This is a genomic window from Pedobacter glucosidilyticus DSM 23534 (assembly GCF_000425145.1).
Taxonomy (GTDB): domain Bacteria; phylum Bacteroidota; class Bacteroidia; order Sphingobacteriales; family Sphingobacteriaceae; genus Pseudopedobacter; species Pseudopedobacter glucosidilyticus.
The window spans coordinates 1-103,636 of sequence record NZ_AULF01000018.1 but is presented as its reverse complement, the minus strand read 5'-3'; the positions used below and the strand labels follow the sequence as shown (position 1 = coordinate 103,636).

Genomic DNA, 103,636 nt, shown 5'->3' with positions numbered 1-103,636 from the left:
CGGATATGTTTCAACATCAGTAAACCCACCATTAAACGTATGGGCTTGGCCGGACGGCCGTTATCCTTACAATAGAGTGGGGCAAAGGCCTTTTCAAAAACACTCCAATCTATCTTGTTGGCAAGTAAAAATAAGGGATGGTGGCGGTTTAGGGTGTGCTCAAAAGTGAAAAATAGGCTGGTTTGATTCTCTGGTTTTTTATTGGGAAGCATCTTAAATATTTGCAAGTTTTACGATATAAATATAACAAATCTTGCAATTATTTCACATTAAAACTATACACAAAGTATTGATAATCATAATTTTATATGCTTTTTAAGGCTCGACTAATTGGTTTAACGATTACATCGTCATTTATTATCTAAAACTCATATCTATCTTTATAATATCTAAAAGTCCTTTGCTATCTATATAATTTCTTGCCGAACTATATAAATATTCTTCTGGTAAAGCTACAATTTCAGCTTGTTATGTATATAATCTAGTTTTTGAGCTAAGATGCTATGATTATAGCATTCTATAGCATGATATCCATCTTTCCAAACTTTATAATCTTTTATTCTATTGTTAAACTTGGCGTGATAGCTAAAGCGGTATAACATCCAGTCTCTTCTACTTTCATGCTCAGTCTCTATTACTTTTATAATCTCTTTATTGGTGAATTTCTTAAAATCTCTAACAAAATCTGAAAGTAAAAAACGCTCTCTAGCAGAAACGAGCAAGTGTAAATGGTTAGTCATTAAACACCAAGCATAAAGGTCTAAACCTTTATGGTTTTGTGCATATCTTAAAGAATCTATAATAATTTTTTTGTAAACAGGTCTAATAAATATATCTACCCAATCTACTATTGTAAAAGTTATAAAATGGATTTGATCTTGTGTTTTTACACGGTATTGATGCGACATAGGTTTGATTTTAGTATTTAAATTTATTGAAAATTCGATAAAATCGAAAGCCCATGATAAGCACTCGTTGCAAACGAGCGCAATATGCAAACATTTAATGTTAATTAGCCGTGATAGTTAATATTCTAATGTTGATATTTTAATATAGAAACTAATAGTTATGGTATTTAACTTTGTGGGATGGGTATTCATAAGCTAACAACAGAAAATCAATACAATTTGATAGAACTAATTTTGAGATTAGATAAGATAGATCTTAAGCCGATTAAATCTGATAATGAATTAAAGGCACTATTAAAATTTAATGAAGTGTTTCAGATAGATGAGTCTCATTATGATTTTCATGGAAAGATTTCTTATTTTAAAATTGCAGAGGAAATTTATTTGTTAAAGATAAAATCTGATGATTACTATGTAGAGTTTAGGCAGCTTTTGAAGGAAGTTAGGTCTTTAAATTTAAACGGTAATGAAGATGTTCAAGAATTATTAAATGAGGTAATTAATAAAAACCATTTTAGCCATTACAAAGTATTGTCAAATAGTTATTCTTATTGGGGAGAAATTCAGAATAGAAATATCTTTTAGTAGCTATAACTTGCGCTCGTTTGCAACGAGTGCTTAATTGGTTTAACGATTGTATCGTTATTTAACAAGCACTGCACTTGCCACCTAAACCCGGTTGAAACGGCATCCCCGGAACGACCATCGGGAGTGGAGGGATATAGTGGAAAACGGGACTAGCGGGACAAAAATAATGACGCAATTGCTTTTCAAAAAAAACAGCCCCAATTTTTGGAGCTGCTTTCTTTAGATTTTTATACGTTTTTAGCTAACCAATCGCCAACTTCGCTTGTTTTGTAAGCTTTGTTGCTTCCGGCTAAATCTTCTGTTACTACGCCTTCTGCTAAAGATTTATTAACAACGTCTCTAATAGCTGCTGCTTCTGCGTGTAAGCCGAAAGCGTCTTCAAACATCATAGCGGCAGATAAAACTGTTGCCAATGGGTTTGCGATGTCTTTTCCTGCTGCTTGCGGGTAAGAACCGTGAATAGGCTCGTACAATGAAGTATGTAAGCCTTTAGATGCCGATGGCATTAATCCCATAGAACCTGAAATTACAGAGGCCTCATCAGTTAAAATATCTCCAAAAAGGTTTTCGGTAATTAAAACATCGTAAGAGTTTGGCCACTGTACTAAACGCATAGCTACGGCATCAACAAACTCGTAACTAACGGTTACTTCTGGATAATCTTTTTCCATATCCTGTACGGTTTCTCTCCATAAACGAGAGCTTTCTAGAACGTTTGCTTTATCTACACAGCATAATTTTTTACTACGTGTCATCGCTATTTCAAAGCCTAATTTTGCTAAACGCTGAATTTCTGCTCTGGTGTATGTACAAGTGTCAAAAGCGGTGTTGCCATTGTCTTTTCTGCCTCTTTCACCAAAGTAAATTCCGCCAGTTAGCTCGCGTAAGATGATTAAATCTGTACCTTCTATACGTTCTCTTTTTAACGGAGAGTTATCTATTAAAGAAGGGAATGTAAAAGTAGGACGAACGTTTGCAAATAAGCCCAACTTTTGACGCATTTTTAATAAACCTTGCTCCGGACGAACAGTAGCTTTAGGATCATTATCGTATTTTGGATGACCAATAGCACCAAATAAAACAGCATCAGCAGCCATACAAACTTCGTGTGTGCTATCTGGATAAGGCTCTCCACAATCATCAATAGCGCAAGCACCTGTTAAAGCAGATGTCCAATTGATTTCGTGGTTAAACTTTGTAGCAACAGCATTTACTACTTTAACAGCCTGGTCTACAACCTCAGGCCCAATTCCGTCTCCCGCTAAAAGGGCGATATTTAATTTCATATTTTATTTAGTTTGTTCGTTTCTAGTTTGTTAGTTGGTTAGATTGTTTTTTTCCGTTTTCATGAATTCTAACAACCTAACAACCTAACCATCTAGATGATATTTAACATTTTTTGTGTTGCTTTAATGGCACATACGGTTTGGTCTGAGTCTAAACCGCGTGTTTTAAAGCTTTTTTTATCGGTTTCCCATGTAATAATGGCTTCGCAAAGTGCATCAGAATCACTTCCTGGGGCAATTCTTACGGCATAATCTACTAGTTTTGGTAATTGTCTTTTCTTTTTAGCATAAACCTTATTTAAGGCATTCATAAAAGCATCAAACTGTCCATCACCTTGTGCATTTTCTTCGAAATGTTCTCCTTCAATAGAAACTGCTATAGTTGCAGAGGGGCGTAAACCTTTAGCATGTGTTAAAACGTAAGATTGTACGGTAACTTTTTCTTCATAAAGTTTACTATCCAAAACATCAGAAATGATATAAGGAAGGTCTTCTTTGGTAACGGTTTCCTTTTTATCTCCAAGTTCTATAACGCGTTGGGTAACCTTTTTTAAATCTTCATCATTAAGTTTTAAACCTAATTCTTGAAGATTTTTCTCAATATTGGCTTTGCCAGATGTTTTACCTAAAGCATAAGTACGTTTCCTGCCAAATCTTTCTGGTAATAAATCGTTAAAATAAAGGTTGTTTTTATTGTCGCCATCAGCATGGATACCGGCTGTTTGGGTAAATACATTGTCGCCCACAATAGGTTTATTTGCAGGTATTCTGATGCCCGAAAATGTTTCTACCAATTTGCTTACTTTAAAAATAGAAGATTCCTTTAATGAGATTTTTACCTCTGGCAGAAAATCGTTAATAACAGCTACAGCACTTGCCATTGGTGCATTTCCGGCTCTTTCGCCCATACCATTTACAGTTAAATGTAAGCCATCTATACCTGCTTTTACAGCTTCCAGAACATTGGCGGTACTTAAATCGTAATCATTATGAGCATGAAAATCAAAATGAACTTTAGGATATTTTGATTTTAATTCGGCAATATATTCATACGTTTCTGAAGGCGTTAACACACCTAAAGTATCTGGTAGAAGTACTCTTTTGATAGATTGCTGGCTAAGGAAATCTAAAAACTGAAAAACATAGTCTTTAGAATTACGCATGCCGTTACTCCAATCCTCTAAATAAACATTGGTTTGTATCTGATGTTGAGTTGCTAAAGTTATAACTGCTGCAATTTCATCAAAATGTTGTTGGGCGGTTTTTTTAAGTTGATGTGTTAAATGATTTAAAGAGCCTTTAGTTAGCAAATTTTGAACTTTTACGCCTGCATTTAACATCCAATTGATAGATACGCCGTTATCAACAAAAGAAAGTACTTCTATACGATTGGTATATCCATTTTGGCTTGCCCAATCCATAATAGCTTTTACAGCTTGAAACTCGCCATCTGATACACGGGCAGAAGCAATTTCAACTCTGTCTACATGTAGTTCCTCCAGTAATAGCTGGGCAATCGTAAGCTTTTCAGAGGCGGAAAATGAAACTCCTGAGGTTTGTTCACCATCACGGAGTGTAGTATCCATTATTTCTATTTTCCTGTTTACCATGTAAATATTTTTTTTGTTGATGATTGTTATTTCTATAAATCTATTTTAGAAAACGAGGCTGTCTCAAATTACCACTTTGTGTCAGGCTGAGCGGAGTCGAAGCCTTTTCTATGTATATCAGAGAACATTTCGACTCCGCTCAATGTGACAAATATGATTTTTTAGACAGCTTCGTTTTAAACAAGTTTATCAAAAACAGTCTGTTTTTATAATGGAAGATGCGTAGCAAATTCCTGAATTTCTGATTTTATGTTTTGCAGATAATCAATATCATCAAAACCATTCATCATATTTTCTTTTTTGTATGAGCTAATATCGAAGCTTTCTTGCTCTCCGGTTGATGTTAAAGTAATGGTTTGTGCCGGAAGATTAATTTCTAATTCTGTTTTAGGGTCTGCCGCAATAGCTTTAAATATTTTATCTAAAAACTCTGGACTAACCTGTACCGGTAAAACACCAATATTTAAACAGTTATTTTTAAAGATATCTGCAAAGAAGCTAGAAACTACGGCTCTAAAGCCATAATCGTAAACAGCCCAAGCAGCATGCTCTCTTGATGAACCCGAACCAAAGTTTTTACCACCTACTAAAATTTTACCGCTGTAAGTTGGGTTATTTAAGACGAAATCTGGTTTAGGAGTATTATCTGGATTATATCTCCAATCTCTGAAAAGGTTATCGCCAAAGCCTACACGTTCTGTAGCTTTTAAGAAACGAGCTGGTATAATTTGGTCAGTATCAACATTCTCTATAGAAAGTGGAACTGCACTGCTTTTTAATATGTTAAATTTATCGTATGCCATTTTTTTTAGTTTTTTAGTTGTTAGTTTGTTGGTTTGTTAGTCTTTAAAGGACTGATAACAAATTCTGAAACTATTCCTAAATGATATATTACTGTTAGTTTTTAGGATTATTAGATTTAATTGGACGAACCAACTAACAACCTAATCATCTAACCAACTAATTCTTCCATTAATTCTCTAGGGTCTGTTACTTTACCTGTAACCGCTGCCGCAGCTGCTACTAGTGGGCTTGCAAGCATGGTTCTAGAACCTGGTCCTTGACGGCCTTCAAAGTTTCTGTTTGATGTACTTACTGCATATTTACCTGCAGGAATTTTATCATCATTCATTGCTAAACAAGCAGAACAACCTGGTTGACGTAGTGTAAAACCAGCCTCAGTTAAAATATCTAAAATACCTTCTTCTTTTATTTGAGACTCAACAATATGAGAACCTGGTACTAACCATACGGTTACATTTTCTGCTTTTTGTCTTCCTTTTACAACAGATGCAAAAGCTCTAAAATCTTCTATCCTACCATTGGTACAGCTTCCTACGAAAACATAATCAACTGGTTTACCTATCATAGAATCGCCTTCATTGAAACCCATATAGTTTAAAGATTTCTCATAAGTTTCTACACCACCTTCTACTTGCTCAGCATCAGGGATTTGGTTAGAAATACCAATACCCATACCAGGGTTGGTACCATAAGTAATCATAGGTTCAATTTCAGAAGCATTATAAGCTAACTCTTTATCAAATACTGCATCAGCATCTGTTTTAAGGGTTTTCCAATATTCCATTGCTTTATCCCAAGCTGCACCTTTTGGTGTAAACTCACGACCTTGGATATAATTGAAAGTAGTTTCATCTGGAGCTATCATACCACCACGAGCACCCATTTCTATACTTAGGTTACACACAGTCATACGGCCTTCCATACTCATTTTCTCAAAAACTTCACCAGCATACTCTACAAAATAACCAGTAGCGCCAGAGGTAGTTAATTTAGAAATGATGAATAAAGCAACGTCTTTAGGCGTAACACCTCTGCTTAAAGTACCATTGATGGTGATTCTCATTTTCTTTGGTTTTGGTTGCATGATACATTGTGTAGAAAGTACCATTTCTACTTCAGATGTACCTATACCAAAAGCGATAGCACCAAAAGCACCATGAGTTGAAGTATGCGAGTCGCCACAAACAATAGTTGCACCTGGTTGTGTAATACCGTACTCTGGTCCAACTACGTGAACAATACCATTTTTTTGATGGCCTAAACCCCAGTGAGAAATACCATATTCTTTAGAGTTAGCCTCTAAAGCTTTAAGCTGATTTGCTGATAATGGATCTGCAACTGGTAAATGTTGGTTAATAGTAGGCGTGTTATGATCTGCCGTAGCAAAAGTACGCTCAGGATATAAAACTTTAATACCTCTGGTTTTTAATCCTAAGAAAGCTACCGGGCTGGTTACTTCATGGATTAAATGACGATCGATAAATAAAACATCTGGACCGCCTTCTATCTTGCGAACCACATGTTTATCCCACACTTTGTCAAACAATGTCTTGCTCATCTTATTATAATTTTATTTTGTTTTTAATTTCCAAGTCGCATTAAACGACAAATTTAATCTTATATGAATTTATTTATAGCATCTAAATAAGCATTTGCAGATGCTTTTACGATATCAGAACTGAAACCGTAACCTGCATAGTATTTATCGCCATATTTAACTCTCATATTTACTTTACTAACATCATTACTTCCACCATGTATAGCATCAATATGAAACTCTTTTAAAGTAACTTCTTTTTTAATGATGCTATCCATAGCTTTAATGGTAGCGTCTACCGGTCCATTTCCTGATGCTACAGCTTCATATACTTTTTCATGAATTTCTAGCTTTACCATAGCGGTAGGAATTAATGGATCGCCACACATCACCTGTAATAATTTTATGGTGATACCGTCTTTATAGTTACGCTCTGTACCATCGCCCATTAAAAGTAATAAGTCGTCATCTTTGATTTCTTTTTTACTATCAGCAAGTACTAAGAAACGCTCATAAACTTCATTTAAGTTTATTTTTTCAATTAAATATCCTAAACGCTCTAAATGGTGTTTAAGCGCATGACGACCACTTCTTGCGGTTAAGATAATCTCTGATTGGTCTATACCCACATCTTCCGGATTGATGATTTCATAATTCTCTCTGAATTTTAAAACACCATCTTGATGGATACCCGAACTATGTGCAAATGCATTTTTACCAACAATAGCTTTGTTTGGCTGTACTGGCATACGCATCATACGACTAACCATTCCGCTTAGCTCATAGAATTTTTTGCTATTGATATTGGTATAATATCCCAATTGATGGGTTTTTAATATCATAGCAACTTCTTCTAAAGAAGTATTTCCGGCTCTTTCTCCAATACCATTAATGGTACATTCTACTTGGCGAGCTCCGTTTTGGATACCAGCAATAGAATTTGCTGTTGCCAAACCTAAATCATTATGGCAGTGTACAGAAATTATAGCTTGGTCTATATTTTTAACATTCTCTTTCAGGAAACGAATTTTAGAGCCATACTGGTCTGGTAAGCAATAGCCATTAGTATCTGGTATATTAACTACCGTAGCACCAGCTGCTATTACAGCCTCTATCATCTGGGCAAGAAAAACTACATCTGCTCTTCCGGCATCTTCTGCATAAAACTCAATATCTTCTACAAACTTTTTGGCATATTTTACTGCTGCAACACCACGCTCCAGAATATCTTCACGGGTACTGTTAAATTTGTATTTGATATGCATGTCTGATGCGCCAATTCCTGTATGTATTCTTGGTCTTTTGGCATGTTTTAAAGATTCTACAGCAGCATCAATATCCTTTGTATTGGCTCTTGTTAAAGCACAAATAATAGGATCTTTTACAGCTTTAGATAGCTCAACAACACTTTGGAAATCTCCTGGGCTTGAAATTGGGAAACCAGCTTCAATAACATCAACACCTAAGATTTCTAATTCTTTTGCAATCTCTATCTTTTCTGATGTTGTTAATTGACAACCAGGTACCTGTTCACCGTCTCTTAAAGTAGTGTCGAAAATGTAAATTCTATTCGGGTCGTGTAACATATTCTTTTGTTAGCTTCATTTACGCTTGTTTAAGGGGTAAATGAGTTCATTTTTTATTCTTTTTATAATGATGGCTCAAAGTTTAATGCATAATCTTTAAGCTGTTTATATGCTTTATCTGTTTTTAACTCTTCTATCAGGATAACTTCTCCGTTCTCCAAAACAATCTTTTTTTCTAAGCAGTTGGGTAATTGAGATTCAAAATGACCAACGTAAATTAAAGTCATACCATTACTGCAAAGCTCATCTACCAATTGGTTAAAATGTTTGGTTTGTTGTTTATCTAAACCTTGGCAAGGCTCATCCAGAATAAGTAATTCTGGGTTTTTAATGATGGTTCTAGCCAGTAAAACCAATCTTTGTGTACCTAAAGGCAAGGTGTTTAAAAGTCTGCTTTTTTCTTCGGTTAAACCAAAATATTCAACTAGCTCATCTACTAAAATACTTTTAGAATAAGGTAGTTGTCTAAATAAACCTACCGAGTCATAAAGGCCAGAAGCAATACTTTCCCATACCGTAGCTGATGCATCAAAATACCAATGAAATTCTGGAGAAATTAAGCCAATATGTTGTTTAATATCCCAGATACTTTCTCCGCTACCTCTTTTATTACCAAATAAATACAAGGTATTGGCATAAGATTGTGGATGGTCTCCGTTTATTAAACTTAATAAAGTTGATTTACCAGAACCATTATGTCCTTGCAGCAGCCATTTTTCACCAGCTTTAACTTCCCAGTTGATATTTTTTAGCACTTGTTTTTCTCCATAACTAATTTGGATGTTCTCCATTTTAGCTATTTGCTGTGAGCTATAAACAGGCGATGTTCTTAAAAAAGCTGGTATTGTTTTGTTTTCCCTTAGGGGGATGAATTGCTGTAAATCAGTTTTCGTATTTACGGCTACCAATTTTTTGTCTACAATGGTAGCAAAACGGTTGATAGACGATGGTAAATCATCATCATTACTGATTAAGATTAATGTTACCCCTGCCGATGCAGCTTCATCTAAAAGAAGATTTAGGTTTTTTCTCGATTTTAAATCTAAACCTGTATAAGGCTGGTCTATAATAAGCACTTGAGGTTTTAACCACAAAGCTTTAACCAGTTGTAATTTTTTATGCTCGCCGCTAGAAAGCTCTATAAGTTGCGAGTTCTGTAAAGATGTAAAATCTAATCTATTTAAAATAGATTCAACATCAGCAATATTTAAGTGATGTTCTTTAGCGTAATAAGCTAGTTCTGCTTTTACAGTTAAAGTTTCTTTAGCCTGTTGGCTTGTATAGCGTTGCTGATAGTAAAAATTAGCAACACCTTCTAAATTTTTAAATTGATACCAGCTTTCTACAAACAAAACTTTTGCAGGTAATTTACTTGTATCGTTAAAAGTGATTTTGATGCTTCCAGATGCAGGTAATAAGCTAGCTATAACTTTGCCTAAGGATGTTTTTCCGTTGCCACTATTCCCGCCTAATAACCAGTTTTCTCCCGAAAGGATAGTCCAATTCAAATCCTCCAACACCAGCATTTGCTGATATTGCAAGTTTAAATTGTTGATATGGACGACTGGTTGTGACATAAGCCTCACTCCTAAATCCCCTCTCTGAAACAGAGGGGACTTTTGAGCAGAATAAAATTTAACTTTATTACATTAATTAACATATAGCACTCACTGTACTCCCTCTCCAAAGGAGAGGGTTGGGGTGAGGCTTTTACTTAAGCAGTTTTAATAGCTTTCATAGCTGTCATTGCTTTACGCAATTTTACACCTACAACTTCTACTTGGTGGCTACGTAAAATTTCATTGATTTCTACTAATCTTCTGTTATCTACAGAACCATCTTTTCCTTCGTTAAAGTTTTTACCTACTAAGTCTGTATCAACTTTCTTCATAAAATCAGCTAATAAAGGCTTACAAGCTTGGTCAAATAAATAGCAACCGTACTCAGCAGTATCAGAAATTACACGGTTCATTTCGAATAATTTTTTACGAGCAATGGTATTTGCAATAAGCGGAGTTTCGTGTAAAGACTCATAATAAGCAGATTCTGGTTTAATACCAGCCTCAACCATAGTTTCAAAAGCCAATTCAACACCTGCTCTAACAAAAGCAACCATTAATAAATAGTTATCAAAGTATTCTTGCTCGCCAATTTTAACATCTCCGGCAGGAGTTTTTTCAAAAGCAGTTTCACCTGTCTCTGCTCTCCAAGCCAATAAGTTTTTGTCTCCATTTGCCCAATCTTCCATCATGATACGGCTAAACTCGCCACTCATAATATCATCTTGGTGCTTTTGGAATAAAGGACGCATAATGTCTTTTAACTCTTCAGAAACTTCAAAAGCTTTAATTTTAGCAACATTACTTAAACGATCCATCATACCAGAAACGCCACCATGTTTTAAAGCTTCAGTGATAACTTCAACACCATATTGTACCAATTTAGAAGCGTAACCAGCATCAATACCTTTTTCAATCATTTTATCGAAAGAAAGAATAGAACCAGTTTGTAACAAACCACAAAGTATAGTTTGCTCGCCCATTAAATCTGATTTTACTTCAGCAACAAAAGATGATTTTAATACACCAGCTCTATGGCCACCAGTACCTACGCAATAAGCTTTTGCTTGTGCTAAACCTTTTCCTTCCGGATCATTTTCTGGATGTACAGCAATTAAAGTAGGTACACCAAAACCTCTTACGTATTCTGCTCTTACCTCGCTACCTGGGCATTTAGGTGCCACCATAATAACGGTAATATCTTTACGGATTTGCATGCCTTCTTCTACAATATTGAAACCGTGTGAATATAATAGGGTAGAACCTTGTTTCATTAAAGGCATAATAGCATTAACAACAGCAGTATGTTGCTTGTCTGGTGTAAGGTTAACAACTACATCTGCAGAAGGAATTAATTCTTCGTAAGTACCAACTTTAAAGTTGTTTTCTGTAGCGTTTTTCCAAGAATCACGTTTGCCTTCAATTGCTTCTTTACGTAAGGTATAGCTTACATCTAAGCCGCTATCTCTTAAATTCAAGCCTTGGTTTAAGCCTTGTGCACCGCAACCTACAACTACAATCTTTTTCCCTTTTAAAGCATTTACTCCATCTGCAAACTCTGCATTATCCATGAATTCGCAAACGCCTAATTGGTTTAGTTTTTCTCTAAGGGGTAAAGTATTAAAATAATTTGCCATTGTTTTTATTGTTGATTTATATTTTTATTGTTAATTAGTTGTCCAAGGTCTATAGACTATTGTCCATGGACTGTTACTACATCGTAAACACCTTATCGCCATTATTTAGATATTCATTCTCTGCTGCTGGCTCTCCTGGTTCGCGGTTTTCAAATTGTTTTAGTTTGGTATGGAAACCATCGCTAGCTTTTATAATAGCTACACGGGCACTTCTTACAAATTCTATTAAACCATATTGTTGTAATACTACCACTAAAGCATCCGTTTCTTCCCTATGTCCAGTAGTTTCAAAAACCGTGTAATCTTTACGGATAACCACGGCTCTTGCACCATATTCACGTAATAAACGCTCTACACTCACATGCTCCGCAATAATTTCTGTAGGTACTTTGTAAAGTGCAAGCTCTTGCCAAATAACATCTTCATTGGTGTTGTAGTATACTTTTAATACTTCAACTTGCTTTTCTAACTGACGAGCAACTTTTCTTACCACCTCTTCTGTTTCGTTTATCACGATGTTAAAACGGTGAATACTTTCTACCTCTGAAGGTGATGTATTTAAGCTTTCGATATTCAGTTTTCTTCTACTAAATATAATTGCTATCCTGCTCAGTAAACCAACCTGGTTTTCGGTATAAACAGTGATGTTAAATTCCTTCTTTTCTAATTTTGATTCCATGATTTTCTAAATTGAAGGTTTACTTAAGCCTGATTTCACTAACACTACAGCCTTGTGGCACCATAGGGAATACATTATTTTCTTTAGTTACCATAACTTCTAAAAGGTATGAGCCTTTATGATCAAGCATGGTTTTTAAAGCGTCTTTTAGTTCTGCTCTTTCTGATATTTTTTTACCGTCTATGTAATAGCTTTTTGCAAGAGCTACAAAATCCGGACTGGTAATATCAACAAAAGAATATCTTCTATCGTGGAAAAGCTCTTGCCATTGTCTTACCATTCCTAAGAACTGATTATTCAAAATCATGATTTTTACATCAATACCACTTTGCATAATAGTACCTAGTTCTTGTAAAGTCATTTGGAAACCACCATCACCAATAACGGCTACTACGGTTTTTTCTGGTGCGCCAAACTTAGCTCCAATAGCTGCCGGTAAAGCAAAGCCCATGGTACCTAAGCCACCGCTAGTAATATTACTTCTGGTGTGATTAAATTTAGCATAACGGCAAGCTACCATTTGGTGCTGACCCACATCTGTTACGATAATAGCGTCTCCGTTAGTTAATTGGTTAAGCTGATTGATTACTTCGCCCATGGTTAACTCTCCAGATTGAGGGTTAATTTCAGCATCAATACACTGAGCAAACTCTTCTTTAGAATAATTATTAAACTTCGCTAACCATTCTTCATGTTTGTTTTCTTTAACTAAAGCGGTTAATAAAGGTAAAGTTTCTTTACAATCTCCCCATACCGGAACATGAGCTTTTACATTCTTATCAATCTCGGCAGGGTCTATATCTAAGTGAATAACCTTAGCTTGTTTAGCATATTTATCTAAACGACCAGTAACACGGTCATCAAAACGCATCCCAATAGCAATTAAAACATCGCATTCATTGGTTAAAACATTTGGGCCATAATTACCATGCATACCTAACATACCAACATTTAAAGGGTGGTCTGTAGGTATAGCACCTGCACCTAAAATTGTCCAAGCAGCAGGAATACCTGTTTTCTCAACAAAAGCTTTAAACTCTTGCTCGGCATTACCCAATAATACACCTTGTCCAAATAAAATAAATGGTTTTTTAGCTTCATTGATTAAAGCAGCAGCTTGCTCTATATAACTATTTCTAACTATAGGTGTAGGTCTATAACTTCTGATATGATTACACTTTTTATAACCATGGTAAGCAGTTAGTTGTATTTGTGCATTCTTTGTTATATCAATAAGCACTGGTCCTGGTCGGCCTGTTTTGGCAATATGAAATGCTTTTGCTAGTACCTCAGCAATTTCAGAAGCATCAGTTACCTGATAATTCCATTTTGTAACAGGTGTAGTGATATTGATAACATCAGTTTCTTGGAAAGCGTCTGTTCCTAAAAGATGCGCAAATACTTGTCCAGTGATACATACCATTGGCGTACTATCAATTTGTGCATCAGCTAAGCCAGTAATTAAGTTAGTAGCACCTGGTCCGCTGGTAGCAAACACAACACCTACTTTCCCTGATGTACGGGCATAACCTTGTGCAGCATGTGTTGCACCTTGCTCATGCCTAACTAGAATATGTTTTAATCTATCCTGATAATCATATAAAGCATCGTAAATAGGCATAATTGCTCCTCCTGGATATCCAAAAATGGTATCAACACCTTCGGCAATTAAACCGTTTAATAAAATTTCTGAGCCTTTAAGCTGTTCTACAGTGGTTGCTGTCTCTTCTTCAGAACTCATCAGTAACGCATCCTTCTGTTGCATTTTTTACAAGTTTAAAATATTTATACAATACCCCGCTTTTTACTGGAGGCTCTGGTTGTGTCCATTTTGCTTTTCTTGCGGCTAATTCTTCATCAGATAGCATCACATTAATGGTATTTTTAGTAGCATCAATTTCAATAATGTCATCATCATTAATCAAAGCGATATTACCACCTTCAAATGCTTCAGGAACAATATGACCTACTACAAAACCATGTGTACCTCCAGAAAATCTACCATCAGTAATTAATGCTACTGAAGAACCTAAGCCTGCACCAAAAATGGCAGAAGTTGGTTTTAACATTTCTGGCATACCTGGTCCACCTTTTGGCCCTACATAACGGATAACTACTACATCACCTGCCTTAACTTTTCCTGATGATATACCTTCAATAAGTGCAGATTCTCCATTGAAAACTCTTGCTGGTCCAGAGAAACGTTCACCTTCTTTACCTGATATTTTAGCAACACTGCCTTGAGTAGCAATATTACCATATAGCATTTGTAAGTGACCAGTAGTTTTTATAGGATTTTCTATAGGGAAAATAATTTTCTGCTCCTCAAAATCGAGGTCCTTAGCTTCAGCAACGTTTTCTGCAACGGTTTTCCCTGTAACAGTTAAGCAATCACCATGAATCAAACCTTTCTTTAAAAGATATTTCATAATAGCTGGTGTTCCGCCTAACTCATGAACATCTTCCATCATGTATTTTCCACTAGGTTTTAAATCTGCAATTACCGGTACGCTATCGCTGATGTCTTGGAAATCTTTCATGCTTAGGTCTACACCTACAGATCTAGCCATAGCTATCATGTGTAATACAGCATTGGTTGAGCCACCCATGACCATGATAACCACCATAGCATTATGGAAAGCTTTACGAGTCATGATATCACGTGGTTTGATATCTTTCTCTAATAAAATCCTGATGAATTTACCAGCTTCTAAACATTCATCTTTTTTCTCTTGGCTTAAAGCCGGATTTGATGAACTGTAAGGCAAACTCATACCTAAAGCTTCAATAGCAGAAGACATGGTATTAGCCGTGTACATACCACCACATGCTCCAGCACCTGGGCAAGAATGTTCTATAATACCTTGATAATCTTCTTCGCTAAGGTTACCAGCAATTTTTTGCCCTAAAGCTTCAAATGCTGATACGATATTTAGAGATTGTCCTTTATAATTTCCAGAATGGATAGTACCACCATAAACCATAATTGATGGTCTGTTTAATCTTCCCATAGCAATGATAGCTCCAGGCATGTTCTTATCGCAACCAGGTAAAGCTATTAAAGCATCATAGTAATGGCCACCGCAAACAGTTTCTATAGAGTCTGCAATAACATCTCTTGATACCAAAGAAAAACGCATCCCATCTGTACCATTGGTAATACCATCACTAATGCCAATAGTATGAAATTTTAAACCTACAAGATTATGGTTCCAAACACCTTTTTTTACAATATCAGCTAAATCATTTAAGTGCATGTTACAAGTGTTACCATCATAACCCATGCTGGCAATACCTACTTGTGCTTTTGCTAAATCTTCTCTTGTTAAGCCAATTCCATAAAGCATTGCTTGTGATGCAGGCTGTGTCTGATCTTGAGTAATAGTCTTACTATACTTATTTAATTCCATTATATTATTACTTCGAAACTTAATTTATCTAATACTAAATTCTTGTATGCTCTTTGTATGGTTGCGCCAAGCGAGTCTTTGAAAGGCGTTTTATATATTTTATCGTCCAAAGAGGCTATTCCAACAACTTCAACTGCTGTGCTACACAAAAATGCGCTATCTGCATTTTTTAGTTCTTCTACAGAAATAGGCTTTTCTATAACTTCTATATCCAATTGTTTGGCTATTTTAATAATGGTTGCTCTGGTTATACCGGGTAAAATATAAGCCGAGATTTCTGGAGTATAGAGCTTTCCATTTTTCTCTATAAAAATATTTGCACCAGGCGCTTCTGCTACATAGCCTCTGGCATCTAACTGTATAGCATCATCATATCCATTTTGTGCGGCATCTGTGGTAGCTAAAATAGAATTGATATAATTGCCTGTAAGTTTTGCATCCACCGGTACTGATTTTGGATTTGGTCTTTCAAACCTAGAAATGCAAGTATTTAATGATTTGTTGGCATCATAATAATCCCAATGCCAAGCCATAATGGTAATTCCAGATTGCTGATTTACTTTTAAATCCATACCTGCTCCACAAGTAACCAGAGGTCGTAAATAAGCGTTCTTTAATCTGTTTTTATGTAAAACTTTATAAGAAACTTCTATCAATTCTTCTATGTCCCAGTGAAAAGGAATATTCACTTTTTCACAAGAGCGTTGAAGGCGTTCAAGATGCTCGCGAACTTTAAAAAGTTTTACGCCATTATTGGTTTGATAAGATCTGATACCCTCAAAAGCTCCAAAACCATAATGAACAGTTTGGCTGAAAATATCTATACCAGCATGTTCTGCCTGGAAAAACTCTCCATTTTGGTATATAATTGTTTTCATTGTTACTTTATTGGGTTTAAATGATAAAAAAAAAGCCTTCTTTATTGGAAGGCATCTTTAATTTTTATGTAGCTAATTAAAACATGCCTTAGACTGCGTACCTAGTAAAATAGGTAAGAAAATAATGACTAAGTTTATAGCTATTGAAATCATATTTATACTTTATTTTTTATCAACTTTAATCTTCTCAAGGTAAGGCATGTAATATTTATTGTCAAGAGTAAAGCATTAAAAAAGCTAAAAAAAATATTATTTCATTAAATAATGCTAAACAGAATAATATTTGTTCTTGAAGCGCCAAACCGTTATAAATTTCATAATTTTTGAACCAAAAATGAAAATGGTATTTAGTATAAAACAAACTTTTATTATGCAAGCATTGTATTTTGAGGGCTAAATCTTCTTAAAATATAAGATGGGCTTTAAAAATTTAAAATTTTGGTCAAAAAAAAACCGATAACTTAAGCCATCGGTTTTTTTAATTTTAAAAAGCTTTAATTAGCTTTCTATTACTCCTTCTGCAAGAACAATAATCTTATTATCAATAACTTCTATTGCACCTCCGTTGATGATAAGCTTTTCTGTTTTAGTTGCTGTTCTGATGGTAACTTGTCCTTTCTCTAAAGTTGAGATGATAGGAGCGTGGTTATTGAGTACTTCAAAAGAACCCATCGTTCCCGGAACAGTTACTGATATAACTTCACCATCAAATACTTTTTTATCTGGAGTTAATATTTCTAAGTTCATATTTATCGTATTGCGTATTTAGTATAGCGTAATGCGATTTACTCAATACGCTATACGCAAATCTCAATTCTTATGCGTTTGCTTCAGCTAATAATTTTTTACCTTTTTCAATAGCGTCTTCTATACTACCAACAAGGTTAAATGCTGCTTCAGGATACTCATCAACTTCTCCATCCATAATCATATTAAAGCCTTTGATGGTATCTTTAATGTCAACTAAAACACCTTTTAAGCCGGTAAACTGCTCTGCAACGTGGAAAGGTTGAGATAAGAAACGTTGTACTCTTCTTGCTCTAGCTACGGTTAATTTATCTTCTTCAGATAACTCATCCATACCTAAAATAGCAATGATATCTTGTAATTCTTTATAACGTTGTAAGATTTCTTTTACTCTTTGTGCACAAGCATAGTGCTCTTCTCCAACAACTACAGGAGTTAAAATTCTTGAAGTAGAATCTAATGGATCTACCGCAGGGTAAATACCTAACTCAGCAATTTTACGAGAAAGTACTGTTGTAGCATCTAAGTGGGCAAAAGTTGTAGCCGGAGCAGGGTCAGTTAAGTCATCCGCAGGTACGTAAACCGCTTGTACAGATGTAATAGATCCTCTTTTTGTTGAAGTAATACGCTCTTGCATAGTACCCATCTCTGTTGCTAATGTTGGTTGGTAACCTACGGCAGAAGGCATACGACCTAATAGCGCTGATACCTCAGAACCTGCTTGCGTAAAACGGAAGATGTTATCGATAAAGAAAAGGATATCTTTTCCTTGTCCATCACCTTCACCATCGCGGTAGTATTCTGCAATGGTTAATCCTGATAAAGCTACACGAGCTCTAGCACCAGGAGGCTCGTTCATTTGACCGAAAACGAAGGTTGCTTTAGAATCTTTAAGTTCTTCTTTATCAATTTTTGATAAATCCCAACCACCTTCTTCCATAGAATGTTTAAACGCATCTCCGTATTTGATAATACCAGCTTCAATCATCTCACGTAAAAGGTCATTACCTTCACGAGTACGCTCGCCTACACCAGCAAATACTGATAAACCATCATAAGCCTTCGCAATGTTGTTAATTAATTCTTGAATTAATACAGTTTTACCAACACCAGCACCACCAAATAAACCAATTTTACCACCTTTTGCATAAGGCTCTAATAAGTCAATTACTTTGATACCTGTAAATAAGATTTCATTTTCTGTAGATAGATCTTCAAATCTTGGAGGTAAATTATGGATAGATTTACCATTTACTTTATCAATATCTTCGATACCGTCAATAGCGTCACCCACAACATTGAATACACGACCTTTAATACCTTCGCCTATTGGCATTTTAATAGGAGCTCCGGTATCAGTAACATCCATACCTCTTACTAAACCGTCTGTAGAATCCATCGCAATGGCTCTAACTCTGTCTTCACCTAAATGCTGTTGTACCTCTAAAATGATTTTTTGACCATTTTCTTTACGGATTTCTAAAGCATCGTAAATTTTCGGCAGTTTGGCATCCTCGGCTGAGAAACTAACGTCTACAACTGGTCCGATGATTTGTGCTATTTTTCCAATGTTTGGCATATCGAAATTTAATTATGTATCAGTGAGATATAAATCCCTATCAATTGAATTTTTGAGTGGGCAAAATTACTTTTTATTCATCAAAATACAAATATATGTATACAAAATGTTTTTAAGGAAATTTCATATTTCTATTTTATTGTGTAAAGTATTGAAAATGAGTTGATTTTGCTATTTTTTGATTTTGAAATATGTTTCGGTTTTATTCTTGAGAGTGGTTTTTTAAAATGGCAATGATTGTTCAGAAACTTGATATAAATTTTTCTTTAAAAAAAATAGGAATGAATCTAAAAATTTGTTATGCTTGCATAATAAAGAGAGATAAGCTCATCTTGTCTTAACCAATTAACTTAAATTAATTTGAAATGAAATTTAATTACGCATTTAAATGGGCTTTTGCGGCTATAATTTTAGTTGCATCAGGTTGTACAAAAGATGAAGAGACTGCCGTTGTTCCTAGCTCTGGAAACGCAGATTTTACCAGATATATTGCATTAGGAAACTCACTTACGGCTGGCTTTGCTGATAATGGACTATACTTAAGTGGTCAATTAAATTCTTTTCCGAATATTTTAGCTCAGCAAATGAAGCTTGCTGGCGGTGGAGAATTTGCTCAAGCTTTATTTCCAGCTAATCAAGCTAATGGTTCTGGTTATGTGCGTTATGGTGGCTTAACTCCGGCTGGTACACCAATTTTGATTCCTGTAACCACTAATTTAGGTATCAGGGGTTCGGCAACTATACCTGGGTTCGGCAATGTAACTTTATATACCAAGCATACCGGTCCTTTAAATAATTACGGTGTACCGGGTATCAAATTAAGAGACATAAAATTAAATGTTTACGGAAATGTTAATGGTTATTTTGAGCGTTTATTAGCCGGAAATGCTGGAACCAACACTACTACATACTTAGATTTTGTTACAACAACACCTTTTACCTTCTTTACCAATTGGTTAGGTAATAATGATGCTTTAGGATATGCTACTAGTGGCGGAGTGGGAGATGTGTTAACACCAACAGCAGATTTTACTACCATGTATACAGAATTAATCAATAGGTTAACAGCTACAGGGGCAAAAGGTGTGGTAGCAACTGTGCCAGATGTTTCTGTTATACCGTTTTTTAATACGGTAACTATAAGCGCAATTTTGGCGGGTGTGAATGCCGCTAGGCCTGTAGGTATTCCAGCATTTACAAACATTTTTATAGCCACAAGTGCTGGTGCTAGAGCTGCAACCGCAGAAGATTTAGTAGTATTAAACTTTTCTACCAGCTCGGTTGGATCTACCACTACTGGACCCGGTGCGCCTTTTCCTTATGGCTTACATCCAAATAATCCAATTGAGAATAGATTTATTTTAGATAGGGATGAAGTGGCTACGGTCAGAACTGCCATAACAAGTTATAACAATACCATAAAAGCAGTTGCAGCATCTAAAGATTTGGCTGTTTTTGATGCTAACGAGTACCTAAATAAGTTTAAAGGAGCTGGTATAACTGTAGATGGAGTTACTTTTACCACAGCATACATTAGCGGTAAAATATTTTCTTTGGATGGTGTACATTTAACTCCAATGGGTAATGCAGTGGTAGCTAATGAGCTTATCAATATTATCAACGCAAAATATAATGCTACGTTACCAAAAGTAGAATTAAGTAATTATACATTTTTGAAATTCAACTAAGTTGATCAGGTTATAAAAATTACCTTTATTTTGAAGCAGTTTATCATTAAAAAGGCAGTGTAATAGCACTGTCTTTTTTGTTATGATTAAATTTAGTTATTAAAAGTGATTTTTCCGGCAAAAGAACTATTTTCGGGCAATGAAAAAGATTCTAGTAACTGGTAGCAATGGTTTGTTAGGACAAAAACTTACTGAAAGGATTTTAGCTCAGCAAGATTTTGAATTAATTGCTACATCTAAAGGGCAAAACAGATATGCTGTAAAAGATGGTTATACCTATGCAGAAATGGATATCACCAATGAAGATAGTATCCATGAGGTTGTAGCTAAATACAAACCAGATGTGATTATTCATACAGCTGCAATGACTAATGTAGACACCTGCGAGAATGAAAAGGAACTTTGTTGGCTGCTTAATGTTACAGCAGTAGATTACTTGATTAAAGCATGTAAGAAATACCAAATCCAGTTGGTTCATCTTTCTACAGATTTTATTTTTGATGGTGAGGATGGTCCTTATACGGAAGAAGATAAAGCTAATCCAGTTTCTTATTATGGAGAATCTAAATGGGCTGCGGAACAGCTTTTAATGCAATCTGATATTCATTATACCATATTAAGAACCATTATTGTTTACGGTATTGTGAATGATATGAGCCGAAGCAATATTGTACTTTGGGCTAAAGGTGCTTTAGAAAAAGGTTTGCCTATTAATATTGTTAACGACCAATGGAGAATGCCAACTTTAGCAGAGGATTTAGCAGAAATTTGTTTACTAGCTGCTCAAAAAGGTGCAAAAGGTATTTATAATGCTTCTGGAAAAGATATGATGAGTATTATGGAGCTGGTAGAACAAGTGGCAGACTTTTATAACTTAGATAAAAGCTTAATCAAACCTATTAGCTCTGATTCTTTAAACCAGGCTGCCAAAAGACCAAAAAGAACAGGATTTATTTTAGATAAATCTGTCAAAGATTTAGGATATCAACCACACTCTTTTAAAGAAGGTTTAGAAATTATGGATAAACAATTGAAACAAAGGTGACTTGTTAGAAGTTAAAGATGAGATTCTAAAATCAATTACTCAATAAATAATCATTCAAAAATCAATAAATAAATATTATGACATTACAATTAGGAGAACAAGCACCAGATTTTACTTTATTTAATTCTGAGCTTAAGGAAGTAAGTTTAAAAGATTTTGCAGGTAAGAAAGTCATTATTCACTTTTTTCCCATGGCATTTACAGGTGTTTGCACAACACAATTATGTACAATGAGAGATAATTTTGGTTTTTACGAAGGTTTAAATGCTCAAGTATTAGGAATTTCAGTAGATTCTCCTTTTACTTTAGCTAAATTTAAAGAAGACAATAATTATCAATTTCCATTATTATCAGATTTTAATAAAGAGGTTTCTAAAGCATTTGGAGCTTATTATGATGAATTTGTATTTAATTTAAAAGGTGTTTCTAAAAGAGCTGCTTTTGTAATTGATGAAAACCAGAAGGTAATTTATGCAGAAGTATTAGAATCTGCAGGAGATTTACCTAATTTCAAAGCAATTGACGATATTGTCAAATAATTTAAATTAAAAAAAAATCAGCTTATGGAGGGTTCTCTAAACATTGTGTTTATTATAGTAGGGAGTTTTATTGCTCTTGTACTTGTCTTGTATTTTCTACCGATTAATTTGTGGTTTACAGCCCAGTTATCGGGTGTAAGAATTAACTTACTTAATTTGGTATTAATGCGATTGAGAAGAGTACCTCCTTCTTTGGTAGTAAACGCCATGATTACATCCACTAAAGCTGGATTAAATATTACTTCTAACGAGATAGAAACACATTATCTAGCTGGAGGGCATGTAAATAACGTCATTAAGGCATTAATCTCAGCAGATAAAGCTAATATTCCTTTAGATTTTAAACTAGCCACGGCTATAGATTTAGCAGGGCGAGACGTTTTTGAGGCTGTACAATTATCAGTAAATCCAAGAGTTATCAATACACCTCCAGTGGCCGCCGTTGCCAAAGATGGTATACAGTTGATTGCGAAAGCCAGAGTAACAGTGAGGGCCAATATTAACCAATTGGTTGGTGGTGCTGGTGAAGAAACTATTCTAGCCCGCGTAGGCGAAGGTATTGTAACTACCATCGGATCTGCTGTTAGTCATAAAGAGGTTTTAGAAAATCCTGATAAGATATCAAAAGTTGTACTTTCTAAAGGTTTAGATTCTGGAACAGCATTTGAAATTTTATCTATTGATATTGCAGATATTGACATTGGTGATAATATTGGTGCCAAGTTACAAACAGACCAAGCTGAGGCTGATTTAAAAGTAGCCAATGCAAAAGCCGAAGAGAGAAGAGCCATTGCAGTTGCTTTTGAACAAGAAATGAAAGCTAAAGCACAAGATGCAAGAGCTAAGGTGATTGAAGCAGAAGCTCAAGTACCGCTAGCTATGGCAGAAGCATTTAGAAGTGGTAATCTTGGTATTATGGACTATTATAAAATGCAAAATATACAGGCTGATACAGAAATGAGAGAATCTATTTCAAGACCTAGTGGAGATCAAAAAAAGGATAAAAAATAATGTTTATCTGATTGTATAGAAAGCGCTTAGTGAAAATTATGCGCTTTTTATTTATAAAAATCTCTGAGTTTAAAAGTTCAGATCCGCCTTATTTTAAATAAAATTTGCATTAATGTCTATATTGTCTATTTTTGCAGTCCCAAATATGGGAAATGGATCTGTAGCTTAACTGGATAGAGCACCTGACTACGGATCAGGAGGTTAGGGGTTCGACTCCCTTCAGGTCCACTAATTAAGGTAAAGCCTTTTTGCCAACAGGCGAAAAGGCTTTTTAAATTTTAACAGATATTACTATGCTTAATTTAGTACTCTTTGGCCCTCCGGGAGCCGGTAAAGGCACACAATCTCAAAAACTTATTGAAAAATACAATTTGGTGCATCTTTCAACAGGTGATATTTTGAGAGGAGAAATTAGCAATGGCACAGCGTTAGGGCTAGAAGCTAAAAAATTAATGGACGAAGGTGTTTTAGTGCCTGACGAAGTAGTTATTGGTATGATTAGCAATAAATTAGATGCTAATAAAGAGGCCAACGGTTTTATCTTTGATGGTTTCCCAAGAACGGTAGCACAAGCAGAAGCTTTAGATAATTTACTATCATCTAAAGGTGAAGCTATATCTGGAATGATAGCTTTGGAAGTAGAGCCAGTAGAATTAGAAAAGAGATTATTATTAAGAGGTAAAGATTCTGGTCGTCCTGATGATCAAAATCCTGAAATCATTAAAAAAAGAGTGGAAGAGTACAATTCTAAAACAGCACAAGTAGCTAGTTATTACAAAGAACAAGGTAAGTTTACAAGTGTAAATGGAATTGGTACTATTGAAGATATTTTTACCAACATTAGTAAAGTAGTAGACACTTACTAAGCACATATTACTAAAAATTAGCGGATGTGTTTTTGTACATCCGCTTTTTTTATTTTTACAGAGGAGAATAAATTATGTCACAGGGCTCAAATTTCGTTGATTATGTTAAAATTTGTGGACGTTCTGGTAACGGAGGTCCCGGTTCTGCACATTTACACCGCGATATAAGAACAAGCATGGGTGGCCCAGATGGTGGCGATGGCGGTAGAGGTGGCCATGTGATTGTAAGAGGTAATGCTCAGTTATGGACCTTATTACACCTTAAGTACCGTAAACATGTTATTGCAGAGCATGGCATGTCTGGCGGTAGTTCTCTAAAAACAGGTAAATGTGGTCAGGATGAAATTTTAGAAGTCCCTCTGGGTACGGTAATTAAAGATGCAGAAACTGGTGAAGTTGCTTTTGAAATTACTAAAGATGGTGAAGAGCGTATTTTGGTTGAAGGTGGAAGAGGCGGTTTAGGTAACTGGCACTTTAAAAGTGCTACCCGTCAAACTCCTCGTTTTGCGCAACAAGGCGAGCCTGGAAAAGAAGAATGGAAAATCCTAGAGCTTAAAGTTTTAGCAGATGTAGGTTTAGTAGGTTTTCCTAATGCTGGTAAATCAACTTTGTTATCTGTTATTACAGCTGCTAAGCCAGAAATTGGCGATTATCCTTTTACAACCATAGTTCCAAACTTGGGAATAGTTTCTTACAGAGGTAATCAGTCTTTTGTAATGGCGGATATTCCTGGTATTATAGAGGGGGCCTCTGAAGGTAAGGGCTTAGGTTTTAGATTTTTGCGTCATATAGAAAGAAACTCCGTTTTACTTTTTATGGTACCTGCTGATACGCACAGAAGTATTAAAGAAGAGTATGAGATCTTATTAGCAGAGCTTGAAGCTTATAATCCAGAAATGATGCAAAAGCCTAGAATTTTGGCAATTACAAAATCAGATATGCTAGATGAGGAGCTAGAAACTGAAATGCGTAAAGAAGTTGATTTAGATATTCCTTTTGTTTTTATTTCTTCTGTGGCACAAAAAGGGTTGCTAGAACTTAAAGACTTACTCTGGAAAGAGATTAACCAGTAGCCTAACAGTTATTGGATAGCAGTTCCAGTTATACGTGTTTGGTTTTAGTTTCTTATAAAACAACTTGCTTTCAGCATAAATCTTGAAACAATCAAATGTTATCTCCCTTAAACTTCTCTGAGGAATAAACAATTTTAGTTTTACCATGGGGTTCTGGTTTACCGTCTTCATTCATGTTTACAAATACGATTTTGTCTATAGTTAAAATACGCTGACGAGTGATTTTATTCCTCACTTCGCAGTATAAAGTGATGGAAGTAGTACCAAAATGTGTTGCTGTAATACCCATTTCTATCACATCACCTAAGCGGGCAGAGCTTACAAAATTTATCTCAGACATATACTTGGTAACTACCCTGTTATTGTCTAGTTGGCAAATGGTGTAAATAGCAGCTTCTTCATCAATCCATTTTAATAAACTGCCACCAAATAGAGTTCCGTTAGGGTTTAGGTCTTCTGGTTTTATCCATTTTCTGGTATGAAAATTCATCGTTTTTCTTTTAAAGAAAAGCTATTAAACATCAAAAAGCAAGATAAATCATCAATTTATTTTAAAAACTTAATACATTCAAACCTGTTAGCTTCATATAAGGAAATTACTGATGGATTTATTTAATCAGCGTAAGCAAACTAATTTTTTACCTTATGATGGTGAGGTGCTTTATTATCCAAATATTCTTTCTTTAGAAGATGCAAGAGCATTTTATCAAAATCTTTTATCAGGTATAGCTTGGCAGCAAGATGTAGTTAAGATTTTTGGGAAGCAATTTATCACAGCTAGAAAAGTAGCTTGGTATGGAGACGATGCTTGTGCTTACACCTATTCTCATCAAACAAAAATAGCTTTACCTTGGACACCAGAGCTCCTATCATTAAAAAATAAGGTTGAGGAAATTACAAATGAGCATTATAACGCTTGTTTATTAAATCTTTATCATTCTGGTGATGAGGGTATGGGTTGGCATAGTGATAATGAAAAATCAATTGTTCCGCAGTCTGCAATAGCTTCTTTAAGCTTTGGAGCGGCAAGAAAATTTGTGTTTAAACATAAAGAAAGCAAAGAAAGTGTTTCTCTACTTCTAGAAGATGCTAGTTTATTGGTGATGAAAGGCCGTACCCAAGAGCAATGGTTGCATGCTTTGCCTAAAACCAAGAAGGTGAAAGATTTAAGAATCAATTTAACATTCAGAAAAATGATTTTATGAGTACAGAAAGCCCTTTTTTAACTGCCGAGTGGAATGATTTAATCATGGCTAATTATGTTATTGATGCTGATTTGCTAACACCTTATATCCCTAAAGGAACTGTTCTAGATGACTACCATGGGCAAGTATTTGTAAGCTTAATTGGATTTATGTTTGAGCAAACCCGTTTATTAGGTTTTAAAATCCCTTTTCATGTAAACTTTGAGGAAGTTAACCTGAGATTTTATGTGAAATATTTAGACCAAGGCATTTGGAAAAGAGGTGCGGTTTTTATTAAAGAAATAGTGCCAAAATTTGCTATAAGCTTAGTAGCTAATACTTTGTATCGCGAGAAATATAGTACCATGGCCATGAAGCACTATAAAGAGAAAAATGCAGATGAGATTAAACTAGGCTACTTTTGGAAATATAAGGGAACATGGAATAGTTTAGAAGCTGTAACGTCTATCAAAGCAAGAGCCATGGAAGCGGGTAGTGAGGAAGAGTTTATTGCAGAACATTATTGGGGTTATTCTCCATACAGTGACCAAATTACCTATGAGTATGCTGTTAAGCATCCTTCCTGGTTAATTTATGATGTAAAGTCTTACTATATCAATTGTGATTTTGAGGCTTTGTATGGTCCTAAATTTGCATTTTTAAAGGATAGAAAACCCAATTCTGTTTTCGTCGCTCAGGGTTCTCCCATTAGCATCATGAATAAAAATGTGATTAAATTTTAAGGCTTTGGGCTGCTTATTTGTCCTCTCATAAATTAATCTCTACATTTAGTATCAAAAATTACAGATAATAAGTACATTCTTAAATTATCAATCTTTAGGATGTTTTTTTTGTTGAGGTAATTTTAAGATTTTAAGATTTAACATGGTTCTATCCCTTTTATTTATAGTGTTTTCAGAGTTTTCTATCTGGTGGATTTTACCTTGTATAGGTGTAGGTATTTTATTTGGATGGTTTTTTTATAGAAAGGAGTTAAATCAAAAATCAAACTTGTACTACTTCTTATTTGCCTTAAGAACTATCTTAATTAGCCTACTATGCTTTTTACTTTTAGCGCCTCTCATTAAAACTCAGCGTAAGCGAACAGAGAAACCTTTAATCATTATAGCACAAGATAATTCTGCCTCAATAAAATCCGCTGGTTTGGATTTACAGATTTACCATAAGCAGCTTAAGTTATTGAAAGAGCGTTTGAGTAAGGTTTATGAGGTAGAAGTTTTAAGCTTTGGGAAATCGGTTAAATTAGGTGATACTTTAAATTATAAAGAGCAGCAAACCAACTTTTCGGCACTTTTTGATTTTATCAATAAACAATACGAAGGGAGAAATTTAGGGGCAGTTATTTTAGCTTCGGATGGTATCATAAATGCAGGATACAACCCTATAACCGAGCTAACAAAATTTAAGTCGCCAATTTTTACCATTGCTTTAGGCGATACTATCCCCAAAAAGGATTTATTCATCAATAGCATTAATTATAACAAAATTGCTTATTTAGGTAATGATTATTCGGTAGCTGTTAATCTGGGGGCCTTTGATTTAAAGGGAAATAAAGCCATTGTAAATATAAAAGCAGATGGTTTACAGCCTTTCAATAAAACCATTGTTATTGATGAGCAGGATTGGCGAAATACTTTAACATTTAGCCTAAAAGCTGCCAAATTAGGAGTACAAAAAATAACAATAGAGGCATTACCCGTAGACAAAGAAGCTACTTTACAAAATAACAAGCAGACCATTTTTATTGATGTACTGGATGGTAAGAAAAAAGTCTTGATATTAGCACATGCTCCACATCCGGATTTAGCAGCTATCAAACAAAGTTTAGAAGCTAATGAAAATTATGAAGTTCTTGTGAATATAGTTAATGCGCAAGAAAAAAGTATTGATTTTGACACTTATAGCCTAATTATATTGCATAATCTACCATCAGCGAAAGTGCCTATAAAAGCTGTTTTTAACAAATTAAAAAATAAGCCGAAATTATTTATTACAGGCTTAGATGTAGATTTTAATGAGTTAAATCAAACACAAGATTTATTAAAGACAAGTAGGGGTGGAAGTGCTGAGGACTTTTTTCCTAAACTTAATACTGGTTTTTTCGCATTTAGTTTATCTGCAACATCTGCTGGTTTAATAGCTAAATTCCCACCTTTAAATAGTCAAGTAAGTTCTTATACATTTGTTGCACAACATCAAGATTTTTTGGTTAAACCTGATAATCAATCACTTTTATCATTTGTAAAGCAAAATAATTTGACCACAGGTTTTCTTTTTGGGGAAGGTTTATGGAAATGGCGATTAGAAAACTATAAGCTTGCAGAAAATCATGAAGCTTTTCAAGAAATTTTAAGTAAAGTAGTACAGTATTTAAGTGTACAAGAGGATAAAAGGAAATTTAGAGCTTACCCAGTAAAAAATAGGTTTACCGACGATGAAGCTATCCTGCTTAATGCCGAGTTGTACAATGATGTTTTTGAGCCTATAAAAAATGCAGAAATAGCAGTAGATGTTTTTAGCAATACAGGTAAAAAGTATAGTTATATTTTTACCGCTAAAGGAGAGAATTACGAACTTAATGCTGGTTTGCTACCTGCCGGTTCTTACAGTTTTACTGCTAAAACCAGTGCTACAGGCAAACAAGAAGTGGCGAAAGGACAGTTTTTAGTAGAACAGCTTGTTGCAGAATATCAACAAACAAAAGCTAATCATCAGTTACTTTATCAAACGGCTGAGGCTACAGGAGGAGATTTTTTATATCCTGCTGATTTAGAAAGTTTAGACGGTCGATTACAACAAAAAGAACAAATCAAAACCATTACTTTTGAGGATAAAAGCTACGATGATTTAATTAATTTAAAATGGTTTTTTACTGTTTTAATGATACTCATAACCTTAGAGTGGTTTTTAAGAAAGAGAAATGGAACTATTTGATAATTTAGGACAAATCATTACCATTTGCGGAACTGTTTCTTTTGCAGTATCTGGTGCATTTGCAGCTATGCAAAAAAGGTTAGATGCTTTTGGGGTTTTGATTGTAGCTTTTGCAACTGCTGTTGGCGGAGGTACTTTACGAGATTTAATTATTGGTGATACTCCCGTTTTTTGGTTAAAAGGTCCTAATTATAGCTTACTTATTATTTTAACAGCTTTGTTTTCCATGTTTTTTTGGAAGAAACTAAAATCATTAAAAATTACTTTGTTTTTATTTGACTCTTTAGGTTTGGGTTTTTTTACAATTGTAGGCTTACAGAAAGGTCTCAGTTTTGATTTAAGTCCGGGTATTTGTATAGCTTTAGGTACGATTACAGGCTGTTTTGGTGGTATAACCCGAGATATATTATTAAATAATATTCCCTTAATTTTTAGAAAAGAAATTTACGCCACTGCTTGTATTATTGGAGGCCTATGTTTTTTCTTATTGTCTTATTTAGGTATGAATATCGCTTTTGTAGAAATTATATCTGTTATTGTAGTTTTTGTTATCAGAATTATCTCGGTAAAGTATAATTATACTTTACCGAGATTTTATTAAATCTTTAATTTTTATTTGCCTTTTGAGGTAAAGAAATTGTAAATGTTGTTCCTTCACCTTGTACAGAAGTGATTTCTAAAGTGCCTTTTAGGCTATCTATTAAATGTTTAACTAAAGCCAAACCAAAACCATAACCTGCTTCTCCTTGTGTGCCGTTTGTAGATGCTACCTCGCCATTTAAAATAGCATCTATTCTATCTTTACTTATACCTACTCCATTATCCTTAACCTTAATGAGAAGATTGGAATGGTCTATATTAGAAATAATATCTAAATCAACTGTTACAGCGCCATTTTCTGACGTAAATTTCATGGCGTTAGAGATTAAATTACCTATAATTTGAAGTAACTTATCTTTTGAGAAGGGTATATCTTCTGTTTTTTTATTGATATTTACTTTGAAATTGATGTTTTTATAAACAGCTTGTGGATTGTAAAGCTTTTCTAATTTATCTTTTAAGGTTAATAAATTCAGCTCATTATCATTAAGCTTTTTAGCTTTATTAGCTGTTAAAATTTCATCTGCCAATTCTAATAAAGAAGTACCACTTTTTTGAATCAGTTGAACAAATTCTAAAACTTCATCTAATTTGTTTTGATCTCCTTGTTCGCTAATAATTTGTGCCAACCCAATGATACCGCCAATTGGACCTCTAATATCATGTGCAACCTTTTTTTGTACTTGGTCTGCCTGTTCTAATTTATATTTTAAACTTTTGATAACCTTTAAAGCAGTAAGTCGGTTGATAATTTCTTTTGCAATAATTTTTAAAAATTCAACCTTTTCTGGATCTATTTCTCTAGTTTGATTATCTAAAATACATAATGCGCCAATATTATAACCATCATTGGTGGTTAACGGCACCCCAAAATAGTATTTAAGTCTGTTTCCTTCTAAATCAGTAAATATTTTGTCTTTGTATCTTTCATCGGTTGTTAAATCGTCAATTTTGTAAGCCTCATCTTTCAGGATGGTGTATTGGCAAACAGAATCCTCTCTAGGCATTTGTTTTAAATCCATACCGTGGCTAGCAACGGTCCATTGTGTAAAAGAGTCTATCAAATTTACTAAAGAAATGGGAGCACCTAGTGCTTTTGCGGCAAGACGTGTTAAATCTTTAAAATTATCTTCTAGGCTGTAGTAATCAAGATCAAAATCTGATAAGTTTAAAATTCTATTTAATTCATTTTCTGGAATTGGTGCGCTACTCATAGTATTTTCTGCTTTATACGTAATAGGTTAATTTAATAAAATTTGTTAAAAATATCTAGCCCATAAATTTATATTTATACAGGCAAGTAAGAATTTAGTTACAATTAGAAAAGCTTTTTTATTATTCTTTAATAGTTTCCTCAATAATTACAAAAACATCCTCGTTATCCCTTTTCATCAGATAATGCTCTCTTGCAAATTTCTCGAGCTTATCTTTGTTAGTGGTTAACTCGTCCAAATCTTTCTGGACTTTGGCAATTTCTTGAGTGTAAAATTGCTTTTCTTGTTCTAATTTCTGAAGTTGAGAGCGGTATTCGTACTGAGACAGCAAGTCATTTCTATCAAAAAATAACATCCACACTAAAAACGCCGTTGTAGATAGGAAATATTTATTTTTAAGTAATGATAACAACTTAGGCATATCACCAGTATTTTATACAAAGATGTACAAATTAAAGAATACCAAAAAATAAATTCTCCACAAGTTAACATCTCCACAAAAACAGCTCAATTTTAGGTACTTTTGTAGCAATGGCATCATTTGAGAAATTAAAACTTACCAAGCAATTATTAATTGCTGTTTCTAACGCAGGCTTTGTACATCCTACAGCATTGCAATCAAAAATTTTAACCAGAATTAATGGTGGGCAAGATGTAATTGCCGTAGCACCAGAAGGAGCGGGTAAATCTACTGCTTTGGTACTATCAGTCTTAAATAAATTAAAGTTTACTGAGGAAATAGCTCCCAGAGTTTTGATTTTAGTACCTGATATAGAAAGCGGTGAGCTATTGATTGATACTTTCCATAACTTAAATAGAAATAGAAATTTAAGAATTATGGGGCTTTTTAATGGCGAGACAAGCCTAGATACCCATGTTTTAGAATTAACTGATGGGGTAGATATTGTTGTTGCCACACCAGACAGAGCCAGAGCAGCTTATTTAAAACTGGGGTTAAATCTCAATAAAATCCAAATGTTTATTTTGGATGATGCGGATTTGATTATAAAAAAAGGTTTGCAATTACCCGTAGTTGAGTTAGCCAGAGGGATTATAAAGACTCAGCATTTGGTATTTACAGAAGTTTATCATCCTAAACTACAACATATTGTAGAGCAGTTTATAGATATTCCTAACGTTATAGAGATAGAAGATTTAGGGAGTCAACAATTAGATACGCTTGAACAAATACTTTATCAAGTACCAAATTTTAAAACAAAGCTTAATTTATTGTATTTGCTTTTGGCAGATAAGGAAGTTTTTGACAAGGTAGTAGTTTTTGTAAATAGTACTTTTAACGCAGAAACAGCTTATAAAAATATTCTAAAATCAGATGAGCAGGAAGTTATCATCCTAAATCATCCAGAGTACGGAGATGTAGGTGTTAAAAGTATTCAGGATTTTAAATTGAGTCCTAAAAATAGAGTATTAATTGTTACAGATGAGCAAGAAGAGCAACTAGATTTGAGTCAGTTACCCATTTTTATCCATTTTGATATTCCTGAAGATGATAGCCATTATTTACAAAGAGTGATATTGAAGAATGATGAACAAAAAGAGCATTTGGCTATTACGTTATGTACCGATTTAGAATTGCTTCAAATTAAGAAGTTAGAACAAAAGCAAGGTAAAAAAATGCAATTGATGGATTTACCTGATGATTTGTATATCGAAAAAGAATGTAAGAAGAAGAAAGAAAATGAGGAAGAGGATGACCCAACAAGAGGCGGTGCTTTTCATGAGAAAAAAGCTAAAAACCTAAAAACGCATAATTATAATGCTAGAGAGAAAATAAGATTGTCTGGTAAAATCAGTAATAAGAGATTGGATTAGTTTTAAGTTAGCTTATATCATACAGCATTGATTACATTTAGAGAAAGACTTATTCACTTGATTGCCACCTTAAACACTAATCAGAACGCTTTTACAAATATTTGGTTAATCGAGGGATGAATTAATAAAACCACATAAACTATGAAAAGAATAATTATCACCCTATTGCTATGTTCAAATTTATCAGTTTTTAGCCAGACACAAGCTGAAATTGACAAAGTGAAAGCAGCTTGTAAAGCATACCTTTCAAAGAACCTTGATAATCCAGCTAGTCTGCAAATTGCCAAATGGGGCAAAGTAGAAAAGACTTATTCCACGTATGAAGAAAGTAAGGTAGCCAGTACAATACAGGACACTTTAAAAATTTATGATGATGCAAAATTTAAAGCTTCATCTATAGCAAGCTCTTTGAGAAAAAAATATAATAACGATTATAAGCAGTATATCAAAGATGACGAGTATTTGAAGTACAGAAACTTAGGAATGGAACTAGATTCATTAATCGGTAGTTTAAAAGCAAAAAATAGAAAAGAGAAAGAAATCTACAAAAGTGTTTTTAATGGCTATAGAGTTGAATTATCCTTTAGAGCTAAGAACAGATATAACGCTTTGGTACTAAGCACTTGGTATTTTGTTTTGAACAAATCCTATAAAGTTATTGCCGCAGGTGATGCCCATGAACTTGAAAATGAAAGACAGCGAATACTCCAAAAAATAAAAGATTTAGAGAACGAATATAAATAACACTAAAAACTAAGACTATGCCAAAAACCATAGATAGCCAAGTAGTAGAAAGATGGAAAGCTTTTAGAATTAAGCATATCGATAAAAATCAGGCAGAAGCAGCCGAGAAACTAGGAACCACTCCTGCAAGTTTAAGCTACCTTGAGAACGGCAAAAGAACAATAAGCTATAAAATTTTAAATGCAGCAGTAACTAAATTTGGTTTGAATGCCGAGTGGTTAAGCACCGGTAAGGGTGTTGATAAAAAAACTAAAGAAAAACCAACTCTTGTTACAGATATTACAGAGTTAAGAGCTGAACTAGATATTCAACTTAACATGATTAAAATAATGGGTAATCAAATTGATAATCTTTTAAAAGCAATAGATAAATTAGAAAAAAGTAAGTAGATACTATTTTGTTAAACTCCAATATCTTCATTCCAAAGGTTTGGTTTTTCTTTGATGAATTGTTGCATAAGTTGATAGCAACCTTCATGATGGGTAACCAATACTTTAACGCCACGGCTGCTTAGGAGTTCTTCTTCTCCCATAAAGGTTTTATTTTCTGCAATAACTACCCTAGGGATACCATATAAAAGTATGGTGCCAGAACACATCGGGCATGGAGATAATGTGGTGTACAAAGTACATTCTTGATAAATTTTAGCTGGTAATCTGCCAGCATTTTCTAAGGCATCCATCTCACCATGTAAGATAACACTGCCTTTTTGTACTCTTTTGTTATGGCCTCGTCCAATAATTTTTCCATCGTGTACCAGAACGGATCCAATAGGTATTCCGCCTTCTTCGTATCCTTTTTTAGCTTCTTCAAAAGCTGCTTCCATGAATTTATCCATCTTTTTGTAAGTTAATTAATTAAACCAGCCAAAAGCTCGTAAGATTTAAACCTATCTTCTGCTGTATCTGTAAAGGTAGAAATCATAATTTCATCTGTATCAAAATCACGGCAGATATTTTCTAGCTTAACTTTCATTTCTTCTGGTGTACCAATAGCCATTCTTTGGCGGTTATATAAAATTCTATTCCACTCTAGTGCGTCGTAATCTTCATTTTTGATGTCTTCGTAAGAGAAACGCTCGTTAAACTTACCTTTTTCAAAGCTTAATAAGCGGTAATCCATTAAGGCTTGTACTTGTTTTACTTTTTCTTCATCTTCAGAACAGAAGCCAAAAATGCCAACACTGGTTTGTGGTGTTTTTAATTCATCAGAAGGGACAAATTTTTCTTTATAGGCTTTTATAGCTTGTGGCCCACCTTGCGGATTAATAAACTGAGCAAATGATAAAGCCATACCAAAATAAGCCGCCAACAAAGCACTTTCTCCACTAGAAGTTAAAAGCCATAAATCTGGCGAGGTACTAATCATCGGGATAGCGTTTATTTTAATTTCGCTAACGCCCTCGATAGGTTCATCATTTAAAAAAGCTCTTAAATCTCTAAGCTGCTGAATATAATTTTGCGGGTCGAAATTATTAGATGGGTTTAGTAAGTGTGCCGTTATACGATCGCCACCTGGTGCTCTTCCCATGCCTAAATCTATCCTATTTGGGTAAAGGGCTTCTAACACCCTAAAATTTTCTGCTACTCTTAAAGTGCTATGGTTGGGCATCATCATGCCTCCGGAGCCTAAACGTATATTTTTAGTTTCGGCACCTAAGCGGGCAATCATAATCTCTGGCGATCCGGTTGCTAAAGTTGCAGAATTATGATGTTCGCTAAGCCAATATCGGGTATAACCTAATTTGTCTGCTAATTTGGCAAGCGCAATACTTTCTTGTAAAGATTCCTCTGCACTACTCCCTTTTCTTATGGGGGTTTGGTCTAAAACACTTAATCTCATCTTCATACTCAAATTTAACGATGATTAAGCAAATACGGTTTATTACAAGCCTTTCTTGACGGTTAAGTGATAGAGAGCCTCACCCTCAGTCCCTCTCCGAGGGAGAGGGAAGCGCAGGAGATACCTGTTTAATTTAAGAAAGATCTGCTTTTATTTTTTTATAGCCACCTAGAGTCTTAACTCTTTCGTCTTTATTCCTTGCTTCAAATTCAATGCTAAAAAAACCGCTCCCAAAATAGAAGCGGTTTTTTTAGACATCCAGAGTCTTTACTCCTTCATCCTTGTTCTTTTATCCTAAAAAAACTATTTTCTGTTTTTAAAGAATTTAAAGTCTTTACCAATGAATTTTGCATTGCTACCCAATTCTTCTTCGATACGTAATAATTGATTGTATTTTGCAATCCTATCAGAACGAGAAGCAGAACCAGTTTTAATCTGACCGCAGTTTAAAGCAACCGCTAAATCAGCAATGGTAGTATCTTCAGTTTCTCCAGAACGGTGAGACATTACAGATGTATAGCTGTTGGTTTGTGCCATACTTACCGCATTAATAGTTTCTGTTAAAGAACCAATTTGGTTTACTTTTACCAAAATAGAGTTTCCGGTTTGGTTATCAATACCTTGTTTTAAACGAGTAACATTGGTTACAAATAAATCATCACCAACTAATTGAACTTTATCGCCAATTTTTTCGGTTAATAATTTCCAACCATCCCAATCGTTTTCGTCCATACCATCCTCAATAGAGATAATAGGATATTTCTCTGTTAAAGAAGCTAAATAAGCTACTTGCTCCGCACTGGTACGTTTTGCTCCGTTTGGTCCTTCAAATTTAGAATAGTCATAAATTCCGTCTTTGTAAAACTCAGATGCAGCACAGTCAAAAGCTAAGCAAATATCAACACCTGGTTTGTAGCCAGCTTTCTCAATCGCTTTTAAAATGGTTTCAACACCATCTTCAGTACCTTCAAAAGTAGGGGCAAAACCACCTTCATCACCTACGGCAGTAGATAAACCTCTATCATGTAAGATAGCTTTTAAGTTATGAAAAACTTCAGTACCCCAACGTAAAGCCTCAGAGAAAGAAGAAGCGCCAACTGGCATAATCATAAACTCTTGGAAAGCGATAGGAGCATCAGAGTGAGAACCACCGTTAACGATGTTCATCATTGGGATAGGTAAAGTGTTAGCATTAACACCACCAATATAACGGTATAAAGGTTGTCTGCTTTCTTGTGCTGCTGCTTTAGCAACAGCTAAAGAAACACCTAAAATAGCGTTTGCACCTAAGTTACCTTTGTTTTCAGTACCATCTAATTTTAACATGATGCTATCAATGGTGTTTTGTTCAAAAACATCAACACCTCTTAATTCTTTAGCAATCACATCATTTACATTGGCAACAGCCTTTAAAACGCCTTTACCTAAATATACAGATTTATCTTTATCACGTAATTCTACAGCTTCGTATTGTCCGGTTGAAGCACCAGAAGGAACAGCTGCTCTTCCAATAGCACCGTTTTCGGTGATTACATCTACCTCAATGGTAGGGTTACCTCTCGAGTCGAGGATTTGTCTTGCATGTACATCAAGAATTAAGCTCATAGTATTTAATTTGTTGGATTATTCGATTTTACTCTTAGTGTTAAAAGTACACTAAAGTATAGTTTTTATTTTAACTGGGCAAATATAAACTTTTTAGGGATATGCTTTAAGTATAAAATGTTATGTATGTGCTAAGAAAATGTTGATTTTATTTTTTGGAAAGCAAAGCAGTTGCTACTATGAAGGGGTAGTCTGGCTTTCCGCTCATACTGCTTAAGGCCTTAAGCACAAGGGCCGGTATACGCTACAATCCAGTTTATGGGGCAGCGCTTGTGCTAAGATTAATCTTATAGAGGGTACATAGATTTATCATTTATCTATAAAAATCAAAAATTATAGTTTTTAAGCTATAAATCATACTGCTTTTTTATGTTAAATTTCAATTTAACATAGGTTTATACCCTCTAATTCCTAAAAAATTGCTAATCTTGCAGCACTAACATTTCAAACAAAAAACCAATATATTTAAATATACATCATGAGTAAAGCAATTTCAGATATCGGGATTATAGGTATTGCTGTAATGGGCGAAAACCTAATCTTGAACATGGAAAGTAAAGGATTTCATGTAACTGCGTACAACCGTACTGTAGATAAAGTAGAAAACTTTATCAATGGTAGAGCTAAAGGTAAAAACATCTATGGAGCAAAATCTATTGAAGATTTAATCGGCTCTTTAAAAGCTCCACGTAAAGTTATGTTAATGGTAAAAGCAGGTAAGCCTGTTGATGATTTCATCGAGCTGTTAATTCCTCATTTATCTCCTGGTGATATTATTATTGATGGTGGAAACTCTCACTTCCCTGATACAGAGCGTCGTGTAAAATACGTAGAGAGTAAAGGTCTATATTTTATTGGAAGTGGTGTTTCTGGTGGCGAGGAAGGTGCTTTATTAGGTCCTTCAATTATGCCGGGTGGTTCTAAAGCTGCTTGGCCAGCTGTAAAACCTATTTTCCAAGGTATAGCTGCCAAAGTAGATGATGGTTCTCCTTGTTGCGATTGGGTAGGCGACGGTGGTGCTGGGCACTTCGTTAAAATGGTACATAACGGTATCGAGTATGGTGATATGCAATTGATAAACGAAGTTTATCATATCATGAAAGACGTTTTAGGAATGTCGACAGATGAAATGCATGAAGTATTTAAAGAATGGAACGAAGGCGAACTAGATAGCTACTTGGTAGAAATCACCCGAGATATTTTAGCCTACAAAGAAGCGGATGGTACCCCAATAGTTGAAAAAATATTAGATACTGCTGGGCAAAAAGGTACAGGTAAATGGACAGGTACAGTTGCTTTAGAACTAGGTATTCCTTTAACTTTAATTACCGAGTCTGTATTCTCAAGATGTTTATCGGCGTTAAAAGATGAGCGTGTTGCTGCATCTAAAGTTTTAACTGCTGGTCCAAAACCATCATTTAATGGCGATAGACAAGAATATATCAATTACTTAAGAGATGCATTATATGCTGCTAAAGTAATTTCTTATGCGCAAGGTTACCAAATGATGAGAGCTGCTGCTAAAGAATACGGTTGGGAGTTAAGCTACGGTAATATTGCTTTAATGTGGAGAGGTGGATGTATTATCCGTTCTCGTTTCTTAGGAAACATCAAAGAAGCATTTGATCATAACCCAGACTTGGCTAACCTTTTATTAGATCCTTATTTTGCTGAGAAAATTCAAGCATGCCAAAATGGTTTAAGACAAGCGGTGGCTTTAGCAACTATCAATGGTATTCCTGCGCCTTGCTTAAGTGCTGGCTTAAATTATTATGATGGTTACCGTTGCGAGCGTTTACCTGCCAACTTATTACAAGCGCAACGTGATTATTTTGGCGCACATACTTACGAGCGTATTGATAAACCAAGAGGAGAGTTCTTCCACACCAATTGGACAGGTCGTGGTGGTACCACCTCATCTACAACTTATGTAGTTTAATCTTATATTTTATATGAGAAGCCTTTCATGATTTTTCTGAAAGGCTTTTTTTATTAAATTTTGCTAAAATTTTTATCATTTAAGATTTATTTATAATTTTATAAGTAACAAGGGTTAAGTGTCTACCTAAAGCTTATCCTATGAATTTTATGGCGCAAAACATTCAACTGCAACTAGCTTCAGAATTTGTACAATTTACAGATAAGAATATCTTTCTAACGGGTAAAGCTGGTACTGGTAAAACTACATTTCTACATCGGTTAAAAGAAAACTGCCCAAAAAGAATGGTTATTGTAGCACCTACGGGTGTAGCGGCTATCAATGCAGGTGGTAGTACTATCCACTCGTTTTTTCAATTAGCATTTGGGCCTTATGTGCCAAATGCTGATCAAAAATCCTTTCAACACAAAATGAATAAGCAAAAAATCAGTCTTATCAAAAGTCTTGATTTATTGGTTATTGATGAAATAAGTATGGTAAGGGCCGATACTTTAGATAATATTGATGAAGTTTTAAGAAGATATAGGGATAGAGCAAAGCCTTTTGGTGGCGTACAACTTTTAATGATAGGCGATTTGCATCAGCTTTCGCCGGTTGTTAAGGATCAAGATTGGGAGCTGCTGAAACCATATTACAGCAATTTATACTTTTTTAATAGCAGGGCTTTACAACAAACATCGCCAATAAGTATAGAGCTTAAACATATTTATCGTCAGTCTGATACTTTTTTTATAGATATTTTAAATGCTGTTAGAGAAAACCGTATTGATGAGCCAATTTTAGCGCAGCTTAACCAACGTTATATCCCTAATTTCAATCCCGATGAAGAAGAGGGTTATATTACGTTAACATCTCATAACCAATCTGCCAATATCATTAACGATGAAAAGCTAAAAAGTTTAAAAGCAAAAAGCCATTATTATAAAGCTGATGTGAAAGGCGAGTTTCCTGAGTTTTCTTATCCCAACGCATTAGAGTTGGAGCTGAAAGAAGGTGCACAAGTGATGTTTGTTAAAAACGACGCTTCCAGAGATAAGCTCTATTTTAATGGTAAAATTGGTAAAATCATCAAAATAAAAGATGACTATATCCATGTTAAATGCCCTTCGGATTTACAAGAAATTGTAGTGGGTAGGGTAGAGTGGGAGAATACCAAATACGAGTTAAATCCGGAAACGAAAGATATTGAAGAAAAGGTGATAGGTAGTTTTGTTCAGTATCCAATTAAATTGGCATGGGCAATTACTATACATAAAAGTCAAGGTTTAACTTTTGAAAAAGCCATTATTGATGCCAATGCTGCCTTTGCCCACGGGCAAGTTTATGTGGCTTTAAGCCGATGTAAAAGCTTTGAAGGGATGGTCTTACGTACACCTATTTCTTATCAAAGTATTAAAACGGATGGTACGGTTGCTACTTATACCAAAAATGCCGAGCAAAACAGTCCGGGAGAGCAGCATCTAGTAGAAGCCAAAGTTGTTTTTCAGAGAAATTTATTACTAGAACTTTTCGATTTTAAACGATTAAAATCAGCACTTTATCTATGTAAAAAATTAGCAGAAGAATATCATCAAATTATAAGTTTAGGATTTTTAGAGAATATTAATGCAGTTAGAGAGGTAGCAGAAATTGATATTTATGCAGTAGCCGAGAAATTTAACAGGCAAATAGCACAATACTTGCAGCAAGGTAAGCTACCAGAAGAAAATGAAGAGTTGCAAGAACGCGTTAAAAAGGCATGTACATATTTTGTTGATAAGTTAACAATACTTCACCAAAACTTAGATAAAGTAAGTTTTGATGCGGATAATAAAACCATTAAGAAGCAATTTTTAGAGGCTTTAGAGCAGGTAGAAAAAGAAGTTTTCATTAAGCAATCGGCACTTAAACTTTGTTGCAATGGTTTTCAAACCCTAAGCTATTTAAAAACTAAAGCCAATGCAGAGATAGATTTTCTGAATCTTAAAAAAGCAGCTCCTGTAGAAAAAGCTTCTGCTACGGTTAGTGGTGTTCAGCATCCGGAATTGTACAAAACCATTAAAACTTGGCGAGACCAACTAGCTTCAGAAAATAATGTTCCTGTTTATCATATTTTACCGCAAAAAGTTCTAGTAGAGTTGGTGAATAAATTGCCTTCAAACTTTCAAGAATTAGAAAGTATCAAAGGAATGGGTAAAACCAAAGTGAAACAATTTGGAAACGAGTTGTTGACGATGATTAATGATTTTTGTGATAAAAGGGAAATCTCACAAACACCTTTTCAATTGTTTGTAAAAACAACCGCAGAGAAAATAGATACCAAAAAGTTAAGCTATGATTTCTTTAAAGCAGGAAAAACTATTCAAGAAATTGCTTTGGAGAGAAATTTAGCGCCAACCACTATAGAAACTCATTTGGCACATTATGTTGGTACTGGAGATTTAGATATTTATAGCATTGTAAATAAGAGCAAGGTGAGCCAAATTCAAGACTATATCTGGAGAAATAAGCCTTCTTCTTTAAATGATACTAAAGCAGCTTTAGGCGAAGAAATTTCTTATGGTGAGATAAGAGCCGTAATGAAATTTATGGAGCTTAATAACTCGTAATACTATTAAAATAAAAAATCCCTCTCTTTTGTCCCATAGGGATTCCTTTGGAAGAGAGGGATTTAGGGTGAGGCTTCTTTTTTATCCTTTCATCATTTCCACAAAATCATCAAATAAATATCTTGAATCATGCGGACCTGGTGAAGACTCTGGATGGTATTGTACAGAAAACGCTTTTTTACCTTTAACTCTTATACCTTCAATAGATTGGTCGTTTAAGTTTAAGTGAGTAATTTCCACTTTATCAGATTTTCTAACTTCTTCTGCAATTACACCAAAACCGTGGTTTTGTGAAGTAACCTCGCAATGGTCTTTAATGATGTTCTTTACAGGATGGTTTAAACCACGGTGGCCGTTAAACATTTTCATGGTGCCAATACCATTAGCTTGTGCTAATAATTGGTGACCAAGGCAAATACCAAACAAAGGCTTGTCTTCTTTAAGAATTTCTTTAACCGTTTCTATGGCATAAGGCATTGCAGCAGGGTCTCCGGGGCCATTACTAATGAAGTAACCATCAGGGTTCCATTTTTTCATTTCATCGTAAGAAGTTTTAGCTGGGAAAACCTTAGCATAAACACCTCTTTCAGCAAAATTTCTTAAGATATTTTTCTTAACGCCTAAATCTAAAACAGCAACTTTTACTGGGGCATTTTCATCACCAATAAAATAAGGCTCTTTTGTACTTACTTGCGATGAAAGCTCTAAACCATCCATAGAAGGAACTTCGGCAAGTTTAGCTTTAAGCTCATCAATATCTAATATTTCTGAAGAGATAATGGCATTCATAGCACCTTTATCTCTAATATGTCTTACCAATTCACGGGTATCAATATCAGAAATACCTACAATATGTTCATCTTGAAAATAATCTTGAATAGATTTTTCTGCTTCTTTTCTGCTGTAATTGATGTTGAAGTTTTTGCACACCAAACCAGCAATTTTAATGCTTCCAGATTCAATCTCATCGGCATGTATACCATAATTACCAATATGTGCATTGGTGGTTACCATAATTTGTCCAAAATAAGAAGGGTCTGTAAAAATCTCTTGGTAACCAGTCATCCCAGTATTGAAACAGATTTCGCCTGTTGTAGTACCAATTTTTCCGGCAGCTTTACCATGAAAAATGGTTCCATCAGCTAGAAGAAGTACAGCGGGTAATTTTGTGTAGTATGCGTTCATTTGTGATTGATAAACTCTAAATGAAAATTTAATTGAAAAAAGCTATGGGATGGAATAAATTCCTTGATGTTAGTGTAATAAATAAGAGCTTGCTTATTTTTCATCTCGGGGTGCAAAAGTAATAAAAATAGCATAATAGACAAAGCAATTGCTTAAATAATTATTATCAAAAATCAGTTAATCAAATATTCATAACTAAATATTAAACATTCCATTTTCCTTTTTCTAACTTTGATGCCCGTTAGCTTCGTGAAATTAACATTATATAATTTTAAAAAATGTCTGTACATAAAGAAATTAAAAGGATAACAACTCATATTTTACAAGAAATGAAAAATAGAGGTGAGAAGATAGCGATGCTTACTTCTTATGATTTCTCTATGGCAAGAGTTGTGGATGAGGGTGGGGTAGACGTTATTTTAGTTGGAGACTCTGCTTCTATGGTGATGGCCGGACATGAAACTACTTTGCCTATTACTTTAGACCAAATGATTTATCATGCTGCATCGGTTATAAGAGCAACTAAAAGAGCTTTAGTAGTAGTTGATTTACCTTTTGGTTCTTACCAAGGTAACTCAAAAGAAGCTTTAAACTCAGCTATCCGGATTATGAAAGAATCTGGTGCGCATGCTGTAAAATTAGAAGGCGGGACAGAAATTGTAGAATCAATCCAGAGAATTATAGCTGCCGGCATACCTGTAATGGGGCATTTAGGTTTAACGCCTCAATCTATTTACAAATTTGGTACTTATACTGTAAGAGCAAAAGAAGAAGCCGAAGCACAAAAACTTAAAGAAGATATCCTGGCCTTACAAAATGCTGGTTGTTTTTCTGTGGTTTTAGAAAAAATACCTGCTGCATTAGCTAAAGAGGTAACAGAAAGTGTGTTGATTCCTACTATTGGTATTGGTGCAGGTGGTAGCTGCGATGGACAGGTTCTTGTTATTAATGATATGATTGGTTTAACCAAAGGTTTTACCCCTAGATTTTTAAGACAATATTTGGATTTATTTACAGAGATTAATGGCGCTGTAAAGTCCTACGTGTCTGATGTTAAAAGTGGAGATTTCCCTAACGATAAAGAACAGTATTAATGGTTGGTTGGTTGGTTAGTTGGTTAGTTGGTTAGTTGGTTAGTTGGTTAGTTGGTTAGTTGGTTAGTTGGTTAGTTGGTTAGTTGGTTAGTTGGTTAGTTGGAAAGAAAGACATACAAGTTAGAGATATTAAATGGAATTGCCAAGGTCTCCATACGCATATATTAAATCTCACGTCTTATATTTATGAAATTAGCCTGGTCTCTATACGCATATCTCAATACTCATATCTAAAACATATCTAAAACAAAATGTCTGAATACCCGGATTTAAATTATACAGTTACAGATAAGGATGTTCTTTACGAGGATAATCATCTTATTGCTATTTATAAAAAAGCTGGATGGATTGTTCAGGTTGATGATACCGGAGATTTGTCTTTAGATGATATGGTAAAGAAATATATTGCCGAAAAATATCAGAAACCTAATGGGGCTTTTTTAGGCGTTGTGCATCGTTTAGATAGGCCGGTAAGTGGAGTCATACTGTTCGCAAAGACTTCTAAAGCATTAGATCGTATCAATAAAATGTTTAAGGAGCGGCAAATGCATAAAACTTATTGGGCTGTGGTTAGGCAAAAACCTAGTAAAATGGAAGGTACTTTGGTTCATTGGCTAGTAAAAAATCCTAAAAAAAATATTACTACAGCTTATGACCACGAAGTTAAAGGTAGCCAAAGAGCCGAATTGAACTTTAAGGTATTAGGTTTTCTGGATGGTTACTATTTAATTGAAGTGGATCCTATTACTGGCAGGCCTCATCAAATAAGGGTGCAATTAGCTACGCTAGGTAGCCCCATTGTAGGCGATAACAAATATGGCTACCCACGTGGCAGTCGTAAAAAGAGCATTTGTTTACATGCCAGAAGGTTGCAATTTATACATCCGGTAAAAAATGAACCCGTAGATATTTTTGCTCCTTTACCCAAAGATGGTTTTTGGGATAAGTTTGAAAGTTTTAATAAATAACTTTTAGTTTGTTATAACCGAGTTTTAAATACTGTCTGGTTTATTAAAAGCACCTTGATTTTATAAAGAAGTATAATTATCTTATACTTAAGCTATAGTCTACTTATATTTAAAACTTGCTATAAGGTTGCTATAAAGTTGCTGTAAGGTTGCTATAACCTTGCTGTATATAAACCTAGATTTGGTTGAAGAAGTTGGTGATGGTAAATTGTTAAAAACATTTACAATGCTAAAGCTATAAAAATAATATGTTATTCGATAATTTTTTAGCAAAAAATCATAAAAATACTGCTAGACAAAACTCATAGATAGGGTTGAAATTCGACTAGACATCTAATAAAAAAATATCTATTTTAAAGACGAAATTTATATGAAATGGCTTTAATTAGCTTCTTCTTTAAGTTTTATTAAAGTATCTGCAATACGGTCTAACAATAAATTTCGCTCGCTAATTAATCTGTCGCCCAAAGCCATTAGCTTTTTAATGTTTTTAGGTGTGGCGGCATCCATTCTTTCATCAACACTTTGCAAGTCTTTAGGCTCTAGCCTGATGTATTGATTGGAGATACCTAAAAAAGAAAAAATCTGCATCATATAAAAATGGCTGGTTTCGCTAGCACCGCTCATCATCATATCTAATAATGCTGGCACTACAAATAGAGCTTTTGTCTGACTTAGCTCATCGCTATCATAAGATTTTTTAGAAACCCCAGTTCCTAAAGATAAAATATGGATGTTTTTTGGAATCTCTTTCTCAGGTGTTTTTTGTATTTCAACAAAGGCACTCATGGTTGGGTTGGTTGCAAAAACACCACCATCCAATAATGGATATCTTACGCCTGCTAATGAATAAATTTCGGCAACGCTAAAAAAGGTTGGAGCTGCTGATGTAGCTCTACAAACATCTCTTAAATAAAAATCTCTGCTATCACCTCTTTCTATAGCTGTTTTTTGCCTGAAAAAATGTGCTTTTCTAAGTTCTATATTATAAGCTGTAATGATACAAGGTTTTATCAGCTGACTTAGCTTAACATTACCAAAGTAATCTTTTAAAATTTTCTCCCAAGCTATATTATTATATTTTTCGGTTACCCAGCCAATTTGTGCTAATATTTTTTTAAAGCCTTTGTTTTGGAAAATCTCTGCGCCATGTTTGATATAAAGATCTAAAGCTTCTTTGGCGCTAAATTTAGGTTTTGTTGGGTCTGCTTCAGAAGGGCAAAGCAATAAGCCGGTTAATATTCCGCCGGTACTGGTGCCTGCAAAGAAATCAAAATATTCTACTATAGATGCTTCAGGGTTATGGGTCTTTTTTTTTAATCTTTCTTCTAGGCTCACTAAAATCATTCCCGGTATAATGCCTTTAATGCCTCCACCATCAATAGATAAAATTACTTTCATAAATTCAATTTAAGCTAATAGGCTAAATGTAATAAACAACAATTAATAATCAATTGTGTTGCTATGGATTTTTGAATAATTGTGTAGTCATTAAGCCATATTTGGAGGCTACAATGCCAACACCCATTCTTCCTAATTTAGGGTTTAAGATATTGGCTTTGTGTTTAGGCGAGTTCATTAAGCCTTCATGAATTTCTTTAATGGTTGATGCATAAGCGATATTTTCTGCTGCCGCCCTAAATACAATACCCGCTTTTTTCATCCTGTCAAAAGGGTTTTCTTTATCAGGATTTATATGAGAGAAGAAATCTCTTTTAGCCATATCTAGGCTATGTGCTCTGGCAACTAATTGAACTTGTTCATCGTAAACTAAAGGTGCTAATCCGGCTTTTTTTCTTTCTCTGTTCACCAGTTGATGTAATTCTTGTTCTAAACTTTCTATATCAGCAGGCTTGGTGATGCTTGTATTTGCTTTAGCTGGAAGTGTGTTTTTTGAAAAGCTACAAGATAAAACAACTGGAATGATGAATGCTATTTTAAAAATTTGAGATAACATACAGGGAATTTTTCCTGATAACGTTTAACTTATATCATTTATTTCGTTCAAAACTCGGCTTTAATTTAGGTTTCATTTGTAAAGCTCTCCCACTTTATCCTACTTTTTAGATAAAAATTGGAAAAATCTCCCACCTGATAATTTTATGGTTATTTAAATAACTGATAATCAGTATGTTTTTAGGTAAGAAGTTAATGCTTTACTGAGGCTTTATAAGATAAATAAGACTGTAAAATGCTTGAAAAATCATTTTATAAGCCTTTTCTAAGGTGTTGAAAACTTTTTGTGGTAAAAAGTGGTAAGAAGTGGAACTTATGTTTATTTTTACATTAAGAAAAACTATATACACTTAGCATGTCTCATCTGATTGGAGAATTTGATTGTAAGCTTGATGCCAAAGGACGCCTGATGGTGCCTTCTGGTTTGAAGAAGCAATTGCCTGCGGCAGATGCGGAGGGCTTGGTGATAAATCGTGGTTTTGAAAAACATTTGGTTATTTATTCAAAGGCCGAGTGGGATAAGGTAACTGCTGAGTTAGCGCAGTTAAATCAGTACGAAGAAAAGAACAGAAAATTTATTCGCTATTTCACTAGGGGGGCTACCGAGCTTTCTTTGGATGCTTCTGGGCGAGTTCTGCTTCCAAAATCTTTATTAGAATATGCTGATATAGGTGCTGAGGTGGTTTTGTCTTGTCAGTTTAATAAAATAGAAGTTTGGGCTAAAGATGCTTACGATGCGCAATTGGATGATGAGCCAGAAAATTTCTCAAGCCTTGCCGAAGAGGTTATGGGTAAAGGAAGGAGGATAGATGGATAACGTTTATCATGTTCCGGTAATGTTGAGAGAATGTATTGATGGTTTAGCTATTGAGCATGAAGGTGTTTATGTGGATGTAACTTTTGGTGGTGGTGGCCATTCAAGGGAAATTATGAAGCATTTAGGTGATGGTGGGGTTTTGGTAGCTTTTGATCAGGATGAAGATGCGAAGCAGAATATCATTGATGACGAAAGATTTGTTTTTGTTGACCAGAACTTTAGATTTCTAAAAAATAATTTAAGAGCACACGATTTAATTCCTGTTAACGGAATTTTGGCTGATTTAGGTGTTTCTTCTCATCAATTTGATGTTCCTGAGCGTGGGTTCTCCATCCGTTTTGATGGTGATTTGGATATGCGTATGGATCAATCATCCGGTTTAACCGCCAAAGAAGTTGTAAATACTTATGAAGAGGAGGATTTGCATAAAATCTTTGGGATTTATGGTGAGATACAAAATGCAAAATCTTTAGCTAAAACTATTGTTACATCCAGATTGAATCATCCTATCGAAACTATCGCACAGTTGAAAAGTGTGATTGAAAAATTAATTCCAAGAGGAAAGGAGAATAAATATCTAGCTCAGGTTTTTCAGGCGCTAAGAATCGAGGTTAACCAAGAAATGGAAGCCCTTAAAGATTTTTTAGAGCAAACAGCAGAAGTTTTAAAGCCGGGAGGAAGGCTGGTAGTAATGTCTTACCATTCTTTAGAAGATAGGTTGGTAAAGAATTTTATGGCTAAAGGTAAGTTTAGTGGCGAGGTTGAAAAGGATTTTTTTGGTAATGAAATCAAGCCTTTTAAGGTTTTAACAAAAAAGTCGGTTACAGCAAGTGATGAGGAAATCAAATTAAATAATAGAGCAAGAAGTGCAAGATTAAGAATTGCAATAAAACAATGATCAATAAAATTAGAGAAACTAAAGTAGAACCTGTAGAGGAAGAAATTCTTTCAAAACAGAAAGAGGAGCCAAAAGAGGTTACTCCAAGCTTTATAAGCTCTCTTTTTACAAAAGGTGTAGTTTCTAAAGAAGGTGCTACAGAAGCTCTTCCGTTTATTGTGTTTTTGGCTTTTCTAGGGATGATTTATATCGGAAATAGGCATACTGCGGAAAATAATATTAGAAAAATAGATAAGGTTGGTAAAGAAGTGAAAGAGTTAAGTTGGGATTTTAAGACGCTTAAAGCTGACCTCATGTTTAAAAGTAAACAAACAGAGGTGGCAAGTAGGGTAGATTCAGTTTTGGGTCTTAAAGTTTCTTTAGAGCCACCCATAAAAATAAAAATTAGTCCTGATGAATATAAGAACTAACATTCTTCTGCGTGTTTATGCAGCTTTCGGGGTTATTGTCTTGTTTGCATTTGCTGTAATCGCTAAAATGGTTCATGTGCAAGTGGTACAAGGCGATAAGTATAGGGCTATGGCTGATAGTTTAAGTACTAAGTATGTAGAGGTTGAGGCGGCTAGGGGTAATATTTATTCTGCGGATGGTAGTTTATTGGCAACATCGGTTCCTGAATATGAAATAAGGATGGATTTACTGGCTGGCGGCATAAAAGAGGATAAGATTTTTTATGAGAAAGTAGATTCTTTGGCTTATCGCCTTGCGGCACATTTTAAGGATAAACCAGGTTTTAAATATGCTCGTCTTTTGCGTGATGCCAGAGAAGAAGGTGAACGTTATTTTTTGATTAAAAGAAATGTAAGCTATCAGGATTTAAAAGCTTTGAAGAAGTTTCCAATATTTAATTTGGGTAGGTATAAAGGCGGGATGATTGCTGTACAGCAAAACAAAAGAATTTTCCCTTTCAGAGATTTAGCTGCCAGAACCATAGGCTACTATAATGCAAATGCAGGTGCAGCCGTAGGTTTAGAAGGTGCGTATGGCGATTATATCAATGGAGAAACTGGGAAAAGACTAGTCCAAAGAATTGCAGGTGGCGTTTGGATGCCAATTAATGAGGATGCTGAAATTGCTCCTAAAGATGGCGCAGATATTATATCTACCATTGATATCAATATGCAAGATCTTGCACAAAGTGCTCTAAAAAAACAGTTGATAAAAAGCGAAGCAGATTTTGGTTGTGTAGTGGTGATGGAGGTAGAAACCGGCAAAATTAAAGCTATAGCAAATTATACCAGAGACGGTGAGGAGCTAGAGTATAAAGAGAAGTTTAATTATGCCATTGCGCAAAGTGCCGAGCCTGGTTCAACTTTCAAATTAGCCTCGTACATGATTGCTATGGAAGACGGCAAGTTTGATTTAAACGACCGTGTAGATACAGAGGGAGGAAAATACAAAATTTATCGTCATACGATTAAAGATTCTCATGAAGGTGGTTATGGTGTAATTACTATGAAACAAGCTTTTGAAGTTTCATCTAACGTAGCTATTGTAAAGCAAATTTATAACCACTATAAAGATGAGCCTGAAGAGTTTACCAGTAAGCTTCATGATTTAAAACTTGGAGAGAAAATGGGTTTACAAATTCCTGGAGAAGGTAAGCCATTAATTAAGACACCAGAAAGTAAATCATGGAGTGGTTTAACCTTACCGCAGATGGCTTATGGTTACGAGCTTAAAATGACTCCAGTAGAAATATTAGCACTTTATAATGCAGTAGCTAATAACGGTAAAATGATAAGCCCAATGTTTGTGCAAGAAATTAGAAGATTAGGTTCTACTGTTGAGCAATTTAAACCTAGGGTTATCAATAATAAAATATGTTCTGATGCCACTTTAGAGAAACTTAAACTCATGTTAGAAGGCGTAGTGATTGATGGTACCGGAAAAGCTTTAAACAACCCACTTTATAAGATTGCCGGTAAAACCGGAACGGCACAGGTGGCAGATGGGTCTAAAGGTTATAAGGGTAAAAGGCAATATCAAGCATCTTTTTGTGGGTATTTCCCGGCAGAAAAGCCTAAGTATTCTATGATTGTTGTTGTTCAAAACCCAACCAAAGGTTCTTACTATGCTGCAGATGTTGCAGGACCAGTTTTTAGAGAAGTTGCTGATATGGTTTATGCTGGCGATATCCAGATGTACTCTGATATTAAAGCACCTAAATTGGTTGGTAATACAAGATTACCAAAAGTAAAAGAAGGGCATAAAAAATCTGCACAGAAGGTGTACAGCGCTTTTGGTATTAAACCTTATTTCGCTTCGGCTTCAGAAAATGATATTGATACTAATAATGGTATTACTTATAAAGAAGTGAAAATGAATCGTGGCGTTGTGCCAGATGTAGTGGGTATGGGTTTAAGAGATGCATTATTTGTTTTAGGAAATTCTGGCTTAAAGCCAATAGTTAAAGGAAGTGGAGAAGTAGTTACGCAGTCTTTAGCAGTAGGAACACCTATCATAAAAGGAACTAAAATTTTAATCGAGTTGCAATAATGGCAGTTTTAAAAGACATATTGTATGGTGTTGCTTTAGAGCAAGTAATTGGCTCAACCGAGGTTGAAATAGCTCAAATTGCTTTCGATTCTAGGAAAGTAACGTCTCAAACACTTTTTGTTGCCATTAAAGGAACTCAAACAGACGGACATGCATATATCAGCTTAGCTATAGAAAAGGGTGCTGATGCTATCGTTTTAGAAACCTTACCAGAAAATATAGTAGATGGTATCACCTATTTAGTTGTATCAAATTCTGCTAAGGCTTTAGGCACTATGGCAGCTAATTTTTACGATCATCCATCATCAAAACTAAAACTAATTGGCGTAACAGGTACTAATGGTAAAACAACAGTTTGTACTTTGCTTTATCAGTTATTTAGAGATTTAGGTTATAAAGTAGGGTTAATATCTACGGTAGAGAATAAGATAAATGATGCTATAATTCCATCAACCCATACTACGCCAGACCAAGTATCACTACAATCATTAATCAATAGAATGATTGATGCTGGTTGTGATTACTGTTTTATGGAAGTAAGCTCTCATGCGGTGGCACAGCATCGTATAGAAGGATTAAACTTTGCTGGAGCTGTTTTCACAAATATCACTCATGACCACTTAGATTTTCATCTAACTTTTGATAATTATCTAAAAGCAAAAAAAGCATTTTTTGATGGGTTAAATAAACCTGCTTTTGCCCTTACTAATATTGATGATAAAAATGGGGAGGTAATGCTTCAAAATACCAAGGCGTATAAAAAAAGTTATGCTTTAAAAACCTTGGCTGATTTTAAAGCTAAAGTGATAGAAAATCAATTCTCTGGTTTGCATCTGGATATTGATGGCCAAGAGATTTACATGAAAATGGTAGGCTCTTTTAATGCCTATAATTTATTAGCTGTTTACGCAACAGCTATGTTGTTAGAGCAAGATAAAATAAAAGTCTTAACCATTTTAAGCAGACTAAGTGGGGCAGAGGGTAGGTTTGATTACATCGTGGCACCAAATAAAGTAGTAGGTATTGTTGATTATGCACATACACCTGATGCTTTAAGAAATGTGCTATCCACCATAGATAATATCAGAAATGGAAATGAATCAATTATTACCATTATTGGCTGTGGAGGAGATAGGGATAAAACTAAACGCCCAGTAATGGCACAAACAGCTTGTGATTGGAGTCATAAAGTAATTCTTACTTCAGATAATCCTCGATCAGAAAATCCGGAAGATATCATCAAAGATATGCAAGCTGGTGTAACCCCTGTAAATCAACGTAAAGTGCTTACCATTATTGATAGAAGAGAGGCAATAAAAACAGCTTGTCATTTAGCTCAGCCTGGTGATATTATTTTATTAGCAGGCAAAGGCCATGAGAAATATCAAGAGATAAAGGGCGTAAGGACAGATTTTGATGATAAAAAAATATTGTTGGACCAATTTAACCTACTTGCTTAATGTTATACTACCTTTTTAACTTTTTAGATAAACAATTTGATTTCCCTGGGGCGGGTGTATTTCAGTTTATCTCTTTTAGGGCAAGTATGGCCATCATCTTATCCTTAATTATTACCACTGTTTACGGCAGTAGGCTAATTAAGTATTTAAGATATAAGCAAGTTGGCGAAACTGTAAGAAATTTAGGTTTAGATGGCCAAATACAAAAGCAAGGTACCCCAACTATGGGAGGCTTAATCATTATTGCTGGGGTATTAATCCCAACTTTATTGTTTGCCAAGCTAGAGAATATATACATCATTTTAATGATTGTGACTACCATTTGGATGGGAGCAATAGGTTTTTTAGATGACTATATTAAGGTATTTAAGAAAAATAAGGAAGGTTTAGCGGGAAGGTTTAAAATAGTTGGACAAGTAGGTTTATCCATCATTGTAGGCTGTACGATGTATTTCCATCCCGGAATTTTAGTTAGACAAACCGTTACAGGTGCTTTGCCGGCAGGAAGTTCGGTACAAACAGAAGAAGTTTATAATAAGGATGGTCAAAAACTTATTAGAGTAGAAAAATCAACTGGTGTACATTATGCAAATGATGTAAAATCTACCATTACTAATATTCCTTTCTATAAAAATAATGAATTTGATTACGCCAAAGTCTTAAAATTTATGGGCGATGGCTATGAGAAATATGCTTTTGCTGTATTTCTGATATTTGTTATCGTCATTATAACCGCAGTTTCTAATGGTGCAAATATCACTGATGGTATAGATGGTTTAGCTACGGGAACATCAGCTATTATAGGTATTACTTTGGCTTTGCTGGCCTATGTTTCTGGTAATATGATTATTGCCGATTATCTAAAGATTCTGTATATCCCAAATTCAGGAGAGCTGGTGATTTTTGCAGCTGCTTTTGTAGGGGCTTGTGTGGGTTTTCTTTGGTATAATACTTTTCCTGCTCAGGTTTTTATGGGCGATACAGGAAGCTTAACTATTGGAGGTATCATAGCGGTTTTAGCTATTATGATACGAAAGGAGTTACTTATCCCAATACTTTGTGGTGTTTTCTTGATAGAAAATCTATCGGTGATTATGCAGGTTTCCTGGTTTAAATACACTAAAAAGAAATATGGCGAGGGCAGAAGAATCTTTTTAATGTCGCCCTTACACCACCACTTTCAGAAAAAAGGTTACCACGAAGCAAAAATTGTTACCCGCTTTTGGATTATCGGGATACTACTAGCCATCATCACTATAGTAACGTTGAAATTGAGATAACTTTTTGGGAGAATAAAGATTAGGGAATAAAGAATAAGGATCAAGGAACAAAGAATAAGGATCAAGGAACAAAGAATAAGGATCAAGGAACAAAGAATAAGGATTAGGGAACAAAGAATAAGGGTTAAAATTTTAGAGAGTTAGAAATTAAATGAAGAAGGAAAGCCATCATACGAATAAAGCAGAGCAACATAGTGCTTCCTCTCTGAAGGAGAGGGCTGGTGTGAGGCTCGTAGTTTTAGGTGCTGGAGAAAGTGGCGTTGGTGCTGCTATTCTAGCCCAGAAGCATGGTTTTGATGTTTTTGTATCTGATTTTGGTGCTATTGCAGATCATTATAAAGCAGAACTTACTGATTTTAATATCCCTTTTGAGGAAAATCAGCATACTGAAGATTTAATCTTAAATGCTACCGAGGTTGTTAAAAGTCCGGGTATCCCTGATAAGGCTCCAATCATTAAGAAATTAATAGGAAAGGATATTCCAATTTTATCAGAGATAGAGTTTGCAGGTAGATATACCCAGGCTAAAACTATTTGTATAACTGGTTCAAATGGTAAAACCACCACCACGCTTTTAACCTATCATATTTTAAAAAAAGCAGGTTTAAATGTTGGTTTAGCCGGTAATATTGGGAAAAGTTTTGCAAAGCAGGTTGCTCAAGAAAACTTTGATTATTACGTACTAGAGATTAGCAGTTTCATGCTAGATAATATGTATCAGTTTAAGGCTGATATTGCTATTCTATTAAACATCACACCAGACCATTTAGATAGATATAATTATGAGATGCGTAATTATGTGAATTCTAAATTCAGGATTATTCAAAATCAAACACAAGAAGATCATTTTATCTATTGTGCTGATGATCCAGAAACAGAAGCAGTGATTTCAGATTTTACTATTAAAGCTCAAACACATCCATTTTCTATCAAGAAAGAAGTTGCCAATGGCGCTTTTGCATCAGGGCAAACCATCACATTTAATCTAAACCATTCAGATAAATTAACTATGTCATTTTCAGATTTAGCACTACAAGGTAGTCACAATGTTTACAACTCTATGGCTTCTGGTATAGCGGCTAAGATATTAGATCTTAGAAACGCAACCATCAGAGAAAGCATGGGAGATTTTATAAATATTGAACACCGTTTGGAGCATGTTGCCAAAATTTCCGATATCACTTTCATTAATGATTCTAAAGCAACCAATGTAAATTCTACTTGGTACGCCTTAGAAAGTGTTAATACTGATGTTGTTTTAATTATGGGTGGTGTTGATAAAGGAAATGATTATAGCATGATTAAAGACTTGGTAAAGCAAAAAGTTAAGGCTATAGTTTGCTTAGGTAAAGATAATAAAGCTATACATGATGCTTTTGAAGATGATGTAGAAGTTATTGTGAATACATTTTCTGCAAGAGAAGCGGTAGAAGTATCTTATCACTTAGCTAAAAAAGGAAGCACTGTTTTATTGTCTCCTGCTTGTGCAAGTTTTGATTTATTTAAAAATTACGAAGACAGAGGTAATCAATTTAAAGCAGCTGTTAGAGAACTTTAATATCAACAAACATGATTAAAGATATTCTAAATCATACCCGTGGCGATAGATGGATTTGGTTAATTATCATCCTACTATCGTTACTTTCTGTGTTAGCAGTTTACAGCGCTACAGGTACCTTGGCATACAAGCGTGGTGTAGGTTCAGAGTCTTTAATGTTTAAGCATTTGTTATTTATCATCATAGGTTTTGTTTTGATATACTTTGCCCATTTACTTAATTACCGGTATTACGGTGGTATATCAAAAATTTTAATGATTATCACTATTCCACTATTACTTTATACGTTACTTTTTGGTAGCACCATGAACGATGCAAGTAGATGGATAGCAATACCAGGTACAGGTTTAACTTTTCAAACATCAGATTTGGCTAAGCTTGCTCTCATTACTTTCTTAGCCAGAACACTTACCAAAAAGCAGGAAAATATTAAGGATGTTAAGAAAGCTTTTATTCCGATTATGGGCTCGGTTTGTTTAGTGTTTATTTTAATTGGTTTAGCAAATTTATCAACAGCATTAATGCTGTTTGGGGTAAGTATATTGTTATTATTGATAGGGAGAATTAGTTTTAAGCAAATTGCTATTGTATGTGTTGGTGGTGCAGCTTTGTTGGCAGTATTGGTGTTTTATGGTCCAAGAAGAGAAACTTATAAATCAAGGATTCACGCTTATTTTAATCCAGAAATGCAACATGCTGATAAAACTTTCCAGCAAGACCAAGCAAAAATAGCAGTTGCTAGTGGAGGTATTTTAGGTAAAGGTCCGGGTAATAGTACGCAAAGAAATTTCTTACCACACCCTTATTCAGATTTTATTTTCGCCATAATTATAGAAGAGTATGGTATGGTTGGTGGTATTATTGTAGTAGCCCTTTACCTATTACTCATGTTTAGGATTATCAAGATCGTAACGCAAGCTCCTAAAGCTTTTGGTGCTTTATTAGCTGCAGGTTTAGGTTTTAGTTTAACCATACAAGCTTTAGCAAATATGGCTGTTGCAGTAAATTTATTCCCTGTTACTGGTGTGCCTTTGCCATTGGTAAGTATGGGAGGAACTTCCATTTTGTTTACAAGCGTAGCATTCGGTATTATTTTATCGGTTAGTAAAGATGTAGAAGAATATAAAGCAGATTTAAAAGCAACAAATAAAGAAGAAAAAGTAATTGTAGGAGAAATACCGGCGGTAGGATAAATATTTAGTGAATGATAGATGGATTGAATGAGAGATTGACATTAATTAAATCAATAAAGTAAAATTTAGCAGAGCGATACAGAATCAATCAATCAAAAATCAATCAATCAAAAATAAAAAGGAATGACCAGATAGCAGATGAGTCTCAATACTCAATACTATCTACTCAATACTAAAAATATGGCAAAAAGAATCATCATCAGTGGAGGCGGCACAGGAGGACATATCTTCCCTGCTATTGCTATAGCTAATGCTTTGAGGACTTTGCAGCCAGACACAGAAATACTTTTTGTAGGTGCAGCAGGTAGAATGGAGATGGAAAAAGTTCCGGCTGCTGGTTATCGCATTATTGGGTTAGATATTCAAGGTTTTCAAAGAAGTAATTTGGCTAAAAACCTATTATTGCCTTTTAAAATTATTGGAAGTGTTAGAAAGTCGCTACAAATTATTAAAGACTTTAAACCCCATGCTGTAGTTGGTGTTGGCGGTTATGCATCTGGGCCTTTATTGTATGCAGCTTCATTAAAGAAAATTCCTTACCTCATTCAAGAGCAAAACTCTTATGCAGGTATTACCAATAAATTATTAGGAAAAAAGGCGGAGAAGATATGTGTCGCTTTTGATGGGATGGATGCATTTTTTCCAGCGGAGCGTATTATTAAAACGGGAAATCCGGTAAGAAAAGAATCGGTTCAAATTGTAGACAAAAGAAAAGAGGCGGCAGCATTTTTTGAATTAGACGAAACCAAAAAAACAGTTTTAGTAGTAGGTGGAAGTTTAGGTGCTGGTACTTTAAACAAAAGTATGATGGCTGGTTTGGCTTTATTACAAAGCCAAGATATACAACTGATTTGGCAAACAGGTAAATATTATTATCGAGGCATTATAGATAGTTACGGCAACCAACCTAAAGACAATGGAATAAGAATTTTTGAATTTTTAAACCGTATGGATTTAGCTTTCGCAATGGCAGATGTGATTATCTCAAGAGCTGGAGCAGGAACCATTGCAGAGTTATGTTTGGTGCAAAAACCGGTGATTTTGGTGCCATCGCCAAACGTTGCAGAAGACCATCAAACTAAAAATGCTATGGCTTTAGTAAATAAAGATGCAGCCGTTTTAATTGATGATAAACATGCCGAATCTGATTTGATAGAGCAAACTTTAAAATTGTTAAAAGATGAAGCTAAGATGAAGAGCTTATCTTCAAATATTGCTGAATTGGCCTTGCCATCGGCAGATGAAACTATAGCAAAAGAAGTATTAAAAATTGCCTTATAGCATGATGAAATTGGAAGACATACAAAGGGTTTATCTTATCGGAATTGGCGGTATTGGCATGAGTGGACTTGCCCGTTATTTTCATAAAAGAGGTTGTGTAGTATATGGGTATGATAAAACTGCTACCCCGCTTACACAAAGCTTGGCAGATGAAGGTATCCCAGTACGTTATGAAGATTTGGAGGAAAATATTCCAATGAATTTTCATGAACCTTCTTCTTCCACTTTAATCATTTATACACCTGCTATTCCGCAGGATAGTGTGGTGTTAAACTTCTTCAAAAGAAAAGGCTTCACACTTTACAAACGTTCGCAGGTGTTAGGTATCCTGTCTGCTGGTATGTATACCATTGCGGTGGCAGGTACACATGGTAAAACAACAACCAGTACCTTAATCACGCATTTATTGTTAAATGGTGGGAATGACTGTTCAGCATTTTTAGGAGGCATTAGCTCTAATTACGATACCAATATCATCATTGGTAAAAATAATGTGATGGTGGTTGAAGCTGATGAGTATGATAGGTCTTTCTTAACCCTATATCCTGATGTTGCCGTAGTAACCTCAATGGATGCAGATCATTTAGATATTTATGGTGATGAAAGTCATCTGATAGAATCTTTCAAACTATTTGCTGGGCAGGTAAAAGATGATGGTAAATTATTTGTTTGTAACGGCTTGCCATTAGCGGGAACCTCAACTTACGGTTTAACCACCCAGGCTGATGCTTATGCGCAAAACATACGGGTAGAAGCTGGCGAATTTAAATTTGATTTTAAAAATCAAGAGCTAGAAATGCCAAATCTTGTTTTAGGTTTAGCTGGTCAGCACAATATAGAAAATGCAGTGGCAGCTATACAAGTTGCCCTTTTAATGGGAATATCCAAAGAGGATATAAAAGCAGGTTTAGCCAGTTTTAGAGGTGTAAAAAGACGTTTTGAGTATATCATCAAAGAACCAAAAAGAATTTATATAGATGATTATGCGCATCATCCAGAAGAGTTAAGAGCTTGTTTTAAAGCTGTAAGAACCTTATATCCAGATAAAAAGTTAACGGTTGTTTTTCAGCCACACTTGTTTACAAGAACCAGAGATTTTGCAGACGGTTTTGCAGAAGTTTTGGCTACTGCCGATGAATTACTGCTTTTAGATATTTATCCGGCAAGAGAATTGCCTATACCGGGTGTGGATAGTGATTTCTTAGCAAAAAAAATAAATTCTGATAAAGTTATCAGATGCTCTAAAGAGCAAGCTTTGCAATTGGTGAGGAGTTTAAACCCCGAATTGTTGGTTACCGTTGGAGCCGGGGATATAGATACATTGGTGAAACCTTTACATACTTTATTTACAAATGCTTAAAAAGATAAAATGGAAATTGGTAGGTGCTATATTCCTCTGGCTGTTAAGCCTGAGCGGTTTAGTGGTGCTGATGAGTTTTATCGAAACTAAAAAGGTAGAAACAGTTTGTAGAGAGGTAAAAGTAATCTTACCCGGAAATCAATATTTTATAGAGCGGGCCGAGGTTGATGAAATACTGGTTTCAAAAAATGGCTTATTAGTGGGCAGAAGATTAGGTAATATAGATTTGCAAAGTTTAGAGGATAGGTTGCAAGCCAATCCTTTTGTAGAATATGCAAATGTTTTTGCTGATATGAATGGGGTAATCCATGCAGATATCAGGCAGCGAGTGCCTATTCTAAGGATGTTAAACATCGCAGGGCAAGATTATTATATAGATCAAAACGGGTTGAAAATTCCATTATCAGAACATTTCACAGCCAGAGTATTGGCGGCTAATGGGATGATCTTAGAAGGCTTTAGTGGTAAAATAGATACCCTAAGAACGGCACTAGCTAAAGATCTTTTTAAAGTAGCAGTACATATTACCAAAGATTCTTTATGGAACGAGCAATTTGTACAGCTTTATGTGAACGAGAAAAAAGAAATAGAATTAGTACCTCGGGTAGGTAAGCAAAAAATCATTTTCGGAGATGGGAATGATATTGAAGATAAATTTAAAAGGTTATTGGTTTTTTATAAAAAGGCAATACCTTACGTAGGTTGGGATACTTATTCATCAGTAAGCTTGAAATTTAAAGGTCAGATTGTTTGCGAAAAAAGCGATTCTACCATTTTAAGAAAGCAGTTTGAGCAGCAGCAATTAAAAGATAGCTTACGCAAAGAGAAAATAGCAAAAGATTCAATACAAAATACATTATAGACATGGAAAAAGGCATTACTAAACAATCCAAAGTATCACCCATTGTAGTAGGTCTTGATATTGGTACCACTAAAATTTGTGTTATCGTGGGCAGAAGAAGCGAACACGGTAAAATAGAAGTTTTAGGCTTGGGTAAGGCAGAATCTGCCGGAGTTACCCGTGGCGTGGTTTCTAATATTGCAAAAACCGTTAAAGGTATCACCCAAGCAGTAGAAGAAGGGAGTTCACAATCTAACGTTGACATTAAAATTGTTAATGTAGGTATAGCTGGGCAACATATCAAAAGCTTGCAGCACCGTGGTATTTTAACTAGAAAAGACCTCAGTAATGAAATCTCTAAAAGGGATATCGATAGGTTAATAGACGATATGTTTAAACTAGCGATGAACCCAGGAGAGGAAATTATACATGTATTACCGCAAGAATTTACGGTAGATAATGAGCCGGGTATAAAAGACCCTGTTGGTATGGCAGGAGTGCGTTTAGAAGCAAATTTCCATATCATTACCGGACAGGTAACGGCCATTAAAAATATCATGAAATGCGTGGTGCAAGGTGGTTTAGAAACTCAGGATTTAATTTTAGAGCCTTTAGCTTCTGCAGAATCTGTATTGAGCGAAGAAGAAAAAGAAGCTGGTGTTGTTTTGGTTGATATTGGTGGTGGTACAACCGATGTGGCTATTTTTCATGAAGGCTTGATCAGACATACTGCGGTTATTCCTTTCGGAGGTAATAGCGTAACTGAAGATATCAGAGAGGGGTGCTCTGTCATGCGTAATCAGGCTGAATTGTTAAAAACCAGATTTGGTTCTGCATTAGCAGAAGAAAATAAAGAAAATGAGATTATTTGTGTTCCAGGATTGAGAGGAAGAGAGCCTAAAGAAATATCGGTTAAAAACTTAGCTTATGTGATACAGGCCAGGATGGAAGAAATCATAGACCATGTTTATTATGAGATTAAATCATCTGGTTACGAGAAAAAATTAATAGGTGGAATTGTTATTACTGGTGGTGGTGCGCAATTAAAGCATTTATCGCAACTGGTAGAATATGTAACCGGTTTAGATTGCAGAATTGGTTATCCTAATGAGCATTTGGCAAAAAATGAAGAATTACCTAAGAATATTTATGAGGATTTAAAAAGCCCAATGTATGCAACAGGTATCGGTTTATTGATAAAAGGTATTGAGAAAGTAGAAAGCGAATTGCAGAAAGATTATAAAGTTTCATCTTCTGCACCTGTTTCTTCTGTTGCAGAAAGCAGTTCTAAGAAAAACAGAGGCTTATTTGCTTCTTTGCTTGAAGGAACTAAGAAATTTATTAAGGATGATATTAGCGATCAGGATTTCCTTAAATAATTTTCAACAATAAGAAAGTTTTCCACACTATTAACATTTGTGGATAACTGTTGTGGAATATTTTTTAATATTACATGTAGGAATAATTCAATTTTACAAAACGCTTAAAAGCTGATAATAAAGGATATGCAGTTTGAAATGTTAAAAGAAAAATCATCAATAATCAAAGTTATTGGTGTTGGTGGTGGCGGTGGTAACGCTGTTAACCATATGTACAGGCAAGGAATTACAGGTGTAGACTTCATCATTTGTAATACTGATGCCCAGGCTTTAGAACTCAGTCCTATTCCTAACAAAGTACAACTGGGCGCAAGTTTAACAGAAGGAATGGGCGCAGGCTCTATTCCGGAAGTTGGGAAAAACTCGGCTATAGAAAATATAGACGATGTTAAAGAAATGCTTGGTGCCAATACCCGTATGCTTTTTATTACTGCCGGAATGGGCGGTGGTACAGGTACCGGAGCTAGTCCTATTATCGCCAAAGCAGCTAAAGAACTAGATATTTTAACCGTTGCTATTGTTACTACACCTTTCTCCTTTGAAGGTAAACGTAGAAGAATGCAAGCAGAAGAAGGACTAGAAGAATTAAAAAAATATGTTGATTCTTACTTGGTAATCTCTAATGATAGGTTACGTGAGATATTTGGTAACCTAACCTTAGGTTCGGCATTTGGCCAAGCTGATGATATTTTAACTACAGCAGCCAAAGGCATAGCAGAAATTATTACTGTACCGGGTTATATAAACGTCGACTTTAAAGATGTGCGTACTGTTATGAAAGAAAGCGGTGTGGCCATCATGGGAAGTTATGCAGCAGAAGGCGAGAACAGAGCTTTAAAAGCTGTTGAAGGTGCTTTATTATCTCCACTATTGAAAGATAACGAAATAGAAGGTGCAAGATATATCCTTTTAAATATCAGTTCAGGAGATAAGGAAGTAACCATGGATGAAGTAAGTATTATTACAGACTTTATTCAGGACCAAGCTGGTTTATCTGCAGATTTAATTTGGGGTAATTGTAATGATGCTTCTTTGGGAGATAAAATATCTGTAACTATTATTGCAACAGGTTTCCAAACCAGGGAGGAAAGAGTACAAACACAGCAAAGCGCACCTAAGAAGCAATTCTTAACTTCTGATACTCCTTTAATTAGACCGGTAAATGAATTTGTACAAGCTAAACCTCAAGCAGAAATACATCAGGTAGCACCAGAAGTGCCTAAGCCAAAAGAAAGTATTTTGCCTCAGGCAGATTTATTTGGCGGAATTTTTACTCAGCAAGATCAAATACCTGTAAGCAAGGAAGTAGAAACTATCAGACATCAATTGATAGAAGATGAACCTGAACAGGTAGAAGCTAAAGAGGAGGAAAATGCTTTTGAGTTTAACCTAAAAATAGAAGAACCAACGTATAATTTTTCTGTTCCACAAACCAATAAAGTACAAGATACTTTCAAGGAGGAAGAGCCTAAACAAGTGATACCAGAGCCTGTGCAGCAGGTAGATGATTATAAAACAGATGACTCTATTGAAGAGCAATTGAGGAAATCTAAAGAGCGTATCTTAAGATTAAAAGATTTAAGTATGAAACTAAGATCAACTAGTGGATTACAAGAATTAGAGAATGAGCCAGCTTATAAAAGAAAGCAAATGCAGTTGAAAGATGTGCCACATTCTTCAGAATCTCAAGTATCAAGATTTACTTTAAGTAATGAAGATGGTCAAACAGAAATAAGACCAAATAATTCATTCCTTCATGATAATGTAGATTAACCTTTGCATTAACCAATTTAAAGCCATTCTGTTAAAGGAATGGCTTTTTAATTTTAATGCCATATTTTATTCATTGTGCCAATAGGTTTTGTTTATCAATGAATTAAAGTAAATTTGCAGCAAATTAATATTTTAATAACATACAAAAAATACATCACATTGGATATTTTTGATAAGATAGCTAAGAATATGGGGCCACTTGGTCAACACCAAAAATGGTCTCATGGTTACTTTTCTTTTCCAAAATTGGAGGGAGAGATTGCACCTCACATGAAATTTAGAGGCAAGGAGCATTTAGTTTGGAGCTTAAACAATTATTTAGGTTTAGCTAACCATCCTGAAGTAAGAGAAGCTGATGCAAAAGCTGCTGCTGATTACGGTATGGCCTATCCTATGGGCGCCAGAATGATGTCTGGTAACTCTAATAACCACGAGGAATTAGAAAAACAGTTGGCAGAGTTTACAGGTTTTCAAGATGCGTTCTTGCTAAACTACGGCTATCAGGGTATGGTATCTATTATTGACACCCTTGTTGATAGAAATGATGTTATTGTTTATGATGCAGAATCTCATGCCTGTATCATAGATGGTGTACGTTTGCACATGGGTAAGCGCTTTGTATATCAACATAATGATATGGATAGCCTACGCAAGCAATTAGAAAGAGCTACAAAACTTACTGAGCAATCTGGAGGTGGTATTCTGGTTATTACAGAGGGTGTATTTGGGATGTCTGGTGCACAAGGTAAAATAAGTGAAGTAGTAGCTCTTAAATCAGAATTTAATTTCCGTTTGTTAATTGATGATGCCCATGGTTTTGGTACAATGGGTAAAACGGGTGCTGGTACTCATGAACATCAAAATTCTATAGCAGGTGTAGATGTTTATTTTGGAACATTTGCAAAATCTATGGCAGGTATTGGTGCCTTTGTAGCTTCTACAGAAGAAATTACCAATTATCTACGTTATAACATGCGCTCTCAAACCTTTGCCAAATCTTTACCAATGCCAATGGTAATGGGTTTATTAAAACGTTTAGAGCTGTTAAAAAGCAAGCCAGAGTTAAAGGATAAACTTTGGACAATTGCAACTGCCTTACAAAAAGGCTTAAGAGAGAGAGGTTTTGATATAGGTAATACAAACTCGGTAGTAACACCTGTATTTTTAAAAGGCGAACTTTCAGACGCTACAGCTATCACCATGGATTTAAGAGAAAACTATGGCATCTTCTGCTCTATTGTAGTTTATCCTGTTATTCCTAAAGGACTCATTATGTTGCGTTTAATTCCAACAGCTATGCATACTTTAGAAGATGTAGAGCGTACATTAAATGCTTTTAGCGAGGTTGGAGATAAGCTTAATAAAGGTTTATATAAAGAAAAAAAGGCTGTTGAAGCTTAAAAATGTTTAAAATATATAAATGCCTCTACATAAACGTAGAGGCGTTTTTTTTAAATTTTTTTCTGTATCATATTGATTATGAGGTTTTTAATTTGTTTTTGCTAAGAGTAAATTGTTAAAACCTTGCTGTTTGTGGAAAAAAAAGCATTTTTAGGGAAATAATTAGCTGGTATAATATTTTTTTTTACAAAAAAACATTATACATTAGCTATAAGTAAACAATATTACTAACCATCATAAATAAAAAAAGGAGTATTTTAAAATGAAACAATTTGAAGAAGTAAAAAGATTAGTAGCAGAACTAGAAGGTGATGCAGACAAATTTTACAACAAAGGTAACAGCGCTGCTGGTACAAGAGTAAGAAAAGGAATGCAAGACTTAAAAAACTTAGCTCAAGCTATTCGTTTAGAAGTTCAAGAAACTAAAAATAAAGCTGCTGGTAAATAATTAACCAATTACTTTATTTATAAAACCCAAAGGCGTATGTTTTTGGGTTTTTTTATTTGAAATATCTTTATTTGGATGCATAATTAATCTTTTATTTGTAATGATGAGAAAAGTTAACCTTTATATAGCTATGAGTTTAGATGGGTACATAGCTACAGCAGACGATAATATTGATTTTCTAACTATGGTAGAGTCTGCCGGAGAAGATTATGGACATAAAGCTTTTATGGATACTGTAGATACGGTAATATGGGGAAGAAAAACATATGATAAGGTTTTAACTTTAGGTGATAACCTCTTGTATCCAGATAAAAAAATATATGTGATGTCTAGACAGCGAAAAGGCGATAAACAAAATATTAGGTACCGAGATGATGTTGTGTCTTTAATACATGAATTAAAGCAGCAAGAAGGGAAAGATATTTACTGTGATGGAGGAGCAGAGATTGTAGATGAATTATTGAAATACCAATTGATTGATAGAATTATTGTTTCTATCATACCGCATTTATTAGGAAGTGGAAAAAGCCTGTTTAAAAATGGTAGATTAGAACAGAGGCTAAAATTTAAAAAAAGCGAAACCTACCCAACAGGTTTAGTACAACTTTGGTATGATGTAAAACAAGCATCATAATTTACATCCTTCTTCTTTACAATTTTAAATTATCATTAAATTTAGATTCTTTATTTAAAGCGTTGAGGATTTATAAGTTAAGATCGCCTTTATTCTGTTATTTATTCCTTAATTAGCGAGAATATTTCGATTGATGAATATGTCTCATATTATTAAAGCTTCTGGAGATGATGAGCGTGAGCTGGTTAAAGACTTGGTTAACGGAGACCAAGATGCTTTTAATCAGCTTTATCAGAAGTATAGTGGTCTTATTTATCAAAAGATTTTTTTAATGACTAAGTATGAGCATATTGCTGATGAATTGCTTCAGGATATATTTCTTAAAGTTTGGTCAAACAGGGTGAGCATAAACCCAGATAAATCTTTTAAAGCCTGGTTATATACCATAGCCCAAAATGTGGTGTATGATTATTATCGTAAACTTGCGCATGATAAGAAAATGCAGGATTACTTTATAGAAAGCTTTACTAATCTTTATTCAGAAACCGAAGATTATTTGCTTAATAAAGAGCGTAGTGCCATTTTAAATGCTGCTTTAGAAACACTTAGCCCTAAAAGAAGAGAAATTTTTAGGCTCTGCAAATTTGAAGATAAAAGTTATAAAGAAGTGGCAGATTTATTGCAAATAAGCCCATCTACAGTAAGTAACCAGCTAGTAGCAGCAACAAAGAGCATTAAAGAGTATGTTTTTTTACATGCTCAAGAGTTTTTGATGATTTGCATTAGTTTATGTCTGAAAAAATAATTTAATAGCCATTTTATTAAGCAAGAAATAAATTTTTAGGCTATTATATGTGTCTTTCTTAGTTTTTTAAGCTGATTTTGTCTTTTAAAAAGCTGCGTCTTCTCTCAAACCAATACTTTTTTTAAAAAAAATATGCAATAGCAATAGTGTATTTTTTCTTTTCGAGCGTATTTAGTTTATATCATGTTAAGATAGTATGAAATTTAAAGCACTTTACCGTAAATTCTTATATAACACCATCACCAAGCTTGAGCTTGAAAAATTGATGCAACACTTTAAAAATGAAAGTGAAGCATCTCTTAAACATGAGATTAACGAGGTTTTTCAGTCAAATCAAAATCAAGCTAAGCCTATAAATGAACAGCATTTGGAGCGCTTACGTTTGCAAATCATCCATAAAATAGAAAAAGAGCAAGCTATTGTTGTAGAAAGTAAGCGTTTTATTATTCCAGCATATATCAAAGTTGCTGCGGTTTTAGTTTTGGTAGGCTTAGCCGCTTATTTGTTTTATCCTAAAACTCAAAACATAAATCCTATTGAGCCTGGGAAAAATGTAGCCTTATTAGAAATTAGTGGTAAAAAAATTCCTCTGGATGATAAGCGTGAAAGTGAAGTGTACAAGCAAGCTGGTATTTCTATCATCCATCATAAAAATGGCTCTATCACTTATCATATTAATGAAGGCGCAGACAGTACAGAGATTGTTGCTTTACAAACCATTAAAACCCCAAGAGGTGGCCAATATAAAGTTACGCTAAGCGATGGAACAAAGGTGATGTTAAACTCAGCATCCAGATTATATTTTCCGGCAGGTTTTAGAGGCAATACCAGAAGTATAAAATTAGATGGAGAAGCTTATTTTGAGGTGGCACATCAACCTAAAAGACCTTTTATAGTAGATATTAATGGTATGCAGGTAAAAGTTTTGGGTACCAAGTTTAATGTGAGTAATTATCCGGAAGATAAAGGAATAAAAACTACGCTACTCGAGGGGAGCGTTGCTATAGATTATCCGGGTAACCATAAAACCAATCTTTTAAAACCCAATCAGCAAGCTTTATTTAATAAGGGTGGTTTAACTATCTCTGATGTGAATACAGAAGAATCTGCCGCCTGGACAAATAATTTATTCTTGTTTAACAATGTTCCGTTTGATGTAGTGATGCAAAAACTTGCCAGATGGTATAACATAGAAGTAGACTATGAGAGTTTACCACAAAGAAATCTATACGTGAAAATTAATAGAAATGTAGAAATGCAGAAAGTTTTAGAAATGATATCACTCACTACCGATGTGAAATTCAAGTTTGAAGGGAGGAAACTTAGCATAGCACAATGAAGAATTAAAATTTAACCAAAACGTATGATATGAAACAAACCCACAAAACCTATTCACTTACCACTAAACTATATTTGCAGTTCTTACTAGTTCCGCTATTCTTAGTTTTAGTAACGTTAAAATCAAACGCTCAAACTTATAGCTTTGATTTTAAAAATACTCCTTTTAAAACGGTTATAGCCGAAATCACATCAAAAACAAATTATCAGTTTGTTTTTGATGCAAGCTATTTGCAACAAGCCAAACCAGTGACTATAACAGTGAACAGTGCTAGTATAAATCAAATATTAGATGCTGTTTTTCAGAACCAGACTTTTAGTTACACACTATCAGAAAATACTATTGTAATGGTGCCCAAAAAAGCATCAACTAAAGAAAATTTTATTGCTAAAGGATTGGTGATAGATGAAAATAAGCAACCTATATCGGGTGTAGTAGTTAAAAATAAGAGCATCAATAATTTTGTTCTTACCGATGCTAATGGGAATTTTTCTATTAATCTTTCAGAAAATCCATCTGTTTTGGTATTTAGCTATTTAGGATACGCTACGGAAGAGCGTTCGGTAGCAAAAAATCCGGCTTATGTTTCTTTACAAATGCAGGTTAATGCAGAAGAATTAAGTGCTGTTGTAGTAAATGGTTATCAAACCATCAGCAGAGAGCGCTCTACAGCGGCAGCTACTATTTTAACCGAGAAAAAGTTAAATGAAAACATCAACGTAGATTTACTAAGTGCTATAGAGGGTAGGGTAGCAGGTTTAGTTTATAATAAAAACCCAAATGGGTTAGGTGCCGACCAACCAGAAATAAGAGGTAGAGGTACTTACTCTGTCCAGTCTGGTGATTTTGCCCCATTAATAGTGGTTGATGGTTTACCTACAGAGCTAACGCTAGACCAAATTAACCCTTATGATGTAGAATCTGTAACGGTACTAAAAGATGGTGCAGCAGCCTCTATTTATGGTGCTCGTTCTGCTAATGGGGTTATCGTGGTAACTACTAAAAAAGCACAAGGGGCTACAAAAATTTCTGTTAATTCAGATTTCTTTATCAACACGAAACCAGATTTAGATTTGCTTGGTTTAGCGTCTACAGCTCAAATGATAGATTATGAAACACGTCTTTACAACCAAGAAAGATCTAGGTTTGCAACTACAGAAGCTATGTTTCAATCTTATGGTACGGTAGCTAATGGAAGTATCAAATATTACTCTCCTTTATATCAATTATATAGAGATAGAGATGCTGGTTTATTTAGTCAGGCTGCGGTAGATCAAACCTTAAGCAACTGGGCTAAAAATGACTATATGCAAGAATATAGAGATCAAGTTTGGCAAAACGAGTTTAGACAGCGTTATAACGTTTCTTTAAGTACCGGAAATGCCAAGAGCAACACTTTTGTGTCTTTAAATTACGATAAAGGAAAAGAACGTGTTATAGGTAATAACAACGAGAACTATAATCTATATTTTAAAAACAGTTTTAAACCTAAAAAGTGGTTAGATATTACGGTTGGTTTAAATGGTCAATATCAATTGGCTGATGATACTGATGGTTCTTACAGTAATATATTTCTTCAGAACCGTTATGAACGAATCATTGGCGAGAATGGTAATAGAGAGCAGGTAGACTATGTTAATTTTGCTGATAACTTTGCTGGTGCTGGTCAAATAAACGGAGCAGTAGCAAGAATTTTAAATGCAAACCCTGCTTTTAAATCTACCCGTTTTAATGTTTTAGATGCTTTAGATGAAGGTGTTACCCATAGTAAAAGGATTGGGTTAAGAGCTTTTACCAATTTGCAATTTAATATCACTAAAGCCATCAGTTATAGCACTCAATTTCAGTACGAGCTGAATGAGACAAGAAGAGAAACTTATTTAGACGTTAACTCTTACAAAGTACGTAGTGCTGCAAATGCTTTAACTAATTTTGCTAATAATACTTATACCTATGGCTTACCTGTTGGCGGAAGGTTTGAGCAGTTTAATCGAGCATCTAATGCTTATACTTTTAGAAATCAATTAAATTTAGATAAGAGTTTTGATGAAGGTACCCACGCAATTTATGCTATTGCAGGGTTTGAGATGAGACAAACTTTCACGCCAAGATCTGTTCAGGATATTCGTTATGGTTATGATCCAGTAACCTTGACTTCCACCATCATCAATGAAAATGAATTAAGTATAACAGGTTTACCAAGTTATATTTACGGAGGCAGGAAAACTTTAAGTGTTGTACCAAGAACTCAAGAAGAATCAAAAAATAGATACGTTTCTTTCTATACCAATGCAGGTTATACTTTTAAAAACAAGTATAACCTAACAGGTAGTTTCCGTATAGACCAAACCAACCTTTTTGGTGTAGAGTTTAATGATAGAAGCAGACCTTTATGGTCGGTTGGGTTAGGCTGGAATGCCAGCAATGAAGAATTCCTAAGTAATATCAGTTGGTTAGAAATGCTTAAAGTTAGAGGAAGTTATGGTATAAACGGTAGAATAGATAGAAATACCAGTAAATATGCAACTTTTAGGTTGAGAAATGATCAATTATTCCCATCGTTGCAATACCTGGACTTACTTAGCGTGGCAAACCCTATGTTAAGATGGGAAAAAACGGCTACAACAAATCTTGGAGTTGATTTTGCCTTATTTAAAAATCGTTTGTTTGGAACTATAGATTTATACAACAGATATAGCTCTGATTTAATTGTAAGTACAGAATTGGACCCAACTATTGGTGCAATTGGCAATCAAATAACTTTAAACAATGGAGCTTTAAGAAATAAAGGTATAGAGATTACTTTAGGTGCCGAATGGTTGCGTACTAAAGATTGGAAATTAAGTTCTACTTTGGTTTATGCTTATAATAAAAACATTATAGAGGATGTAAATAAAGCCATATCTACTCCGTTTTCTTATATCCAATCTCCAACTTCTAATTTCTTCGAGAATGATGCTTTTAGTAGTCTTTACGGTTTCCGTTATGGTGGTATTGTTAATGGTTACCCTTATGTTTTAGATGAAAATGGTAATCCTAGTATACAATTTGATGCAAACGGACAACCTATAGCGGGTACCATCAAATCAATAAATGATAACAAAGCATTGGTGAATTTAGGGACATTAATCCCTAAGTTTAATGGTTCTTTCTCTCAAAGAGTTGCTTATAAGCAATTTGAGTTAGGGATGTTATTTATATACTCAGGAGGTAATAAATTACGTAAAAACCCAGTTCCAGATAATATCAATAGTATTAGAGCTGCTAACATAGCCGTGAGTGATGGTACTACGCCAAGATTACCGGCAGATTATCCTATTACTACTCACATATTTAGTAACATGAATACCATTAATTCTCAGTTTAGAGCTGCTGATATAAATGTTTTCTCGGCCGATTATATCAAATTAAGAAATATTTCATTGGCTTATAGCTTACCAAAAGCAGTGGTTACAAAAGTAGGCTTAGCATCAGCTCGTTTAACCGGACAGGTTAATAATTTATGGTTCGCTAGTGCTGCTGGTGATGATATAGACCCAGAAACTTATTCGTTAAACTCTGGTAACTATAGCGTTCCGCTTCCAAAATCATTTTTAATAGGTGTAAACGTAACTTTCTAATCATAAATCAATTTTATAATTGCTTTAACATCATTAGAAAATAAAAAATAAAATAAATGAAAAATAAAATATTAGCGTTTGCATTGGTTGTAATAGCTTTACTTCCATCATGCGAAAAATATACAGATATTACCCCAACAGGTGCGGTTATCTTAAATTCAACTGAAGATTATTACAGATTGGTATCTTTTCCTAATAGAGCTTATTTTAATGCTAATTTCCAGTATTTGGTAGACGACCAATGGATGAAAGAAGCTGATGTAATAGGAATTAATAAAAATATTAATATCATCAATTTTACTTTTGATGAGCAAGCAGACAGGGTATCTTTGCTTACAGCTTCAACATTTTATGATAGAGCATATTTTTATATTAACCGATGGAATACCATTATTTCTGGTATTGTTTTTACAACTGGTGAACAACGTATCAAAGATTTAGCTAAAGCCGAGGCTAAAATTTTAAGAGCCTTTGACCACTTTTTATTGGTTAATGTTTATGCCAAAGCTTATGATCCTACAACAGCTGCTACAGATGGTGGTATATGTATTATGGATAAATACGATTTAGAAGCAAAACCTAAAAAATCTACTGTAGAAGAAGTTTATCAATTTATTCAAAAAGATATTGATGAAGCTTTACCTTTATTAGAAGAAAATCCGGTTGATCCTTATCATCCTAATATTGCTTTTGGATATGCGTTAAAAGCTAAAGTACATTTGTTTAAAAGAGAAATTACACTAGCTAAAGAAGCTGCATTAAAATCTTTAAGTTATAGAGATGAGATTTTTGATTTGGTAGATTATGCTCAAAAGGGAGGTCCTAGTGCTATTGCTATTGTGCCACCTAATAACCCTGAGATTTTAAGCTATATGTATATGACTGGTAATACAGAAATGAATTTTGCATATACCAATAGCATAAGCCCCGAATTAAGAAATTTATTTGGAAACAATGATGCTAGGTTTAATTTATTCTTTGTTAATAACAGTTCAGGCCTTGCTGATGTATTAGCAGGGTCAGCATATTACAATATAAGAGCTAATAGGTTTTTCTACGGTACAGTGGGTTTAAAAACAACCGAAGTACATTTGATGTTGGCAGAATGTTATGCTCGTGAAAATAACTTTACTGATGCTGTTGCTATCCTTAATAAATTAAGAGCAAAAAGAATTCTGACTGGAACCGTAAATTTAGATGTTCCAACAACCAGAAAAGCAACTATGGAATTAATCGTAAACGAAAGACGTAAAGAACTACTTTTTGGTTTTAATCGTTTCTTTGATTTAAAGCGTTTAAACAATGAGCCAGAGTATGCTAAAACTTTAACAAGAACGTATCCGGTTATCAGAACAGATGTGCCTAAACAAACTTATACTTTAGCACCAAATTCAAGGTTATATATCATTCCGTTCCCATTAAATGCGATGAAACTTAATCCTAATTTGAGGCTTAATACAGACGAAAAATTACCCTTTTAACCTATAATTATTATATGAGATTCATCATCAGTATCGTTTTCTTTTCTTTTTTAACCCAAATTGGTTTTGCACAAAGTGCAGAGACAAAAAGCGATAGTACAAAAACAAGTACCAGCACCAAAGGAAAAAAGAAATACGAAGACATTATTCCAGACAAAGCTATTACAACAGAAGGATTATTTACAGTTAAAAACTTTGACGGTAAGTACTTCTTCGAGATACCAGATAGTTTGTTTAACAGACTTATCTTAACCATTACCAGGTTAACCGCTACCCCACAGGGTTTTGGTTTATTTGGCGGAGAGAAAGTAAACGAGCAAACTATTTATTTTGAAAAAGCTCCAGATAACAGGATTTTTATCAGATCAGAAGTTTATAAGCAAGAAAGTAAAGACTCCACACAAGCTATTTACAGAGCCGTTTCTGCATCAAGGTTAAATCCTATTGTAGCTGCTTTTGAAATCAAAACTGTGAATCCTAAAAATAACAGACATGTTATAGAGGTGACAGATTTTTTCAAAAAAGATAATCCTGTTGTTTCGCTTGCTGCAAGTATCAAAACAGATAAAAAGCTATCTGCTTTAGCTGATGATAGATCTTTCATCAATAGTATTCATGCTTATCCTATTAATCTGGAAGTAAGAACAACCAAAACTTATAATGCAAGTTCATCACCTGTAGGGGCTGGTGCTTTAACCGGTAATATCACCTTAGAGCTTAATACTTCTATGGTATTGCTGCCTAAAGTACCTATGATGAAGCGTTTTTTTGATGAACGTGTAGGCTATTTTGCTAACAAAATACTCACTTTTAATGATGATGACCAAGGCAGCAAAAGTGCCGAGTTTATACAACGTTATAGGTTAGAGCCTCGTGAGCAAGACATACAAAAGTATTTGAGAGGCGAATTGGTTGAACCTAAAAATCCTATTGTATTTTATATAGACCCAGCAACTCCTAAGAAATGGAGACCTTATTTAATGGCTGGTGTTGAGGATTGGCAAGAAGCTTTTGAAGCTGCCGGCTTTAAGAAAGCTATCATTGCTAAAGAATGGCCAGAAAACGACCCTACCATGAGTTTAGAAGATGCTCGTTTTTCTGTCATCAGGTATTATGCTTCTGAGACTCCAAATGCTTATGGGCCTCGCATCAGCGACCCTAGAAGTGGAGAAATTATTGAAAGTCATGTTGGTTGGTTTCATAACGTAATGAGCCTTTTACATGATTGGTATATGATACAGGCTGGTCCGCTAGACCCCAGAGCCAGAAGAATGGTTTTTGATGATAAATTAATGGGCGAGCTGATACGTTTTGTGTCATCCCACGAAATTGGTCATACCATAGGTTTAAGGCATAATATGGGTGCTAGCAGCCAAACTCCAGTAGAGTTATTGAGAGATAAAAAATGGGTAGAAGCTAATGGGCATACCAATTCTATTATGGATTATGCTCGTTTCAATTACGTAGCACAGCCAGAAGACCAAATAGGGCCTAAAGGTATTTTTCCAAGAATAGGTGCTTATGATAAATGGGCTATAGAATGGGGTTACCGTATGTTTTATAAGCCTTTAGAAGAGGAAACTAAAATTTTGAACAAGCTTACCATCGATAGGTTAAAGAAGAATCCGAAATTATGGTTTGGCGGTGAAGGTAAAGATGCCGACCCACGTTCGCAACGTGAAGATTTGGGAGATAATGCTATAAAAGCAAGTAATTACGGCATTCAAAATTTGAAAAGAGTAGTTGAAAACTTACCACAGTGGACTTATGAAGATGGTAATTTATATACCAACTTAGAACGTATGCATAAGCAGGCGGTTACTCAATATTCTAGATACCTGTATCATGTGATGAAGAATTTTGGTAATTACTACATCAATTTAAAAACTTACGAGCAAGAGGGACCGGTTTATACGCCTATCCCTAAAAGTATGTTAAAAGAGGGGCTAACTTATTTAGATAAGCAATTATTTAACTCTCCTTTATGGTTGTTTCCAGAAACTATAAGCTCAAAAATAGAAGCCGATCCATTAAAAAGAATACCAGAAATACAAGGACAAATCATCAATATGCTTTTAAGCGGAGGTATGATTATTAACATCAGTAAGCCAACAGCTCCAGAGGCTAAATATCCGGCAGATGAATATTTGAATGATTTAATTCCTATCATTTGGAAAAAGGAAACTGTTGCTGAAGCTGCTATGTATAGAAGGGCTTTCCAGAGATTATATATAGACAGGCTAAGAGTTTTGCTAAACCCAGAGGTAAAAGATATGAAGGAGTCTGGTTTTGTTTTTAAAAGTGATGTACCGCTTTATGCAAGAGAACATGCTTTGAAGCTAAAAGCACAAATTCAAACTTTAAACGCCAGTACAACTGTTAAGCTTGATAATCTGCACTATCAGGCTTGTTTAAAAGAAATAGATAAAATTTTAAATCCTAAAGAAGATAAATAAGTATTGATATGAAAAAAATCTTGTTCGTAGCTTTTTTGTTTGCTACACAATTGGTAATAGCCCAAGATAAAAGTGTGAAATCTAGGGCTATAAATGCTTATTTACAATTAAAAGATCAGTTGGTAGTTTCAGACTCCTTAGCCGCCAAATTATCAAGTGCGCAATTGAGTAAATTGCTTAAAGAAATGCCTTTTAAAGCTAATCATCCTGATACTTTAGCTAAATTAAACTCGGCGAAAGCTAAAATAGTTAAGTATGCTGCTGCGCTATCAAAAACAGGAAATATTAATCTGCAAAGACAGTATTTTGAAGGTATTTCGGCAGAAATTTGGCCATTGGTAAATAAAACTAAGGGGTCTACTCTTTATTTACAGAGATGTCCTATGACAGGTGTTAAATGGTTAAGCCTATCAAAAGAAATCAAAAACCCATATTACCCTAAAAATATGTTAGGCTGTGGGACAGTTATTGCTACCTCAAATTGAAATGATAAAATATTAGTGAATTCAGATGCCTAGATTTGGGTAAGAAAACGCAGCCTTAAAAGCTGCGTTTTTTGCTTTTAAGACAATTCTTGCAAAGTGGTGGTTAGCGTAATTTCTGTATTAAGAAGCTTAGAAATAGGGCATATTTCTTTTGCTTTTTGTGCTAATTGTTCAAACTCTTCTTTAGATATGCCAGGTATAGCGCCGCTAAGTTCTAAGGTAATGAGGTTTACGCTACCATCTTCAAATTGCACATGAGCAACAGTGTCTAGATTTTCTGGTGTAAAACCTGCTTCTGATATTAAAAAGCTTAGTTGCATAGTAAAACAACCCGCATGAGCTGCTGCAATTAATTCTTCTGGATTGGTACCAATACCATCTTCAAAACGAGTTTTATAAGATAATTGGGTATTATTTAATACTGTACTTTCAGTACTAATGGCTCCATTACCCTCTTTACCTGTACCTTTCCAGTTTGCTGATGCTTTTCTTGTAAATTTCATAATGATATGTTTTGATTTTAATTGACTATTTGTGGTTTAACTATCAAAAATTTAGCCAAGGGAGAAGTATGATTTTTTAAACTTAATTAATCATAAACTACTCGCTGTATCACAACAATTAGATCATAATCACATTTCTTAAAAGAAGGTTAATAATTATGAAAAATATCATTATTAATATTTTTTAATAATTTTATTTTGTTAATATAATAAAATTAATAACTTTAATTTATTAATAAATAATTATGAATTACTTAAAAGGATTTTTAATGTTTTGTTTTTTACTATTAAATTCTGACATTTTAATTGCGCAGAGCTTAATAGTAAATAGATACTTTAATAGCGGAACAGGAGATGGAACAGGTGATGTGGTAGAGCTTGTTGTAATTACTGATAAGTTGGACATTAGGAAATGGTTTATAAAAGACCATGGTAATGGTACTGCGGCAGTTGGAGGTAGATTGGATGAAGGTGGAGCTAAAATTCGCTTCAATGATATTCCCTTGTGGTCTAATTTAAGATCTGGTACTGTAATAGTTCTTAGGAGACTAACTGCTACACAGGCACAAACTTTTGTATCAGATGCCGATGCTAGTGATTATATTATTGATTTGTCTATCAATGATTCTAATTATTTTACGGATTTGTTGGGGAATGCGTTTAATGTAACCCCCCATGAAGCTGTTATGGTTAGGGCTGATGTTACAGATATTACGCCAACTATGACATTAACTGAGAAAAATGCGATTCTGAATGGTGCAAATAAAGCTGTTCATGCTTTAGTTTACGGAGATTTTATGACTACTGCTTTAAATTCTTGGAACAATATCAGAAGTCCCAAGGCTATTTTTAGTAATGGCACAATTAGTACAAATTATGTAGGAAATGGTACTATTGGCATGGTATCATTAACAAATCCTAATCAGCCAAATTATACAACTCCATTAACAAAAAGTACTCCTTTAATTACTGGCTTACCCAATTATTGGATACAGGAAAGTGCTTTAACTGCTAATATGCCTTATGGTATAGAAGTTTATAGATCTACTAGTGATTATTCTTTTAACGGCGGGCCTACAAGAAAGATGAATGCTTACATGGTAGTTGTAGATCCTAAATTTGTAGATTTTAAACCTACACATAGCGTAATTAATAAAACTGCTAGTGCTTTTGTTAATGATGAGCCAGGCACTGTTTTAGCCGTTATGAACGCTGGTTTTTTTCAAGCACAACAAAATCCTCCACAATCAAATAATTCTTTTAGTATGTTGAGGTATCAAGGTGTAACCCCAGCTCATAATATAGGTAGCTTAACAAGAAGTTTTAATGGGAGTAATACATCTTACTTTCCAACTAGGGCTGCTTTTGGTTTAGCTCCAAATTTATTGCCGGATGTAGCTTGGGTTTATAATATATCAGGAGTAGTATATTCTTATTCAACTCCTAGTCCTAATCTTATTAATACTGCTCCTCAGCCGCAACCAACTTCCACAGGTGGAGTTATATGGAATAATGTTACTGCAGTGGGTGGTGCGCCTATGTTGATTAAAAACGGAAATGTAAATGTTACAGATGCAGAAGAGCTAATTGTTATTGATAATACAAGTGCTAGAGCAAGATCCGCTATTGGTTATACAGCAGACGGTAAAATTATAATGCTCGTTGCTGAGGGTGGTAATTCTGGTATTTCTGATGGATTAAATTTGGTAGAACTAGCAAACTACATGAAAGATATAGGCTGTGTGGGTGCAATTAATCTAGATGGAGGAAGCTCATCAACTTTGCGGGTTAACAATCAGCAAATGATTAGACCTTCTAGCGGAGGTAATGAGCAACCTATGCCAGGGGTTATTTTAATTAAAGCTAAAAACTAGAATCATGATGATCAAAAAATATATAAGTGCAATAGCATTGATGTTATCTTTTTTCCAATCTTTTGGACAAGCCAAGTTGGATTCACTACAAATTTTAAAAGATGTTAACGGAGGCGGTGTTGTTTTTACTGCAGTGCCATCTGGGGAAGTATCAACTTTATCTTTCGGGAACGGCTTTGGTGTTAATAATATGGCTTTTATCTCATCTTTAAGGGCTTATACTAATACCGTTTTACCTATAACATTATCGTCTTTTAAGCCAGTTAAAGAAACCAATTCAATAAAGCTTATATGGACAACCAGTTCAGAAAGTAATTCAGATTATTTCGAAATCTTAAAATCAGTAGATGGTAGTAAATTCAATGTTGTGGGGCTGGTAAAAGCGGCTGGAAACTCAAATCAAATTTTAACTTACAGTTTTAATGATATAAATCCTGTTAAAGGGAATAATTATTACCAGTTAAAAATGGTAGATTTCGATAGGGCTTTTGAAAAATCAATTATTGTTTCATCTAGTTTTGATTTTGAAAAAGAAGATTTCTTCTTGCAGATGAATTCTGAAAGTGGAATTTTATCATTAAATATATTAAGTAATAAAGCTAAAATGGCTTTATTTGAAGTGTTTGACTTAGGAGGAAGAAAGCTTTTTACAAAGAATTTAACACTGCAAAATGGAGTAAATAATTTTGATTTTAGTTTAAATACAAACTCAAAAGTAATTATTGTTAATTTAACTAGCGAGGGCAATAGAAAGGTGAAAAAGCTAATTAATTAACCAAGAAAATTTAGCAGGATAAATAGCCATCAATCTAAATTCAAGAGTCTGTTTCTAGCTAATAAACAAGCTCCAATAACTCCTGATTTTTCACCAAGTAAAGAAATTTTAATCTTAGTATCGCTATTTACCAAGCTTAAAGAATATTTGTTAATAGCACTTTTTATAGGCAAAATAAGGTATTCTCCAGTTTTGGCTAAACTGCCGCCAACAATAACTAATTCTGGATTAAATATGTTTATAAGGAGTGCTATTCCTCTACCTAATTTATCTCCTAAATCTGCTATTAAATCAATAGCTAAAACATCATCTTTATTTGCTGCCTCTATAATGCTATCCATATCAATTTGATTTAAAGAAAAAGAAGGGTCATTTTTTTTAACCAAAATGCTGGAAGTACCAGCTTCAACTTTTTCTTTAAAGTTTCTGGTAAGTGCCCAGCCAGAACCTTCGGTTTCTAAACAGCCTTTTTTACCACACTGGCAAATAATATTATTGTTAAAAAGAGGTATATGTCCAAATTCACCAGCAAACCCTGATTTTCCATAATATAATTGGCTGTTGATCATCACTCCCATTCCTATTCCATGGTCTAGATTTAAGAAGAGAACATTTTTTTCTTCTTTCACAAGGCCCGAATTAAATTCTCCATAAGCCATCGCTCTAGAATCATTTTCTAAAAAAGTTTTAATGCTAAGCTCCTTTTCTAAGGATTTTGATAAAGGCTCTTCATTAAAATTAAAAAAACTATAACTGTATCCGGTATCATGGTTAATTCTTCCAGATAAATTTACACCTAAGCCTAAAATTTTTTCTTTTTTAATGCTTAGGTTTTTAATGAAATTTTTGATGATATCTATCAGGTCAATTAAAGATTCTGGTGAATTGGTAAGCTTGTATGGAATGTTTTCTTTTATTTCGATAAGATTTTTTTGTAAATCTGTTAAACCAATATTGATATGGTTTTGCTTAATATCAACCCCTAGAAAAAAAACAGAATTGCCTACCATTCCATAAAGATTGGGTTTTCTTCCTCCTGTAGACTCAACCTTACCTAAATCTTCTACTAAGCCATCTTGAATAAGTTCGCTTATTAAATTGGTTACCTTAGGAACACTTAAATTTACTTCTTTGCAAACATCTGCAATGGTATAGCTGCCATTTCTACATAGAAAAGATATAATATTCTTTTTTAATTGAATGTTTTTTAAAGCTACGCCGTACGTGTTTTCATTATTCAGCTCTTCAAAAAATGTCATAAGGTTAATTATAAAAATTATTAATAACTAAAATCAAAAGTACAATAAGTTAAGCTAAAGAATAAGTATTTATAAAGCATTTTTTAAAAAGCAGGCAGATGGTTAAAAAGTAATGTTACAGCTTAACCCAATAAAGAAGTAATCATCTAAAAGGCCTGAATCTCTGATTTTAAAATTTATTATTAAAAAAAATTAAAAACTTTTGATTTGTTTGTAATTAAATTTATATTCGTGTATGAATTATAGACAATCCCTCTTACTGGCTATTTTATTTTCATTCAGTTGTCTTGCTCTTCAGGCTAAAAAGCCAGAAGTATATAAAACCTCGGTGCTTATTGTTGGTGGTGGTGCAAGTGGTGTTACCGCTGGTTTACAAGCATCTAGGTTAGGGGCTAAAACTTTGATTATTGAAGAGACAGATTGGCTGGGGGGGATGTTGACTTCTGCTGGTGTTTCTGCGGTAGATGGGAATCATCAACTACCCTCTGGTTTGTGGGGAGAATTTAGGCAGAAGCTATATGATTATTATGGTGGGCCAGCTCAAGTAGAAACTGGCTGGGTTAGCAATACATTGTTTGAACCTATAGTTGGCAATCAAATTTTTAAACAAATGACTGCTAAAACTACTGAGCTAAGTATCTGGTATCAAACCAAATTTTCTACAATTAAAAAAAACGATAAAGGCTGGGTGGTGCAGGTTACCAAAGGAAATAAAAGCTATTTGATTCATGCGGATGTTGTGGTTGATTGTACAGAATTGGGCGATGTGATGGCAGCGGCCGGAGCTTCATTTTATGTTGGTATGGATAGTAAAAATAGAACCGGAGAAGTTTATGCGCCAGAGGAAGCTAATAACATTATACAAGATTTAACTTATGTAGCCGTATTGAAAGATTACGGTAAAGGCGTTGATAAAACTATTCCTAAACCTTCGGGTTTTGATCCTAAAGAATTTGAAAACTCTTGTGATGTATCAGACCCTTCTTCGGGTCATATTTCTGCCAATATAGATTGTGAAAAAATGTTAACTTATGGCAAATTGCCTAATGGTAAATATATGATTAACTGGCCTAAAGAAGGTAACGATATTTATCTGAACATTATAGCTAAAACACCAGCAGAACGCGAGATTGAACTAAAAAAAGCTAAACTACATACACTAAGGTTTATTTATTACATACAAACAGTGTTAGGTTATAAAAACTTAGGATTATCTGATGAATTTGGTACTAAAGATCAACTTCCTAAAATTCCATATCATAGAGAATCAAGAAGGGTAGAAGGATTAGTTAGTTTACCTGTACATTATTTAGAGAAGCCTTTTGACCAAGAGTTTCCACTTTATAGAACTGGCGCTATTGTTGGTGATTATACTATAGATCATCACCACCTTAAGAACCCAAATGCTCCTCAGATAGATTTTATTAAAATTAAAATCCCTTCTTACAATGTACCGCTTGGCGCATTAATTCCTAAAAATGTATCAAATTTTATAGTTGCAGAAAAGAGTATAAGTGTATCAAATATTGTAGCTGGCGCAACTCGTTTACAACCTGTAGTTTTAGAAATTGGCCAGGCTGCTGGTGCCTTAGCTGCTCTATCTGTAAAAGAAGGTAAAGATCCAAAGGATCTAAATATTAGAGATGTACAATCTAAACTTTTGGATGCACAGGTATATTTAATGCCTTATCTAGATGTTAAACCTACTGATTCATATTTTAAGGCTGTACAAAAGATAGGTGCAACAGGAATTTTAAAAGGAACCGGAAATCCTTATAAATGGGCAAATCAAACATGGTTTTACCCAAATCATCCTGTTAGTGAGTTTGAAATGGTTAAAGGCTTAAAGAGCTATTATAAGGCTTTAGAAAATTATCAAGCAAGTGGTGCTGATTTAACTATTTCTGAATTTATAAACATATTAATTGCCATTGATCCTAAAATTTCTAGAGATACAGTAAAACAAAAATATGCGCTTTTGTCTAATAACGAAGTTATGAAAAGAAGCGAAGTTGCTGTATTAATTGATGCATTATTAAATCCTTTTGACCAAGCAATAGATTGGTTTGGAAATCTGAAATAGATTTTAAAAATCTTTAAATATCAATATAAGCGGTAATAATTTTTTTGATAAACACTATATGGCTCAAAACAAACTCACTCAAAGAAGTCCAATTTATTGGATTCCATCAACATGGTTTGCTATGGGCTTGCCTTTTGTTGCACTAGCTGCTGCAAGTGCTATCATGTACAAAAACTTAGGAGTTTCGGATTCTCAGATAGCCTTCTGGACTTCATTAATTATGCTTCCTTGGACTTTGAAACCTTTATGGGGGCCATTTTTGGAGATGTATAAAACCAAAAAGTTTTTTGTATATGCTACACAGATTTTAACAGGCTTATTATTTGGTTTGGTAGGATTATCATTACAGTTAGACCATTTTTTTAGTGTATCTATTGCAGTATTGGCAATCATAGCTTTAAGTGCATCTACCCACGATATTGCGGCAGACGGCGTTTATTTAAACGAGTTAAATGCAAAGTCACAGGCCAAATTTGTAGGCTGGCAAGGTGCTTTTTATAATATAGCTAAAGTTTTTTCTGGAGGGGTATTGGTTTATTTAGCTGGCGAGCTTGAAAATAAAGTAGGAATTGCTAACGCTTGGATGATTGTGATGTTTGCTTATGGTATTATCATGTTGCTATTGGGATTTTACAATATGAAAATGCTTCCTGATAGTGAGAAAGTGCAAAGTGTAGATTCAGCAAAAGAAAGCCTAAGTACGCTTAAGGATGTTATTATAACCTTTTTTCAGAAAAAAAATATTTGGTTTAGTTTGGCTTTTATTGTTTTCTATCGTTTTGCCGAAGGGCAAGCTATTAAGATTACGCCTTTATTTTTTAAAGCTAGCAGAGCAGAAGGAGGTTTGGGGCTAACCACCTCTCAAATAGGTGTGTTATACGGAGTTTTTGGTGCTATTGCATTTGTATTAGGTTCTATTGCAGCAGGTTATTTTGTTTCTAATAAGGGTTTGACAAAAAAAACTTTACTTATTTTATGTTGCTTTTTTAACCTTCCTTTTGCGGCTTACGCATTTTTAGCCATCACTTTACCCACAAGTCAGTTGATTATTGGTACTGCTGTAGCCATAGAGTATTTTGGTTATGGTTTTGGTTTTGTTGGTTTGATTTTATTTATGATGCAAAACATTGCTCCCGGAAAATATAAAATGGCACACTATGCTTTTGGTAGTGGATTAATGAATTTAGGATTCATGATTCCTTCTATGGTAAGTGGCTTTGTAAGTGATTATCTAGGTTATAAAGAATTTTTTATTTGGGTGATGATAGCTACTATACCTGCATTTTTAGTGACCTGGTTAGTGCCTTTACAAAAAGTTGAAGAAGAAGTTGAGGATTAAGATGAAAAGATTAATTAAAATTTTTATGCTGCTGCTGATTTGCCTTTCGGTACACTTAAGCTTTGCACAAACGGTTGATACTAGCTTTGCCGGTCCTTATTTTTTAAAAAGGGAAGCTTATTTTAAAGCTTTACCAGTGAAAAAGAATGCTATTGTTTTTTTAGGTAATAGTATAACAGAGGTTGGTGAATGGACAGAACTGTTTGATGCTAAAAATATCATTAATCGTGGTGTAAGTGGTGATGTTACCTATGGTGTTATCCATCGTTTGCCTGCTATTTTGGCCCAAAAACCCAAGAAAATATTTTTAGCCATTGGCGTAAATGATATTAAAAGAGGTGCAAGTATAGAAGATGTTGGTATAAGTTACGAAAGAATCGTCAAACTTATAGTGCAAACATCCCCTAAAACTAAATTATATGTACAAAGCATATTGCCTGTAAATGAGGGAATGTTAGCTGCAATTTATGCTAAAATCACGAATGAGCGTATCCATAAAGCTAATGAAGAAATTCAGAAGATAACCAAGAAGTATGGTTGTACTTATGTAAATCTCCATCAATCCGCACTAAAAGGAAAAGATGGGCAATTAGAAAAAGAGCTATCAACTGATGGGTTGCACTTACAGCCCAATGCTTACATCATTTGGGCAAATTATTTAAAGTCTTTAAAATACATCAGATAAAACAAGATTAAAATTTTAAGAATGCAAATAACCGGAACTTTTATAGATGAAATCTCGCATGATATTCCTCATCAAAACTGGGGTGAGAAAGAGTGGGAGCAAGATTTTATCTATATGAAAGCTATTGGTATTGATACGGTCATCATGATCCGTAGCGGCTACCGAAAATTTATTACTTATCCCTCTGAATATTTGATAAAAAATTACAGTTGTTATAAACCTTCTGTAGATCTGTTAGAGCTTTTTCTGAGCCTTGCTGATAAGTACGAGATGAAATTTTATTTTGGTTTATACGATAGCGGTATTTTTTGGGATACTGGCAATTTACAAGCAGAAATAGATGCTAACCGATATGTAGTAGATGAAGTTTGGACTAAATATGGGCATCACAAAAGCTTTAGTGGTTGGTATGTGAGTACAGAAATTAGTCGTAAAACCAAAGGTTCTATACAAGCTTTTAAAACTTTGGGGATGCAGTGCAAAGATATAAGTAATGGTTTACCTACATTAATCTCTCCTTATATAGATGGCAGAAAAGCTGTTATGGCTCATACTTCGGGATTGAGTAAAGCCGATGCCATTTCTGTAAAAGAGCATGAAGAAGAATGGGGTGAAATTTTTGAAGGTATTTCTGGAGCAATAGACGCTGTTGCTTTTCAAGATGGGCATGTTGATTATCATGAGTTACCCGCATTTTTTGAAGTCAATAAAAAACTTGCAGATAAGTTTGGTCTACAATGCTGGACTAATGTAGAATCATTTGATAGGGATATGCCTATCAAGTTTTTACCTATCAAGTTTGATAAGATGCGTTTGAAACTAGAAGCTGCGGCAGCCGCAGGATATGATAAAGCCATTACTTTCGAGTTTTCGCATTTTATGAGTCCTCAATCCGCTTATTTACAAGCAGGACATCTTTATAACCGCTATCAAGAATATCGAAAAACATTATTAAAATAAATACACACAAATACATGGATAATTATAGTAAAGTTTATAAAAAAGAGCTCATAGAAAGTATTATACCGTTTTGGATGAAGCATTCTAAAGACGAGAAATATGGTGGCTTTTTCACCTGTTTAGACAGGTACGGTAATGTTTTTGATACAGATAAATTTATGTGGTTGCAAGGCAGGCAAGTATGGACTTTTGCAACACTTTATAATAAGCTGGAAGCAAATCCAGCGTATTTGGCAATGGCGCAGCATGGCGCCAGCTTTATGCAAAAATATGGCAGAGATGCTCATGGAGATTGGTATTTTTCTTTAAACCAGGAAGGAAAACCTTTGGTGCAGCCTTATAATATTTTTTCAGATTGTTTTGCCACTATGGGGTTTGGAGCGCTTTATACTGCTACCGGTAAAGATGAATATGCAGATATCGCTAAAAATACCTTTGAAAACATTCTTAAAAGAAGAGATAATACAAAAGGTAAATACAATAAAATTTATCCGGGAACACGTGAATTAAGAAATTTTTCTTTACCGATGATTCTTAGTAATTTATCATTAGAGATAGAACATTTGCTTGATAAAAGCTTGGTAGACAATTTAATTGCAGATGTTATAGATGAAGTTATGAATGTGTTTTACCAACCAGAATACGGAGTGATATTCGAGAATGTTAATAAAGACGGGTCTTTCTCAGATACTTTCGAGGGGCGTTTGTTAAACCCAGGGCATACCATTGAGGCTATGTGGTTTATGATGGATTTAGGCGTTCGTTTAAATGATAAAGACCTAGTTAATAAGGCTATAGAAATTGCTATAAAAACTTTAGAATATGGATGGGATAAAGATTTTGGAGGTATATTTTACTTTCTTGATTTTAAAGGTCATCCGCCATTACAGCTAGAGTGGGATCAAAAATTATGGTGGGTACACCTAGAAGCCTTAGTTTGTATGGCTAAAGCGTGGGCTTTAACAGGTAATGAACAAGCTAAGCATTGGTTTGAGAAACTTCATGAATATTCTTGGAAGCACTTTAGAGACGAAGAATATGGAGAGTGGTATGGCTATCTAAACAGGCGTGGAGAAGTTCTGATTAACCTCAAAGGTGGTAAATGGAAAGGCTGTTTCCATGCCCCTAGAGCGATGTTTCAAGTTTATAAAACCTTTGAGCTAAAGCAATCGCTTCAGCTCGTTTAAATCATTAGAAATTTTAATACACATGATTGCTTCGTGGAATAATTGTGTTAAATAACTTTTTAAAATAAAATATTAAAGTAATTTTATATATTAAAAAAAAATAATATCTTGTGTTGTAATTGGTAGCCTTTAATTATTAGTGTTTTAGCAATATACGCCCAATAATTATCTTTTAAAGAATGAGATAAAAGAATATCGGTCATAAATTAAGAGAATTGTCTTTTTTAATTTTTTAACTAACAATAGATGTTTAAACAAAAAAAACATATTTTATTAATTATTTCACCCATCTTATTGTTTTTGGCTTGCCATCCTAAAACATCTAAAGTAAGGGGAAATAATTATTTGAATTTTGTTAATCCACTAATTGGTTCTGGCGGGCATGGACATGTTTTTGTAGGAGCTTCTGTGCCACATGGTATGGTGCAATTAGGACCTAATAATTTAACTAAAGGGTGGGATTGGTGTTCTGGTTATCATGATTCAGATTCTACCATTATAGGTTTTGCGCAAACACATCTAAGTGGTACTGGTATAGCAGATTTGGGAGATATAATCTTTATGCCAGTGGGTAAGCTGCCTTCTCGGCCTATGAAAGATACGGCAAGTTTTGCAAAGACTTATTTCTCTACGTTTGATAAAAGTACAGAAATTGCAAAGCCTCATTATTATCAGGTTAAACTTAAGCGTTATCAAATAGAAGCAGAGCTTACTGCTAGCCAAAGAGTTGGTTTGCAGCGATATCATTTTCCTAAAAATAGTGAAGCCAACGTTATCGTGAATCTTGAGGAAAGTGTACAATCTATCCTTTCCAGAAAAGGAACCTTAGATGCAGGTATTAAAATTTTGAATGATACTACTATATCCGGTTACCGTATTTCTGATGAATGGGCAAAAGACCATAAGATTTATTTTACTACAGTTTTCTCTAAACCCATTTTAAAACATCAGATTTTATCAGGTGCAGATACCGTATATGCTAAAGAAGCAAATGGGATTAGGCTTAACACCATATTAAATTTTGAAAATGATAACCAACCTCTTTTGTTAAAAACAGGTATTTCTTATGTGTCTGAGGCTGGAGCAGCATTAAATTTAAAAACTGAGATGCCAGGTTGGGATTTTGAACAAACTAAAGCTAAGGCAGAGGAAGCCTGGAATAAATCACTATCTAAATTTGATTTTGAAGCGCAAGATTCAACCATTGTTACGCAATTTTATACTGCATTATATCATTCGCAAATAGCTCCGTCTGTGTTTAGTGATGTAAATGGAGACTACCGTGGTGCAGATGGTAAGATATACCAAGCAAAAGGTTTTACACCTTATACCATTTTTTCTTTATGGGATACCTATCGGGCTGTACACCCCTTATATACTTTAACAGATGAACGTGTTGCTGACTATGCTAATAGTTTATTAGCTATTCAAGAGCAGCAAGGTACTATGCCTGTATGGCATCTGGTTGGAAACGAAACGGGTACTATGGTAGGTTTTCATTCTATCCCGGTGGTTGTAGATGCTTATTTAAAGGGTTTTAATCTTAGTCAAGAAAGGGTTTGGAACGCGATTAAAGGATTTGAAGATTATAATCAATTAGGTTTAAAAGATACACGCGAGCAAGGTTATATTTCTGCTGATCAAGAATCTTGGTCTGTTGCTAAGGGTTTAGAATATGCTATAGATAGTTATGCTATAGCAAAATTTGCTGCACAAACAGGTAAAAAGGAGGCTTTCAAAACTTATTTTAAATCATCTCAGAATTATAAAAATTACTTTGATAAAAGTACAGGTTTTATGCGTGGAAAATTATCTGATGGTAGTTGGCGAGCAAATTTTAATCCATATCACAGCATACACATGGAAGATGATTATGTTGAAGGTAATGCCTGGCAGTATACCTGGTTGGTACCACATGATGTTGAAGGGTTAATAAACGTATTTGGAGGCGAAAATAAATTTACCACCAAGTTAGATAGCCTTTTTACAGTTAAATCAGATTTAAATGAAGGAGCTTCTATAGATATTACAGGTATGATAGGGCAATATGCTCACGGAAACGAGCCTAGCCATCATATTCTATATCTATACCCTTTTGTAGGGCAACAATGGAAAACAGCAGAAAAGGTTTGTGAAGTTTTTGATAAATTTTATAAAGCCACACCAAATGGTTTAATAGGTAATGAAGATTGTGGACAGATGTCTGCATGGTATATTTTCTCATCTATGGGTTTTTATCCAGTAAATCCGGTTAATGGAATGTTTGTTTTTGGGTCTCCATTGGCAGATAAAATAAATATTACGCTTAATAATGGTAAAAAATTCAAAATTATTGCACTTCATAATAGTGCAACTCATAAATATATACAATCAGTTAAACTCAATGGCAAAGCATATACAAAATCTTACATCATGTATGATGATATCATGAACGGTGGAACATTAGAATATACGATGGGCAGTAAGCCAAATAAGGCTTTTGGTTTAACCAAAACAGATAGGCCAGTATCCAATCCTTAAAAATTAAACCTAATTATTATGAAATATCTCAGTGGAGGAAGTTAAATAGAGAATTGAAATTTTAATCAATATAAACAAGTAACCTATTTTAAAAATTAAATTATGAGACATTTTTTTACCAAGCACAGTAAATTAATGATGTGTCTGTTTCTGATTTGCTGTATTATGGCGGATCATTTATCAGTAAATGCCCAGACCACAACAATTAATGGTATTGTGAAAGACAACGAGGGATTAGTTTTACCCGGTGTTGCTATTAAAGTTAAAGGAACACAAACAGGAACTGTAACAAATGTAAACGGATCTTACAGCATTACGGCAAAAGCTAATGATGTACTTGTATTTTCTTATCTTGGCTTTTTAGAAAAAGAAGTACAAGTTCAAAATCAAACTAATATTAATGTAAGTTTGGAAGAAGATGTACGTTCTTTAAATGAAGTTGTAGTTACAGCATTAGGAATTCAGCGAGAAAAACGATCACTGGGTTATGCTACCCAACAGGTTAGCGGAGAAGATTTATCTGTTGCAAAAGAGGTAAATGTACTTAACTCATTACAAGGTCGTGTTGCTGGTTTACAAATTACTCAATCTGCAACAGGCGTGGGCGGTTCATCTCGTGTAGTACTCCGAGGGGCTAACTCTTTAACGGGTACTGATAATAATGCACTGATTGTAATAGATGGTATACCTTTAGATAATTCAAATAATAGAACGCCTGGTCGTTTTGGTGGGATAGATTATGGAAGCGGTGTAGGTGGTGTAAATCCTGAGGATATAGAATCTGTTAACGTTCTTAAAGGTCCAAATGCTGCTGCACTTTATGGAGAACGAGCTGCTGCTGGTGCTATTATCATTACTACAAAAACAGGGTCTAAAAAATTTGGAGTGAGTTTTAGTTCAAATGTTACTTTTGAAAATCCTTTAGTATTACCTGATTTTCAAAATGAATATGGACAGGGAGTAGGCGGAGCTCTACCTGTAAATTCACAAAATCAGCTTTTTATTCCCCGTAATATAGAATCAAGTTGGGGGCCTCGTATGGTAGGTCAGCAAGTTATTGATTGGACAGGTCAACTGAGACCTTATTCTCCGCAACCCAACAATATTAAAAACTTTTATGAGACAGGTCAGTCTTATAATAATGTATTGTCTTTAGATGCTGGAAACGATAAGATACAAACTCGTTTTTCTGTTGGGATATTAAATAATGAAGGAATTCTGCCTAACAATAGATTAGACAGAGCGTCATTTAACATAAGAACTACTGCAAAGATTACAGATAAGTTATCTGTTGATGGAAAAATCAATTATATCAATCAAAAATCTTTTAACCGACCAAATCTTACAGATAATCCTGATAATCCGGTTTATGGATTTTTATTTATGCCCAGAAGTATTAATTTGGATGATTTAAGAGATTTTGAGGATATAAACGGTAATCCAGTAACATGGGCTCAAACAGGCGTAGACCCTGCTAATGGTTTTCTTACGAGTCGCAGACAAAACCCTTTTTGGTCTGTATATAAAAATACCAATAATGATAACTTAAATAAGTTTATTGGGTTTTTATCATTAAAATATCAATTTAATAACTGGTTAAGTTTACAACTAAGATCAGGAACAGATTACAGCACTCAAAAGATAGAGGAACGTACAGCTACACGTACATTATTTGAGAGTTCTGTTGATAGAGCTAAGTATGTAATCACTACACATACTGTTCAGGAAACAAATACAGATTTTTTATTTGTTGCTAATAAGGCTATAAATACGAATATTTCCTTTGCTGGTACAGCAGGAGGTAACATTAGATCTTTCAAAAGAGAGGAAATAGGTGCTCAAACCAGTGGTTTATTGGTGCCAAATTTATTTACAATCAGAAATGGAGCAGCGCAAGTTCCTTTATATGGTTTTGCAGAACTACAAACTAACTCTTTATACGGTACTGCGCAATTTGGTTACAAAAGTTATTTATACTTAGATCTTACCGCTCGGAATGATTGGTCTTCAACGCTTTCAAAAGAGAATCGTTCTTTCTTCTATCCTTCTGCAAGTTTAAGTTTCTTGTTAACCGATGCATTTAAGATTAAGAGTAATATCTTAAGTTTCGCGAAATTAAGAGCCTCTGTTGCAGAAGTAGGTGGTGCCGCACAGCCCTACCAACTTTCTTTGAACTATAACCTTGGTTTGCCACATTTAGGACAAGGTTCTGCTACCTTAAGGCCTCAATTGCCATTCCTTGATTTGAAACCTCAAATTACCAGAGCTATAGAATTTGGTACTGATGTTAGGTTTTTTGATAGCAGAATTGGAATTGACTTTTCGTATTATAAAAAGAATACATTTAACCAAATATTTACACCTCCTATATCTGCTACTTCTGGGTTTACATCTAGTTTGATTAATGCAGGAAATGTGCAAAACAGTGGAGTAGAGATATTCCTTACAGGTGCTCCGGTAAGGATAGACAATGGTTTAAAGTGGGATATTGGAGTAAATTGGTCTAGAAACCGATCTAAAATTGTAGCAACAGCAGGTGGTGTAGATAATTTTTTTATAGGTAATGATAGAAATATAACTGTAGCAGCATCTCCCGGGAGCCCATTCGGAGATTTTAGAGGTCGTCGTTTTAAACGTAATCAAAATGGAGACATTTTAGTTGGGGCTAATGGATTACCTTTCCGTAACGATGTGGATGAGGTTATTGGAAATTATTTACCTGACTGGATTGGCGGTATTAATAACACTTTTACTTACAAAGGATTGAAATTAAGTTTTTTAATTGATATGCGTCAAGGAGGGGATATTCTCTCTTTAAGTAATATATATGCTGCTCAAAATGGTAATGCATCATTTACAACAGAAGGAAGAGATGCGTGGTACAATGGAACAGGAGGATATCTAGTAAATGGTGTAGTAGATAATGGAAATAATACATTTTCACCAAATACTAAATTTGTAGATCCTGAGGCATATTGGAGATTAGTTGGTGCTCCAGATGCTGCAATTGCAGAAGCATTTGTTTATGATGCCAGTTTTATAAAGTTTCGTGAGTTTACACTAGGTTTCAATCTTCCTAAAAAATGGATAGCTAAAACCCCTTTTAAAAATGCGTTTTTCTCATTAGTTGGGCGTAATTTACTTCTATTAAAAAGTAGTACTCCAGGTTTTGATCCTGATGTTTCAAGTTATAATATTACTAACGTTCAAGGAATTGAATCTGCCGCCTTTCCTAGTACTAGAAGCTATGGTTTTAATCTCAATATTAAGTTGTAATTGTTTAAATAAAAAATCATGAAAAAATTAATATATAGCGTATTTTTCACCACGTTAATGCTTGGTTTCCAAAGCTGTGGGAAATTTGACGATATGAATGTTGACCCTGTAAATCCAACTGAAGTTTCTCCTGATCTCCTGTTTTCTGGTGCATTAAGAAACGGTACTCTAAATTGGGATATTTACCAAATAGGTCAAAATCTTCATGCAGATCAATTTGTGCAATACTTTGCCAATGTTAATCCGGGTTTTCAAACAGACCAATATGTTAGTAATCCAGGCTGGATAGCTACTTTCTGGAATACTTATTATTCAAGTTATATAGTGAATATTCAGAATGTAATCCGCTTAACAGAGGCAGACCCAAGTCAGAGCAACAAAACTAATATGGCTAGAATTTGGAGAGTATGGCTTTTTCAAAGAGCTACGGATTATTGGGGTGATATTCCTTATAGTGAGGCAGGAAGAGGATTTGATGGATTAAGAACTCCTAAATATGATACTCAAGAATTTATTTATAATGATATGCTTAAAGAATTAAAGGAAGCTTCGCAAGCACTTGACAATACTAAGCCAATCAGATTCACTGCTAATGATTTAATTTATAATGGAGACCTTAACAAATGGAGAAGATTTGCTAATTCTTTAAGACTGCGTATAGCAATGCGTTTGACTAAAGTAGCACCTCAAACCGCTAGACCTATTGTAGAAGAGTTAATGACAGAAAATAATTTTATTGCAGATAATGCTGGTAATGCTCAAATGAACACCCAGCCAACTGGACAGTTTATCAATCGTTATCCATTAGCTATTTTATTCAATTTTGATGAGTTAAGAGTGAGTAAAACTATGGTTGATTTGCTAAAGGCAAAAAACGATCCTAGATTGGCAGTTTATGCTTCTCCTGTTGAAGGAGTGACTCCTACAACTTATGAAGGATTAATTAATGGACTAAATGCACAGCAATTGGGTCAGCCTGCAAATGCTAAGAACTTGTACTCAAAAATGGGAAATCTTATAAGAGCGGAAGGTACACCTATAGATATATTAACATTTTCCGAGGTATGTTTTCTGAAAGCAGAAGCAGTACAAAGAGGATGGGCAAGTGGTAACGCTCAAGATTTTTATAATGCTGGTATTACGGCTTCATTTATAAAAAGAAATATTAATAATACCACAACGATAAATAACTATCTAACACAGGCGAATGTTATTTATGATAATTCGTTACAAAGAATTATAGAGCAAAAGTATTTGGCCATATTTCCTGATGGCATGGAGGCATGGGCAGAATGGCGCAGAACAGGTTTTCCGCAACTATTGGCGATACCTAATCAAGGTGAAACCTCTGGCAGTGTTCCAAGAAGAGTCATATATCCACAAACAGAAGCTAATTTAAACTCTGAGAGTTATAATTCTGCTATTGAAAGACAAGGGCCAAACACAATGACAACTCGTATTTGGTGGGATAGACCATAATTGCTTAATATGATAAGCAGATGCGTGTTATAAGTAACTGCATCTGTTTATCATAATTGTACATCTTTATTTATCAGAAATAGATATAGAGTTTTAACGCGTAATATTAAAAAATTATAATGACAGTCAATTCTTGAGTATTTCAAACACACAGGATTAATCTAATATTGAATGTATAAAAAAATAAGAATTTGGGTTTTATTACTCATTACCATTGCTTTGCATGCTAACGGCCAAGTAAAACAAATAGAAGCTGTAAGAGGTGTTTGGGTACCTGCACCACGTTTTACTAAGGTATTACATAGTTATGAAAATGTACAGAAATTTGTAGGATTACTGGATAGCTTGAATTTTAATGCGGTCTTTCTGGTTTCTTATGCACAAACGCAAAGTATTTATCCTAGTAAAGTAATTAAGGAATATACCGGTTCAAAAAATTTAGCTGCAACCAGTATGTTAAGTCCGTATCTGAGTCAATATCATCAACCCTTAAAAAGCCCTACTGGTGACCCTGTAGCAGATTTAATTCGCCTAGCGCATCAACGCCATATTAAAGTGTTTTTTTGGTATGAGTACGGATTTATGGGAGATACCAAACCTATTACAGATAAAAACCCTTTGTTAGCAAAAAATCCTGATTGGCTGGGAATAGGTAATGATGGTAAGCCTGCAGCCTATCATCAAAAAGATTTTTATTTTAATGCATATCATCCAAAGGTTCAGGATTATATGATAAAATTAATTGAAGAAGGAATAAAATTATATCCTGAGGTAGATGGTGTACAAGGTGATGATCGTTTACCGGCTATGCCTAGAAATTCTGGTTACGATGCTTATACAGTATCTAAATATAAAGCTGAACATCAAGGAAACCTTCCGCCTCAAGATTTTAATGAAGAGAGTTGGGTAAATTGGCGAATTGCTATTTTGAACCAGTTTGGGAAAAGATTATATAAAGCTGCACATGCTTTAAAAAAGGATATCATGGTAAGTTTTGCTCCAAATCCTTACCCTTGGAGTAAAGAAAATTTAATGCAGGATTGGCCTAACTGGATAAAAGAGGGTATTTGCGATTTGCTGGCAGTACAATGTTATAGGTATAGTGCTGATGCTTATAAAAATACAGTATCAGAAGCGCTATCTTATGTTAATAGCAATCGTCCAAAACAGCTTTTTGCCCCTGGCATCATCTTAATGGAGGGTAATCAGATTAAAATGTCTGCTGATTTATTGAAACAACAATTGAAAATTAATAGAGATTTGAATATTAATGGCGAAATATTTTTCTATAACGAAGCTTTAAATAACAAAGAAATACAAAGTGTTTTTAAAGAAGTTTATCCATATAAAGCTAAATTTCCAGATGATCATCATCGCTAACTTTTAAATGAAAGTAGTTCATCATTATACGACCAGTCGTTTCTTATCCTTAGATGTTTTAAGAGGGTTGGCTATTTTACTGATGGTATTATCAGGAAGTATCGCTTTTGCAGATTTTATGCCTGCATGGATGTTCCATGCACAAGTGCCGCCGCCAAAGTATGTGTTTAATCCTGAAATAGCGGGAATTACCTGGGTTGATTTGGTTTTTCCTTTCTTTCTATTCTCTATGGGGGCAGCTTTTCCACTTGCTTTAAGCAGTAAGCTAGAAAAATCGGGTATTTTTATTGTTTTATTGCAAGTAGTTAAACGTTATGTTTTACTTGTCTTTTTTGCAATATTTATCTTTCATGGGAGGGCTTGGGTAATGAGTGAGCGTCCCGGGATGACTGAAAACTTACTTTCTGTAGGCTGCTTTATGCTTCTTTTTTTATTGTTTTCTAAAACCAATTTTGAAAGTAAATCTTTTTCCATAGGCAGGCAAATTTTTGCTTTTTTTATCGCCATGCTTTTTCTTGTTTTTTACCCTTTTAAAGAAAATGGATTTGATTTTTACCGTAGTGATATTATTATCATTGTACTGGCAAATATGGCATTGTTTGGTTCTACTATCTGGATTTTAACTCAGTATAAACCTGGATTAAGACTGGCCATACTTCCGCTTGTTATGGGTATATTTCTTTCTGCTAAGGTTGATGATAGCTGGGTAAGTCAGGTATTTAAGTGGTCGCCTATACCTTGGGCCTATAGTTTTTATTATCTCAAATATTTATTCATCATCATACCGGGTACTTTTGCGGGCGATTGGCTTTTGGAAACTAAGCAAAAGCAAGTAGTTATAAAATCATCAGTTACAACTTTAGCGATAGCTGTTTTATCTATTTTATTGGTAGTTATAAATGTTACTTTATTGTTTTCCAGAGCACTTAACATAAATGTTTTAGTAACTATAGGTTTTTCGTTACTTATTATTCTCTTGAGTAGAAAAGCAGCGTTACATTTACTTTTTCAAAATTTTATAAGATGGGGTATTTTCCTACTTATTTTGGGTTTGGTTTTTGAGCCTTTTGAAGGGGGGATAAAAAAAGATCCATCAACCTATAGTTATTATTTTATTTGTAGTGGACTAGCTTTTTTAACTCTTGTAAGTTTTATGTTTTTAGAATCAGGAGGTTATTTTAAAAGTGTTTTTAATTTTATTGCTAAGGTAGGGCAAAATCCTATGATTGCTTATACCTGTGGAGCTCTTTTTTTACTTCCTTTATTAAAAATCACTGATGCAGAAATACTTTTAAATGCGTTAAATTTTAATGCTTGGGGTGGCGTTAGCAGAGGATTCATATTTACAACGTTGGTAGCCTTAATAACCTCATTTTTTACTGTCAAACGTATTTTTTGGAAAACTTAATTTTCGTTTCTTTATAAAATAATGTTTAAGAGAATGCTGCTTTTATCAAGGCAGTTTCTAGGTTTACTATAAATCATTCCCTTTTTCTGCAATCATTTTCTTCTCACTAGTCTCATTACCTAGTTAAATTCATGATTTATTGAACTAAATCCTCAGGTTTTTATTAATTTCTTGATTTCTTCTTAATTTTTTATATCAATTTAATGGTTTTATTGTATTAAATAATTGTTTTTACTAATTTTTTAGTTTTTTTACGCATATTTTTTGTATAATTATTATAAATTTTCAATAATTATTATACTTTTGATGATTATATACTGATTTATGTCATAGTTATGAGGTTTTTTGCCTTAATTTTATTTTATTGCATTGCTTCATGTCTTTTTGTTTGTTTAGAAGGAAATTCAAATAAGAAAATTCCTTCTGAAGTATCTTTTTATGAAAAAGCTTCTTTAGCTGGACATATTCAAGAGGCTATTCTTGAAACTACTTTTGTTAAAAACTTTGAATTTAGGCTACAAGCGCAGGTTTTAAAAAAAGAAGGTTACAGGCTTGATATTTCTTCGCTAAGTTTTAGTTGTATTGGTCAAGCATCCATGCAATTTGTCCTTTCTATTTTTCAAAAGTTATTTCTATTTCCATTTCATGTATTTTTTTAGTTGACTTATTATTAACCTACCTGATGAACATTTTTAGCAGATGATAACATTTGGTATAGTTATCTGTCCATTGGTTTTAACTTAAAATATTTTAAAATGAAAAAGATTTTACCTTTTGCCGTATTGGTTGTTGTGCTTTTACTGGCTTTAATTTTCCCTTCTGTTGATGTTAACAATGTTGAGAATTCTACATTAGATACTGGAGATACCGCATGGTTACTTGTTTCTGCAGCTCTGGTTTTATTAATGACGCCTGGCCTTGCTTTTTTTTATGGGGGTATGGTAAGAAAGAAGAATGTAATTTCAACCATGTTACAAAGCTTTGTTTGTATGGGTGTAATTACGGTAATTTGGGTGGTTTTTGGCTTTAGCCTTGCATTTGGGGAAGATATTGGTGGTGTTATTGGTAATCCATCAACATTTTTTATGATGAAGGGTATGCTAGGTAACACTTCCTGGTCATTAATGCCTACAGTTCCTTTGGTTCTTTTTGCTATGTTTCAACTTAAGTTTGCTGTTATTACTCCTGCTTTAATTACAGGTGCATTCGCAGAGCGTATACGTTTTAATTCTTATCTTATTTTTATTTGTTTATTTATAATTTTTATATATGCTCCTTTAGCGCATGCAACTTGGCATCCTATGGGGATTTTGTTTGAAAAAGGTGTGTTAGATTTTGCAGGAGGTACTGTTGTACACATGTCTGCAGGTTGGGCAGCCTTGGCATCTGCATTATACTTAAAAAGAAGAAATACGCCAGATCATACACCTGCCAGGATCAGTTACGTTATTTTGGGTACTGGTTTACTTTGGTTTGGCTGGTTTGGATTTAATGCAGGTTCAGCAGGAGGTGCGGGTTCCTTAGCGGCAACCGCTCTTGCAACTACTACTACTGCTTCTGCTGCTGCCGCAATAGCTTGGGTATTTTTTGATATTATGTTGGGTAAGAAGCCTTCTGCCGTGGGAACTTGTATTGGGGCTGTAGTTGGTTTGGTAGCTATTACTCCGGCGGCAGGTTTTGTTACTGTTTCTAATGCTTTGGTTATTGGAATTATAGCCGCAGTAGTAAGTAACCTAGTTGTTATCTGGAGATCTAGAACAAGTATTGATGATACTTTGGATGTTTTTCCTTGCCATGGTGTTGGTGGTATGGTAGGTATGTTATTAACAGGGGTTTTTGCGAATCAAGCCGTAAATACTGCCAATACCACAGGAAACGGTCTTTTTTATGGGGAAACGCATCTGTTTCTGGTACACTTAGCTGCATTGGTAGCCGTATCAGTGTTTTCTTTTGTAGGTGCATTTATATTGTTAAAAGTTACCGATTTAATTAGTCCTTTACGTGTTACACCTGAAGAGGAAAGTGCCGGATTGGATATTACTCAGCATGCTGAGGAGCTTTAATTGATATTTTTAAAAGGGGCCGGAGTTAATTCCGGTCCCTTTTATTTTAGCTCGATAAAGATAAAGTATATTGTAATGCTGATAGAAAGCTTAGCAATGTCCTTTACTGTCGTTTGTTGAAAGAATGCTTTAAACCTGAATTACTTCTTCTTTTATCGTTTGGTTACCCGGTAAGTCTGTAGCTGTTACTCTTATTGTAGTACCTAGTAGGGTAGGGTTATTTGCTGTAACGGTATAAATCCAATCAAGTCCGTTTTCCTGTAATAAAGCTACGCCGGTCTCTATGTTATTTCCGTTGGTATCCACCAGTTCTATTTGCACTGTTTCTACGCTAAAATTGTCTACAGCTCTGATTAAGATTTCATTACCGATTTGGCCATTATAGGCTGTTAAGGTTATTTTCTTTATCGTTGGAGATTTACAGAAATCTGCTAAAGCCAAATTATAGGCACTTTGTCCGGGTTTTACCAATGCTTCATACCATTGTTTACGTATGGGGTCGTTTGTAACTGCTTTGGCATAAAGCGTAGCTTCTTTAAAGCGCTCTTTTATCGCTTCTTGGTTTTCTGTAAAAGGAGCAGTTCTTATGCCTCTTTTGGCGATAATTGTTTTACCTGCTACTTGACGAAATACAAGCATCTTACCAATTTTACCACTTGAGCCCATGACTAAATCATTTTCTATTACTTTCATAATTGTTGAATTTTAAAAATTAATTACTCTGTTTTTACATCTTTATTTACCGGTAAGCGATGCGTGATGCAAACATAAAGAGGTATTATGTAAATCCCTAATACATTGCGTTTTATGGCTTGTATTTGCAGGTTTTTGGTGTTTTTGAGCGGTTATGACATTTTTTAGTTATCCGTGGTTTTTCAGCTTTTTTGTAATGAGGTTTTTTTTGAGAAGCGTTAATCTGCCAGAAGTTTAGCTTTTAAAATAAAGGTGTTTTAGGGGAGGCTTAGTGTATTTTTTTATTGTAAAGTTTAAAAATGAGCCTTCGTTTCTAGGCTTTAGGGGCACTTTTTTAGAAAAAGTTTCTGGGCTGTAGCTGTAAGGTAGCCGTAAGGTTGCTGTAAGCTAGCGGTAAGTAAGGGGGCTTAGTGTATTTTGATAGTTTTCTTAAGGGATGATTGGGGAAGTTAATCTTCGTCTTTTTTCTGCTGTTAACTCATCGTTTTTTTTAAAGTTAACAGCAGACCAGACGAGCGTAGGTTTTACATCTTTGCAATTGTGATGAAAGTAAGGGAAAGGATGTACGGTCTGAGGAGATCTAAAGGGATTCCAAAAAACTCGCTGGCATGAAATACAGTTACAGATTGATGTTTGAGTAGCTTAAACTGCTTTCGGATATCTTTCATCATTTTGCTACAGGTGCGTTCGCTTTTACCGCTAATTCTCATGAGGTCAGCGATGTAAATAAATAGTCTTGTAAATTTTTGTTCCATAAGTTTCTAAAATTTGATTATTCAAAAATACTTTTCAAGTATTTGATTTACAATAGTTTGAATATTTTTAATAAACTGTGAATTGGCTCTCGAAGCGCTCTAAAAAAATGATAATGGTAGTAAAACAAGCTTTTAAATTTTGCTAATGCTTGTCGAGGCGATATTATGATTTTGATAATGATGAAAATGGAGTGTTTTAGCTTTTAATGGTAGGGAATGGCAGTGGACTGCTTGATTTTGGGGATAGAGGTATTGAAGATTAATTCTTATGATACTTGAGAATTATTTGTTCTAAATAAAATCAGTAAGTTTTTATTTTAAGACTCGCTAAGTTTTGTATTTTTAGAAAATTCTACTTTGAGGATTATAAAACTTTAATTCTTTAAATAAATTCAAATGTCAGAGGAACACAAAAAGATGCTAGAGCAGCAGCTCTGGAATATAGCCAATACCCTAAGAGGGAAAATGAATGCCGATGAGTTTCGCGATTATATTTTGGGATTTATTTTCTATAAGTACTTGGCAGAAAAAATGGAAATGTTTGCTAATTCTATATTAAAGCAAGATCATATCCAGTTCAGAGATATAAAAGAAAATACAGAAATTGGTTTAGAATATATACAAGCTATACGGGAAGAAGCTTTAGAAACCTTAGGTTATTTTCTAAAACCATCTGAACTTTTTAGCGAAATTGCAAAAAGAGGAAATAGCGATACCAATACGTTTATTCTTGAAGATTTACAGAAAATTCTAATCAATATTCAATTAAGTACAATGGGTACTCAAAGTGAGGAAGATTTTGATAATCTTTTTGAAGACATGGATTTGAATAGCACTAAGTTGGGCAAAACAGCCGAAGCTAGAAATGCTATCATCGTAAAAGTATTGGTCCATCTTGATGAAATTGATTTTAGATTAGAAAATACAGAATTAGATGTATTAGGTGATGCTTATGAGTATCTGATTGGACAATTTGCAAGTGGGGCAGGTAAAAAAGCAGGAGAATTTTATACCCCACAAGAAGTATCAAAAATATTAGCCAAAATTGTTACAACAGGTAAAAACAGATTAAAATCTGTTTATGACCCTACTTGTGGCTCGGGGTCTTTACTTTTACGTGTTGCCAGAGAGGTTAAGGATGTAAATAACTTTTACGGGCAAGAGATGAACCGTACCACGTATAACCTTGCTCGTATGAACATGATTCTTCATGGGGTACATTACATGAAGTTTGATATTAAGCAGGAAGATACCTTAGAACACCCTCAGCATTTAAATGATATGCCCTTTGAGGCTATTGTGGCAAATCCGCCATTTTCTGCAAATTGGAGCGCTAATCCTTTATTTTTAACTGATGACCGCTTTAGCCAATATGGAAAGTTGGCGCCTGTAAGTAAAGCAGATTTTGCTTTTGTGCAGCACATGGTTTACCATTTGGCAGAGAACGGTTTAATGGCTATTGTATTACCACATGGCGTTTTATTTAGAGGGGCAGCAGAACAACATATTCGTAGGTATTTAATAGAACAAAAGAATTATTTAGACGCTGTTATTGGTTTACCTGCTAATATTTTCTATGGCACAAGCATACCAACCTGTATTTTGGTATTTAAAAAGTGTAGAGAAACACCAGATGATATTTTATTTATAGATGCTAGTAAAGACTTTGAAAAGGTAAAAAACCAAAATGTTTTACGTGAAGAGCATATCGATAAAATTGTTGATACCTACCGTAATAGAACGGTTATTGAAAAATATAGCCATGTAGCTACTTTAAAGGAAGTTATTGAAAATGATTTTAACCTGAACATCCCGAGGTATGTAGATACTTTTGAGGAGCAAGAAGAAATTGATATTCATGCTGTGATGCAAGAAATAAAGGTTTTGGAGGCAAAAAGAGCTGAACTTGATAAAGAAATTGATATTTACCTGAAAGAACTAGGCCTAGTTTTTTGATTTTTATGAAGAAGCCAACAATTAACATATACTGCGATGAAAGCTGCCATCTGAAGAATGACGAAGAGCCAGTAATGGTCATAGGAGCGGTCTATTGCCCAATTGAAAAGAAGGAGGAAATTTTTGAACGTTTGTATAGCTTCAAGACTAAACACCACCTTATCCCTAAAAATAAGAAGAATGACAGGGAGAATCGTACTTATTATGAATTAAAGTGGAACAAAGTTTCTAAATCAAAAATTGAGTATTATAAAGATGTAATTAATTATTTTTTTGATGATGATGATTTGCAGTTTCGGGTATTAGTTGTCTCTAATAAATCTGCTATTGATTATGGTAGGTTCAATCATACACATGATACTTTTTACTATAAAATGTATTTTGGGATGTTAAAAGCCATTTTAAATCCTGAAAATTCGCATCACATTTATATAGATATTAAGGATACCAGAAGTATAGAAAAAGTACATAAGCTCGAGCAAGTTTTAAGGAATGATAAATATGACTACTCTAAGGAAATTATTAAAAAAGTACAGCAAGTAAGGTCTCATGAGGTGGAAATTTTGCAATTAACCGACTTATTAGTAGGAGCTACTGCTTATGTGAATAGAGGATTAGCAGAAAGTAAAGCTAAAAACGAATTAGTCAATCTTATTAAGCACCGTTCTAAATATTCTTTAACAAAATCCACTTTATTGAAGGAGCGAAAATTCAATATTTTTATTTGGGAACCCCAGAAACCATATTTTGTATGAGTTTAGTATTTCCGGATTTAATATCTTTCAATGATTTCGGAGGTGATTTTCCATCTTATTTTAAAACTATTTATTCAGTTTTTTATCAGGATTTTATTGTTAGCCAACCTGTTTTTGAAGGATTAGAAGTATCTGTGAGAAAATATCCAGAGGTGGACGGAATGCATCGTACATTTTATCATATTACACATGAAGGAGAAGATGAGAACAATAGACAACCTGATCTTAGAAGAATGGAGAGAATACGTTTTCCAAAGTTTGTTATCGGAAATTTTAAACATGAAGAAATACTCATTTGGAAAAATAGAAGAGGAAAAGACGAACGAATTGTTTTATTTAATGAAGCCGAAAATTATATCGTGATACTAACTGAAAGAAAAGATTACTATCTATTTATCACCGCTTATTTTATTGAAAAAGAACACAGGAAGAAAAAGTTATTAAAGGAATATGAAGCGTATATAAAAACCAAAACCGCTTAGTGGAACTAAACGGCTTCTCATACTCCTTTAACACTTACAACCAATGAAGGAATGGTTACTGAGCTGGTGCAAAGGTAGAAAATAAAAATATAAATGCAAATAGATTCAATCCCTAATGTTACATAAGAAGATAGTAGTATGACCAATATAAAAAAAATAGGTAAAAGTGTGGCTAATGTTCCCAATTTAAGATTTCCTGGCTTTGAGGGGGCATGGGAGGTTAAGAGGTTGGGGGAGGTTGCAAAATTTTCAAAAGGGAAAGGTATTTCAAAAAGTGATATTACTGAAGATGGAATGAACGATTGCATAAGATATGGTGAGCTTTATACATATTATGGTGAAGTTATTAAAGAGATAAAATCGAAGACGAATTTGCAAAAGTCTTTATTAGTACTTAGCGAGGATAATGATGTTATAATTCCTGCATCTGGTGAATCTAAAATCGATATTGCTACAGCTTCTTGTGTTTTAAAATCGGGAGTTGCATTAGGAAGTGATTTAAATATTATTAAAACAGAT

At 34.4% G+C, this 103,636-nt stretch carries 85 protein-coding genes and 1 tRNA gene; 59 read left to right on the top strand and 27 right to left on the bottom strand.

Annotation, left to right across the window (positions count from 1 at the left end):
• Together H510_RS19865 and H510_RS18490 are read right to left on the bottom strand one after the other, a co-directional pair.
• A partial coding sequence (locus H510_RS19865) for a transposase (RefSeq protein ID WP_483823591.1) occupies nucleotides 1-212 on the bottom strand: 212 nt, incomplete at its 3' end.
• 240 nt (nucleotides 213-452) lie between these two features.
• Nucleotides 453-908 carry a transposase gene (locus H510_RS18490; protein ID WP_051291115.1) on the bottom strand — a complete coding sequence of 152 codons (456 nt, stop codon included), beginning with the start codon at nucleotides 906-908 and terminating at the stop codon, nucleotides 453-455.
• A 180-nt stretch (nucleotides 909-1,088) separates the two neighbouring features.
• On the opposite strand from H510_RS18490, the gene H510_RS0108010 reads away from it, so the two are divergent.
• Nucleotides 1,089-1,493 carry a hypothetical protein gene (locus H510_RS0108010; RefSeq protein WP_026903850.1) on the top strand — a complete coding sequence of 135 codons (405 nt, stop codon included), beginning with the start codon at nucleotides 1,089-1,091 and terminating at the stop codon, nucleotides 1,491-1,493.
• A gap of 230 nt (nucleotides 1,494-1,723) precedes the next feature.
• On the opposite strand, the gene leuB is transcribed toward H510_RS0108010, so the two are convergent.
• From leuB to atpD, 13 genes are all read right to left on the bottom strand, one after another.
• Complete coding sequence (leuB, locus tag H510_RS0108005; RefSeq protein ID WP_026903849.1) at nucleotides 1,724-2,782, bottom strand: 3-isopropylmalate dehydrogenase; 1,059 nt, start codon at nucleotides 2,780-2,782, stop codon at nucleotides 1,724-1,726.
• 92 nt (nucleotides 2,783-2,874) lie between these two features.
• Nucleotides 2,875-4,392 carry an alpha-isopropylmalate synthase regulatory domain-containing protein gene (locus H510_RS0108000; RefSeq protein ID WP_026903848.1) on the bottom strand — a complete coding sequence of 506 codons (1,518 nt, stop codon included), beginning with the start codon at nucleotides 4,390-4,392 and terminating at the stop codon, nucleotides 2,875-2,877.
• A gap of 206 nt (nucleotides 4,393-4,598) precedes the next feature.
• On the bottom strand, nucleotides 4,599-5,195 hold the full coding sequence (leuD, locus tag H510_RS0107995) for a 3-isopropylmalate dehydratase small subunit (RefSeq protein WP_026903847.1): 597 nt from the start codon (nucleotides 5,193-5,195) through the stop codon (nucleotides 4,599-4,601).
• A 149-nt stretch (nucleotides 5,196-5,344) separates the two neighbouring features.
• Nucleotides 5,345-6,754, bottom strand: a complete 1,410-nt coding sequence (gene leuC, locus H510_RS0107990; protein WP_026903846.1) for a 3-isopropylmalate dehydratase large subunit — start codon at nucleotides 6,752-6,754, stop codon at nucleotides 5,345-5,347.
• A gap of 59 nt (nucleotides 6,755-6,813) precedes the next feature.
• A complete protein-coding gene (locus H510_RS0107985) occupies nucleotides 6,814-8,319 on the bottom strand; it encodes a 2-isopropylmalate synthase (protein ID WP_026903845.1) in 1,506 nt (501 codons plus the stop codon).
• Between the two features lie 62 nt (nucleotides 8,320-8,381).
• Nucleotides 8,382-9,896, bottom strand: a complete 1,515-nt coding sequence (locus H510_RS18485) for an ATP-binding cassette domain-containing protein (RefSeq protein ID WP_036692289.1) — start codon at nucleotides 9,894-9,896, stop codon at nucleotides 8,382-8,384.
• 137 nt (nucleotides 9,897-10,033) lie between these two features.
• Nucleotides 10,034-11,515, bottom strand: a complete 1,482-nt coding sequence (ilvC, locus tag H510_RS0107975; RefSeq protein ID WP_026903844.1) for a ketol-acid reductoisomerase — start codon at nucleotides 11,513-11,515, stop codon at nucleotides 10,034-10,036.
• 76 nt (nucleotides 11,516-11,591) lie between these two features.
• A complete protein-coding gene (gene ilvN / locus H510_RS0107970) occupies nucleotides 11,592-12,194 on the bottom strand; it encodes an acetolactate synthase small subunit (RefSeq protein WP_026903843.1) in 603 nt (200 codons plus the stop codon).
• 19 nt (nucleotides 12,195-12,213) lie between these two features.
• Nucleotides 12,214-13,935, bottom strand: coding sequence for a biosynthetic-type acetolactate synthase large subunit (ilvB, locus tag H510_RS0107965; protein WP_036692287.1), 1,722 nt, complete (start codon nucleotides 13,933-13,935; stop codon nucleotides 12,214-12,216).
• Nucleotides 13,925-15,604: a dihydroxy-acid dehydratase gene (gene ilvD / locus H510_RS0107960; RefSeq protein ID WP_026903841.1), complete on the bottom strand. Its 1,680-nt coding sequence runs from the start codon at nucleotides 15,602-15,604 to the stop codon at nucleotides 13,925-13,927. The genes ilvB and ilvD overlap by 11 nt, the downstream gene beginning before the upstream one ends.
• The gene (locus H510_RS0107955) at nucleotides 15,604-16,482 is read right to left on the bottom strand and encodes a branched-chain amino acid transaminase (RefSeq protein ID WP_026903840.1); all 879 of its coding nucleotides are present in this window, start codon (nucleotides 16,480-16,482) and stop codon (nucleotides 15,604-15,606) included. Before H510_RS0107955 ends, ilvD begins: the two co-directional genes overlap by 1 nt.
• A gap of 498 nt (nucleotides 16,483-16,980) precedes the next feature.
• Nucleotides 16,981-17,229: an ATP synthase F1 subunit epsilon gene (gene atpC, locus H510_RS0107950; protein WP_026903839.1), complete on the bottom strand. Its 249-nt coding sequence runs from the start codon at nucleotides 17,227-17,229 to the stop codon at nucleotides 16,981-16,983.
• A gap of 70 nt (nucleotides 17,230-17,299) precedes the next feature.
• Nucleotides 17,300-18,808, bottom strand: coding sequence for a F0F1 ATP synthase subunit beta (gene atpD, locus H510_RS0107945; RefSeq protein WP_026903838.1), 1,509 nt, complete (start codon nucleotides 18,806-18,808; stop codon nucleotides 17,300-17,302).
• Between the two features lie 365 nt (nucleotides 18,809-19,173).
• Here atpD and H510_RS0107940 point away from each other — a divergent pair, with 365 nt between their 5' ends.
• The 7 genes from H510_RS0107940 to obgE all read left to right on the top strand — a co-directional run bounded on the left by H510_RS0107940 (nucleotide 19,174) and on the right by obgE (nucleotide 25,030).
• Entirely contained in the window at nucleotides 19,174-20,496 is a 1,323-nt protein-coding gene (locus tag H510_RS0107940) for an SGNH/GDSL hydrolase family protein (RefSeq protein WP_026903837.1), read from the top strand.
• Between the two features lie 139 nt (nucleotides 20,497-20,635).
• Nucleotides 20,636-21,541, top strand: coding sequence for an SDR family oxidoreductase (locus tag H510_RS0107935; RefSeq protein ID WP_026903836.1), 906 nt, complete (start codon nucleotides 20,636-20,638; stop codon nucleotides 21,539-21,541).
• Nucleotides 21,542-21,618: 77 nt separating this feature from the next.
• Nucleotides 21,619-22,080 (top strand): redoxin domain-containing protein, encoded by a 462-nt coding sequence (locus tag H510_RS0107930; RefSeq protein WP_026903835.1) that lies wholly within the window; start codon nucleotides 21,619-21,621, stop codon nucleotides 22,078-22,080.
• A gap of 24 nt (nucleotides 22,081-22,104) precedes the next feature.
• Nucleotides 22,105-23,091, top strand: a complete 987-nt coding sequence (gene floA, locus H510_RS0107925; protein WP_026903834.1) for a flotillin-like protein FloA — start codon at nucleotides 22,105-22,107, stop codon at nucleotides 23,089-23,091.
• 154 nt (nucleotides 23,092-23,245) lie between these two features.
• Nucleotides 23,246-23,319 (top strand) — tRNA-Arg (locus H510_RS0107920).
• A gap of 65 nt (nucleotides 23,320-23,384) precedes the next feature.
• Nucleotides 23,385-23,957 carry an adenylate kinase gene (locus H510_RS0107915; protein WP_026903833.1) on the top strand — a complete coding sequence of 191 codons (573 nt, stop codon included), beginning with the start codon at nucleotides 23,385-23,387 and terminating at the stop codon, nucleotides 23,955-23,957.
• A gap of 74 nt (nucleotides 23,958-24,031) precedes the next feature.
• Nucleotides 24,032-25,030 (top strand): GTPase ObgE, encoded by a 999-nt coding sequence (obgE, locus tag H510_RS0107910; RefSeq protein ID WP_026903832.1) that lies wholly within the window; start codon nucleotides 24,032-24,034, stop codon nucleotides 25,028-25,030.
• A gap of 91 nt (nucleotides 25,031-25,121) precedes the next feature.
• Here obgE and H510_RS0107905 read toward each other — a convergent pair whose 3' ends face one another.
• Nucleotides 25,122-25,520, bottom strand: a complete 399-nt coding sequence (locus H510_RS0107905) for an acyl-CoA thioesterase (protein ID WP_026903831.1) — start codon at nucleotides 25,518-25,520, stop codon at nucleotides 25,122-25,124.
• A 112-nt stretch (nucleotides 25,521-25,632) separates the two neighbouring features.
• Between H510_RS0107905 and H510_RS0107895 the strand changes: the two genes are divergently transcribed.
• The 4 genes from H510_RS0107895 to H510_RS0107880 all read left to right on the top strand — a co-directional run bounded on the left by H510_RS0107895 (nucleotide 25,633) and on the right by H510_RS0107880 (nucleotide 29,770).
• Nucleotides 25,633-26,235, top strand: a complete 603-nt coding sequence (locus H510_RS0107895) for an alpha-ketoglutarate-dependent dioxygenase AlkB family protein (RefSeq protein ID WP_026903830.1) — start codon at nucleotides 25,633-25,635, stop codon at nucleotides 26,233-26,235.
• Nucleotides 26,232-26,957: a YqjF family protein gene (locus H510_RS0107890; protein ID WP_026903829.1), complete on the top strand. Its 726-nt coding sequence runs from the start codon at nucleotides 26,232-26,234 to the stop codon at nucleotides 26,955-26,957. Before H510_RS0107895 ends, H510_RS0107890 begins: the two co-directional genes overlap by 4 nt.
• A 142-nt stretch (nucleotides 26,958-27,099) precedes the next feature.
• Nucleotides 27,100-29,169, top strand: a complete 2,070-nt coding sequence (locus H510_RS0107885; RefSeq protein ID WP_026903828.1) for a vWA domain-containing protein — start codon at nucleotides 27,100-27,102, stop codon at nucleotides 29,167-29,169.
• On the top strand, nucleotides 29,156-29,770 hold the full coding sequence (locus H510_RS0107880; RefSeq protein WP_026903827.1) for a trimeric intracellular cation channel family protein: 615 nt from the start codon (nucleotides 29,156-29,158) through the stop codon (nucleotides 29,768-29,770). Before H510_RS0107885 ends, H510_RS0107880 begins: the two co-directional genes overlap by 14 nt.
• A 4-nt stretch (nucleotides 29,771-29,774) precedes the next feature.
• Here the strand turns inward: H510_RS0107880 and H510_RS0107875 are convergent, their stop codons facing one another.
• Both H510_RS0107875 and H510_RS0107870 read right to left on the bottom strand, forming a co-directional pair.
• Nucleotides 29,775-30,983, bottom strand: a complete 1,209-nt coding sequence (locus tag H510_RS0107875; RefSeq protein WP_026903826.1) for a GAF domain-containing sensor histidine kinase — start codon at nucleotides 30,981-30,983, stop codon at nucleotides 29,775-29,777.
• A 121-nt stretch (nucleotides 30,984-31,104) separates the two neighbouring features.
• Nucleotides 31,105-31,404 carry an FtsB family cell division protein gene (locus tag H510_RS0107870; RefSeq protein ID WP_026903825.1) on the bottom strand — a complete coding sequence of 100 codons (300 nt, stop codon included), beginning with the start codon at nucleotides 31,402-31,404 and terminating at the stop codon, nucleotides 31,105-31,107.
• A 110-nt stretch (nucleotides 31,405-31,514) separates the two neighbouring features.
• Between H510_RS0107870 and H510_RS0107865 the strand changes: the two genes are divergently transcribed.
• The 3 genes from H510_RS0107865 (at nucleotide 31,515) to H510_RS18480 (ending at nucleotide 33,949) form a co-directional block, all read left to right on the top strand.
• A complete protein-coding gene (locus H510_RS0107865) occupies nucleotides 31,515-32,816 on the top strand; it encodes a DEAD/DEAH box helicase (protein ID WP_026903824.1) in 1,302 nt (433 codons plus the stop codon).
• 141 nt (nucleotides 32,817-32,957) lie between these two features.
• Nucleotides 32,958-33,560: a hypothetical protein gene (locus tag H510_RS0107860; protein WP_026903823.1), complete on the top strand. Its 603-nt coding sequence runs from the start codon at nucleotides 32,958-32,960 to the stop codon at nucleotides 33,558-33,560.
• 17 nt (nucleotides 33,561-33,577) lie between these two features.
• Nucleotides 33,578-33,949: a helix-turn-helix domain-containing protein gene (locus H510_RS18480; RefSeq protein ID WP_036692282.1), complete on the top strand. Its 372-nt coding sequence runs from the start codon at nucleotides 33,578-33,580 to the stop codon at nucleotides 33,947-33,949.
• A gap of 11 nt (nucleotides 33,950-33,960) precedes the next feature.
• Here H510_RS18480 and H510_RS0107850 read toward each other — a convergent pair whose 3' ends face one another.
• From H510_RS0107850 to eno, 3 genes are all read right to left on the bottom strand, one after another.
• A complete protein-coding gene (locus H510_RS0107850) occupies nucleotides 33,961-34,398 on the bottom strand; it encodes a nucleoside deaminase (protein ID WP_026903822.1) in 438 nt (145 codons plus the stop codon).
• Nucleotides 34,399-34,409: 11 nt separating this feature from the next.
• The gene (locus H510_RS0107845; RefSeq protein ID WP_026903821.1) at nucleotides 34,410-35,408 is read right to left on the bottom strand and encodes an LLM class flavin-dependent oxidoreductase; all 999 of its coding nucleotides are present in this window, start codon (nucleotides 35,406-35,408) and stop codon (nucleotides 34,410-34,412) included.
• Nucleotides 35,409-35,705: 297 nt separating this feature from the next.
• Nucleotides 35,706-37,007 carry a phosphopyruvate hydratase gene (eno, locus tag H510_RS0107840; RefSeq protein ID WP_026903820.1) on the bottom strand — a complete coding sequence of 434 codons (1,302 nt, stop codon included), beginning with the start codon at nucleotides 37,005-37,007 and terminating at the stop codon, nucleotides 35,706-35,708.
• Nucleotides 37,008-37,485: 478 nt separating this feature from the next.
• Between eno and gnd the strand changes: the two genes are divergently transcribed.
• Nucleotides 37,486-38,946 carry a decarboxylating NADP(+)-dependent phosphogluconate dehydrogenase gene (gene gnd / locus H510_RS0107835; protein WP_026903819.1) on the top strand — a complete coding sequence of 487 codons (1,461 nt, stop codon included), beginning with the start codon at nucleotides 37,486-37,488 and terminating at the stop codon, nucleotides 38,944-38,946.
• Between the two features lie 149 nt (nucleotides 38,947-39,095).
• Nucleotides 39,096-41,534 carry a helix-turn-helix domain-containing protein gene (locus tag H510_RS0107830; RefSeq protein WP_026903818.1) on the top strand — a complete coding sequence of 813 codons (2,439 nt, stop codon included), beginning with the start codon at nucleotides 39,096-39,098 and terminating at the stop codon, nucleotides 41,532-41,534.
• A gap of 81 nt (nucleotides 41,535-41,615) precedes the next feature.
• On the opposite strand, the gene carA is transcribed toward H510_RS0107830, so the two are convergent.
• Entirely contained in the window at nucleotides 41,616-42,719 is a 1,104-nt protein-coding gene (gene carA / locus H510_RS0107825) for a glutamine-hydrolyzing carbamoyl-phosphate synthase small subunit (protein ID WP_026903817.1), read from the bottom strand.
• Nucleotides 42,720-42,997: 278 nt separating this feature from the next.
• Between carA and panB the strand changes: the two genes are divergently transcribed.
• Both panB and H510_RS0107815 read left to right on the top strand, forming a co-directional pair.
• Complete coding sequence (gene panB / locus H510_RS0107820) at nucleotides 42,998-43,813, top strand: 3-methyl-2-oxobutanoate hydroxymethyltransferase (protein ID WP_026903816.1); 816 nt, start codon at nucleotides 42,998-43,000, stop codon at nucleotides 43,811-43,813.
• A gap of 251 nt (nucleotides 43,814-44,064) precedes the next feature.
• Nucleotides 44,065-44,781, top strand: coding sequence for an RluA family pseudouridine synthase (locus tag H510_RS0107815; protein WP_026903815.1), 717 nt, complete (start codon nucleotides 44,065-44,067; stop codon nucleotides 44,779-44,781).
• Between the two features lie 381 nt (nucleotides 44,782-45,162).
• Here the strand turns inward: H510_RS0107815 and H510_RS0107810 are convergent, their stop codons facing one another.
• Complete coding sequence (locus tag H510_RS0107810; protein WP_026903814.1) at nucleotides 45,163-46,182, bottom strand: patatin-like phospholipase family protein; 1,020 nt, start codon at nucleotides 46,180-46,182, stop codon at nucleotides 45,163-45,165.
• A 61-nt stretch (nucleotides 46,183-46,243) separates the two neighbouring features.
• Nucleotides 46,244-46,738, bottom strand: coding sequence for a CAP domain-containing protein (locus tag H510_RS0107805; RefSeq protein ID WP_051291114.1), 495 nt, complete (start codon nucleotides 46,736-46,738; stop codon nucleotides 46,244-46,246).
• A gap of 354 nt (nucleotides 46,739-47,092) precedes the next feature.
• Between H510_RS0107805 and mraZ the strand changes: the two genes are divergently transcribed.
• From mraZ to H510_RS0107690, 22 genes are all read left to right on the top strand, one after another.
• The gene (gene mraZ, locus H510_RS0107800) at nucleotides 47,093-47,554 is read left to right on the top strand and encodes a division/cell wall cluster transcriptional repressor MraZ (RefSeq protein WP_026903812.1); all 462 of its coding nucleotides are present in this window, start codon (nucleotides 47,093-47,095) and stop codon (nucleotides 47,552-47,554) included.
• Nucleotides 47,547-48,452 carry a 16S rRNA (cytosine(1402)-N(4))-methyltransferase RsmH gene (rsmH, locus tag H510_RS0107795; protein ID WP_026903811.1) on the top strand — a complete coding sequence of 302 codons (906 nt, stop codon included), beginning with the start codon at nucleotides 47,547-47,549 and terminating at the stop codon, nucleotides 48,450-48,452. Before mraZ ends, rsmH begins: the two co-directional genes overlap by 8 nt.
• The gene (locus H510_RS0107790) at nucleotides 48,449-48,862 is read left to right on the top strand and encodes an FtsL-like putative cell division protein (RefSeq protein ID WP_026903810.1); all 414 of its coding nucleotides are present in this window, start codon (nucleotides 48,449-48,451) and stop codon (nucleotides 48,860-48,862) included. Before rsmH ends, H510_RS0107790 begins: the two co-directional genes overlap by 4 nt.
• Complete coding sequence (locus H510_RS0107785) at nucleotides 48,846-50,951, top strand: penicillin-binding protein (protein WP_026903809.1); 2,106 nt, start codon at nucleotides 48,846-48,848, stop codon at nucleotides 50,949-50,951. The genes H510_RS0107790 and H510_RS0107785 overlap by 17 nt, the downstream gene beginning before the upstream one ends.
• The gene (locus H510_RS0107780) at nucleotides 50,951-52,411 is read left to right on the top strand and encodes a UDP-N-acetylmuramoyl-L-alanyl-D-glutamate--2,6-diaminopimelate ligase (protein WP_026903808.1); all 1,461 of its coding nucleotides are present in this window, start codon (nucleotides 50,951-50,953) and stop codon (nucleotides 52,409-52,411) included. Before H510_RS0107785 ends, H510_RS0107780 begins: the two co-directional genes overlap by 1 nt.
• Complete coding sequence (gene mraY / locus H510_RS0107775; protein WP_026903807.1) at nucleotides 52,411-53,691, top strand: phospho-N-acetylmuramoyl-pentapeptide-transferase; 1,281 nt, start codon at nucleotides 52,411-52,413, stop codon at nucleotides 53,689-53,691. The genes H510_RS0107780 and mraY overlap by 1 nt, the downstream gene beginning before the upstream one ends.
• 151 nt (nucleotides 53,692-53,842) lie before the next feature.
• On the top strand, nucleotides 53,843-55,249 hold the full coding sequence (gene murD / locus H510_RS0107770) for a UDP-N-acetylmuramoyl-L-alanine--D-glutamate ligase (protein ID WP_081659230.1): 1,407 nt from the start codon (nucleotides 53,843-53,845) through the stop codon (nucleotides 55,247-55,249).
• A gap of 11 nt (nucleotides 55,250-55,260) precedes the next feature.
• On the top strand, nucleotides 55,261-56,442 hold the full coding sequence (locus H510_RS0107765; RefSeq protein ID WP_026903805.1) for an FtsW/RodA/SpoVE family cell cycle protein: 1,182 nt from the start codon (nucleotides 55,261-55,263) through the stop codon (nucleotides 56,440-56,442).
• 180 nt (nucleotides 56,443-56,622) lie between these two features.
• Nucleotides 56,623-57,723: an undecaprenyldiphospho-muramoylpentapeptide beta-N-acetylglucosaminyltransferase gene (murG, locus tag H510_RS0107760; protein ID WP_026903804.1), complete on the top strand. Its 1,101-nt coding sequence runs from the start codon at nucleotides 56,623-56,625 to the stop codon at nucleotides 57,721-57,723.
• A 4-nt stretch (nucleotides 57,724-57,727) separates the two neighbouring features.
• Complete coding sequence (gene murC, locus H510_RS0107755) at nucleotides 57,728-59,083, top strand: UDP-N-acetylmuramate--L-alanine ligase (RefSeq protein ID WP_026903803.1); 1,356 nt, start codon at nucleotides 57,728-57,730, stop codon at nucleotides 59,081-59,083.
• On the top strand, nucleotides 59,076-59,945 hold the full coding sequence (locus H510_RS0107750; RefSeq protein ID WP_026903802.1) for a cell division protein FtsQ/DivIB: 870 nt from the start codon (nucleotides 59,076-59,078) through the stop codon (nucleotides 59,943-59,945). Before murC ends, H510_RS0107750 begins: the two co-directional genes overlap by 8 nt.
• Before the next feature lie 2 nt (nucleotides 59,946-59,947).
• Nucleotides 59,948-61,303 (top strand): cell division protein FtsA, encoded by a 1,356-nt coding sequence (gene ftsA / locus H510_RS0107745; protein ID WP_026903801.1) that lies wholly within the window; start codon nucleotides 59,948-59,950, stop codon nucleotides 61,301-61,303.
• 126 nt (nucleotides 61,304-61,429) lie between these two features.
• A complete protein-coding gene (gene ftsZ / locus H510_RS0107740; RefSeq protein ID WP_026903800.1) occupies nucleotides 61,430-63,076 on the top strand; it encodes a cell division protein FtsZ in 1,647 nt (548 codons plus the stop codon).
• Nucleotides 63,077-63,235: 159 nt separating this feature from the next.
• Nucleotides 63,236-64,477, top strand: a complete 1,242-nt coding sequence (locus H510_RS0107735) for an aminotransferase class I/II-fold pyridoxal phosphate-dependent enzyme (RefSeq protein WP_026903799.1) — start codon at nucleotides 63,236-63,238, stop codon at nucleotides 64,475-64,477.
• A gap of 262 nt (nucleotides 64,478-64,739) precedes the next feature.
• Nucleotides 64,740-64,925 (top strand): hypothetical protein, encoded by a 186-nt coding sequence (locus tag H510_RS0107730; protein WP_026903798.1) that lies wholly within the window; start codon nucleotides 64,740-64,742, stop codon nucleotides 64,923-64,925.
• Nucleotides 64,926-65,025: 100 nt separating this feature from the next.
• Entirely contained in the window at nucleotides 65,026-65,559 is a 534-nt protein-coding gene (locus H510_RS0107720) for a dihydrofolate reductase family protein (protein ID WP_245584805.1), read from the top strand.
• Nucleotides 65,560-65,698: 139 nt separating this feature from the next.
• The gene (locus tag H510_RS0107715) at nucleotides 65,699-66,304 is read left to right on the top strand and encodes an RNA polymerase sigma factor (protein ID WP_026903796.1); all 606 of its coding nucleotides are present in this window, start codon (nucleotides 65,699-65,701) and stop codon (nucleotides 66,302-66,304) included.
• Nucleotides 66,305-66,500: 196 nt separating this feature from the next.
• Nucleotides 66,501-67,643, top strand: coding sequence for a FecR family protein (locus H510_RS18475; RefSeq protein WP_051291113.1), 1,143 nt, complete (start codon nucleotides 66,501-66,503; stop codon nucleotides 67,641-67,643).
• 29 nt (nucleotides 67,644-67,672) lie between these two features.
• Nucleotides 67,673-71,263, top strand: coding sequence for a SusC/RagA family TonB-linked outer membrane protein (locus tag H510_RS0107705; protein WP_051291112.1), 3,591 nt, complete (start codon nucleotides 67,673-67,675; stop codon nucleotides 71,261-71,263).
• A 56-nt stretch (nucleotides 71,264-71,319) separates the two neighbouring features.
• Nucleotides 71,320-72,744: a RagB/SusD family nutrient uptake outer membrane protein gene (locus H510_RS0107700; protein WP_026903794.1), complete on the top strand. Its 1,425-nt coding sequence runs from the start codon at nucleotides 71,320-71,322 to the stop codon at nucleotides 72,742-72,744.
• A gap of 14 nt (nucleotides 72,745-72,758) precedes the next feature.
• Nucleotides 72,759-75,200, top strand: a complete 2,442-nt coding sequence (locus tag H510_RS0107695; RefSeq protein WP_026903793.1) for a zinc-dependent metalloprotease — start codon at nucleotides 72,759-72,761, stop codon at nucleotides 75,198-75,200.
• A gap of 8 nt (nucleotides 75,201-75,208) precedes the next feature.
• A complete protein-coding gene (locus H510_RS0107690; protein WP_026903792.1) occupies nucleotides 75,209-75,685 on the top strand; it encodes a DUF3347 domain-containing protein in 477 nt (158 codons plus the stop codon).
• Between the two features lie 77 nt (nucleotides 75,686-75,762).
• On the opposite strand, the gene H510_RS0107685 is transcribed toward H510_RS0107690, so the two are convergent.
• On the bottom strand, nucleotides 75,763-76,188 hold the full coding sequence (locus H510_RS0107685) for an OsmC family protein (RefSeq protein ID WP_026903791.1): 426 nt from the start codon (nucleotides 76,186-76,188) through the stop codon (nucleotides 75,763-75,765).
• A 245-nt stretch (nucleotides 76,189-76,433) separates the two neighbouring features.
• Here H510_RS0107685 and H510_RS19555 point away from each other — a divergent pair, with 245 nt between their 5' ends.
• Entirely contained in the window at nucleotides 76,434-78,062 is a 1,629-nt protein-coding gene (locus H510_RS19555) for a phosphodiester glycosidase family protein (protein ID WP_051291111.1), read from the top strand.
• A gap of 4 nt (nucleotides 78,063-78,066) precedes the next feature.
• A complete protein-coding gene (locus H510_RS0107675; protein ID WP_026903790.1) occupies nucleotides 78,067-78,837 on the top strand; it encodes a hypothetical protein in 771 nt (256 codons plus the stop codon).
• Nucleotides 78,838-78,866: 29 nt separating this feature from the next.
• Here H510_RS0107675 and H510_RS0107670 read toward each other — a convergent pair whose 3' ends face one another.
• Nucleotides 78,867-80,096: an ROK family transcriptional regulator gene (locus H510_RS0107670; RefSeq protein ID WP_026903789.1), complete on the bottom strand. Its 1,230-nt coding sequence runs from the start codon at nucleotides 80,094-80,096 to the stop codon at nucleotides 78,867-78,869.
• 235 nt (nucleotides 80,097-80,331) lie between these two features.
• Here H510_RS0107670 and H510_RS0107665 point away from each other — a divergent pair, with 235 nt between their 5' ends.
• From H510_RS0107665 to H510_RS0107610, 12 genes are all read left to right on the top strand, one after another.
• Nucleotides 80,332-82,179: an FAD-dependent oxidoreductase gene (locus tag H510_RS0107665; RefSeq protein WP_026903788.1), complete on the top strand. Its 1,848-nt coding sequence runs from the start codon at nucleotides 80,332-80,334 to the stop codon at nucleotides 82,177-82,179.
• Between the two features lie 58 nt (nucleotides 82,180-82,237).
• Nucleotides 82,238-83,518 (top strand): MFS transporter, encoded by a 1,281-nt coding sequence (locus tag H510_RS0107660; protein ID WP_026903787.1) that lies wholly within the window; start codon nucleotides 82,238-82,240, stop codon nucleotides 83,516-83,518.
• Between the two features lies 1 nt (nucleotide 83,519).
• Nucleotides 83,520-84,203, top strand: coding sequence for a GDSL-type esterase/lipase family protein (locus H510_RS0107655; RefSeq protein WP_051291110.1), 684 nt, complete (start codon nucleotides 83,520-83,522; stop codon nucleotides 84,201-84,203).
• A 21-nt stretch (nucleotides 84,204-84,224) separates the two neighbouring features.
• The gene (locus H510_RS0107650; RefSeq protein ID WP_026903785.1) at nucleotides 84,225-85,163 is read left to right on the top strand and encodes a DUF4434 domain-containing protein; all 939 of its coding nucleotides are present in this window, start codon (nucleotides 84,225-84,227) and stop codon (nucleotides 85,161-85,163) included.
• Between the two features lie 14 nt (nucleotides 85,164-85,177).
• On the top strand, nucleotides 85,178-86,350 hold the full coding sequence (locus H510_RS0107645; RefSeq protein ID WP_026903784.1) for a n-acyl-d-glucosamine 2-epimerase: 1,173 nt from the start codon (nucleotides 85,178-85,180) through the stop codon (nucleotides 86,348-86,350).
• A gap of 246 nt (nucleotides 86,351-86,596) precedes the next feature.
• Nucleotides 86,597-88,870, top strand: coding sequence for a GH92 family glycosyl hydrolase (locus H510_RS0107640; RefSeq protein WP_026903783.1), 2,274 nt, complete (start codon nucleotides 86,597-86,599; stop codon nucleotides 88,868-88,870).
• A gap of 102 nt (nucleotides 88,871-88,972) precedes the next feature.
• Complete coding sequence (locus H510_RS18465; protein WP_081659229.1) at nucleotides 88,973-92,146, top strand: SusC/RagA family TonB-linked outer membrane protein; 3,174 nt, start codon at nucleotides 88,973-88,975, stop codon at nucleotides 92,144-92,146.
• A gap of 18 nt (nucleotides 92,147-92,164) precedes the next feature.
• Entirely contained in the window at nucleotides 92,165-93,625 is a 1,461-nt protein-coding gene (locus H510_RS0107630; RefSeq protein ID WP_081659228.1) for a SusD/RagB family nutrient-binding outer membrane lipoprotein, read from the top strand.
• A gap of 171 nt (nucleotides 93,626-93,796) precedes the next feature.
• A complete protein-coding gene (locus tag H510_RS0107625; protein WP_026903781.1) occupies nucleotides 93,797-95,005 on the top strand; it encodes a glycoside hydrolase family 10-like protein in 1,209 nt (402 codons plus the stop codon).
• Between the two features lie 7 nt (nucleotides 95,006-95,012).
• Nucleotides 95,013-96,413, top strand: a complete 1,401-nt coding sequence (locus H510_RS0107620; RefSeq protein ID WP_026903780.1) for a DUF5009 domain-containing protein — start codon at nucleotides 95,013-95,015, stop codon at nucleotides 96,411-96,413.
• A 335-nt stretch (nucleotides 96,414-96,748) separates the two neighbouring features.
• Entirely contained in the window at nucleotides 96,749-97,072 is a 324-nt protein-coding gene (locus H510_RS0107615; RefSeq protein ID WP_026903779.1) for a hypothetical protein, read from the top strand.
• A 96-nt stretch (nucleotides 97,073-97,168) separates the two neighbouring features.
• Entirely contained in the window at nucleotides 97,169-98,476 is a 1,308-nt protein-coding gene (locus H510_RS0107610) for an ammonium transporter (RefSeq protein WP_026903778.1), read from the top strand.
• Between the two features lie 129 nt (nucleotides 98,477-98,605).
• Here the strand turns inward: H510_RS0107610 and H510_RS0107605 are convergent, their stop codons facing one another.
• Nucleotides 98,606-99,169: a hypothetical protein gene (locus H510_RS0107605; RefSeq protein WP_036692277.1), complete on the bottom strand. Its 564-nt coding sequence runs from the start codon at nucleotides 99,167-99,169 to the stop codon at nucleotides 98,606-98,608.
• Between the two features lie 1,151 nt (nucleotides 99,170-100,320).
• On the opposite strand from H510_RS0107605, the gene H510_RS0107595 reads away from it, so the two are divergent.
• The 4 genes from H510_RS0107595 to H510_RS0107580 form a co-directional block, all read left to right on the top strand.
• Nucleotides 100,321-101,880 carry a type I restriction-modification system subunit M gene (locus tag H510_RS0107595; RefSeq protein ID WP_026903776.1) on the top strand — a complete coding sequence of 520 codons (1,560 nt, stop codon included), beginning with the start codon at nucleotides 100,321-100,323 and terminating at the stop codon, nucleotides 101,878-101,880.
• Between the two features lie 5 nt (nucleotides 101,881-101,885).
• Nucleotides 101,886-102,635, top strand: coding sequence for a DUF3800 domain-containing protein (locus H510_RS0107590; RefSeq protein ID WP_026903775.1), 750 nt, complete (start codon nucleotides 101,886-101,888; stop codon nucleotides 102,633-102,635).
• A complete protein-coding gene (locus H510_RS0107585; RefSeq protein WP_026903774.1) occupies nucleotides 102,632-103,117 on the top strand; it encodes a hypothetical protein in 486 nt (161 codons plus the stop codon). The genes H510_RS0107590 and H510_RS0107585 overlap by 4 nt, the downstream gene beginning before the upstream one ends.
• 138 nt (nucleotides 103,118-103,255) lie before the next feature.
• A partial coding sequence (locus H510_RS0107580; RefSeq protein ID WP_026903773.1) for a restriction endonuclease subunit S occupies nucleotides 103,256-103,636 on the top strand: 381 nt, incomplete at its 3' end.

Excerpts from the sequence above, each read along its gene's own strand:
- H510_RS0107720 (WP_245584805.1), top strand. The coding sequence starts at position 65,026 with ATGATGAGAAAAGTTAACCTTTATATAGCTATGAGTTTAGATGGGTAC.
- gnd (WP_026903819.1), top strand. The coding sequence starts at position 37,486 with ATGAGTAAAGCAATTTCAGATATCGGGATTATAGGTATTGCTGTAATG.
- H510_RS0107655 (WP_051291110.1), top strand. The coding sequence starts at position 83,520 with ATGAAAAGATTAATTAAAATTTTTATGCTGCTGCTGATTTGCCTTTCG.
- H510_RS18490 (WP_051291115.1), bottom strand. The coding sequence starts at position 908 with ATGTCGCATCAATACCGTGTAAAAACACAAGATCAAATCCATTTTATA.
- H510_RS0107765 (WP_026903805.1), top strand. The coding sequence starts at position 55,261 with ATGATTAAAGATATTCTAAATCATACCCGTGGCGATAGATGGATTTGG.
- H510_RS0107750 (WP_026903802.1), top strand. The coding sequence starts at position 59,076 with ATGCTTAAAAAGATAAAATGGAAATTGGTAGGTGCTATATTCCTCTGG.
- H510_RS0107695 (WP_026903793.1), top strand. The coding sequence starts at position 72,759 with ATGAGATTCATCATCAGTATCGTTTTCTTTTCTTTTTTAACCCAAATT.
- H510_RS0107885 (WP_026903828.1), top strand. The coding sequence starts at position 27,100 with ATGGTTCTATCCCTTTTATTTATAGTGTTTTCAGAGTTTTCTATCTGG.
- H510_RS19555 (WP_051291111.1), top strand. The coding sequence starts at position 76,434 with ATGAATTACTTAAAAGGATTTTTAATGTTTTGTTTTTTACTATTAAAT.
- H510_RS0107810 (WP_026903814.1), bottom strand. The coding sequence starts at position 46,182 with ATGAAAGTAATTTTATCTATTGATGGTGGAGGCATTAAAGGCATTATA.
- leuC (WP_026903846.1), bottom strand. The coding sequence starts at position 6,754 with ATGAGCAAGACATTGTTTGACAAAGTGTGGGATAAACATGTGGTTCGC.
- H510_RS0107860 (WP_026903823.1), top strand. The coding sequence starts at position 32,958 with ATGAAAAGAATAATTATCACCCTATTGCTATGTTCAAATTTATCAGTT.
- H510_RS0107715 (WP_026903796.1), top strand. The coding sequence starts at position 65,699 with ATGTCTCATATTATTAAAGCTTCTGGAGATGATGAGCGTGAGCTGGTT.
- leuB (WP_026903849.1), bottom strand. The coding sequence starts at position 2,782 with ATGAAATTAAATATCGCCCTTTTAGCGGGAGACGGAATTGGGCCTGAG.
- H510_RS0107610 (WP_026903778.1), top strand. The coding sequence starts at position 97,169 with ATGAAAAAGATTTTACCTTTTGCCGTATTGGTTGTTGTGCTTTTACTG.
- carA (WP_026903817.1), bottom strand. The coding sequence starts at position 42,719 with ATGAACGCATACTACACAAAATTACCCGCTGTACTTCTTCTAGCTGAT.
- ilvB (WP_036692287.1), bottom strand. The coding sequence starts at position 13,935 with ATGAGTTCTGAAGAAGAGACAGCAACCACTGTAGAACAGCTTAAAGGC.
- H510_RS0107620 (WP_026903780.1), top strand. The coding sequence starts at position 95,013 with ATGAAAGTAGTTCATCATTATACGACCAGTCGTTTCTTATCCTTAGAT.
- H510_RS0107615 (WP_026903779.1), top strand. The coding sequence starts at position 96,749 with ATGAGGTTTTTTGCCTTAATTTTATTTTATTGCATTGCTTCATGTCTT.
- H510_RS0107875 (WP_026903826.1), bottom strand. The coding sequence starts at position 30,983 with ATGAGTAGCGCACCAATTCCAGAAAATGAATTAAATAGAATTTTAAAC.
- H510_RS0107845 (WP_026903821.1), bottom strand. The coding sequence starts at position 35,408 with ATGAAGATGAGATTAAGTGTTTTAGACCAAACCCCCATAAGAAAAGGG.
- panB (WP_026903816.1), top strand. The coding sequence starts at position 42,998 with ATGTCTGTACATAAAGAAATTAAAAGGATAACAACTCATATTTTACAA.
- H510_RS0107940 (WP_026903837.1), top strand. The coding sequence starts at position 19,174 with ATGAAATTTAATTACGCATTTAAATGGGCTTTTGCGGCTATAATTTTA.
- ftsZ (WP_026903800.1), top strand. The coding sequence starts at position 61,430 with ATGCAGTTTGAAATGTTAAAAGAAAAATCATCAATAATCAAAGTTATT.
- H510_RS0107585 (WP_026903774.1), top strand. The coding sequence starts at position 102,632 with ATGAGTTTAGTATTTCCGGATTTAATATCTTTCAATGATTTCGGAGGT.
- H510_RS0107830 (WP_026903818.1), top strand. The coding sequence starts at position 39,096 with ATGGCGCAAAACATTCAACTGCAACTAGCTTCAGAATTTGTACAATTT.
- leuD (WP_026903847.1), bottom strand. The coding sequence starts at position 5,195 with ATGGCATACGATAAATTTAACATATTAAAAAGCAGTGCAGTTCCACTT.
- atpD (WP_026903838.1), bottom strand. The coding sequence starts at position 18,808 with ATGCCAAACATTGGAAAAATAGCACAAATCATCGGACCAGTTGTAGAC.
- ilvC (WP_026903844.1), bottom strand. The coding sequence starts at position 11,515 with ATGGCAAATTATTTTAATACTTTACCCCTTAGAGAAAAACTAAACCAA.
- H510_RS0107595 (WP_026903776.1), top strand. The coding sequence starts at position 100,321 with ATGTCAGAGGAACACAAAAAGATGCTAGAGCAGCAGCTCTGGAATATA.
- murD (WP_081659230.1), top strand. The coding sequence starts at position 53,843 with ATGAAGAAGGAAAGCCATCATACGAATAAAGCAGAGCAACATAGTGCT.
- H510_RS0108010 (WP_026903850.1), top strand. The coding sequence starts at position 1,089 with ATGGGTATTCATAAGCTAACAACAGAAAATCAATACAATTTGATAGAA.
- H510_RS18480 (WP_036692282.1), top strand. The coding sequence starts at position 33,578 with ATGCCAAAAACCATAGATAGCCAAGTAGTAGAAAGATGGAAAGCTTTT.
- ftsA (WP_026903801.1), top strand. The coding sequence starts at position 59,948 with ATGGAAAAAGGCATTACTAAACAATCCAAAGTATCACCCATTGTAGTA.
- atpC (WP_026903839.1), bottom strand. The coding sequence starts at position 17,229 with ATGAACTTAGAAATATTAACTCCAGATAAAAAAGTATTTGATGGTGAA.
- floA (WP_026903834.1), top strand. The coding sequence starts at position 22,105 with ATGGAGGGTTCTCTAAACATTGTGTTTATTATAGTAGGGAGTTTTATT.
- ilvN (WP_026903843.1), bottom strand. The coding sequence starts at position 12,194 with ATGGAATCAAAATTAGAAAAGAAGGAATTTAACATCACTGTTTATACC.
- H510_RS0107870 (WP_026903825.1), bottom strand. The coding sequence starts at position 31,404 with ATGCCTAAGTTGTTATCATTACTTAAAAATAAATATTTCCTATCTACA.
- H510_RS0107985 (WP_026903845.1), bottom strand. The coding sequence starts at position 8,319 with ATGTTACACGACCCGAATAGAATTTACATTTTCGACACTACTTTAAGA.
- H510_RS0108000 (WP_026903848.1), bottom strand. The coding sequence starts at position 4,392 with ATGGTAAACAGGAAAATAGAAATAATGGATACTACACTCCGTGATGGT.
- H510_RS0107805 (WP_051291114.1), bottom strand. The coding sequence starts at position 46,738 with ATGTTATCTCAAATTTTTAAAATAGCATTCATCATTCCAGTTGTTTTA.
- H510_RS0107685 (WP_026903791.1), bottom strand. The coding sequence starts at position 76,188 with ATGAAATTTACAAGAAAAGCATCAGCAAACTGGAAAGGTACAGGTAAA.
- H510_RS0107815 (WP_026903815.1), top strand. The coding sequence starts at position 44,065 with ATGTCTGAATACCCGGATTTAAATTATACAGTTACAGATAAGGATGTT.
- H510_RS0107705 (WP_051291112.1), top strand. The coding sequence starts at position 67,673 with ATGAAACAAACCCACAAAACCTATTCACTTACCACTAAACTATATTTG.
- H510_RS0107605 (WP_036692277.1), bottom strand. The coding sequence starts at position 99,169 with ATGAAAGTAATAGAAAATGATTTAGTCATGGGCTCAAGTGGTAAAATT.
- murG (WP_026903804.1), top strand. The coding sequence starts at position 56,623 with ATGGCAAAAAGAATCATCATCAGTGGAGGCGGCACAGGAGGACATATC.
- mraZ (WP_026903812.1), top strand. The coding sequence starts at position 47,093 with ATGTCTCATCTGATTGGAGAATTTGATTGTAAGCTTGATGCCAAAGGA.
- H510_RS0107785 (WP_026903809.1), top strand. The coding sequence starts at position 48,846 with ATGAATATAAGAACTAACATTCTTCTGCGTGTTTATGCAGCTTTCGGG.
- H510_RS0107955 (WP_026903840.1), bottom strand. The coding sequence starts at position 16,482 with ATGAAAACAATTATATACCAAAATGGAGAGTTTTTCCAGGCAGAACAT.
- H510_RS0107670 (WP_026903789.1), bottom strand. The coding sequence starts at position 80,096 with ATGACATTTTTTGAAGAGCTGAATAATGAAAACACGTACGGCGTAGCT.
- H510_RS0107625 (WP_026903781.1), top strand. The coding sequence starts at position 93,797 with ATGTATAAAAAAATAAGAATTTGGGTTTTATTACTCATTACCATTGCT.
- H510_RS0107660 (WP_026903787.1), top strand. The coding sequence starts at position 82,238 with ATGGCTCAAAACAAACTCACTCAAAGAAGTCCAATTTATTGGATTCCA.
- rsmH (WP_026903811.1), top strand. The coding sequence starts at position 47,547 with ATGGATAACGTTTATCATGTTCCGGTAATGTTGAGAGAATGTATTGAT.
- H510_RS0107640 (WP_026903783.1), top strand. The coding sequence starts at position 86,597 with ATGTTTAAACAAAAAAAACATATTTTATTAATTATTTCACCCATCTTA.
- H510_RS0107590 (WP_026903775.1), top strand. The coding sequence starts at position 101,886 with ATGAAGAAGCCAACAATTAACATATACTGCGATGAAAGCTGCCATCTG.
- H510_RS0107665 (WP_026903788.1), top strand. The coding sequence starts at position 80,332 with ATGAATTATAGACAATCCCTCTTACTGGCTATTTTATTTTCATTCAGT.
- H510_RS0107905 (WP_026903831.1), bottom strand. The coding sequence starts at position 25,520 with ATGAATTTTCATACCAGAAAATGGATAAAACCAGAAGACCTAAACCCT.
- H510_RS18465 (WP_081659229.1), top strand. The coding sequence starts at position 88,973 with ATGAGACATTTTTTTACCAAGCACAGTAAATTAATGATGTGTCTGTTT.
- H510_RS0107645 (WP_026903784.1), top strand. The coding sequence starts at position 85,178 with ATGGATAATTATAGTAAAGTTTATAAAAAAGAGCTCATAGAAAGTATT.
- H510_RS0107780 (WP_026903808.1), top strand. The coding sequence starts at position 50,951 with ATGGCAGTTTTAAAAGACATATTGTATGGTGTTGCTTTAGAGCAAGTA.
- H510_RS0107890 (WP_026903829.1), top strand. The coding sequence starts at position 26,232 with ATGAGTACAGAAAGCCCTTTTTTAACTGCCGAGTGGAATGATTTAATC.
- H510_RS0107930 (WP_026903835.1), top strand. The coding sequence starts at position 21,619 with ATGACATTACAATTAGGAGAACAAGCACCAGATTTTACTTTATTTAAT.
- H510_RS0107650 (WP_026903785.1), top strand. The coding sequence starts at position 84,225 with ATGCAAATAACCGGAACTTTTATAGATGAAATCTCGCATGATATTCCT.
- H510_RS0107880 (WP_026903827.1), top strand. The coding sequence starts at position 29,156 with ATGGAACTATTTGATAATTTAGGACAAATCATTACCATTTGCGGAACT.
- H510_RS18475 (WP_051291113.1), top strand. The coding sequence starts at position 66,501 with ATGAAATTTAAAGCACTTTACCGTAAATTCTTATATAACACCATCACC.
- ilvD (WP_026903841.1), bottom strand. The coding sequence starts at position 15,604 with ATGGAATTAAATAAGTATAGTAAGACTATTACTCAAGATCAGACACAG.
- H510_RS0107790 (WP_026903810.1), top strand. The coding sequence starts at position 48,449 with ATGATCAATAAAATTAGAGAAACTAAAGTAGAACCTGTAGAGGAAGAA.
- H510_RS18485 (WP_036692289.1), bottom strand. The coding sequence starts at position 9,896 with ATGTCACAACCAGTCGTCCATATCAACAATTTAAACTTGCAATATCAG.
- obgE (WP_026903832.1), top strand. The coding sequence starts at position 24,032 with ATGTCACAGGGCTCAAATTTCGTTGATTATGTTAAAATTTGTGGACGT.
- H510_RS0107675 (WP_026903790.1), top strand. The coding sequence starts at position 78,067 with ATGATGATCAAAAAATATATAAGTGCAATAGCATTGATGTTATCTTTT.
- H510_RS0107630 (WP_081659228.1), top strand. The coding sequence starts at position 92,165 with ATGAAAAAATTAATATATAGCGTATTTTTCACCACGTTAATGCTTGGT.
- H510_RS0107700 (WP_026903794.1), top strand. The coding sequence starts at position 71,320 with ATGAAAAATAAAATATTAGCGTTTGCATTGGTTGTAATAGCTTTACTT.
- mraY (WP_026903807.1), top strand. The coding sequence starts at position 52,411 with ATGTTATACTACCTTTTTAACTTTTTAGATAAACAATTTGATTTCCCT.
- H510_RS0107895 (WP_026903830.1), top strand. The coding sequence starts at position 25,633 with ATGGATTTATTTAATCAGCGTAAGCAAACTAATTTTTTACCTTATGAT.
- murC (WP_026903803.1), top strand. The coding sequence starts at position 57,728 with ATGAAATTGGAAGACATACAAAGGGTTTATCTTATCGGAATTGGCGGT.
- eno (WP_026903820.1), bottom strand. The coding sequence starts at position 37,007 with ATGAGCTTAATTCTTGATGTACATGCAAGACAAATCCTCGACTCGAGA.
- H510_RS0107865 (WP_026903824.1), top strand. The coding sequence starts at position 31,515 with ATGGCATCATTTGAGAAATTAAAACTTACCAAGCAATTATTAATTGCT.
- H510_RS0107730 (WP_026903798.1), top strand. The coding sequence starts at position 64,740 with ATGAAACAATTTGAAGAAGTAAAAAGATTAGTAGCAGAACTAGAAGGT.
- H510_RS0107935 (WP_026903836.1), top strand. The coding sequence starts at position 20,636 with ATGAAAAAGATTCTAGTAACTGGTAGCAATGGTTTGTTAGGACAAAAA.
- H510_RS0107850 (WP_026903822.1), bottom strand. The coding sequence starts at position 34,398 with ATGGATAAATTCATGGAAGCAGCTTTTGAAGAAGCTAAAAAAGGATAC.
- H510_RS0107690 (WP_026903792.1), top strand. The coding sequence starts at position 75,209 with ATGAAAAAAATCTTGTTCGTAGCTTTTTTGTTTGCTACACAATTGGTA.
- H510_RS0107915 (WP_026903833.1), top strand. The coding sequence starts at position 23,385 with ATGCTTAATTTAGTACTCTTTGGCCCTCCGGGAGCCGGTAAAGGCACA.